We start from the raw sequence: 112946 nt of genomic DNA, 5'->3' as shown, positions 1-112946 counted from the left end.
GCGAGGTCGCCCGCCTTGCGACCATGATGTCGGGCCTTGTCGACCGGCCGCGCCCGCGTCTCGCGCTGGTCGAGGCGCCGCTGTCGCGCCACCTTTTCGCCTTTGTCTGGCTGCCGCGCGACCTGATGAGCACGCAGGCGCGCCTGCGCATCATGAACCTTCTGGAGACCGAGACCTGCGGCGAATCGCTGGACTGGGCGGTGCAGATCGAGGGCGGCAACCTTGCGCTCATTCGCGTCGTGCTCGACATCCGGGCCGACTGCGCGAAGGTTCCCGATGAAGCGGCGCTCGACAAGCGGTTGCAGATCATGCTGCGCGGCTGGGACGATGCCGTCGAACACGCCCTGACCGAATTGGGCGAGGGAAGCCGTGCGGCCGTGCTGGCGGCCCATTTCGCCCATGCCTTTCCTGTGGTTTACCGTGCCGACTACGGCGCGCACGAGGCAGCGCGCGACATCCTGCGCATCCGCTCACTGGCCGCCTTGCCGGAAGACGACGCGTCGCTGCGCCGCGATGCGCGGCTATACCGGCTGGACAGCGATCCGCCGCAGCAGCTGCGCCTGAAGGTTTACCAGCACGGCGGCGTGCTGCCGCTGTCCGACGCGGTGCCGGCATTGGAGAACTTCGGTTTCCGGGTGATGTCCGAAGTGCCGACCCCGCTCGACAGCGGGGCCATCGGGACGATCCACGATTTCATCCTGACGCTGGGCGAAGACAGCGACATCGCCGCCGTGGCGGGCCGGGCGGAGGCGATCGAACAGGCGATCGCCGCCGTGCTGAACAACCGGGCGGAAAATGACCGGTTCAACAGCCTGGTGGTCGAGGTCGGGCTGGGACGGGCGGAGACGGAGCTGCTGCGCGCTTTTTACCGCTATCTGCGGCAGGGTGGTCTGCGCTTCGTGATCACCACCGTCGTCGCCGCCTTCGTCGGCGCGCCCGACGTCACGCGGGGGCTGGTCGACCTGTTCCACGCGATGCACGATCCGGCAACGAAGAACGGCCCCGCACGGGCCGAGGCAGCGCGCAAGGCGATCCGCGACGGCCTGGTCAAGGTCAACGCGATCAACGACGACCGGCTGCTGCGCCAGTATCTCGCCGCGATGGAGGCCTCGCTTCGCACCAACTACTTCGCCCCTGCCGCCGCAGAGGCGCTGGCGATCAAGTTCGACAGCGCCGGCGTTCCCGGCCTGCCCAAGCCGCTGCCCTGGCGCGAGATCTTCGTCTATTCGCGGCGGGTCGAGGGCATCCACCTGCGCGCAGGCCCGGTCGCGCGCGGCGGGCTTCGCTGGTCCGACCGGCGCGACGACTATCGCACCGAGATCCTCGGCCTGATGAAGGCGCAGCGAGTCAAGAACGCGGTCATCGTGCCGACGGGCGCCAAGGGCGGCTTCTATCCCAAGCAGTTGCCCGACCCCGCGCGCGACCGCGACGGCTGGGCCGCCGAGGGACGCGCCAGCTACGAGGTGTTCATCCGCGCGCTGCTGTCGATCACCGACAACATCGTCGAGGGCAAGGTCGCACATCCTGAGGACGTCAGGGCGCTGGACGGCGACGATCCCTATTTCGTCGTCGCCGCCGACAAGGGCACGGCGACCTTTTCCGACGTCGCCAACGCCATCGCGCAGGCGCACGGCTTCTGGCTGGGCGATGCCTTCGCCAGCGGGGGATCGAACGGATACGACCACAAGGCGATGGGCATCACTGCCCGCGGCGCGTGGATTTCGGTGCAGCGCCACTTCCTCGAAATGGGCGTGGATGTGCAGAAGGACCCGGTCACCGTCGTCGGTTGCGGCGACATGTCGGGCGACGTGTTCGGCAACGGCATGCTGCTCTCGCAGTCGATCCGCCTGATCGCGGCCTTCGACCACCGCCACATCTTCATCGATCCCGATCCCGACGCGGCGGCAAGCTGGGCCGAGCGCAAGCGGATGTTCGCGCTGCCCCGGTCGAGCTGGGCCGATTATGACGCCAAGCTGATCAGCAAGGGCGGCGGCGTCTTCCCGCGTACCGAAAAGTCGATCCCGCTGTCGAAACAGGCGCGCGCCGCGCTGGGCATCGAGGCCGAGGCGATCGGTCCCGACGAACTGATTACCGCGATCCTGTCCGCCCCGGCCGATCTGCTGTGGTTCGGCGGCATCGGCACTTACGTGAAGGCCAGCAGCCAGAACAATGTCGATGTCGGCGATCCGGCGAACGACGCGCTGCGCATCGATGCGCGCGACTTGCGGGTGAAGGTGATCGGCGAAGGCGCCAACCTCGGCGTCACGCAAGCGGGCCGTATCGAATTCGCGCTGGGCGGCGGGCGCATCAACACCGACTTCATCGACAATTCGGCGGGCGTCGACTGTTCCGACAACGAGGTCAACATCAAGATCGCGCTGGAGAACGCGCGCAAGGCCGGGCGCCTTTCGGAAGAGCGGCGCAATGCGCTGCTCGCCGAGATGACCGACGAGGTGGCGCAGATCGTGCTCGAGGACAACCGGCTCCAGACCCTTGCTCTCTCAGTCGCCGAGCGCGGCGGTGCGCAGGCGACGGGGTCGCAAATCCGCTTGATCGAACAGCTTGAGGACAGCGGCGACCTGGACCGGCGGACCGAGGGCCTGGCGACCAGCGACGTCTTCGTCCGCCGTGCCGCCGACGGCCACGGCCTGACCCGGCCCGAACTCGCGGTCCTGCTGTCGAGCTCCAAGCTGGTGCTGCAATCGGCGATCGAGCATTCGGCGCTGCCTGACGACCCGATGATGGTCGGCACGCTGGTCGGCTCGTTCCCCGAACGGATGCAGGACAAGTTCCGCGGCGCGATCGAGGCACACCGCCTGCGCCGCGAGATTGTCGCCACCGAAGTCGCCAACCGCATCGTCAACCGGCTGGGCATGGTGAACCCCTTCGAAGTGGCCGAGGAGGAAGGCGCTTTGCTGAGCGATGTCGCCGCCGCCTTTGTAACAGTGGACCGTCTCTTCGGCCTGGGCGCGATGTGGCAGCGGATCGAGGCCGCGGCGATGAGCGAGGAAGCGCGGCTGCTCCTGCTCGACCGCATGGCGGGCGCCGTTCGCAGCCACATGGCCGACGTGCTGCGGCTAGGCCCGGGGCCGGTCGAGCCGGGCGCACTGGTTGACGAGCTCGGCCCGTTCGTCGAACCGCTGTGCAAGGACACGCACACCTTGCTGGAGGCCGCGGCCGAAGCGCATTCGGATCGCCTGCATGCCGAGCTGACCCTTGCCGGGGCCCCGGCGGCAGAGGCCGATCCCGTGGTCCACCTGTTCCAGCTGGACGGTGCGGTGGGGCTGGCCCGGCTGGCGGCGGACAGCGGCATCCCGGTTCGCGACATCGCGGCCATCTTCACCGACCTCGGCGCACGGCTGGGCATGGACTGGGCGCAGCAGACGGCGGCGGTGATGAGCCCGTCCGATCCGTGGGAGCGCCTGCTCGTCGCCGGCCTGTCGCGCGATCTGCAGCAGATGCGGCTCGAATTCCTGCGCTGCCTGCTGCGCAGCGACAAGGCCAAGTCCGACCCGCAGTCCGCGATCGAGGCCTGGGCCGACAAGCGCCGCCCGGCCATCGCGCAGTTCCGCGCCATGGTCGCGCGAGCCGAGACGATCGTGCCGGTATCGCCCGCGATGCTGGCGCACATCGCCGGGCAGGGGCGGACGCTGTTCGGCGCCTGACCCCCGGCGCTTAACTCCGGTGAGGTCGAGGACGAGGGCGGGGCCGTCATGGGCCCCGCCTGACACTTTCGTCCGTTTCGCGGACTGCGCGCCCGCTTAGAATGCTCTGCGTACCTGCATAAGGGATTGTGGAGAGCATGAGAAACGACCGGGCCGCCGCCGTCAGTGCGCAGATCGCCTACGAACTGGAGCGGGACACCCATCCGGAGGGGTTTCCGACCCTGCCGCTGATTCCCAAGGCCCGTTACACCAGCCAGGAATTCTTCGATCTGGAGATGGACCATCTCTGGTCGAAGACATGGCTGGTCGCCTGCCGTGCCGACGAGATCGCCGAGAAGGGCCAGTATCGCCTGTTCCGTCGGCTCGGCAAGGAAGTGGTCATCACCCGCGGGGTCGACGGCGAGGTGCGCGCGTTCCACAACGCCTGCCAGCATCGCGGCGCACCGGTGGTGGGCAGCGAATGCGGCAAGGCGAACCTGCTCGTCTGCCGTTACCATTCGTGGTGTTATGACCTGACCGGTCGTCTGATCCGGGTGCCGGAGGAGCACGATTTCGGTGAGTTCGACAAGGCGGAGCACGGGCTGAAGAAAGTGGCCTGCGACGTCTGGGACGGCTGGGTCTTCGTGAACTTCGCCGAAGACCCGGTGCCGCTGGTGGAGGAACTGGGCCGGGTGGCCGAGGATCTCGCCCCGATGACGATGGGCGAGCTGCGCCTGAAGGGACGGTTGCATTACCGCATCAAGTGCAACTGGAAGGCCGCGCTCGACGCCTTCCTTGAAGCTTATCACGTCAATGCGATCCATCCGAAAACGGTGGCGACGCTGCTCGACGGCAAGGGCACGGCGATCGGCCTGTTGAAGGGCGGGCACAGCCGCATGGCGCTGCCCAAGAAGCGGTCGGCGGCGGGCGGCACTTGGGGCACGGACGACTACGAGAAATACGACATCGAAGGCGTGCCCGAAGTCTTCCGCGCCAACAACTGCGCCTATGGCGTGTTCCCGAACTTCGTCACGCCGGTCGATTCGGCGGGCTTCCCCTTCGTCGTGTTCTGGCCGGTCTCGAAGGGCGAATGCGAGTGCGAGCTGATCTTCGTCGGCGCCGGGCCGGAGGAGGACACCGCCGAGACCAGCGAATACTGGCGGACGTTCGTGGCCAACTACGACGTCATCCAGAACGAGGATTTCCAGTTCCTCGAGCATATCCAGGCCTCCCTCGAATCGGGTGCCTTCGACGGTCTGACGCTGTGCCACCAGGAACGGCGCATCTACTGGATGCACGAGGAATTCGATCGCCGTATCGGGATCGACCACATTCCCGCCGCACTGCGCGTCGCGCCGGTTCTGGAACCGTTTTCCGAAAGCTGAGGGTGCTTCGGGCCTTGGCAGCGGCTTCAGCGGCGGCGAGCGATTTCCGATAGGTGGGCAACAACGACCAGAGGACGACAATCGCCAAGACGCTCGCCCCGGCGCAGACGATGCCGAGCGAATAGCCGACCAACGCCTTGTCTGCGAATAGGTCGTCAGTCAGAAGCGCGATCAGGGTCGGGGGGATGCCCACCCCTACGAACGAATAGGTGTAAGCCGTCAGAAGGACCGCAGTCACATACCAGGCGTAAGGCGCCAATTCGGTGCGTCGGCGGACAGTGCGGGCGCAGGGCCGCACCCGTTTTCGGTATCCCTGGAACGTCCCGATCAGGCCGCAACCAACTGTTCGAGCGGGCCGGTGGAGAAAAGTCCGGGCGCCGCCTTCGCCCGGCGCAGCATCAGGGCCCAGGTGTGGTCCAGATAATTGGCCTTGCCGAGCAGCGCCTGCAGGCGGGCGCACGCCTCTTCCGGTATTTCGGGCGCATCGGTCGCGGCGAGGCGCACGTCGAGCCGGGCCGCATATTCGTAAGTCACATGGAGCGCCGCCGCCTCGGGCAGGGTGCGACCGATCGTGATCGCGCCGTGCCAAGGGATCATGACTGCGATGTTTTCGCCCAGCACCGGTGCGATCGCCTCGATCGTGTCATCGGGGCTGACCGCGATGCGCTTGTGAAAATAGGTGGAGAGGTTGTGATACATTCGAAGCGGGCGGCAGAAGGCTGCCTGGGTCGTGCCCCACGGGCCGTGGGTGTGGACCACGGCATTGATCTCGGGCCGCTGCATGTAGATGCCCTGATGGAAATCGATGCCCGGGCTGATCGGGCGATGTCCTTCGACAACCCGCCCATCGAAATCGACGAGAAGAAGATCGTCCTCGCCCATCTCGTCCAGCGCAAGATCGAGGACGTTGGTCCAGTAGAGATCGCGTCCGGGCACGCGCATGCTGACGTGGCCGCCGATGGTGTTGCCGCAGCCCGAAGCGCCGAGGCCGTGGCACGCGTCCAAGATAAGGCTGCGGATCTGGGCGTCGGTCATGGCTGTTTCCCTTTTCATCCGTCGGTCCCTGCAGGCTCGACCTGGCGCGCGAAGAATGCGCTCAAGGCCGCAGCGCTTGCTTCGGGTTGGTGGTCGAGAAAGAAATGCCCGCCGGGCACGGTAGCGGTCGATACGTCGCTCGCGACTTTGCGCCACTCCGCCTCGATGTCGAACAAGGTCTGCATGATGCCATCGCGAGCCCAGAGCGCCAGCACCGGGCATTCCAGCTTCCGGTTCCGGTCTTCCTCGTCATGCCTGAGGTCGATGCCGATCCCGGCGCGATAGTCGTTACACGAAGCGTGGATCATGGCCGGATCGTTCCAGCACCGGCGATATTGCGCGAGCATTGCGGGATCGAACGCGCTGAGCGCGGTCCCGCCGTTCGACCCCAGACAATGTTCGAAGTAGTAATCGGGATCGGCGCCGATCATCCGCTCTGGATAAGGGGCGGGCTGGGGCAGGAAATACCATTGCCAGTAAGTGCGCGCGAGATCGCGTGTCACTTCTGCATACATGCGCCAGGTCGGGACGAGATCGAGGACGGCGAGCGCGGTGACGCGCTCCGGCCAGTCGCGCGCCAAACGATGGCCGACACGCCCGCCCCGGTCGTGACCCGCGACCATGAATCGGCGGTGGCCAAGACGTTCCATCAACAGGACGACGTCGCGGGCCATGGACCGAAACGAATAAGCCTCGCAATCCTGCCCTGGGGGCGGTTTCGCGCTGTCCCCGTAACCGCGCAAGTCAGGGCAGACAACGGTGAAGCGGCTGGCGAGAAGGGGCGCGACACGGGCCCACATGAACCGATTTTGCGGATAGCCATGCAGCAGAAGGACAGCGGGGCCATGCCCGCCGACCGCATAGGCGATGCCCAGCCCTTCGATCCTTTCGACCGACTGCTCGAAAGCTGAAAACATGCCCGGACACCTCTGCCAATGCACTTATTGGATTTAGATGAGCCTCCATCGGTATACCGAAGGTGTCAAGTGAGGCCGCGTTTCCGTTCGCGCCCAACCCGGTGCCGGGACTGACGCTTCGCGGATCGGCAAACTACAACCGCACACGCTACACCGGGTTCATCGCTTCGTGCTATACCGGCGAGACGAAGGAACATTGGTGCAAGCTAACCCACTATCTGGGAACGACCGCGCTGAATCTGGCTGGCAAGACGTTGACTGATCCGCCGCGCCGGGTCGCGGCGCTGGGCATGCTGTACCGGACCGACGTCGGCAAGGACTGGATTCGAGTTCGGCGTAGATGGTCGCTACAGCGGATCCTGCCGCGCCAACTCGTTGCTCGCCCCGGTCTCCGACCAGGACAGCTATGTTCAATCTCGACGCGACCGTCCGTCTGACGCGCAAGGACGATTTGTGGCAGGTTGCCGCCATGCCGCGCCCATTGGCCTTGCACGTGACGGACCGTTACCGAGCGAAGAAGTGCTAGCGCGCCAAGCGTATAGGCGGCCCGCACTTCGCGTTCATCGCCAGAAGTGTCCGTAAATCCGCGCGCGGCCGCAGGGCCGAAGTGGTCGGGGAGAGAGGATTCGAACCTCCGGCCCCTGCCTCCCGAAGACAGTGCTCTACCAGGCTGAGCTACTCCCCGACCGATCGGTCTGCCGCTTCGGCGAACCGCAGCGGCGAGGCAGGAGCGGGCCTATAAGCGGGGTTGCCGTGGCTGGCAAGCGGGCAATCGGCAATTTTGCCGAATGTTTCGCGACCGGAATTCGCAGGCCGCTTTTCCGTACACTTTGTGCGCCGCCCTCTTGGGTTTGCCGCGCCGGGTGCTACTGTTTCGCGCATGGCCAGCCAGCTTGAAGATCGCACCGACGCCGACGACCGTTCGCCGCATTACGAGGATCAGTATCTCTCGCTGATGCGACGCATCTGGACCGAAGGCTCGGAACGGAGCGACCGGACAGGAGTCGGCACGCGGTCGCTGTTCGGGCAGACGATGCGCTTCGATCTGTCCGACGGACAGATGCCGCTGATCACGACCAAGCGCGTCTACTGGAAAACGGCGACGCGCGAACTGTTGTGGTTCCTGACCGGGAACACCAATATCCGGCCGCTGGTGCAGCAGCGCGTCGGCATCTGGACCGACTGGCCGCTCGACAAGTATCGCCGCGCCACGGGTGAGGACATCTCGGCGGAGGATTTCTCGCAGCGGATCGCCGAGGACGCGGCCTTTGCCGAGGAGTGGGGCGATCTCGGGCCGGTCTATGGCAAGCAGTGGGTCGACTGGCCCACTTACGTCCCGGCGGGCGACGGCCTCTATCGCAAGGGCGAAGGCATCAACCAGGTCGCGCAGCTCGTCGCCAGCCTGCGCGACAATCCGGGCAGCCGCCGCCATATCCTCGAGGGTTGGAACGTGGCGGAGCTGGACGCGATGGCCCTCCCGCCCTGTCACAAGACCTATCAGTTCCATGTCGCGGACGGAAAGCTCAACGGCTTGCTGTTCCAGCGCAGTTGCGACGTGGCGCTGGGGTTGCCGTTCAACTTGTGGTCGGCGGCGCTGCTGCAGGTGATGCTGGCGCAGCAGGCCGGGCTGGAGCCGGGCGACTTCGTCTGGATGGGCGGCGACGTCCACCTCTATCTCAATCACGAGGCGCTGGTGCGCGAGCAGTTGTCGCGCATCCCGTCCGGCTCGCCGCGGCTTGAGCTGCTGCGCCGCCCGGACACGATCTTTGACTACACGATCGAGGATTTCGCGGTGCACGATTACACCCCGCAGGCACACATTTCCGCGCCCGTCGCGGTGTGATCGCGCAAGGCCGGCGAAGGGGTGAAACGGGCGGCTGCAAAAAAGTTCAAAAAGGGTTCGGATGGGCGTTGACAGGCCGCGACCGCTCCCATAGATGCGCGGCTCCCCAAGGGGTGCACGCCATCGCAAGCGTCAAGTTAGCGGGTGTAGCTCAGTTGGTTAGAGCGCCGGCCTGTCACGCCGGAGGTCGCGGGTTCGAGCCCCGTCACTCGCGCCACTTGGGAAGCAAAAGGCCCGTGAAAGCGGGCCTTTTTCGTGTCCGGTCAATCGTTTCGCGCCGTCGCTTCTATAGCGACCAGAGCCTACTCGGGCGGCGAGAATCGACCCGTTTCCATCCAGATCAGGAACCGCTTCAGCGGCAGCAGCCACGCCACACCGACCACGAGGTAGACCGGCACCTGCAGCAGGACCGGCCAGCGCGAGATCGGCTCGATTAGGGTCACCACGACGACGATGTAGATCGCCATCGCCAGCATCAGCGCGAGGATGCCGACAGGCTTGCGCCAGGTCGGCTGCCAGTCGCCGCGTCGATCGTCCTGCCGCTTCATCCTATGCGTCCTCGAACGGGCCGTAAAGCCGGGTGGGAGTGACGACCGCGGCCAGCAGCCGGTCGTGCGGTTCCAGTGGCAGCATGTCGACCTTCTGCACGTCCCAGGCAAGCCCGATCGGCAGTGACTGGGGATGGTCCGCCAGCCAGCGGTCGTAATGCCCGCCGCCCTGGCCGAGCCGCGCGCCGCTCTCCGTAAAGCCGAGCAGGGGCACGAAGAGAACGTCGGGGACCACGGCCGGCGCGTCGGCATCGGGCTGCAGCGAGCCGTACGGGGCCACGACGAGGTCGCTGTCGTCGTAGGGGTCGGCCCAAGCCGCGAAATCCATCGCCTCACCGCGCGCCGCGAAGCGGGGGAGGGCGATCGGGTGGCCCGCCTCGAAGAAGAAGCGGGCATAGCCGCCGGTCGGCGCCTCGGTCGGGACGGGATGATAGAAGCCGACGCTGGCGCCCTTGGGTACGAGTTCGAGGACCGGCGAAGGCGGCCTGCGAAACAGGAGCGCCCGCGTGCTGTCGTCCAGCCCCGCCACATGCGCCCGTCGCCTGTCCCGCAGCCGACGCCGCAATCCCGCCTTGTCCAAAATCCGAATCCCCCTGCCGTTAAGGTCGAAGGTTTCGAGAGCAGATTTGCGCTCAGGCCGTGCCGGGAAGGGTGCCGTCGGAGAACCGGCGCGCGGCGACCTCCTGGTCGTGAGCACCGGAAGCGCACGAGAGCGCCGTTCGCAGGCCGGCCTGGGTGCAAAAGTGCCCCGAAACGGTGACGGGAACCGCCGCTGGTCGTTTACCGTATGAAATCCTCTGACGCCTAAGCATCAGGTGGAGGCCGTTTCAGCCGACCCACGAGCCAGCCAAGGGACAGCCCCCTAGGATTGGTTATAGCCTCAGGGATGTTCTGTCGGCTCGTGCCGGGCAGAACCCGTCGCCCCTGATCTAGGCGTCGCGGCTCTCACCCTCAAGGTGCCGGACGATATTTTCGATGCGCTGGGTGATTGAATCGATGCGCCGGGCGACGGCGCGGTCCGCCTCTTTCGCGGCGGCCTTGCTTTCCTCGCGCTCCGCGGCCTGCTGGACGAGAGGGTCCTTCTCCCCCTCGCGCAGGGCGTGGACCTCGTCGGCGAGCAGCAGCGCGCCGTAGAGCAGCATGCGCGGTTCGCTCTGCCCCACGGCATTGGCGTCGCGCACGCGGCTGTCGATCATCCGGCCCAGCAGGTCGATGTGATGTTCCTCGCCCGGCTGGACCGAAACGGCGAAACGGCGGCCGCCGATCTCCAGATCGATGTTGGCCATCAGCCGTGCTCCCCGAATTCCTCGAGCAGGCCGTCGAGGTCGGCCAGCGCATGGCCCACCTTGGCGCGCATCGCCTCGTGCGCCTGGCGCAGGATGCGCAGCTCGCTCTCGGCCGCGTTGGGTCGCACCACTGCCTTTTCCAGCCGCGCGAGAACCGCGTCGAGCCGGTCGAGCGCGCTTTCCGTTTCCTGTCGTTCCGATCCCGCCATGACCTTGACCATAGTCTCCTGATTGCCTTTGCAGTCGCCGCGCCTCGCGGCATCCGCCAGTCGCCGCAGATAGCGGCCCTGCAAGGCTTGCGAAGGGCGCCTATAGCGCTCTCCTGCCGAAAAGCGATATGCGGACGCTGCGGTGCGACGGGATGGCGCGACTTGCCCGATCAGCGGCCAATGTCGCCAGTCGCATTCGATTGCGGTGCGTCCGTAACCTCTCGCAGCGGGTGGCCAGCTTGACGCAGGCGCAGCATCCCCCCATGCGCTGCGTCAACGAATCACCTGCACCCGCACGCTCATCGGGGAAACGCGACGATCATGACCACCGAGACCACCAGCCTGGCCCAGATGGCCAACGCCATCCGCGCTCTTTCCATGGACGCCATCCAGGCCGCCAACTCGGGACATCCCGGTATGCCGATGGGCATGGCCGATGTCGCGACGGTCCTGTTCAGCGAATACGTGAAGTTCGATCCCGACGCGCCCAAGTGGGACGACCGCGATCGCTTCGTGCTCTCTGCCGGCCACGGTTCGATGCTGGTCTACGCGCTGCTGAACCTGACCGGCTACGCGCACCCCACGCTGGACGAGATCCGCAACTTCCGCCAGCTCGGCAGCCCTTGCGCCGGGCACCCGGAAAACTTCCTGATCGACGGCATCGAATGCACCACCGGCCCGCTGGGCCAGGGCCTGGCCATGGCGGTCGGCATGGCGGTGGCGGAGCGTCACCTGAATGCCAGGCACGGCGACGATCTCGTCGATCACCGCACCTGGGTGATCGCAGGCGACGGGTGCCTGATGGAAGGCATCAACCACGAGGCGATCGGCCTTGCCGGCAATCTCGGGCTCGGCCGCCTGATCGTGCTGTGGGACGACAACAACATCACCATCGACGGTTCGGTCGAACTCTCCTCGAACGAGGATATCGAGGCCCGCTACGCTTCGGCCAGGTGGCACACGGTGCGTTGCGACGGACATGATCCCGCCGATATCCGCCGCGCCATCGACGAGGCTCTGGCCGATCCGCGCCCGTCGCTGATTGCGTGCAAGACGATCATCGGCAAGGGCGCCCCCAACAAGCAGGGCACCAGCGCCACCCACGGCTCGCCGCTGGGCGATGCCGAGATCACCGCCGCGCGCGAGGTTCTGGGCTGGACGGCCGAGCCGTTCGTCATTCCGGCCGAGATCGACGCCGCGTGGAAGGCGACCGGCGAACGCGGCCGCAAGGCGCACGCCGACTGGCAGGCCCGCCTCGACAGCGATGCCGACCGCCGTGCCGCCTATCATCAGGCGTCGACGAAAGGCGACAGCGCGGCAAGCGCCGCGCTCGAAGGCTACATCGCCGACCTTGCCGGCGATCCCAAGAAGGTCGCGACCCGCAAGGCGAGCGAGATGGCGCTGGAGGTGCTGACCGCCGCGCTGCCGACGATGATCGGCGGCAGTGCCGACCTGACCGGTTCGAACAACACCAAGACCAAGTCGACCGATCCGCTGACGGCGGAGAACTACGGCGGTCGCTACATCTATTACGGCATCCGCGAATTCGGCATGGCCGCATGCATGAACGGCATGGCGCTGCACGGCGACGTCATTCCCTATGGCGGCACGTTCCTGATCTTCTCTGACTATGCCCGCAACGCGATCCGCATGTCGGCGCTGCAGCAGGCCGAAGTCGTCTACGTCCTCACCCACGATTCGATCGGGCTGGGCGAGGACGGCCCGACCCACCAGCCGGTGGAGCAGGTGATGAGCCTGCGCCTGATCCCGAACCTCAACGTCTATCGCCCCGCTGATGTCATCGAGACGGCGGAATGCTGGGCGCTGGCGCTGTCGACGCCGAAGACGCCTTCGGTCCTCGCGCTCACCCGCCAGAACCTGCCGCAGCTTCGCGGGGAGGGCGATGCTGACTGGAGCGCCTCGTCGAACCGCAGCGCCCGGGGCGCCTACCGCCTTGTCGCGGCAGGGGCGGAGCGCAAGGTCGTGATCGTCGCCACCGGGTCCGAAGTCGAACTGGCCGTGAATGTCGCCAAGGCGCTGGAATCGGACGGCATCGGCGCCGACGTCGTGTCGATGCCCTGCACCGAGCTGTTCGACGCGCAGGACGCCGCCTACCGCGCCGACATCCTGCCCGCCGGCGTGCTGACCGTCTCGATCGAGGCCGGATCGACGCTCGGCTGGCAGCGTTATACCGGGCGCGACGGCCTCAACATCGGCCTCGACCGGTTCGGCGCGTCGGCCCCGGCCGAAGTCCTTTTCGAACGCTTCGGCTTCACCGTCGACGCGATTGTCCCGCAGATCAAAGCGAAGCTGCAAGCCTAAGAGGAGTTTGAACATGGCGACGAAGGTTGCGATCAACGGTTTCGGGCGCATCGGCCGACTGGTGGCGCGTGCGATCCTGGAACGCACCGACCACGATCTCGAGCTGGTGGCGATCAACGACCTGGCGAGCGTGAAGGCCAACGCCCTGCTGTTCCAGTTCGATTCGACCCATGGCCGTTTCCCCGGCACGGTCGAGGCTGGCGACAACAGCATCACCGTCAACGGCAAGACGATCGCCGTCACCAGCGAGCGTGAGCCCGGCAAGCTGCCGCATGCCGCGATGGGCATCGACATGGTGCTCGAGTGCACCGGCTTCTTCCAGTCCGACGAAGCGGCTCGTCCGCACATCGCGGCTGGCGCCAAGAAGGTCCTGATCTCGGCCCCCGCGACCGGCGTGTCGAAGACCATCGTTTTCGGTGTCAACCAGGACACCCTGACCGCCGAGGACGATGTCGTCTCGAACGCCTCGTGCACGACCAATTGCCTCGCCCCCGTCGCCAAGGTGCTGCAGGAAGCGCTCGGCATCGAGCGTGGCTTCATGACCACGATCCATTCCTACACGAACGACCAGCGAATGCTGGACCAGATGCATTCCGACATGCGCCGTGCGCGCGGCGGGGCGCAGAACATGATCCCGACCACCACCGGCGCTGCCCGTGCGGTCGGCCTGGTCCTGCCCGAGCTGAAAGGCAAGCTTGACGGTTCCTCGGTGCGCGTGCCGACGCCGAACGTGTCGTTGATCGACCTCGTCTTCACGCCTTCGCGCGACACCACCGCCGAAGAGATCAACGCCGCGCTCAAGGCCGCTGCGCAGGGCAAGATGAAGGGCGTGCTCGACTACACCGACCAGCCGCTCGTCTCGTCGGACTTCAACCACTATCCCGCCAGCTCGACGGTCGACAGCCTCGAGACCGCGGTCCTCGAAGGCAAGCTGGCCCGCGTCGTCAGCTGGTACGACAACGAGTGGGGCTTCTCCAACCGGATGATCGACACCGCCGGCGTGATGGCGAAGTTCCTCTGAGCGAGGGCTGACAGGTTCATGGGCACCACGGGACGATTGGGCGGCATCGCGCGGCACGATCGTCCGCGTGGGCCGATGCAGCTTGTCGACGAAGTCGCGGTCACCCTTCGCGAAGGGGTCGTCGGCGACTATCGCGGCGCGATGCGGCCCGACGGTCCGCGCAAGCGGCAGGTCTCGTTGATAGAGGCCGAAAGCTGGGCCAGCGCCCTGCACGACCTTGGCCTGTCCCCCGATGCCATCGGCTGGCAGGAACGCCGCGCCAACCTGCTGGTCGAAGGGCTGGCGCTGCCCCGCAACAATGGCGCCAGGGTGCGCATCGGCGAAGCGGTCGTGATCGAGATCGTGCAGGAATGCGACCCGTGCAGCCGCATGGAAGAAATCCACCCCGGTCTGAAAGCCGCGCTCCTTCCCGATTGGCGGGGCGGGGTGCTCGGCCGCGTGCTGGCAGAGGGCACGATCAGGACCGGCGACACGATAAGGATCGAACAATGAGCCAGTTCCGCACTCTCGACGACATCGGTGACGTGAAGGGCAAGGTCGCGCTCGTCCGCGTCGATCTCAACCTGCCGATGAACGGCGGCAGCGTCACCGACAAGACCCGCATCCACGCGTCGGCGCCGACCATCCTCGAACTCGCCGACGCCGGGGCGAAAGTGATGCTGCTGGCGCATTTCGGGCGGCCCAAGGGCGCGCGCAGTTCGGTGATGAGTCTGTCGATGGTCGTCGACGCGGTGCAGGACGTGCTGGGCCGCGAGATCATGTTCGTGCCCGAAGTGGCCGGCGAGATCGTGGCGCAGGCCATCGGCATCATGCGCCCCGGCGACATTTCGATCCTGGAAAACACCCGCTTCTGGCCGGGCGAGGAAAAGAACGACCCCGAATTCGCAAAGGCGATCGCCGCCAACGGCGACCTCTACGTCAACGATGCCTTTTCCGCCGCGCACCGCGCCCACGCCAGCACCGAGGGGCTGACCCACCTTCTGCCATCCTACGCCGGGCGGTCCATGCAGAAGGAGCTGGAGGCGCTCGACAAGGCGCTGGGCAGCCCGGACAAGCCGGTCGCCGCCGTTGTCGGCGGGGCCAAGGTCTCCTCGAAGCTCGACGTGCTGAAGCACCTCGTCGGGCAGGTCGACCACCTGATCATCGGCGGCGGCATGGCCAACACCTTTCTCGCCGCGCGCGGCGTCGATGTCGGCAAGTCGCTGTGCGAACATGACCTGACGTCGACGGCCGAGGCGATCATGGATGCCGCCGACGCATCGGGCTGCACCGTGCACTTGCCCTACGATGTCGTGGTCGCGAAGGAATTCGCCGCCAACCCGGCCAGCTTGCGCACCTGCAACGTCCACGAAGTGGCTGGTGACGAGATGATCCTCGACGTCGGGCCTATGGCCGTCGAATCGCTCGGCGACGTGCTCAAGACCTGCCGCACTCTGGTCTGGAACGGCCCGATGGGCGCATTCGAGACCGAGCCCTTCGACGCCGCCACCGTCGCGCTCGCCCGGACCGCTGCGGCGCTGACGAAGGAAGGTTCGCTCGTCTCGGTGGCAGGCGGCGGCGATACCGTGGCCGCGCTAAATCACGCCGGTGTCGCGCAGGATTTCACTTATATTTCAGCCGCCGGCGGTGCCTTCCTCGAATGGATGGAAGGCAAGGAACTGCCCGGCGTGGCCGCCCTGTCGCTCTAAGCGGCGGCCATCATCAAGAGAGGGAAGCAACATGGACATGAAGAAGCAGATCGCCGACGGGCAGGGCTTTATCGCCGCGCTCGACCAGTCGGGCGGCTCGACCCCCAAGGCGCTGCGCGGTTACGGCGTCGAGGATCACGAATGGTCCGGCGACGAGGAGATGTTCGCCAAGATCCACGAGATGCGCAGCCGCATCATCACCTCGCCCTGTTTCGGCAACGGCAAGGTGATCGGCGCGATCCTGTTCGAAAAGACGATGGACGGCCTGGTCGACGGCAAGCCGACCCCGCAGGCGCTGATCGACCGCGGCATCGTGCCCTTCATCAAGATCGACAAGGGGCTCGAGGATGAGGCCAACGGCGTCCAGCTGATGAAGCCGATGCCCGATCTCGACGCGCTGCTGACCCGCGCGAAGGGCCTTGGCGTGTTCGGCACCAAGGAGCGTTCGGTGATCAACGAAGCGAATGCCGAGGGCATCGCCGCGATCGTCGCGCAGCAGTTCGAAGTCGGGCGCCAGGTCCTCTCGCACGGCCTCGTTCCGATGCTCGAGCCGGAATACAACATCAAGGCCGAGGGCCGCGCCGAGGGCGAGAAGATCCTCAAGGCCGAAATCCTCAGCAACCTCGAGAGCATGGACGAGCAGGTCATGCTCAAGCTGTCGATCCCGGTCGAAGCCAACCTTTATGCTGACCTAATCGCCCACCCCAAGGTGCTGGCCGTGGTCGCGCTGTCGGGCGGCTATTCGACCGACGAGGCCTGTGCCGAACTGGCGAAGAACAAGGGCATGATCGCCAGCTTCAGCCGCGGCCTGCTGCAGGACCTGCGCGCGGGGCAGAGCGACGCGGAGTTCGACGGCGTCCTCGGTAAGGCGATCGACCAGATCCACGCTGCCAGCGTGGCCTGATCGCGCTGCGATCTGACCAAATCGTGGGCCGCCCTCCAATCCGGTGGGCGGCCTTTTTGGTCAGAGACGGTAATCGATGCGATAGCTGAAACGGTAGTCTCCCTCGGGAATGCCCGACTGCGGTCGTTGCGCCGGCAACACCTCGATCAGCAGGAAATCGTGGTCGCGCACGCGTTGCTGCTCGCCCGACACCAGATTCACGGTTTCGCGCCAGCCGGGGCCGTCAATCCGGGTCGTCACCACGACGCGCCCGCTCCACACGCATTGTACGCCCGTCGGGCAGCGGCTGTCCTCGTAGAGTTTGGTCGGGGTGACGACGATGTCGGAGCCGACTGCGACCGGCTGACCCAGTGCGACAAGACTGCCCATCGGCTGGGCGGGTCCGTTGTCGACGATGGGCTGGTCCGACACCGTGGCGCAGGCGGTCAGCGTCGTGGCCATCAAGATGGCGGAAATCGTGGCAAATCGCATTCGTCTCTCCTTTTGCCAGGCAACGCACAGGGTGCGCCCCAGGGTTCCCGCACGCTCCGCTTGCACCGGGCAGCACCACAGCATAGGGCGGCTGACATGTCTGCCAAGTTTCCTGACTGCCAGCTTTACCTGATTTCCCCGCGCGACGTTGCCGGGGACTTTCCCGACCGGCTCGCCCGCGCGCTCGACGCCGGGAAGGGTCTGGCGAGCGCGTTCCAGTTCCGGGTGAAGGACGTGGACCAGCACGAGGCAGCGCGGCTTGCCGAACCCTTGCAGCGTATCTGCGCCGACCGGGATGTCGCCTTCATCGTCAACGATTCGATCGCGCTGGCCAAGCGGCTCGGCGCCGACGGCGTCCACCTGGGCCAGGGCGACGGCGCGGTGAAGGATGCTCGCGAGGCCCTGGGCCGCGAGGCGCAGATCGGCGTCACCTGCCACGCCAGCCGGCACCTGGCGATGCAGGCGGGCGAGGACGGGGCCGATTACGTCGCGTTCGGGGCTTTTTTCTCAAGCGAAACCAAGGCGACCGAGCACCGTGCAGGCCTCGAACTGCTCGACTGGTGGTTCCGCGTGTTCGAACTGCCCAGCGTCGCCATCGGCGGCATCACCCCTGCCAATTGCGCCCCGCTGGTCAGTGCCGGGGCGGACTTCCTCGCCGTGTCCAGCGCCGTCTGGGGCGGTGACGAGGTGGCCGCGATAAAGGCCTTCGCCAAGGCCATCGCGGAAGCACCGCCGCCCGATCCGGACAGCGAACCGATGCCGCTTGCCTAGGACGAGACCGACTCCGACGACTGAGCGGCACATCCTTCGCAGCGTGGGCGGACCCAAGCTCGCACTCGTGCGTTTCCCGTGACGACATCAGACGTCTTCGGGAAACGATACATGATCCGCAAATCCGCACTTCTCCTCGGCCTTCCGGTCATGCTGGCGCTGTCCGCCTGTTCGGACGAACCCGCCGCCGACTCCGCGCCCGAGGCAAGCGCGACCGCCGCACCCGAAGCCGACAACAACATGGCGGACGCGATGCGCAGCAACGATCGCGGCGATGCCGATGCCATCGACATGCCCGACAGCGAAGCCCGCCCGATGATGCAGGCGCAGGTGGTTCTAGATCGGCTCGGCTTTTCGCCGGGGGTGATCGACGGCAAGTCCGGAATCTCCACGAAGAACGCGCTGAATGCATTCCAGGAAGCGAACTCGCTTCCGGTAACCGGCGAGATCGACGACGCGACAGAGCAGGCGCTCGGGCGCTGGAACGACATCGCCGCGACCCGCGTGGTGACGGTTCCGGAGGATTTCGCCATCGGCCGGTTCGAGAAGATCCCCGAGGATCCGGCGGACCAGGCGAAGATGACGCAGATGGGATACGAGTCGCTCGACGAGAAACTGGCCGAGCGCTTCCACACCACGGTCGAAACGCTGAAGATGCTGAACCCCAACGGCATGCCGGCCACTTCCGCCCCGGCCGCCGGAGCAACCCCGGCCTCCACAAGCACACCGACGCCAACCGCCACATCCACGGCAGGCCCCCCCGCATCGGGCGCCAGCACCGTCGCCGAGGCCGGTCCGCCCAGCGTGTTCAAGGCCGGACAGCAGATCCGCGTTCCCAACATCGGTGCCGATTTCATCGACGCCAAGGCCGAGACCGACGACGACTGGCGCGACACCCTGCGCATGCTGGGTGTCGGCACCGACCAGCCAGAGGCAGCGCGCATCGTCGTCGACAAGTCGGACAGCACGCTCAAGGCTTACGACGCACAAGACAAGCTGATCGCCGCGTTCACCATCACCAGCGGATCGAAACACGATCCCCTGCCGCTCGGCGAATGGAAGATCCTCGGTATCGCGCACAATCCGCCGTTCGCTTACGATCCCTCGCTGTTCTGGGACGTACCCGATCACGAGGAGAAGCAGCAGCTTCCCCCGGGGCCGAACGGTCCGGTCGGGGTCGCCTGGATCGATCTTTCCAAGGAGCACTACGGCATCCACGGAACGCCCCATCCCGAAACAATCGGTCGCGCCGAAAGCCATGGCTGCGTACGCCTGACCAACTGGGACGTCGCTCGCCTCGCCGAGATGGTGTCTCAGAAAACGAAGGTCCTGTTTCAGGCATGAGCCAGCCGACGGTCAGCGCCAGCGGGGTTGCGGGTCAGAAGCGCAAGAGCCGCTTCTGGCCCAACCTGCGCCTGATCGTCGTCACCGCGCTGGTGACCTCGCTCGGCTGGATCGTGCTGCTGGGTTACACTGACAGCGAGCTTGCGACGGAGACTTCTCCAAAAGCCGTTGGCGATGCTACCGGCGGCAACGCGCCGATCGTGTCTGCTGCTGATCTCCGCTCGCAAGGCACCGGGCAGTCGGAGATGGAGGTCGCGTCGAACCTGTCGGGCGGCGCGCTGCGCATCCCCGTCGCCGGCGTGAAGGCCGCCGATCTCGTCGACACCTACACGGCGCCGCGCGGCGACCGCCTGCACAACGCGCTCGATATCATCGTGCCGCAAGGCACCCCGGTCCTTGCCGCAGCCGAAGGGCGCGTCGAGAAGCTCTTCGTTTCGGACGATGGCGGCAATACCATCTACGTGCGCAGCCCCGACGGTTCGCGCATGTATTACTACGCCCACCTGCTTGGCTACCGCCCCGGTCTGAAGGAAGGCAATTTCGTCCGTGCCGGTCAGCCGATCGGCACCGTCGGGGCGACCGGCAACGCCAATCCCGCCGTGCCGCACCTGCATTTCCAGATTCTGCGCATGGGGCCAGGCGACCCGTGGTGGGAGGGCACGCCGATCAACCCCTATCCGATCCTGCGGCCGGTTCGCTGACAGCGGCCGGATCGCGGGCCAGTCAGGCCGGGTCGGCATTGCAAAATCCCTGCGCTCCCCTATCTGCGGAACCCAGCGCAAGAGGGACCGAATCCATGACCATCCACACCACTCGCATGCTCATCGTCGGCTCCGGTCCGGCTGGCCTTTCGGCGGCCATCTACGGTGCGCGCGCGGGGATGCAGCCGATCGTGGTGCAGGGCCTTCAGCCCGGCGGGCAGCTCACCATCACCACCGACGTCGAGAACTATCCCGGCTTTCGCGACGTGATCCAGGGTCCCTGGCTGATGCAGGAGATGGAGGCGCAGGCCGTGCACGTCGGCACGCGGATGATGTGGGACACGATCGTCGACATCGACATCGCGGGCGGCTCGCCGTTCACCGCAAAGGGCGACAGCGGCGACGAATACGTCGGCGACGTGCTGGTCATCGCCACCGGGGCGCAGGCAAAGTGGCTGGGCGTCGAGGGCGAGCAGGCCTGGTCGGGCAAGGGCGTCTCCGCCTGCGCGACATGCGACGGGTTCTTCTATCGCGGGAAGAAGGTCGTCGTCATCGGCGGCGGCAACACCGCGGTCGAAGAGGCGCTCTATCTCACCAACCACTCCGACGACGTCACCCTGATTCACCGCCGCGACGAACTTCGCAGCGAAAAGATCCTGCAGGACCGGCTCTTCGCCAATCCGAAGATCAGCACCTTGTGGAACAAGACGGTCGAAAGCTTCGAGGGCGAGGACGGCAAGGGCCTTACGCACCTGATGCTGCGCGACACGGTGACGGGCGAGATCAGCCGCTTCGAAACCGAGGGCGCCTTCGTCGCCATCGGCCATGCGCCCGCGACCGAACTGTTCAAGGGCAAGCTGGAGCTCGACGAAAGCGGATACATCGTGGTCGAACCGGGAACGCCCAAGACCGCGGTCCCGGGCGTCTTCGCCTGCGGCGACGTGATGGACCACACCTATCGGCAGGCGGTCACAGCGGCGGGCACCGGCTGCATGGCGGCGTTGGACGCGGAACGCTTCCTCGCCACTCTTGAGTTCGAGCGCGAGGCGGCGGAATAGGCCTCAGCCCTGTTTCGCCTCGATATAGGTGAGAAGCGCGCCGAAGGTTTCCAGCATCTCGCCGTCGACATCCTCGTCCTCGATGATGATGCCGCAGCGATCCTCGATTTCGGTGAGCAGTCCGGCAACGGCCTGCGAATCGAGTTCGGGCAGAGCGCCGAACAGTTCCGTATCTGCGTCGAAAGCGGCCACGCGTTCGGGCGCGATCGCCAGAACGTCGGCCAGGATTTCGCGCAACAGACGGTCCGTCGAGCGCTCGGAAGGTGTAACCTCGCACATAAGGCGCGCGCTTTAGCTACTGCGCGGGTGCGAGGCAAGCGTGGCGCGAAGTCGGCCGCGTGCTATGCGGCATGGCGATGACACCCGCGAATCCCGTTACGGAAAACCGCCTCTCAATCACGCAGCCGATCGACCGGCTGACCCGGTGTGGCGCACCCGATGCGACCGCGCTGGTGCTGAAGGACCGGACGCTCGATTACGCCGCCCTCGAGGCCGAGGTCGCCCGGCTCGCGGGTTGGCTGGCGGGGGAGGGTTTCAATGCCGGCGACCGGGTCGCAACATGGGCCGGCAAGGGCTGGCTGACTTGCCTGATGCCGCTGGCCGCGCCGCGCGCAGAGCTGGTCCACGTTCCGGTCAATCCCCTGCTCAAGCGAGCGCAGGTCGCGCATATCCTGGCCGACAGCGGCGCGGTCCTGCTGGTGGGTAACGAAGGCAGGCTGGGCGGTCTGGAACCGGGCGACGTGCCGGGCAGGTGCCGGGTCGTCGACGATCACGCGGTCGAAGCAAACGTGGCGACTTCCGCTGCGCTACCGCCGGTTGATGCCAACACCGATGCGCTTGCCGCAATTCTCTACACCAGCGGTTCGACCGGGCGGCCCAAGGGGGTGATGCTGAGCCATGCGAACCTGTGGCTCGGTGCCGAATCGGTTGCGTCGTACCTCGAACTGGCCGCCGACGATCGCACGCTCGCGGTGCTCCCGCTGGCCTTCGACTACGGCCAGAACCAGCTGTTTTCGACGTGGTTCGCGGGCGGCGCGGTGGTCCCGATCGACTACCTGCTGCCGCGCGAGGTGGTGAGGGCCGTGGCGAAGCACGCGATCACCACGCTCGCCGCCGTGCCGCCTCTCTGGACGCAGTTGCTGGAGCAGGACTGGCCGGAAGAGGCGATCGCCCCGCTGCGGCACCTGACCAATAGCGGCGGCGCCCTGGGCGAGCCGCTGGTCCGCGCGCTCCGCGCACGTTTCCCGAAGGCACGGCTCTTCGCCATGTACGGCCTGACCGAGGCGTTCCGCTCGACCTTCCTGCCGCCGCACATGATCGACGCGCATCCGACCGCGATCGGCGGGGCGATTCCCCATGCCGAGGTCGTGGTGGTGAAGGATGACGGCACGCTGGCAGGGCCGGGCGAGGAAGGCGAACTCGTCCATGCCGGGCCGCTCGTCGCACAAGGCTACTGGCGCGATGCGGAGCGGACCGCCGAACGATTCCGGCCCGCGCCATCCGGCTCGCGCCATGGCGGCACCGCCGTCTGGTCCGGCGACCGGGTGCGCTATGACGAGCTTGGCCTGCTCCACTTCGTCGGGCGGCGCGATGCGATGATCAAGTCGCTGGGCCAGCGGATCAGTCCGCAGGAGATCGAGGACGCGGCCCTCGCCACCGGGCTGGTCGCCGAATGCGTCGCGCTCGGGGTGCCGGACGCGGCGATGGGGCAGGCGGTGCACCTCGTCGCGCGCGCCGCGCCCGGGCTCGATGCCAATCTCGTTTCGACCGATCTGGTACAGGCGCTGCGCCGCGAACTGCCAAGCTACATGCAGCCGCAGGCCATTCATTGGCGCGATGCCTTGCCCAGAGGCGCGACCGGAAAAATCGACCGGGCGGGCCTCGCCCTCGAACTGGCGGAGCAGCGAACATGAAGCCGATGGGTCCGATCCCGCCGGGTTACGAAGCGCGAGACGGCGAACTGGTCATCGCGGGCCAGCGTGCCTCGCACTGGATCGCGCAGGCGGGCCGAACGCCGCTGTTCGTCTACGACGGGGCGATGATCGATCGCCGCATCGCCTATTTGCGTAGCGCGATGCCCGCGCGGCTCGCGATTCACTATGCGATCAAGGCCAATTCCTTCGCGCCGCTGCTCGCGCGCATGACGGGTCTTGTCGACGGCTTCGACGTCGCCTCGGGCGGAGAGCTGGCGATGGCGATGTCGGCCGGGATGGACGCGGCGCGGATCAGCTTTGCCGGTCCGGGCAAGGACGACGCGGAGATCGCGGCAGCGATCGCGGCCGGGGCAACGCTCAATCTCGAATCGGCCCGAGAGCTCGATCGGGCTCTGGCGGCGGGCGAACGGCTCGGCATCGCGCCCCGCCTTGCCATCCGGGTGAACCCCGATTTCGACCTCAAGGGATCGGGCATGAAGATGGGCGGGGGCGCGAAGCCCTTCGGCATCGATGCGGCCCGCGTCCCCGCGCTGGTGCGCCGCGTGGTCGAGGCCGGGGCCGAATGGCGCGGTTTCCATATCTTCGCGGGCAGCCAGGCGCTTGACGCGGACGCCGTCATCGAGACCCAAGCCCAGACCCTCGCGCTGGCGGTTCGCCTGTCGGAAGACGCGGGCGTCGCCTTGCCGCACTGCAACCTGGGCGGCGGGTTCGGCATACCCTATTTCCCCGGCGACACCCCGCTCGACATCGCGGCGGTCGGCGCTGCCCTCGGCGAAGCGCTGGCGGCGCTGCCCGGGGCCTATGCCGACACGCACTTCGCCATCGAGTTGGGCCGCTACCTGGTGGGAGAGGCGGGGGTCTATCTCTCCCGCGTGCTCGACGTGAAGGACAGCCACGGCGAATGCTACGTCGTGATCGACGGCGGGCTGCATCATCAACTGGCGGCGTCAGGCAATTTCGGCACGGTGGTCAAGCGCAACTATCCGGTGGCGGTGGCCAACCGGTTCGATGCCTCGGCCGCAGATTACGAACAGACGGTGGTGGGCCGTCTTTGCACCCCGATCGACCGACTGGCCGACAAGGTCGCCCTTCCGCCCATTGCCGACGGGGACGTGATCGCCATTTTCTGCGCCGGAGCCTATGGCGCCAGCGCCAGTCCGGCGGCGTTCCTCGGCCATGCGCCGGCGGTCGAGATCCTCGCCTGAGGGTCATTTGCCTCCGATGCGGAGCTATTGCCGGGCCGCGCTCTTGTTTATCCCGCATGGTTAATGCCGGAATTCTTGCGATATGGAGGAAACTCCTCTTCTGCCCAGAGCCATGATGACGCACTATCCCGCTGGGAGGAAAGGAGGATTGGTCGCAATGTTCGATAGGAATTCCGATCTTTCGCCGAGTGGAGCCGAGCAGCCGTTCGCCAGCCTCCGTGCCGGTCCGGCAAAGACGCTCCATTGCGGTCTGCAGGCGCTGCGAAGGGGCGATGCGGCGTTGGTGCTAACCGCGCAACGGCGCAGCGAACGGGCCGCGATGCTGGGCGAACTCGTCCGCCTCGTCGGCCCGGGTCTGCACCGTACGGTTCGGATCGAAGGCGGCGAGACCGGCCTCAATCTCGCGGCCCGATTGGCGCGGGAGAGTATCTGCGCCATCGCAGGCCTCCCGCAGAAGCGGACCGCGCCCCACGTTCCGGAACGCGCGCGGACCCTGCTGGTGATCGACGATGCCGACATGCTGCCCGCCTCGGCCCTTTCGCTGCTTGCCGAGATGCGTGACATGCTGACCGGCGCGCGGGTTCAGGTGCTGCTGGCCGGATCGGGCAATCTGGTCGTGACCATGTGCACGCCGCGCTGCGACGAATTGTGGCGCCGCGTCCGGCTGGTGCTGTCACTGGAAGAGGCGGCCCCGCTGGCCGGCGCGCAGATCGCGCGTCTGGAACAGGATATCGCCCGCACCCAGGCCCGGCTGGAGGCGCAGCGGCGGATCCTGTCGATCTTTGCCGACAGCGATCCGCGCGCCGCGCCCGATTGATCAGCGGGTTTCGACGAGAACCAGTTCGACCGCGTCCTTGGCCGTGACCGTCAGCCGGTCTTCACCGGTGATGGCCACGCCGTCACCCGAATGCGCGACCTGGCCACCCACTTCGACCGCACCGTTCACCGGGACGAGATAGTAGTGCCGCGCCGGTTCGAGCGGCAGGTCCACCGTGTCCCCCTTGCCGAGGGTCGCGGCCAGCAGCCGCGCATCGGCGTTGAGGGCGATGACCCCTTCGGCCAGGTCGCCGCCGCGCCCATCGGCCAGCGTGACCCAGCGGCCCGCGCGATCGCCCGAGGGGAACGCCTTCTGGTCCCAGCGCGGCTTGTCGCCGGTGCGATCGGGCAGGATCCAGATCTGGAACAACTCGGTCGCCTCGTCCTCGAGGTTGTATTCGGCATGGGTGATGCCGGTCCCCGCGCTCATCACCTGCACGTCGCCCGCGCCGGTGCGGCCTTCATTGCCGAGGCTGTCGCGGTGGCTGATCGCGCCCTTGCGGACATAGGTGATGATTTCCATGTCCCGGTGCGGGTGCGGCGGAAAGCCGGAGCGGGCCTCGATCCAGTCGTCGTTCCAGACGCGCAGCGCGCCCCAGCCCATCCGCCCGGGATCGTGGTAGTCCGAAAAGCTGAAGTGGTAGCTGGTGTCGAGCCAGCCGTGGTTGGCCTTGCCCAAGGCGTCGAAGGGCCTGATTTCGATCATGTCGTCTTTCACATCGGCGGGGTTGCCCGATCATGCGGGGCCGCCGGCATGGGTGCCATGTGGCGAGGGGACTGCACCCTTCAAGAAGGCACAGCGGTGTGCCCGCAGCAGCTCCGCCGGCGCGGCGTCAGTCCTCGCCGTGGCCGCGGGCGAGATATTCGGCCGACTGCATCTCCATCAGCCGGCTGACGGTGCGCTCGAACTCGAACCGCCCGTCGCCCGCCGCATAGAGATCGGCCGGTTCGGCATCGGCGGTGGCGATCAGTTTCACCCGATGTTCGTAGAGCGCGTCGATCAGGGTCACGAAGCGGGCCGCCTCGTTGCGCTGGTCGGGCCCCATGCGCGGAATGCCGACGACGATGACCGAATGATAATGGCGCGCGATGGCGAGATAGTCTGCGGCCCCCTTCGCCTCTGCGCAAAGCCGCTTGAACGAGAACACCGCGACGCCCTTCAGGCTTTTCGGCACCCAGATCGTGCGCGCCTGGCCGACGGGAAGGTCGCAGCCGGTGACGTTCTTGGCATCTTCGGGCGGATAGTCGGTGAGGCGGTAGAACAGCTCGCGCACCCGTGCCGTCGCCTCCGGCCCGGTCGGCGTGTACCAGACCGGCATGCCGCCCATGCGCTCAAGCCGGTAATCGGTCGGCCCATTGAGGGTGACGACGTCGAGCCGTTCGCGGATCAGCGCGATGAAGGGGAGGAAATGCTCCCTGTTCAACCCGTCCTTGTAAAGCTCCCTCGGTTCGCGGTTGGATGTCGTGACGATCGTCACGCCGCGCTCGATCAGGGTGGTGAAGAGGCGGCTCATGATCATGGCGTCGGCGGAGTTGTTGACGACCATTTCGTCGAAGGCGAGGACACGGGCCTCCGCCGCGATGCGCTCGGCCACCGGGATGACCGGATCGCCGCTCTCCTTCTTGCGCTCTTCGTGGAGGCGTGCGTGGACGTCGAGCATGAATTCGTGGAAGTGGGCGCGGCGCTTGGCGGCGATGCCCAGCGTTTCGTGGAACAGGTCCATCAGCATCGACTTGCCGCGCCCGACGCCGCCCCACATGTAGACGCCGCGCGGGGCCGGACGCGGCGCCGAGCCGAACAGGCGCGTAAGTAGGCCGCCGGCTTTCGGCGCCGCTTCCAGCGCATTCTGCAAGGCGTCGAGCCGCTGCGCCGCGGCGCGCTGTTCCGCGTCGGGCTTGAGCTCGCCCGCGACAACGAGCGCCTCGTAACGGGCGAACATGCCGGCCATCGCGTCAGGAAAGCTTGCGCAGCAGTCCGGTGAACGAGGCGACCTTGTCGTCGCCCTGTTCCAGCAGGCCGCGCATGAAAAGCAGCCTGCCGGTTTCGCGGGTTATCTCGATCTGCGCGTCGAGATCGGCCTGCATCCGGCCCGGCGACAGGAACTGGACCTGGACATCGACGGTCACGCCGCGCGCCTGCGAACGCCCGCTCAGGACCGAGGCGGCGCTGAACATGGCGGTATCGATGAACGACAGGAGCAGCCCGCCGTGCAGCACATCGTTGACATTGGTATGATGCGGCCGGGGCGTGAGGCGGACACGCGCGAAGCGTTCATCCTCCGCGCGAACCAGCATCGGGCCCAGCACGTACTGGTTGAAACTCTCCGGCGGGCCGACGCTCCACCTCTGCCAGCCGGGATGATCCGGGGCGGCGGTCAGCCCGTCGTAGAATCCGTCGCCCATTGGGCCGATCGATCCGCGATCAGACCAACCGCTCGGCTTCCATCTTCTTGATCTCCGCGATCGCCTTGGCGGGCGAGAGACCCTTGGGGCAGACGTTCGCGCAGTTCATGATGGTGTGGCAGCGGTAGAGGCGGAACGGATCCTCCAGCTCGTCGAGCCGTTCGCCGGTCATCTCGTCGCGGCTGTCGGCGAGCCAGCGATAGGCCTGGAGCAGGATCGCGGGGCCGAGGAACTTGTCGGAATTCCACCAGTAGCTGGGGCACGAGGTCGAGCAGCAGGCGCACAGGATGCACTCGTAGAGGCCGTCGAGCTTGTTGCGGTCCTCGGGCGATTGCAGCCGCTCCTTGCCCGACGGGGCCGGAGTCACGGTCTGCAGCCAGGGGCGGATCGAGGCATACTGCGCGTAAAAGTGGGTGAAGTCGGGGACGAGGTCCTTGATGACTTCCATGTGCGGCAGCGGGGTGATGCGGATCTCGCCCGAACCGCAGTCCTCGATCGCGGTGGTGCAGGCAAGGCCATTGCGGCCGTTGATGTTCATCGCGCACGAACCGCAGATGCCTTCGCGGCAGGAACGACGAAACGTCAGCGACGGATCCATCTCGTTCTTCATCTTGATGAGCGCGTCGAGCACCATCGGGCCGCAGGCTTCGAGATCGATCTCGAACATGTCGTAGCGCGGGTTCTCGCCGCTGTCCGGGTCATAGCGATAGACCTTGAAGTTCTTTTTCGCGCCGCCGGTCGCCGCCTTGTGGGTGCGGGACTTGCCGCTGATCTTCGAGTTCTTCGGCAGAGCGAACTGGGCCATGAGACGTGAACCTACCCCGAGTTGGAAACGTGCCGCCCCGTCAACACGCCCCGGCTGCCCAAGTCAAGGGCGCTGCGGCGCAGCATGATCAATTTGACAGGTGATGCGCCCTCCATTGCCTGGCGCCGAGCGGGACGCTAGTTGCGCCGCGCATGGAACAGGACCCATCCGCACCTCGCGCTATCGCGATCTACGACCTCGACCGCACCGTGTTGCGCCATGCGACCTTCACCCCGTTCCTGATCTTCGCCGCGCGCCGCTGCAAGCCGGCACGACTGCTGCTGGTGCCGGTCTGGGTTCTGGCGATGGCAGCCTACAAGGCCGGGCTTTTCTCACGAGAGACGCTTAAGGGCTTCGGGCTGCGGCTGATGTTGGGGCGGGTCGATCCGCGTACGCTGGACGATCTGGCGAGCGGATTTGCCGACCGGGTCGTGCCGCACTGGATCGGTCCGGGCGCGGCACAAGCGCTGGAGCGTGACAGGGGCGAGGGACGCATGCTGGTCCTCGCCACCGCGGCGATGGAATTCTACGCGGCGGAAATCGCGCGGCGGATCGGCTTCGATCACGTCATCGCGACCCGCCACGCGCGGGCCGACGGCGGCCATTGCCGGATCGAGGGCGGCAACTGCTATGGCGACGGCAAGGTTCCGCGAGTCGAGGCGCTGCTGGCGCGGTTGGGGCTCGCGCGGAGCGAATGCCATGTCCGTTTCTACAGCGACAGCATCAGCGATGCGCCGCTGCTCGACTGGAGCGACGAGGGCGTGCTGGTCGACGCCGGGACGCGGGGCAGGCAGGTCGCCGAGGCCAGGGGCTGGCAGGTCGCCCGCTTCGCCTAGGGCAGCTTTTCCTCTTCCGGGAGCACGATGCTGACCTCGTGCCGGTCGATCTTGTTGAGCGTGATCCAGGCCAGCACGCCCATCACCACGTAGCCGACCGCCGCGCCGGTGGCGACGCCCCAGGCCGCGCCCTGACCTTCGAACGGACCCACCAGGAGCAGCAGGGCGATGGCCGCCGAGGTCATGGCGCAAAGGTGCGCCATCAGCGACAGGCGCGCCCGCCCGGTGGAATGCAGCACCGGTTCGAAGGCGACGCCGGCCAATTCAAAGCAGGCGGCCACGGTCAGCGGCACCAGCACGACATAGCCGCTGCGGAACGCTTCGCCGCCGAGCAAGGCCAGCAGTTGCCCGCCCAGCAGCGCGACGAGGATGACGACGATGGCTCCCGCCCCGCCCGCAATGCGGCTGGTCTTGCCGACAAGCTGCCGGAATTCCTTCGCTCCCGACGAAACCCGCGCGCGGGCGATCTCGGCATAGGCGGCGCGGCTCAACAGGGTGGAGAGCTTGGCCAGCCCCTGGGCCAGCTGGTGCGCGAGCCGGTATACGCCTGCCGCGCTGGTGCTGACGAAATAGCCGACCGCCAGCAGTGGACCGTGCCGGAACACGGCCTCTATCGAGGCGCTGGCGTAAGTGATCATGAAGAACCGGACGAGGCCGGGGTTCTCGGCCCGCGCGCGGAACGCGTCGCGCAAATGCGAGAGGCGAATGGCTCGCGGACAGAGCCAGCGCGCCACGATCCAGTAGAGGATCGCCTCGATGATATCGATGGCGGCCCAGGCGATCAGGAACTTGACGAGGCTCGGCCCGGTCAGCCAGATCGCCACCGCGGCGGCGAGCCGCCCGAGCGGAACCACCGCTTCGACATAGACGGCGATGTCGAACCGGTCGAGCGCGCGGACGATTCCGGTAGGGGCCGAGACCAGCGCCCACAGCGCCGCGACATTGAACCAGAAGGCCGTGTCGACAAGCGCCGGGTTGATGCCGAGCCCCCCGCCGAACTGGTAGAAGATTAGCCAGGCAATGCCGCAGCCGATCACCGCGCCGATGACGTCGAGAATGCCCGCCATCATGCCGAGCCTGCCGAAGCCGTCCCAGTCCTCGTCGTGGACGTGCTTCACCCCGAAGCGGACCACGACTTGCCAGGTCTGGAATCCGGCGATGGCGATGAGCGCCTGCGATGTGCCGAAGATCAGCGAGAAGTGGCCGAAGTCCTTCAGCCCCAGCGTGCGGGTCAGGATCGCGAGATAGACCAGCGAGCAGACCGCGCCGAAACCCTTGCCCCCGATCAGCCACGCCACGTTCGCCAGCATGCGGGAGAACAGCGAGCGCGTAGCCGGGGGATGGGCGGGGAGAGAAGGACCCTTTGCAGGCATGGTCGCTGCATTTGGACGCTAATGCCGCAAACGGCAAGCCGGTGCGCAGTGCGTTTGCCGACTTGTCGTCAACCGTGCTGCGGCCGGTGGATGCGGGCGATGCGAACGTTGCCACTGCGCCGCGCTGCTTCTACACGCGCAGGATGATCGAACACGCCATACTTCTGAGCGCCGGGCAGGGATCGCGCCTGCTGCCGCTGACCGCCGAACGCCCCAAGTGCCTGATCGACTTTTCAGGCCGCTCGCTGATCGGCTGGCAGGTCGAGATGCTGGCCCGCGCCGGGGTCCGGCGGGTCGATGTCGTCACCGGCTTCATGGCCGACATGGTCGAGGACCACCTTGCCGGCATCGACGATCCGCGCATCGAGGTGCGCTGCCATTTCAACCCGTTCTTCAAGGTCGCCGACAATCTCGGCTCGTGCTGGATCGTGCGCGAGGAGATGCGGGGCGATTTCCTGATCCTCAACGGCGACACGCTGGTGTCCGAGGACATCGTTCGCCGTGTCCAAGAGGGTTCCGACTGGCCCATCGCGGTGACGGTCGACGTCAAGCCGGGGTACGACAGCGACGACATGAAGGTGTCGCGCGGCGAGAACGGCCGCCTCGCGCGCATCGGCAAGACGCTCACCGCCGAAGTCAGCAACGCCGAATCGATCGGCTTCCTGGCGTTCAGGGGAGAGGGTGCGGACCTGTTCCGCGAGACCGTGCGACAGACCATGCGCACCCCCGACGGGGTCAATCACTGGTACCTGAAGGTCATCGACATGATCGCCGACAGCGGCAAGGTCGGCACCGTTTCCATCGAGGGGATGGACTGGGCCGAGGTCGACTTCCTCAACGATATCGAGATCGCGACCGCCTTGACCGATCGCTGGCAGCAAGGCTGACGATCAGCTCCTCGACCTGATCGGCCATCGCGTCGAGCTGGCCGGGAGCAGGATGGCTGTTGGCGTAGGCGCGGGCGATCCCGGCATCCTGCGCGCCGCGAAACTCGGCAAAGCGGGCCACGGCCATGTCGACGCCGGGCAGCACCTCTTCGCGACAGTCGACTACCGGGCCGAACCGCCACATTGCGAAGTCCGGGTCGTCTTCCCAGTCGGTGACACCGCGGTTGAGGAACAGGCAGGGCCGCCTGCGCGCGGCCAGCGCTTCGTAGATCTGGCTGCTGACGTCGCAGACATAGATGTCGCTGCAACGGGTATAGGTCATGTCGATCGACCGGGTCGATCCCAAGTCGACAATCACGCCCGGCTGCGACTGTCCCTCCCAGAACCGCCGGTCGGCTTCAGTCATCTGTTCGGCAAGGCGGACGTGCGGCGCGACGATCAGGTTGTAGCGGCCGTCGGCGACGACTTCGCCGATCAGCCTTTGCGCAACTTGCTCGAAAGTTCCGAAACGCGCGCTGAAATGCGGATTGTAGAGGATGATCGGCCGATTGTCGGCAAACAGCGGCGGCAGGGCGGGGGTTTGCGCCAGGGCGGCAAGCTTCACGCTGCCGAGCACTTCGACCGCGCCTTGTGGCAGGAGACCGAGATCGACGATGCGGTCGCGGTCTTTCTCTCCCGAGACGAGAACCTTGTCGAACCACTTCATGCGCGGCTCGAACCCCTTGGCCCGGTCGCCAGCGCCGTGGGGGATGTGGATGAAGGGCGGGCAGTGACCGGGCAGCCGCTTGAGCAGTGTGCTGGTTCGTTCCGCGCTGAGGATTGCGTCTGCACTTCGCAGCCGACGGGACCACCAGATCAGGCGCATCGCCTTCGACTGGTCGACCGCCGCCACGGCCCAGGGCAGGGTCATCAAGGTGACGGGCGGAAGCGGCAGGTCGAGGTTCGCGGCAAGCGCCTTCAGCGCGGCTTCCTGATCGGGCCGTGCGAAGATCTCGGGTGCGATCCGCCCTCGCTGGGCCAGTTTCAGCACCAGCGGAATGAAGTGCAGCGCCTGATGCGCTCCACCGATCGCGACGACCGACAGCCGGACCTGGGTCACGGGAACCTCGTGGCTAGGCGAAGCGAGAGGACAGCGCCGTGCGCATCGCCGCGATGCCGGCAGGGTCCAGCTTGACCGCCTCGCCCAGCGCTGGAACCGCAGGCCAGCCTGCATCCTCGAACGCAAGTGCGTTCCAGGCCCGCGCTCCGTCGTATCGCGGAATGACGTGGTAGTGGACGTGCGGGTCGACCATCATCAGCATGAGGTAGTTGATCTTCGCATAATCGGTGAACTCGCGCAGCGCTCGCTCGATCGCGATGACCACCTGCTTCAGCTCCGCAAAGGCGGCGTCTGGCAGGTCGTGATATTCGGTCGCGTCGGACTTCGCAGCCAGGACCAAACTGCCCAGCGTCGGTTGCGACGGGCGGACGAGGACGACCCAGTGCTCGTATTCGCGAACCAGGGTTTCGGGGTAGCCGAACTTGATCACGGTTTCGTTCACGCGGATTCTCCGGCCAGCCAGCTGGTGAGGGGAGCGCCCTTGCGCTTCCGGGCAAACTCGGCCTGCACAAGCTGCACCATGTGAACGACGAGCGAGATCACCGTCCACCACGCGACCGCGATGATCCCAATATCGGGCCGGCCGAAAAGGGTGGCGACGAACAGGATGACCATGTTCGGATTGCGCCGCGCGGTGATCAGGCGGAACCGGCTGTCGAAACGGCGCCATACATGGATGTGCATCTGGTTGTTCCGCGCAATGAAGGCGCCCTCGATCAGGCGCTGCACGACGTAGCCCCCCTGGATCGCGGCCTGGACCAGCCAGAACGTCCGATCGTCGAGGCCAAGACCCCAGTAGGTAAGACCGGTCGCCCAGAACCACCACCAGAACGGCGGATGGACGAGATCGATGCCGTGATCGAAGATGTCGCCCCACGCGCTGGAGGTGATGGTGCAGCGCGCGAGCTTTCCATCGACGGTGTCGAACACCATGAACACCAGACCCATCGCCATGCCGAGCCAGTACTGGCCATAAGCAAAGGCGACGGTCGCAGCGACGCACAGGATCGCGCCCACCGCGGTGACCATGTTGGGTGTGATGCCGAAGCGCGCGGCAATGCGCGTCAGCACGAGCGCCCATTCGGGCCAGAGATACTTTGTCAGGACGTCGGTCACGCCCTTGTAGGCGCCGAAATAGCTGGCTCGCTCGATCGTGCGGACGGTGTCGGGGCGCAGCGCCATGATGAAGGGCGTCTCGCGCTTGCGCAGCATCTTGTCCTCGATGGTCGGGCCGGTCTCGAACGCGACGATGTCGTGGCCCGCGAGGACGGCGGGCGGGCGGCGCTGCTCCATCGCCTCGCGCAGCGCCTTCGCGCTGCCCGCGTCGATTGCATGGCCCAGCGCGGGGACGCCGCCGATGGTGAGGACGAGGCCGGGCGTCGCAAGGACGTGGCGGAACCAAGCGGGATCGAAGGCAAAATCGGCGTTGGCCAGCACTTGCGACCCGGCACCGTTTCCATCCGACACCGCGACTGCCCCGGCAGCGCGTGCCAGCCGGGACGTGCGTTCGGCCATGGTGAGGCCCCAGAGCCTGGTCGGATTCTCGCCGACCGAAATCACGGCCGGCGGTGTCGAGAAGCTGTTCATCGTTGCCGCGCTTAGAAGCTGGCGCGCCGCGGTGCAACAGCGAGCGGGCAATCGGCCATTCTACTCGCGCCTGCGGCCCGCTAAGAGGCGATCATGAAACCGACCGACCCCGCACCGCCGACCGCTCTTGTCCTTGCCGGAGTCCGTCCCGGCGGCGATCCCTTCGCGCAGGAGCAGGGTGTCCTGCACAAGGGGCTGATCGATGTCGGCGGCGTACCGATCCTCGCGCGGGTCTGCCGCGCTCTGCTCGCCGCGGGGTGCGAGCGTGTCGTGGTCTCGACGAACCTTCCCGAAGTCGCCGCCCTTGCAAAGGGAGAGGGGGCAGAGGTTCTCCCGGCGCAGGACGGGCCGAGCGCGACGGTCGGCGCGGTGTTGCGCGAATGCGGCGCGCCCCTGCTGGTCACGACCGCCGACCATGCGCTGCTCCGCCCCGAATGGGTGCGCGATTTCCTGGCCGATACGCCCGGCGATGCCGATGTCGCCATCCTTATGGCTCGCAGGCAGGAGGTCGACCGCGATGTCCCGGCCACCAGCCGGAGCTGGATCAGGCTGGCCGACGGACAGTGGTCCGGCTGCAACCTGTTCCTGCTTCGCACCGAGGCGGCAGGGCGAGGCATCGCCTTGTGGAGTTCGGTCGAGGCCAATCGCAAGAAACCGCTCAAAATGGCCTCGCAACTGGGCTGGGGCACGCTCGCGCGGTTCGTGCTGGGGCGGCTGGGGATCGACAGCATGGTCGCGCGCATCGCGTCACAGGCGGGGATTTCGGCCCGCGTGGTAAGGGCGCGCGACGGGCGCGCGGCGGTCGATGTCGACAAGGCGGCCGACCTCGATCTCGTGCGCCGCCTGCTCGCGGCGGAGCAGGGCGCGTGATGCGCTGCGCGGTCTTCGGGGCTGGCGGCGGCATCGGCGCGGCGATGGTGCGGGCATTGCTGGCGCGCGAGGACGTCGCCCGGGTTTATGCCGGTTCGCGGAGCGGCGCCGGTCCGGGCGATACGCGCTGCATCCCGTTCCGTTTCGACTTGCTTGACGAGGATTCGATCCGCACCGCCGCCGAGGGGATTGCCGGAGATGGCCCTCTCGATCTGGTCGTCGTCGCGACCGGCATCCTTCAGGACCTGCCGACGGTGAGGCCCGAAAGGTCCTGGTCGGCCACCGATCCGGAGGCTTTTGCCAAGGTCTTCGCGCTCAACGCGACCGGACCGGCGATGATCGGCAAGCATGTCCTGCCGCATCTGGCGAAGGGGGGGCGTTTCGCGGCGCTATCGGCGCGCGTCGGTTCGATCGGCGACAACCGGCTTGGCGGCTGGCACGCCTATCGCGCATCGAAGGCGGCGCTCAACATGATCGTGCGGAACTTCGCCATCGAACTGCGTCGCCGCGATGCCGGTGCGGTGGCGGTGGTGCTGCATCCCGGCACGGTCGACACCGGCCTCTCGCGGCCGTTCCAGAACAACGTGGCCAAAAAGACGCTGTTCGATGCCGACCGGGCAGCGAGCCAGTTGCTGTCGGTGCTGGTCGGGCTTCGGCCTGCCGACACCGGCGGGTTTTTCGCCTGGGACGGAAGCCCTATCGACTGGTAGCGAAAGGGCCGCCCCCGGCGGGAGCGGCCCTCGCTTGTTCGCTTTTCGGCGGACGGTTCAGTTGCCGAAGGTTCGCTGCCACCAGCCGCGCCGCGGTTCGCCGCCGGTTTCCTCGCCATTGGCATCATTGGCGGCCTCTTCCGCGGGCGCGGCGGGCGCAGGCGCTTCCGCTTCAGCGTCTGCAACCGCCGGAGCCGCTTCTTCGGTCACCACTTCGGCGGCGGGCTCGGCCTTCTTGCGCGTGCGGCGCTTCTTGGGCTTGGCCTCTTCGGCGGGCGCTTCCTCGGTGGGCGCCTCACTGGCGGCAGGGGCCACGTCGGCCTGCGGATCGAGGGGCGCGGCCTCGGCATCGACTGCCGGCTCCGCCTTCTTGCGTGTGCGGCGCTTCTTGGGCTTCACTTCGGCTTCCGCCTCTGCCGCAGGCTCGGCTGCCGCTTCCGGTTCGGCCTGGGGCGCCGCGGCCTCGATCATTTCGGCTTCGGCTTCCTGCTCCGCGCCTTCGCCTTCGGTCTCGTCACCCTTGCGACGACGACGACGGCGGCGCTTCTTGGTCGCGCCATCCTCGCCTTCGCCGGCTTCGGTGACGGGCGCCTCGTTGCCGGTGTCGTCCGTCACCGGGCCGAGCACCATCTCGCCGGTCTCGTCACCGGTCGCGGCGACCTCGACGGAGCCTTCGCCCTGCGGTTCGCCCGAGGCGATCTCGGTGAATTCGCCCGACTGCTCGGTATTGTTCTCGGTGGTGGAGCCGTCGCGGTTGCGATTGCGGCGTCCGCCACGGCGACGGCGGCGGCGCTTGCGACGGCCTTCGCCGCCTTCATCGTCGTCGTTGCTGCGTTCGGGGCGGTCGGCACGTTCGGGCTGGTCGCTGCGTTCGCCGCGCTCGCCCCTATCACCACGGTCACCACGGTCGCCGCGATCACCGCGCTCGCCACGGCCCCTCCGGCCGCCGCGATCACGCCGTTCGCGCCTGTCGTCGCGGACGGGTTCCTCCTCCTCGTCCTCGTCTTCCTCGATCACCTCTTCGTCGTCGTAGTCGTGGATGACCTCGAACTTCGGCGCGTCCTTGGGCTTCGGGCCCGACGAGCCGACGCGCATCTTCGCGCCCTCGTCCTCGCCTTCGGGGATGACCTCGACGTTGACGCCGTAGCGGTCCTCGATCTCTGCAAGATCGGCGCGCTTGGCGTTGAGCAGGTAGATCGCCGCCTCTGTCGAGGCATAGAGCGAGATCAGCGTGCCGCGGCCCTTGGCGGCTTCGTCCTCGATCAGGCGCAAGGCTGAAAGGCCCGCGCTCGACGCGGTGCGGACGAGACCGGTGCCGTCGCAGTGCGGGCACTGGCGCGTCGTGGCCTCCAGCACGCCGGTGCGCAGGCGCTGGCGGCTCATCTCCATCAGGCCGAAGCCCGAGATGCGGCCGACCTGGATGCGGGCGCGGTCGTTCTTCAGCGCGTCCTTCATCGCCTTCTCGACCTTACGGATCGAGGAATTGTGCTCCATGTCGATGAAGTCGATGACGACGAGACCGGCCATGTCGCGCAGCCGCAGCTGGCGGGCGATCTCGCGTGCGGCTTCAAGGTTGGTCGACAGCGCGGTCGCCTCGATACCGTGCTCCTTGGTGGAACGGCCCGAGTTGATGTCGATCGAGACCAGCGCCTCGGTCGGGTTGATGACGAGATAGCCGCCCGACTTCAGCTGCACGACCGGATCGTACATCGCGGTCAGCTGGTCCTCCGCGCCATAGCGCTGGAACAGCGGAACGGGGTCGGCATACTGCTTCACCCTGCGCGCGTGGCTGGGCATCAGCAGCTTCATGAATTCCTTGGCCGAGCGGTAGCCCTGCTCGCCCTCGACGACCACTTCCTCGATCTCGCGGTTGTAGATGTCGCGGATCGCGCGCTTGATGAGGTCGCTGTCCGAATGGATCAGCGCCGGCGCGCTCGACTTCATCGTGTTTTCGCGAATCTCGTCCCACAGGCGGGCGAGGTAGTCGAAGTCGCGCTTGATCTCGGTCTTGGTGCGCTGGAGCCCCGCGGTGCGGACGATGCAGCCCATCGACTTGGGCAGCGAAAGCTCCGAAACGATCTGCTTCAGCCGCTTGCGATCCGCCGCGCTGCTGATCTTGCGGCTGATGCCGCCGCCGTGGCTGGAGTTGGGCATGAGCACGCAGTAGCGGCCCGCGAGGCTGAGGTAGGTGGTGAGCGCCGCGCCCTTGTTGCCGCGCTCTTCCTTCACGACCTGGACCAGAAGGACCTGGCGGCGCTGGATCACGTCCTGGATCTTGTAGCGGCGGCGCAGGGCGAGACGCTTGGCGCGCGCCTCGTCGGCGGCGCGGGCGCGGTTGCCGCCCTGGCGCCGGCCCTTGCGACGGCGGTTGGGACGTTCGTCACCGTCCTCGTCATCGTCGGAGCCGGTGACGTTGCCGTCCTCGATCGTGGCGACGTCGTCCTTTTCCGAGGTGTCCATCTCCTCGACGTCGCCGTCGCCGTCGTCGGCCATTTCCTCGGCCAGCGAATCCGCTTCCTCGTGCTGGTCGCCGTCGTCGAGGTCATGCTCGTCGCCCGAGTGCTCGTCGGCCTCTTCCTCGGCGCGCAGGCGCGCCTCTTCCTCGGCATGCTCGGCCTCTTCGGCGAGCAGGGCCTCGCGATCCTCCTTGGGGATCTGGTAGTAGTCGGGGTGGATTTCGTTGAAGGCGAGGAAACCGTGACGGTTGCCGCCGAAATCGACGAAGGCGGCCTGCAGCGACGGTTCGACCCTCGTCACCTTGGCCAGGTAGATATTGCCCTTGATCTGCTTGTGTTCGGCCGACTCGAAGTCGAACTCTTCAATCCTGTTTCCCTTGAGCACGGCCACCCGGGTTTCTTCCTGGTGGCGCGCATCGATCAGCATACGCGTGGACATCAATCAATCTCCATGCGCGCGAAAGCCCCGGCGGAGCGGCAGGCCGCTCCACGGGCGTCGCGCGTCTTTTTACGAAAACGCGGCCGTCCGGCCGGGCGTGATGCCCGCCGTGCGCCGCGAAAGGTTGCAAAGGTGAAGCGGGTCGCCGCGTCGCGAAGGATAGCGGCATCCGCCGGTTCGAAATTCTGGCAGGGATGGCGCGCACGGCATCGACAGCGACCGGCCCTGTGGGCAGGCGATCCGCTGCGTTCGATGCTGTTTCGGCCATACGTACTTCTTTACCCAAATGCGCCATGCGGTCGCTGAGCGGGGAAGGTCGATCGTTGTCGGTCCTGCCCGTCGGCTTGCTGCGCCTGGCGTTGCCGGGCCATGTCGATCGGTTCCGGCGCGGTTTCCTGCCTCCTGCCGAAGGCGCCGCTTCCGCTCTACCGCGCAAGAGGGCGCGGGACTTTGGAAGGGCTTGAAAACCGAGCGGGCCTGATCGCCCCGGTTGCCGCATCGGTAGCACCGCCGCCATGATACGGCAACCAAAAGCATGGACTGCCGCAAACCGGTGCCATGCGGGCGATGAGCTTTCCGGGCATCACGGGGGTCGTCCGCTTGCCTCGCGGTGGTGACCGCGCGATAGCCTCGGCCCATGTGGCGAGGCGGATTTTCCGGCAAGGCGGACGACGACGCGGTCGCGGGCGAACGCGCGGCAGCCGCTTGGCGCGCCCCGCAGATCATGCTGCCACTGGCCGTTTTCGCCATTCTGGTCGCGGGCATAGCCGGGGCGGGGGCCGCGCTGCTGTTTCCGGGCGGGGGCGCACCGGTCGTGTCGCGCGCCTTGCCGCCGGTGCGCGGCTCGGTCCTGCCGCGGATTGCCGGTTCGGCGGACAAGGGCGCGCCGCTGGTCGTGATCGATCCCGGCCACGGCGGCTTCGATCCGGGGGCGAGCAGCGAGGCGGGCACGAAGGAGAAGGACGTGGTCCTCGCCCTCGCGCTCGACGTACGCCAGCGGCTCCTGGCGCTGGGCGGCGTGCGCGTTGCCCTGACGCGGGAGGACGACAGCTTCCTGCCGCTCGAGCAGCGACCGCAGCTGGCGGAGGCGCTGGGTGCCGATGCCTTCGTTTCGATCCATGCCGACAGCGCCACGGTGCCCGATGCGCGCGGCGCGAATGCCTATGTTCTTGCCGCCCGCGCTTCGGACCGGGAGGCACAGGCCCTGGCGGCCATCGAGAACGAGAGCGCGAGCGGCATCGATCTTGGCGAGGGGGCCGACGACGTCGCCGCGGTGCTCGCCGATCTCCTGAAGCGCGAAACGGCGATGGGCTCGATCGAGCTGGCGATGGCGATGGAACGCGAATCGGCCGGGCGCATGCCGGTGCACCAGCCCTTCCGCCGTGCGGCCAATTTCGTCGTGCTGCGTTCGGCCGAAACCCCTTCGGTCCTGTTCGAGGCGGGATACCTGACCAATCCCGAAGATGCCGCCCGGCTCGCCGACCCGAAGACGCGGGCGCCGGTTGCCGACGCCCTCGCGCGGGCGATCCTGACGCATCTTCTCGTCGGTCCGGCGCGCCGCTGATGCGCGCCGCTTGCCCACGTTCCGTCGCGAAGCGGCTTTCCTCGTGCGAAATCTCCGTGCTAGGTCCAGCGCGATGACCGTGGGATCGCAATTGAACGTCTACCTCGACCGGGCAAGGGGCGACCTCGTCGCCGCGCGCGGTCACTTCCTCGCCCGCTGGCACGAAAGCCGCCCGTTCCGCTGGATCGTCAGCCTGTTCGGCGCCGGAGTCGTGCTGGCGGTGGCCGCCTATTACGCGATAGGGGCGGGGCTGCCGTCTGCCGACAAGCTGCTGACCTACCAGCCGCCGCTGCCCACGATGGTCCGCGGCATCGACGGCGAAATCGTCAACAGCTATGCCCGTGAGAGGCGGGTGCAGCTGCGCTACGTCGATTTTCCCAAGCAGATGCAGGATGCGTTTCTCGCGGCCGAGGACAAGACGTTCTGGACGCACGGCGGTGTCGACATCGGCGGGCTGTTCGGCGCGGTCGTCGACTATGCGTCCAAGATCGGCAGCGGCCAGCGGGCCAAGGGCGGCTCCACCATCACCCAGCAAGTCGCCAAGAACATCCTCGTCGGCGACGAATACTCGATCACCCGCAAGCTGAAGGAAATGATCCTGGCCCGCCGGATCGAGGGCGTTCTGACGAAGCAGCAGATCCTCGAGCTTTACCTCAACGAGATCCCGCTCGGTCGGCAGAGTTTCGGCGTGCAGGCGGCGGCGCGCGCCTACTTCGACAAGGACGTCAAGGATCTCGAGCTGCACGAATCAGCCTTTCTCGCGATCCTGCCCAAGGCGCCCGAACGGTATGGCCGGGCCAGGTACAAGGACATGGCCATCGCGCGGCGCAACTACGTGCTGGACCAGATGGTGAGGAACGGCTGGGCGACCGAGGCGGAAGCCGCGGCGGCCAAGGCCAAGCCCCTCGGCCTCGTTCCGCGGCGTGTCACCAACTACGATCCCGCCGGGGGCTACTTCATCGAGGAAGTGCGCCGCCAACTGATCGCCAGGTTCGGCGAGAAGGCGGAGGACGGGCCGAACTCGGTCTATGCCGGCGGGTTGTGGGTCCGCACCTCGATGGACACGGAATTCCAGCGCGCGGCGCGCGACGCGCTGCGCGCGGGCCTCTTGCGCTACAGCGCCGGCAAGGGCTGGGGCGGGCCGATCGCGACGATCGACATGGACGACAACTGGCAGACCCAGCTCATTGTCTCGAACCTCGCGGTCGATTACGAGGACTGGAGGGTCGGCGTTGTCACGCAGCGCAACGGGAGCCGTGCGAAGATCGGCTTCACCGACGGGAGCGAGCACCCGCTGTCGAACTTGCCCGACGCGCTGAAGGCCGGCGACGTCATCGCCGCGGCGCCCAAGGGCAGCGACGAATGGGTGGTCCGGACGATCCCGACGGTTTCGGGCGGGCTCGTCGTCGAAAATCCGCAGACGGGCCGCGTCCTGGCGATGCAGGGTGGTTTCGATTCGCGACTGGGGTCCTTCAATCGCGCGACCCAGGCGCTGCGCCAGCCGGGTTCGACGATCAAGCCCTTCGTCTATGCCACCGGCCTCGACCAGGGCATGACCCCGGCGACGCTGGTGACCGACGGGCCGTTCTGCGTCTGGCAGGGCGCGGGCCTCGGCGAGAAATGCTTCCGCAACTTCGGCAACGAGGGCGGGGCAGGGCAGCAGACGATGCGCTGGGGTCTCGAGCAGTCGCGCAACCTGATGACCGTGCACATCGCCAACGACGCGGGCATGGAAAACGTCACCAACACCTTCAAGCGGGTCGGCATCGGCGAATACGGCAACTACCTGTCCTTCGCGCTCGGCGCGGGTGACACAACCGTGGCGCGCATGGTGAATGCCTATTCCGCGCTCGCCAACCTTGGCCGGCAGTACGAGCAGTCGGTGATAGACTATGTGCAGGACCGCAACGGCAAGGTGATCTGGCGCGCGGACAAGCGGCGGTGCGAGGCGTGCAACGCCGACAAGTGGGACGGCAAGGGCATGCCCCGCCTCAAGCCGGCCGGGCGGCAGGTGCTCGATGCGGGCACGGCCTACCAGGTCGTCCACATGCTCGAAGGGGTGGTGACCCGCGGTACCGCGGTGCGGCTGCGCAGCCTCGACCTCCCGATCTTCGGCAAGACCGGCACCACCTCGGGCCCGACCAACGCCTGGTTCGTCGGCGGGTCGTCCGAATATATCGCCGGCGTCTATCTGGGCTACGACCAGCCGCGAAACCTCGGCGGCTATGTCCAGGGCGGCAACACCGCCGGGCCGATCATCAAGCAGTTGATCGAGGACACCAAGGCCCGCTGGCCGACCGAACCGGTGCGTGCGCCCGCGGGCATCCGCATGGTCCGCATCGATCGGCGCAGCGGCAAGCGCGTGTTCGAAGGCTGGCCCACCAACGAGGACAAGCCGGCCACGATCTGGGAAGCGTTCAAGCCCGACACCGAGCCGCGCCGCTCGCTCGACCGCCAGACCCTCGAGGAAAAGCGCGTCGCTGCGATCGCCGCGATCAAGGCCGCCGCGGAAGAGCGCAAGACCCGCGCCGCAGGGCCCCGCCGCATCGACGACAACTTCCTCGAGGAACAGGGCGGCATCTACTGATCGTCGCGTGACCTCAGGCGCGTTGTGGACTTTCGCGCCGGGCCGGTTCATGGACAAGCATATGAAAACGCGCTCCCTCCCGCTGGCCGCCATGGCCGTCGCCCTCTCGCTCTGTGCGGCGATCGCTCCCGCTTCGGCCGCCCTGAAGAAGGGCGCGCAGGCTCCCGTCTTCAGCACGATGGGCGCGCTGGCCGGAAAGGAGTTCCGGTTCGACCTGGCAGAGGCGCTGAAGAAGGGCCCGGTCGTCCTCTACTTTTATCCCAAGGCCTTTACGTCGGGCTGCACGCAGGAGGCTCATGCCTTCGCTTCGGCCATCAACGACTTCAAGGCCGCGGGGGCGAGTGTCGTCGGCATGTCGAACGACGATATTGAGACCCTGAAGCGCTTCTCGACCGAGGCATGCCGCGATGCCTTTCCCGTCGCGCGGGCCAATCCCGGACTGGTGCGCGCCTATGACGTGGCGCTCAACCGACCCGGGATGCCGGCGGGGCTGACCGACCGGACGTCCTACGTCATCGGCAGGAACGGCAAGATCGTCATGGTCCACTCCGATCTCGACTGGCGCGAGCATGTCGCCAAGACCCTGGCGGCCGTGCGCGCGCTCAAGGGGAAGTAGCGGTCGGGAGTCTCGACGCCCCCACGATGGGGCGCGCGTGCAGGCCGAGGCCTGCCGCACGACCATGCTGCGCGATCATGCCGCGCGATTATCGCGAGCGAGGCACTTTCCACGAAGGAACGGCTGGGCTAAGCGAGCGCCGATTTACGGAGAACCGACATGCGTGCCGAAGGGCAGGCCTATATCGACCGCATAGAGGCGGCACTGGCGCTAATTCGCCGATCGCTGGACTGGGACACGGCGCTGCGCCGGCTCGACGAGCTGAATGCGCGGGTCGAGGACCCGACCTTGTGGGACAACCCCAAGGACGCGAAAGAGGTGATGAGCGAGCGCGGCCGGCTGGATGACGCGATCGGCGCGGTGAAGGCCATCCGCGCGGAAATGGCCGACGCGATCGAATTCGTCGAGCTGGGCGAGGCCGAGGGCGACGAGGCAACGGTCAAGGACGGCATCGACACGCTCGCCGCGCTGGCCGAGCGGGCCGACCGCGACAAGGTCGGCGCCCTGCTTTCGGGCGAGGCGGACGGGTCGGACACTTACATCGAAGTCCACGCCGGGGCCGGCGGCACCGAAAGCCAGGACTGGGCCGAGATGCTGCAGCGCATGTATTCGCGCTGGGCCGAACGGCGCGGCTACAAGGTCGAGCTGGTCGAGTACCAGGCGGGCGAGCAGGCCGGGATCAAGAGCGCGACGCTGCTGGTCAAGGGCGAGAACGCGTATGGCTATGCCAAGACCGAAAGCGGGGTCCATCGTCTCGTCCGGATCAGTCCCTACGACAGTTCGGCGCGGAGGCACACCTCGTTCAGCTCGGTCTGGGTCTACCCGGTGATCGACGACGACATCGAGATCGAGATCAATCCCGCCGACCTCAAGATCGACACCTACCGTGCGAGCGGCGCGGGCGGGCAGCACGTCAACACCACCGATTCCGCCGTGCGCATCACCCACCAGCCGACCGGCATCGTCGTCGCCAGCCAGAACGACCGTTCGCAGCACAAGAACCGCGCGACCGCGATGAACATGCTGAAGGCGCGGCTTTACGAAAAAGAACTGGCCGAGCGCGAGGCGGTGACCGCCGGCGAATACGCGGCCAAGACCGAGATCGGCTGGGGCCACCAGATCCGCTCCTACGTGCTGCAACCGTATCAGCAGGTGAAGGACCTGCGCACCGGTCACGTTTCGACCAACCCCGGCGAAGTGCTCGACGGCGGGCTCGATCCCTTCATCTCCGCCGCGCTCGCCCAGCGGGTGACCGGCGAGAAGGTCGAAGTCGAGGACGTCGATTGACAGGCGCGCGCGCCCTTGTGACGGCGGTGGCACTGGCGTGCCTGTCGCCTGCGATGACAGGGTGCGACATCTCGCGGACCGATGCCGATGCCGACCGTCCGGAAACGGCGCGCGCCTTTCCCCGCGCCGACCGTCCGATCTCGGCGACGACGAGCAACCAGTTCTCCAACGAACGTGCCCGTGACGACCGGAACGAGGCGACGATGGTCATGGACCTTGCCAAGATCACCGCGGGCATGACCGTGGCCGACATCGGCGCGGGCGAGGGCTACTACACGACGCGGCTTGCCGAACGGGTCGGACGGCGCGGCCGGGTCCTGGCGCAGGACATCGATCCCGCCGCGCTCGAACGGCTGGGCGCGCGGGTCCAGCGCGAGCGGCTCGACAACGTGTCTATCAAGCAGGGGAGCGAGGACGATCCGAAGCTTCCCGACAGCAGTTTCGACCGGGTCTTCCTCGTCCACATGTACCACGAGGTCACCGAGCCTTACGCCTTCCTGTGGCGGCTGCGGCCGTCGCTGAAGCCGGACGGCCAAGTCATCGTCGTCGACGTGGATCGCCCGACCGGCGAGCACGGCATTCCGCCGGCGTTGCTGTTCTGCGAATTCGAGGCGGTCGGCTTCAAGCTGGCCACTTTCATCCGCCGGCCCGAGTTGGCCGGTTACTATGCGCGCTTCGAGCCGAAAGGTCCGCGTCCGGACCCGCAGGACATCGTGCCTTGCAAGCAGGCGCTTGCCGCCGAAGCCGCCGATCCAACCAAATCTGCCGGGGGCGACCTGCAGGAACACGGGACCAGGACAACATGAATTTCAAGGGACTTCAGCCGATCAGCTATGGCGGCCGCGAGGTCTGGCCGCTGATCGAGGGCGGCAAGGGCGTTTCGGCCACCAACCACGCCAGTTCCGGCGCGTGGGCCGCGGCGGGCGGCATCGGCACGGTAAGCGCGGTCAACGCCGACAGCTACGATCCCGAAGGCAAGATCGTGCCGCAGGTCTACGAACAGATGACCCGCAAGGAACGCCACGAACAGCTGATCCGCTACGCCATCGACGGCGGTGTCGAGCAGGTTCGCCGCGCGCACGAGATTTCGGGCGGCAACGGCGCGATCAACATCAACGTGCTGTGGGAAATGGGCGGCGCGCAAGCGGTGCTCGAAGGGATCCTCGAACAGACCAGCGGCCTCGTCACCGGCGTCACCTGCGGCGCGGGCATGCCCTATAAGCTGGCCGAGATCGCGCAGCGCTACAACGTGCAGTACCTGCCGATCATCTCGTCCGCCCGCGCGTTCCGTGCGTTGTGGAAGCGGTCCTATTCCAAGGTTCCCGAACTGATGGCAGCGGTGGTCTACGAGGATCCCTGGCTGGCGGGCGGGCACAACGGCCTGTCGAACGCAGAGGATCCGCGCGTGCCGCAGGATCCCTATCCCCGCGTCGCCGAGCTTCGCGCCACGATGCGCAAGGAAGGCGTGAGCGAGGAGACCGCGATCGTCATGGCCGGCGGCGTCTGGTGCCTGCGCGAGTGGGAGAACTGGATCGACAATCCGGAGCTCGGCAAGATCGCCTTCCAGTTCGGCACCCGTCCGCTGCTGACCGAGGAAAGTCCGATACCGCAGGAGTGGAAGGACATGCTCCGCACGCTGGAACCGGGCGACGTGCTGCTGCACAAGTTCTCGCCGACGGGCTTCTACTCGTCGGCCGTGCGCAACCCGTTCCTGCGCAACCTCGAAGCGCGCTCGGACCGCCAGATCCCCTATTCGCGCGTCGCGGCCGGCGATCATACCGCGCAGCTCGACGTCGGGGTGAAGGGGAAGAATTTCTGGGTGACCCCGCACGACCGGGACCGCGCGCGCGGATTTGCCGCGGATGGCTTCATCTCTGCGCTCAAGACGCCCGACGACACGCTCGTCTTCGTCACGCCGGAGGAGCGCGAGGAGATCCGGAAGGACCAGGCTGACTGCATGGGCTGCCTGTCGCATTGCGGCTTTTCGTCGTGGAAGGACCATGACGACTACACCACGGGCCGGCTCGCCGACCCGCGCAGCTTCTGCATCCAGAAGACGCTGCAGGACATCGCCCACGGCGGTCCGGTCGATCAAAATCTCGCCTTCGCCGGCCACGCGGCTTATCGCTTCAAGCAGGATCCGTTCTATTCGAACGGCTTCACGCCCACGGTGAAGGAACTGGTCGAGCGCATCCTCACCGGCGACTGATGGCGGACGCGGATTTCCGAGAGGTGAGCGGCGCCTGCCATTGCGGCGGCGTCGGCTTCGCGGCCAGGGTCGACATGAGGAGCGCGCGGCGCTGCAACTGCTCGATCTGCCGGATGCGCGGGGCCGTCGCGGTCAGCGCCCGGCTGGACGATTTCGCGGTGACGCGTGGGGAGGAGCTGCTGACGCTCTACACCTTCAACACCGGCGCGGCGAAACACTACTTCTGTTCGAAGTGCGGCATCTACACCCACCACCAGCGTCGGTCGGATCCGACGCAGTTCGGTGTCAACGTCGCCTGCATCGAGGGGGCAAGCCCGTTCGACTTTGCCGAAATCCTCGTTCTTGATGGCGTGAACCATCCGAAGGACGGCGGCGGCGGAGTGGCGGGGGTGCTGCGCTACACCCCCGCGAAGTAGGCCTGCTTTTCCGCCAGCCTCAGTCGAATTCCCACGCGCGTTCGCCGTGGCTGGTGATGTCGAGGCCGATGGTCTCCGCCTCGTGGTCCACGCGCATCGGCCAGACCAGCGCGACAAGCTTGGCCAGGATGACGGTCGCAACCGCGCTCCACGCGGCGACGACGCCGACGCCGACGACCTGGGCGAGGAGCTGCCGGCCCATGTCCATCGCCGGGGCATAACCCGCGCCGCCAAGGGCATCGGCCATGAAAACCGCCAGCATCAGCGAACCGGTCATCCCGCCCACGCCGTGCACGGCGAAGACGTCGAGCGAATCGTCGATCTGCCATTTCTGCTTCACGAACTGGATCGCGGCGTAGCAGATCGAGGTGCCGACGAGGCCGAAGACGATCGCCGCGCCCGGGCCGATGAAGCCCGCGGCCGGGGTGACGGTGGCAAGCCCCGCGATGGCGCCGGTGGCAAATCCGACCGAGGTAGGCTTGCCCACCAGCCGGTTTTCCAGCGCGATCCAGAGGAGCGCCGCGGCGCTTGCGGCGATGTGGGTGTTGATGATCGCCAGCGCCGCGCTGCCGTTTGCGGCCAGCGCCGATCCGCCGTTGAAGCCGAACCAGCCGACCCACAGGAGGGCCGCGCCCGCCATCGTCAGCGCCGGACTGTGCGGAAGGAGGGGCGTCTTGGGGAAGCCGGAACGCTTGCCGATCAGGATCGCGACGACCAGTGCCGATATGCCCGCCGTGGTATGGACGACGATGCCGCCGGCAAAGTCGAGCGTGCCGAACCCGCTGGCCATCCAGCCGCCGCCCCAGATCCAGTGGGCGACGGGGGCATAGACGACGAGGCCCCAGAGCGCGCAGAACGCGACGACCCAGCCGAACCGGGCCCGATCGACCCATGCCCCGGCCATCAGCGCGGGGGTGATGAGCGCGAAACACATCTGGAACAGGGCGAAGACCGGCTCGGGCAAGGTCAGCCCCTCGCGCAAGTCGCCGTTGCCCGTCAGCATCATCGCGTTGCCGTCGCCGATCCAGCCGATGCCGACGTTGCCGAAGGCCATGGTGTAGCCGACGACGATCCACAGGATCGACGCCGCCGCGGCGATCGCGCCGACTTGCACCAGCACGGCCAGGAAGCTCTTGGCGCGGACCAGGCCGCCGTAGAACAGCGTCAGTCCCGGCATCGCCATCATCAGGACGAGGGCGGAGGAGACGAGGATCCAGGCGACGTCGCCGCTGTCCGCCGTTGCCACCGCAGACGCCTGGGCCTGCGCGGGTGTCGTGGCGGCAAGCGCAAGCATCGTCGCTGCCGCGACCGGCAGTTTCCTCGACATCGGCATTCTCTCCCCCTCTCGCCAGCGCCGTTCCGGCTGCGTGAGGGACCTCAGATCGAATCGCGCCTTGCCGCAAGACGAAGGGCGAGACAAGGCGTCACGCCCCTGGCCCCGGCCCGGGCACAGGACAGCCTTTGCGTTGCAATTCAATCAGGCCCTGTCGCGTGCAGCGACAACAAGGCCCTGTCGCGGGCGGCGGCGATCAGACCCAGCCTTCGAGCACCTGGTCCAGCGGACGGTGTCCATCGGCCCAGGTCCGGATATTGGCGATGACCCGCTCGCCCGAAGCCTCGCGGCCCTCCTCGGTCGCGCTGCCGAGGTGGGGCTGGGTGATGACGTTGGGGTGGTCGATCAGGCGGCGGTCGACGTGCGGTTCGTCGGGATAGACATCCAGTCCCGCACCCCGCAGGTGGCCGCTCTCCAGCGCCGCGATCATCGCTTCGTAATCGATCAGCTCGCCGCGCGCGGTGTTGACGATCACCGAGCCCGGCTTCATCCGCGCGATTGCTGCGGCGTCGATCAGGTTCTGCGTGCCGGGCGTCGCCGGGCAGTGCAGCGTGACGATGTCGCTGCCGGCCAGCAGCGCGTCGAGCGTCGGCGCATATTCGGCGCCCAACATGTTTTCCACCGCGTCGGGCAGGCGGTGGCGGTTGTGGTACAACACCTTCATGCCGAAAGCGCGGGCGCGGTGGGCGACGGCCTGGCCGATGCGGCCCATGCCGACGATTCCTAGCACCTTGCCGCCCAGCTTGCGACCCAGCATTGCCGACGGGGCCCACCCGCTCCACTGATCGCGGCGGATCATGTGGGTGCCTTCACGCATTCGGCGCATTACGCCGATGATCAGCGCAAGGGTCATGTCGGCGGTATCTTCGGTGAACACCCCTGGGGTGTTGGTGACGATAATTCCCTTTGCCCGCGCCGCCTTGAGATCGATGTGGTCCGTGCCCGCGCCGAAGTTGGCGATCAGCTTCAGGTCCGGCCCGGCGCCGGCGATCAGTTCGGCGTCGATCTCGTCGGTGACGGTCGGCACGAGCACGTTGTTGGCCTGCAGCAGCGCGGCCATTTCCTCGCGCGTCAGCGGCCTGTCCTCCAGATTGAGGGTCACATCGAAAAGCTCGCCCATGCGCTGCTCGATCGAAGGCAGAAGGTGGCGCGTCACGCCGACGCGGACGGTGCCGACGACGCGGCGGGTATCGATACGGCTCGAGGCGGGTTCGCTGCGGTGGGGCATGTCCGCTGCGCTACGTCCACAACGCGGGGATGGTCAAGCGCGGAAGCTTGCGGCGGCAGCGGCGCGGGCGCTATGCCGGGGCCATGTCGCGCATCCGCCCCCTGTTCCGAACCCTTCTCGCATGTGCCGCGCTCGCGCTTCCCATGCTCCCGGCACCGGCCATCGCTGAAGAGGACGTGCCGTACTGGGTCTCGCTTCGCGCCGACGAGGCGAACATGCGGGTCGGTCCCAGCGAATCCTACCCGATCGAATGGGTCTACCAGCGCAAGGGCCTGCCGATGCGGGTCGTCCGCAAGCTGTCGGGCTGGCGCCTGGTCGAGGATCCCGACGGCACGCGCGGCTGGATCGTCTCGCGCTTCCTGAGCCTCGAACGCACCGCTATGGTCATCGGCAAGGATCCGGCGCCGATGCGCGCCCAGGCCGTTGCCGACGGCAAGGTGTTGTGGCGGGCGGAGCCGGGGGTGAGCGGATCGCTGGGCGACTGTCGCAACGGCTACTGCCGTTTCGCGGTCGGCGAACGGTCGGGCTGGATCGCGCAGAGGCGGCTCTGGGGAGTCGGCAAACCCTGAGATCGCCCCGCGCCGCGGGCATGGAATCAGGCGGTTGCGGGACCGGTACCCTTGTGCGGGCTGGTGCGCTAATCCACACGCCCTCTTGCGCCCCGGCTGCCAGATGCCTAGGGCGCATTTCGCAATCGCAAACCGACTAGCCAAAGCGAGTCTGTCTTGGTCGACCTATCGCAATATCTGCCGATCCTGATCTTCCTCGGGATCGCGCTCGGGCTTTCCGCCCTGTTCGTATTCCTGCCCATGGGTGTCGCGCGCCTGACCGGCACGCACAATCCCGACGCGGAAAAGAACTCGGAGTACGAGTGTGGCTTTCCCGCGTTCGAGGATCCGCGCAGCCAGTTCGACGTGCGCTTCTACCTGGTCGCGATCCTTTTCATCATCTTCGACCTCGAAGCCGCGTTCCTGTTTCCTTGGGCGGTCAGCCTCGACCTGACCGGCTGGCCGGGCTGGATCACGATGATGGTGTTCCTGGGCGAACTGGTCATTGGCTTTGCCTACGCCTGGAAGAAGGGAGCCCTGGAATGGGAGTGAACGAGACGCTTGTCCCGGCCCAGATGCCGACCGCACAGCCGGGCGAAGTCCGCCAGCCGGACGGAAGCTATTTCCACGCGCTGCAGACCGAGGTGAACGACAAGGGCTTTCTCGTCACCAGCACCGAGGAACTGTTCCAGTGGGCCCGCACCGGCTCGCTGTGGTGGATGACCTTCGGCCTTGCCTGCTGCGCGGTCGAGATGATCCACGTCAACATGCCGCGCTACGACATGGAGCGTTTCGGCGTCGCGCCGCGCGCCAGCCCGCGCCAGTCGGACGTGATGATCGTCGCCGGCACGCTGTGCAACAAGATGGCCCCGGCGCTGCGCAAGGTCTACGACCAGATGTCGGATCCCAAGTACGTCATCTCGATGGGATCGTGCGCCAACGGCGGCGGCTACTACCACTATTCCTACAGCGTCGTGCGCGGCTGCGACCGCATCGTCCCGGTCGACATCTACGTACCCGGCTGCCCGCCGACCGCGGAAGCGCTGCTTTATGGCGTGATGCAGTTGCAGCGCAAGATCCGCCGCATCGGCACGGTCGCACGGTAAGGGGAGCGGAGATGGCAGTCCTTCATTCCGCCCCGAAGCTCGCTTCGAACGAGGGTGTCGCCACGGCGCTGGCCGCGGCGCTCGGCGACATGATCGCCGGCGTCCACGAGGAGCACGGCGAAATCCTGCTGAGCGTGGTGCGCGACCGGCTGGCCGATGCCATGATCGTGCTGCGCGACGGGCACGAATACCAGCAGCTGATGGAGATTGCGGGCGTCGACTACCCGTCGCGGGCCGAGCGGTTCGAGGTCTGCTACTGCCTGCTTTCGGTGACGAGGAACCACCGCATCATCGTCAAGGTCTCGACCGACGAGGTGCACCCGGTGCCGACGATCACGCACATCTGGCCCAACGCCGGCTGGCTGGAGCGCGAGGTGTTCGACATGTACGGCGTCCTGTTCGCCGGAAACGAGGACCTGCGCCGCATCCTCACCGACTACGGATTCGAAGGGCATCCCTTCCGCAAGGACTTCCCGCTGACCGGCCACGTCGAACTGCGCTATTCCGAGGAAGACAAGCGCGTCGTCTACCAGCCGGTGCGGCTCGCGCAGGATTTCCGCAGCTTCGACTTCATGAGCCCGTGGGAAGGCGCGGACTACGTGCTGCCGGGTGACGAGAAGGCAGCCGAAACCCCGCCTGCGCCGACCGTCGACAAACCCAAGACGACCGATACCCCGGCGCAGACCGGTGCCGGTGCCGCGACCAATGCGGCCGCCGACGACAAGGTCGCCGATCCCGCTCCCGCCAAGGAGGAGGGCGGCAAGGACGCCGAAGCGCCCGCGCCGACCGAGGATCGGCCCGCCCGCAAGCCGCGCCAGGCCAAGGCGAAGGACACCGAAGGGGCGACCGACCCGGTGAAGAAGCCGCGGGCGAAGAAGGCGAAGAAGGAGGACGGCCAGTGATCCTGCGCACCGCCATCCTGGCGACCTCGCTCGTCGCGCTCGCGGCCTGCGACAAGCCGGCCGACGCGCCCGTCGAGGCCGCCGCGACGAAGGCCGAGAACGTCGCCGTCGCGCCGACCGAGGCGAAGCTGGACATCACCTTGCCCGGCGCGAACAGCGAATATGCCTATGCCGAACTGCTGGAACTGCAGGCCGATGACGGCACGCTGATTGCCGACAGCACCAAGGGCGCGGGCCTGTGCACCTTTGCCGACGAAGGCGGGCGGGTGCTCCTGACCGTCGGCGCTCCGCCGCAGGACGACAAGGCCGGCGCAGGCGTCGTGCGCCCCAATGGCAAGCCGGCCATGGCGCTGTTCGCGCAGGCCGACGGCACCGACTACATCGTCAACGGCCCGACGCTGGAGCGCAAGGCGATCGACGGCGGCCTGGCGCTGACCGTGGCTGTCACGCTGGCGGACGACAAGAAGAGCGCCACCATGGCGGTCAAGCTGCCCGAGGGCGAGCGCGACCCCTATATCGGCACCTGGAGCTGCAAGGGATGACGATGCAACTCGAACAGTCGCCGACGACCGGCGACGAAGTCATCACCAACTACACGATCAACTTCGGGCCCCAGCACCCGGCGGCGCACGGCGTGCTGCGCATGGTGATGGAGCTTGACGGCGAGATCATCGAGCGGGTCGACCCGCACGTCGGCCTGCTCCATCGCGGCACCGAAAAGCTGATCGAGTACAAGACCTACCTCCAGGCGCTACCCTACTTCGACCGGCTCGACTACTGCTCGCCGCTGGCGATGGAATACAGCTACGTCCTGGCCATCGAGAAGCTGCTGAACGTCGAGGTTCCGATCCGCGCCCAGTACCTGCGCGTGCTGTTCGCCGAACTGACCCGCATCTGCAACCACATGCTCAACATCGGCAGCCACGTCATGGACGTGGGCGCGATGACCCCGAACCTGTGGCTGTTCGAGATCCGCGAGGACTGCCTCAATTTCTTCGAGCGCGCGTCGGGCGCGCGCATGCACAGCGCGTGGTATCGCCCCGGCGGCGTGCACCAGGACGTGCCGCTCAAGCTGCTCACCGATATCGGCGACTGGCTCGACACCCGCCTGCCGCGGCTGTTCGACGACGCGATGAGCCTCGTCGTCGACAACCGCATCTTCAAGCAGCGCAATGTCGACATCGCGATCGTCAGCAAGGAAGACGCGCTGGCCTGGGGCTTTTCCGGCCCGATGATCCGCGCCGCCGGCATCCCGTGGGACCTGCGCAAGAGCCAGCCCTACGACGTTTACGACCGGATGGACTTCGAAATTCCGGTCGGCACCAACTCGGACTGCTACGATCGGATGATGGTCCGCGTTGAGGAAGTGCGCCAGTCGGCCCGCATCATGAAGCAGTGCCTGGCCGAGATGCCCGATGGGCCGATCGCCAGCCTCGACCGCAAGGTCAGCCCGCCCAAGCGGGCCGAGATGAAGAGCTCGATGGAAGCGCTGATCCATCACTTCAAGCTCTATACCGAGGGATTCCACGTTCCCGCGGGCGAAGTCTACGTCGCGACGGAAAGCCCGAAGGGCGAGTTCGGCGTCTACCTCGTCTCCGACGGGTCCAACAAACCCTATCGCTGCAAGATCCGGCCGACCGCGTTCAGCCATCTCCAGGCGATGGACATGATGTGCAAGGGACACATGCTGCCCGACGCGACCGCCATCCTCGGCGCGATCGACGTCGTGTTCGGAGAGTGTGACCGGTGATCTGCGCCGACCGTCTTTTCCGGCCTGCCGCTCCCTGTCAGGGCGGCACGTTTCAGGCCCGGGCAATGGTCGGTGTGAAACAGGCGCGGGGCGGCATCGATCCATGGGGATCGGTCGATGCCATCTTCGGAGGGTCCAGAACCATGAAACTCGATACCAACCAGCAGATGAGCGTGCTTGCATCGGCCACCGGCCTGATCCTGATCGCGTTCTATTTCCTCGCGCTCTATCTGGGTGCCGACACGGCCGACTGGCTGCCCAACGTGATCGCCTGCATCGGCGGCTTCGAACTCTACATGTTCGGCCAGAGCCAGTGGGAAGCGTTCAAGAGAAAGCGCACCAATGACCGCGGGGGCCCGCGTGGCTGACACGATGAGCCGCAGCCTGACCGACATTGCCCGCGCGATGATCGACGCCTACAATGCGCAGGACGTCGACGCCTACGTCTCGTTCATGACGGATGACGCGTGCGAGGCGAACTACCGCGGCGATGTCGTTCGCGAGGGCAGGGAGGGGACACGCTCGGGCCTCGCCGCCGCGTTCGCGCGCTGGCCGCAGAACCGGGCGGAGATCGTCTCGGCCCAGGAAATCGGCAATTACGTCCTGATGCGCGAGCATGTCACGCGCGGCCCCGCGACCGACGGTTCGCCGCCGGTCGAGCCGTTCGATGTGGTCGCCATCTACACTTTCGAGGGCGAAAGGTGCGCCCGCGTGGAGTTCGTCCGCTAATGGCCGACCGTTACATCGAACCCGAAACCCCCGAACTGCGCGCCCGCTGGGGCGGCTTCGCGTTCACTCCCGCGTGGGAGGCGAAGGCGAAGGAGGCGATCTCGCATTATCCCGAAGGTCGCCAGAAGTCCGCCGTCATGGCCCTGCTCGACATCGCGCAGCGCCAGGTGGGCGAGGAAACCCAGACGCAGGGCTGGCTGCCGATCCCGGTGATGGAGTACGTTGCGCGCTATCTCGACATGCCGGTGATCCGGGTGGTCGAGGTCGCGACGTTCTACACGATGTACAACCTCGTGCCGGTGGGCCGTTTCCACGTGCAGGTGTGCGGCACCACGCCGTGCTGGCTGCGCGGCTCGGACGAGGTCATGGCGACCTGCAAGAAGCGCGGCATGAGCAAGGGCCACACCACCGACGACGGCATGTGGACGCTGACCGAGGTGGAGTGCATGGGCAACTGCTCGAGCGCACCGATGGTCCAGATCAACGACGACAACTACGAGGACCTCACCGGCGAACGCCTCGACGCGATCCTCGACGCGCTGGCTGAGGGCCAGACGCCGAAGGCCGGGACGCAGGAACCGGGCCGCCACACCGTCGAACCCGTTGGCGGGCCGACCACGCTGACCGCGATGGTCGACGCCAACCACGACTATCGGGGCGAGTGGTAAGGTGGACAGCAGCATCATCGTCATCGTCATTGCGCTTCTCGCGGTCTTCATCGCGTGGAAGGTGCTGAAGGGCATCGTCAAGACGGTGGCGCTGGTCGCGATCCTGATCGCCGCGGCCATTTTCGTTTTCGGACTCGGAGCTTAACGATGCTGGCTGACAAGGACCGCATCTTCACCAATCTCTACGGCTATCAGGACTGGGGCCTGAAGGCGGCGCAGGCGCGCGGCGACTGGGACGATACCAAGGCGCTGCTCGCTCGCGGGCAGGACGCGATCATCGACGAGATCAAGGCCAGCGGCCTGCGCGGTCGCGGGGGTGCGGGCTTCCCCACCGGCATGAAATGGTCCTTCATGCCCAAGGAATCGAAGGACGGTCGCCCCAGCTTCCTCGTCATCAACGCCGACGAATCCGAGCCCGGCTCGTGCAAGGACCGCGAGATCATCCGCCACGATCCGCACAAGCTGATCGAAGGCGCGCTGGTTGCCGGTTACGCGATGCGAGCGCGGGCAGCCTACATCTACATCCGCGGCGAATACATCCGCGAGGCATGGCGGCTCGAGGATGCGGTCAAGCAGGCCTATGACGCGGGCCTGATCGGCAAGAACGCCTGCGGTTCGGGTTACGACTTCGACGTCTTCGTCCATCGCGGCGCGGGCGCTTACATCTGCGGCGAAGAGACCGCGATGATCGAGAGCCTCGAAGGCAAGAAGGGCCAGCCCCGCCTGAAGCCGCCGTTCCCGGCCGGCGCCGGCCTCTACGGCTGTCCGACCACGGTCAACAACGTGGAATCGATCGCGGTGGCGCCGACGATCCTGCGCCGCGGTGCCGAATGGTTCGCCAGCTTCGGGCGCGAGAACAACAAGGGCACCAAGCTCTTCCAGATCAGCGGCCACGTCGAGAAGCCCTGTGTCGTCGAAGAGGCGATGAGCATCCCGTTCAGCGAACTCATCGAGAAGCACTGCGGCGGTATCCGCGGCGGCAAGGACAACCTGCTGGCGGTCATCCCCGGCGGTTCGTCCGTCCCGCTTGTCCCGGCGGCCGAGATCTGGGACGCGCCGATGGATTTCGACGGGCTGAAGGCGGTCGGGTCCGGGCTCGGCACCGCGGCGGTCATCGTCATGGACAAGTCGACCGATATCGTGAAGGCGATCAGCCGGATCAGCTACTTCTACAAGCACGAGAGCTGCGGCCAGTGCACGCCGTGCCGCGAAGGCACGGGCTGGATGTGGCGGATGATGGAACGGCTGCGCGTCGGTGATGCGGCGGTCGAGGAAATCGACATGCTGCAACAGGTGACCAAACAGGTCGAGGGCCACACCATCTGCGCGCTGGGCGACGCGGCGGCCTGGCCGATCCAGGGCCTGATCAAGCATTTCCGCCCGGAGCTGGAACGCCGCATTCGTGAAGCGGGCAATATGGCAGAGGCAGCTGAGTAATGCCGACAGTTAAGGTAGACGGTCAGGACATCGAGGTCCCCGCAGGCGCGACCGTGCTGCAGGCCTGCGAGCTTGCCGGCAAGGAAATCCCGCGTTTCTGCTATCACGAGCGGCTGTCGATCGCCGGCAACTGCCGGATGTGCCTTGTCGAGGTGAAGCCCGGGCCGCCCAAGCCGCAGGCATCCTGCGCGCTGCCCGCCACCGACGGCCAGGAGATCCGCACCGACAGCGAGATGGTCAAGAAGGCGCGCGAAGGGGTGATGGAGTTCCTCCTCATCAACCACCCGCTCGACTGCCCGATCTGCGACCAGGGCGGCGAATGCGATCTGCAGGACCAGTCGGTCGCCTACGGCCGCGGCGGCTCGCGCTATGACGAGAGCAAGCGCGCGGTCACCGAAAAGTACATGGGCCCGCTCATCAAGACGACGATGACGCGCTGCATCCATTGCACCCGCTGCGTGCGCTTCTCCGAGGAGATCGCCGGCGTGGACGAGATCGGCGCGCTTTATCGCGGCGAGAACATGCAGATTACCACCTACCTGGAGCAGGCGGCAAAGCACGAGCTTTCGGCCAACGTGATCGACCTGTGCCCGGTCGGCGCGCTGACCAGCCGGCCCTACGCCTACGAGGCGCGGCCCTGGGAATTGAAAAAGACGCTGGGCATCGACGTGATGGACGCGCTGGGCGCCAACATCCGCATCGACGCGCGCGGTCGCGAAGTGCTGCGCGTGCTGCCGCGGATCAACGACGACGTGAACGAGGAGTGGCTCTCCGACAAGTCGCGCTTCGCCGTCGACGGCCTGACCCGCCGCCGCCTCGACAAGGTCTTCGTTCGCAGGGAAGGCAAGCTCCAGCCCGCGAGCTGGAACGAGGCTTTCGGGATGATCAAGGCGGCCGCGCCCGGCAAGGACATCGCCGCTGTCTACGGCGACCTGCTCGATTGCGAGACGATGTTCGCGGCCAAGGCGCTGCTCCGCGCGATGGGCTCGACCCTGATCGAAGGCCGCCAGAGCGGGATGGTCTACGCGACCGACAATCTCGCCGCAGTGAACTTCAACACCACGTTGGCCGAGATCGAGAAGGCCGATGCGATCCTGATCGTCGGCAGCCAGGTCCGCCACGAAGCGCCGTTGCTGAACGTCCGCCTGCGCAAGGCGGCGAAGCGAGGGGCGAAGGTCTTCGTTGTCGGGCCGGAGTGGGAAACGACCTATGCGGCGACTTTCCTGGGCAACGACCTTTCGGTGCTGAACGCGCTGTCGTCCGATGTGACCGACGCGATGGGCAATGCCGCGCGGCCCGCGATCATCCTTGGCGGTGCGGCGCTCGGTCGCGGAGCGCTGGACAAGGCGCTGGCGCTGGCGAGCGAATGGAACGTCGTGCGCACGATGGAAGACGGAAGCGTCTGGAACGGCTTCAACGCGCTGCACTTCTCCGCCTCGCGCATGGGCGGGCTGATGCTCGGCCTCGCGCAGAAGGGGGGCATGGCCGACCTCGCCGCCGCTAGGCCGAAGGTTCTGCTGGCGCTGGGTGCGGACGAGGTGGACTTCACCAGGTTTCCGGATTCGCTCAAGGTCTTCATCGGACACCACGGCGACAAGGGCGCGCATGCGGCCGACATCGTGCTGCCCGCCGCGGCCTACACCGAAAAGGCCGGCACTTATGTCAACATCGAGGGCCGCGTGCAGCGCAGCGAGAAGGCCATCTTCGCGCCGGGCGACGCGCGTGAGGACTGGACGATCCTGCGCGCGCTGGCCGATGCGCTGGGCGTATCGGTCGGCTTCGACAGTTTCGAACAGCTTCGCGCCGCGATGTTCGCCGACACCCCGGCGCTGGCCCGCGAAGGCCTCGTCGATTTCGGCACCGCGCTTCCCTCCGGCGGAGGCGAGGCTTCGGGCGTGATCGACAACTATCCGGTCGCCGACTTCTATCTCAACAACGCGATCTGCCGGGCGAGCCCGACGATGCAGCGCTGCTCGGCCGAACTCCTCCATGGCGAGCCCCTTGCGGAGGCCGCGGAATGACCGATTTCTTCATCAGCCTCGGGATGACGTACGGCTGGGCGTGGTTCGTCGCCACGATCTGCGGCATCCTGCTGATCGCGCTGCCGCTGATGCTCGGCGTGGCGATGATCATCTACGCCGATCGCAAGATCTGGGCCGCGATGGCGCTGCGCCGCGGTCCCAACGTGGTCGGCCCGTTCGGCCTGCTGCAATCCTTCGCGGACGGGCTCAAGGTCTTCCTGCAGGAAACGATCATCCCTTCGGCGGCGAACAAGGGCCTGTTCCTGATCGCGCCGATCATCACCTTTACAGTGGCGCTGCTGGCCTGGGCGGTCATTCCGTTCAATTCGGGCGCAGTGCTGGCCGACATTAACGTGGGCCTGCTCTACATCTTCGCCATCAGTTCGCTGGGCGTCTATGGCGTCGTCATCGCGGGCTGGGCATCGAACTCGAAATACCCGTTCTTCTCGGCCATGCGCGCCGCGGCTCAGATGATCAGCTACGAAGTCTCGATCGGCTTCATCATCATCTGCGTCGTGCTGTGGGCGGGCACGTTCAACATGAACGGCATCGTCGTCGCGCAGCAGGGCCACGTGCTGGGCTTCTTCAATGGCTTCGGCTTCAATCCGCTGCTGTTCCCGATGTGGGTGCTGTTCCTGATTTCGGGCATGGCCGAGACAGCACGCGCGCCCTTCGATCTGACCGAGGCGGAAAGCGAGCTCGTCGCCGGTTACCAGACCGAATATTCGTCGATGAGCTTCGCGCTCTACTGGCTTGGCGAATATGCCAACGTGCTGCTGATGTGCACGCTCAACGCGGTGCTCTTCTTCGGCGGATGGCTGCCCCCGGTCGACTGGGCGCCGCTCTACTGGGTCAACGGCTTCGTCTGGCTGTTCATCAAGATCCTGTTCTTCTTCTTTATCTTCAGCTGGGTGAAGGCGACCGTGCCGCGGTTCCGATATGACCAGCTTATGCGTCTTGGCTGGAAGATCTTCCTGCCGTTCTCGCTGCTGTGGGTCTTCATCGTCAGCGGTTATCTCATGGCTACCGGACACTTCGCATGAGCGTCGCCCATCTCGTAAAGTCGTTCACCCTCTGGGAGTTCGTGAAGGCGCACTGGCTGACCTTGAAGTATTTCTTCAAGCCCAAGGCGACGATCAACTACCCTTTCGAGAAGAACCCGCTGTCGCCCCGTTTCCGCGGCGAACACGCCCTGCGCCGCTATCCGAACGGCGAGGAACGCTGCATCGCGTGCAAGCTGTGCGAGGCGGTGTGTCCGGCTCAGGCGATCACAATCGAGGCGGAACCGCGCGAGAACGGCAGCCGCCGCACCACGCGCTACGACATCGACATGACCAAGTGCATCTTCTGCGGCTTCTGCCAGGAAGCCTGCCCGGTCGATGCCATCGTCGAGGGGCCGAACTTCGAGTACGCGACCGAAACGCGCGAGGAACTGCTCTACGACAAGGCGAAGCTGCTGGCCAACGGGGACAAGTGGGAGCGTGCGATCGCCGCGAACCTTGAAGCCGATGCGCCCTACCGCTAGGGGCCGCGCGGGAAGACGACCATGATCCACGTAATAGCCTTCTACCTTTTCGCGGCCATCCTGATCGCCAGCGCCGTGCTGGTGATCATGAGCCGCAATCCGGTCCACTCGGTGCTCTGGCTGATCCTCGCGTTCTTCAACGCGGCGGGGCTGATGGTGCTGGTCGGTGCGGAATTCATCGCGATGCTGCTGGTGATCGTCTACGTCGGCGCGGTCGCGGTGCTGTTCCTGTTCGTCGTCATGATGCTCGACATCGATTTCGCCGAACTGCGCGCCGGGTTCATGAAGAACTTCCCGCTCGGCATCCTGCTTGCCGTCGTTCTCCTCGCCGAACTGGTCCTGGGCCTGGGCGCCTATCGCGTCGGCTCGCTGACGCTGGGACAGGCGGACGGTTCGGCGATGACCCTTGCCGGACGCTCCAATATCGAGAGCATCGGCGGGCTGCTCTACGGTCGCTATCTCTTCCTGTTCGAGGCGGCGGGCCTGGTCCTGCTGGTGGCCATGATCGGCGCGATCGTGCTGACGCACCGCCAGCGCAGCGACACGCGCGGGCAGAACATCTCGAAGCAGGTCAAGCGCCGCCCCGAAGAGGCGACGATCAACGTCAAGCCCGAAGTGGGCAAGGGGGTCTCGCTGTGATCGGCATCGAACACTACGTCGTCGTCAGCTCGATCCTGTTCGTGCTGGGCGTCCTGGGCATCTTTCTCAACCGCAAGAACGTCATCGTCATCCTGATGGCGATCGAGCTGATCCTGCTGGCGGTGAACATCAACCTCGTCGCGTTCAGCGCCTTCCTCGGCGACCTGACCGGCCAGATCTTCGCGATGTTCGTGCTGACCGTCGCGGCGGGCGAGGCGGCCATCGGTCTTGCCATTCTCGTCATCTACTTCCGTGGCCGCGGCACCATCGCGGTCGACGACATCCACCGGATGCGGGGATAATCGCGTGATCGAGCTTATCGTCTTCGGGCCGCTGCTGGCGGCGATCATCGCGGGTTTCGCGAACAAGAGCTTCGGCACCGTCTTTCCCAAGGCGGTGACCACCGGGGCGCTGTTCCTCTCTTGCGCACTGTCTTGGCCGATCTTCCTCGGCTTCATGACCGGCACGGCCGAAGCCGGCGTCACCCCGGTGCTGCAGTGGGTGCGTTCGGGCGACATGACCTTCGACTGGGCGCTGCGGGTCGATACGCTGACGGCGGTGATGCTGGTGGTGATCACCAGCGTCTCCGCGCTCGTCCACCTCTATTCGTGGGGCTACATGGACGAGGATCCGGACCAGCCGCGCTTCTTCGCCTACCTGTCGCTGTTCACGTTCGCGATGCTGATGCTGGTGACGGCCGACAACCTCGTTCAGATGTTCTTTGGCTGGGAAGGCGTGGGCCTAGCCTCGTATCTGTTGATCGGTTTCTGGTTCAGGAAACCCAGCGCCAATGCCGCCGCGATAAAGGCCTTCGTCGTCAACCGTGTCGGCGATCTCGGTTTCATGCTGGGCATCTTCGGCGTGTTCGTCGTGTTCGGCACGACCTCCATTCCCGAGATCCTCGACCGTGCCCCGGAAATGGCCGGCAGCTCGATCGGCTTCCTCGGCATGCGTCTCGACACGATGACGATCCTGTGCCTGCTGCTGTTCGTTGGCGCGATGGGCAAGTCGGCGCAGCTCGGCCTGCACACGTGGCTTCCCGACGCGATGGAAGGCCCGACCCCGGTGTCGGCGCTGATCCACGCGGCGACGATGGTGACCGCGGGCGTGTTCATGGTCTGCCGCCTCTCGCCGTTGTTCGAAACCAGCCAGATCGCGCTCGGCTTCGTCACCTTCATCGGTGCGGCGACCTGCCTTTTCGCCGCCACCGTCGGCACGACGCAGACCGACATCAAGCGGGTCATCGCCTATTCGACCTGCTCGCAGCTCGGCTACATGTTCTTTGCTGCCGGTGTCGGCGCCTATGGCGCGGCGATGTTCCACCTGTTCACCCACGCCTTCTTCAAGGCGCTGCTGTTCCTGGGGGCTGGTTCGGTGATCCACGCGATGCACCACGAACAGGACATGCGCTATTACGGCGGCCTCAGGAAACATATCCCGATCACCTTCTGGGCGATGACGGCGGGCACGCTGGCGATCACCGGCGTCGGCCTGTGGTTCGCGCACGTCGGCTTCGCGGGCTTCTACTCGAAGGACGCCATTCTCGAGAGCGCGTTCGCCAGCGGGACCGAGATGGGCCGCTTCGCCTTCTTCATCGGCATCGCCGCTGCGCTGCTGACCAGCTTCTATTCGTGGCGGCTCGTCTTCCTGACGTTCTTCGGCAAGCCGCGCTGGGAACAGTCGGAGCATATCCAGCACGCGGTTCACGGGGATCATCACGATCATCCGTCGGACGAGGACGCCGGGCACGACCCGCACGCCCCCGCGCACGGTGCGATCGCGCATGGCGAGGGAACGGCGGGCTATCACCCGCACGAAAGCCCGTGGGTCATGCTGCTGCCGCTGGTCATCCTGTCGCTGGGCGCGATTTTCGCCGGCGCGATCTGGAGCCACTCGTTTCTTGAAAGTGCGGCGTTCTGGAACGGCTCGATCTTCTACAACGAGCACCTGATGCACGCGATGCACGAGGTGCCGACCTGGGTGAAGATCGCGCCGGGGGCGGTCATGCTGATCGGCCTCGCCATCGCGTGGAACAACTACATCCGCGATCCCGACGCGGCGGGCCGCTTCGTCGGCATGTTCGGCGGCGTCTACACCTTCCTCAAGAACAAGTGGTACTTCGACGAGCTCTATCATGTTCTCTTCGTGAAGCCGGCCTTCTGGCTGGGCCGCAAGTTCTGGAAGTGGGGTGACGAAGGCACGATCGATCGCTTCGGCCCCAACGGGGCGGCGTGGGTCGTCGCGCAGGGGTCGCGTTACGCGCAGGTCGTGCAGACGGGTTATCTCTACAGCTACGCGCTGGTCATGCTGCTCGGGCTCGTCGCCGCGATCAGTTGGGTCATGGTTCGCTAAGGGAACGGGGCAGGGTTTATTGTAATGGACGGCTTTCCGATCCTTTCGCTGATGTTGCTCGTGCCGCTGGTCGGCGCGGCCATCTGCATGTTCGCCAGTGCGCCGACGGCGCGGATGGTGGCGCTGGTCGCCACGCTGATCGATTTCGCGCTGGGCGTCGTGCTGTGGCTCAATTTCGACATCGGCGGCGCGCAGTGGCAGTTCGTCGAGCGCGCGCCGATCTTCGCCGGGTTCTCCTGGGCACTGGGGATCGACGGCATTGCGCTGCTGCTAATCCTGCTCTCGGTGTTCCTGATGCCGATTTGCATCGGGGCCAGCTGGAACTCGATCGAGAAGCGCGTCGGCGAATACATGGCCGCGTTCCTGATGATGGAAACGCTGATGATCGGCGTTTTCGCGGCGCAGGACCTGTTCCTGTTCTACATCATGTTCGAAGCCGGCCTGATCCCGATGTACCTGATCATCGGCATCTGGGGCGGCGACAACCGCATCTACGCGTCCTACAAGTTCTTCCTCTACACCCTCATCGGCTCGGTCCTGATGCTGATCGCGATGTTCTGGATGGTCCGCGAGGCGGGCACGACCGACATTCCGACGCTGATGGCCTACGACTTCCCGGCGGATGCGCAGACCTGGCTGTGGCTCGCCTTCTTCGCCAGCTTCGCGGTGAAGATGCCGATGTGGCCGGTCCACACCTGGCTGCCCGACGCGCACGTGCAGGCGCCGACCGCGGGCTCGGTCATCCTGGCCGGCGTGTTGCTCAAGATGGGCGGCTACGGCTTCATCCGCTTCAGCCTGCCGATGTTTCCCGATGCCTCGGCGCAATTCGCGTGGCTCGTCTTCGCCCTGTCGATGGTGGCGGTGGTCTATACCTCGCTCGTCGCATTGGTGCAGCACGACATGAAGAAGCTGATCGCCTATTCCTCGGTCGCGCACATGGCGATCGTCTGCGTCGCGCTTTTCAGCTTCAACGTGCAAGGTCTCGAAGGCTCGATGATCGTGATGCTGAGCCACGGGCTCGTCTCGGGCGCGCTGTTCCTTGCCGTCGGCGTCATCTACGACCGGCTGCACACGCGCGAGATCAGCCGCTACGGCGGGCTGGCGATCAACATGCCGAAATACGCGCTGTTCTTCCTGCTGTTCACGATGGCCTCGATCGGCCTGCCGGGCACCAGCGGCTTCGTCGGCGAGTTCCTTGCGCTGGCGGGGGTCTACCAGATTTCGAGCTGGGTCGCGCTGATCTGCACCACCGGCATCATCCTGGGCGCTGCCTACATGCTTTACCTCTACCGCCGCGTCGCTTTTGGCGAACAGGTCAACGCCGATGCCGCCGCCATGCCCGATCTCGACAAGCGCGAATGGGCGATGATGCTGCCGCTCGCCGCCGCGGTGCTTTGGATGGGCGTCTATCCGGAAAGCTTCTTGGCACCGATGCGCAACGACATCGCGTGGCTCGACCAGCGCCTCGCCTCCGCCGCGCCGGAAGGTGACGCCCGCCTGTCCGCGCCCAATCCCAAGGCAGCCGCCGGGGGTGCCCACGCCGAAACCGCCGCGGCCGAGGGGGAGGCCCACTGATGACCGACTTCTCGCAATCGCTCGCGATCATCGCGGCAGAGGAAATCCTCACCGTCGTCGGCCTCGTCCTGCTGCTTGCCGCTGCATGGATGGGCGACAAGGGCTCGCGCCTCATCTCGATCGTCGCGGTGGCCGCGCTGGTCGCTTGCGCCTTCGTCGCCGCACCGGTCCTGTGTCAGGGGTTGATGGGACCGGAAACGGTCGCCTTCATGGGCCAGTACAAGGGTGACGCCTTTTCGGCCTTTGCCAAGCTGCTGATCTATGCCGCGGGCGGCGCCGCGCTGATCGTCGCGCCGGGCTTCTTCGGCCGCGCGGGTGTCGGCGGCACCTCGGTGATGCGGGCCGAGTATCCGGTTCTCATCTTGTTTGCCGTTCTCGGCATGAACATGATGGTCTCGGCGACGGACTTCCTGACGCTCTACATCGGTCTCGAACTGAACAGCCTTGCCGCCTACGTCCTCGCCGCTTTCCTGCGGACGGACGAGCGTTCCGCCGAAGCGGGCCTCAAGTACTTCGTGCTGGGCGCGCTCGCTTCGGGCATCATCCTGTTCGGCATGAGCCTGACCTACGGCTTTGCCGGCACCACGAGTTTCGCCGGCGTGCGCGTGGCGCTGGCGGGCGATCTTTCGACCGGTGCGCTGTTCGGCCTGATCTTCGTTCTGGCGGGCCTCGCCTTCAAGATCAGCGCGGTGCCGTTCCACATGTGGACGCCCGACGTCTACGAAGGCGCGCCGACGCCAGTGACGATGTTCTTCGCCACCGCCCCCAAGGTCGCCGCGCTGGCGCTGACCATGCGTGTCGCCTTCGTGCCATTCGGCGCGCAGGTCGGTGCCTGGCAGCAGATCGTGATCTTCGTCTCTCTCGCTTCGATCATCGTCGGCGCGCTGGGCGCGATCGGACAGGCCAACATCAAGCGGCTGCTCGCCTATTCCTCGATCAACAACATCGGCTTCCTGCTGATCGGCCTCGCCGCCGCGACGCAGGAGGGCGCTGCTGCGATGCTCGTCTATCTCGCGATCTACGTGGCGATGAGCGTGGCGGGCTTCGTCGTGGTGCTGATGCTGCGCGACGCGGCGGGCAACCCGGTCGAGCGGATCGCCGACATGGCGGGCCTGTCGCGCACGCGTCCGGCCCTGGCCTGGGCACTGGCAGCGGTGATGTTCAGCCTTGCCGGCATCCCGCCGCTGTTCGGCTTCTGGGGCAAGTTCGTGGTGTTCCAGGCGGCGGTCAACGCCGACCTGATCGCGCTGGCCGCGCTCGGCATTGCGGCGAGCGTCATCGGTGCGTTCTACTACCTGAAGGTGGTCAAGATCGCGTTTTTCGATGAGCCTGCCAACGTCGTCTCGGCCGCAGGCGAGGGCGGGGCCGATGCGCTCGGGCACAAGGTGCTGTTGCTGATCTCTTGCATCGCGATCTCGCCGCTGGGCTACCTGCTGACCCCGTGGATCGGTGATCTTGCGGGCAAGGCGGCCGCGGCGCTGTTCTTTGCCGGCTGACTTGATCGAGTTCGTCGCCGAGACGGGGTCGACCAACGCGGATCTCGCCGCCCGGCTCGCGGGCGGAGAGGCCATGACCGAATGCTTCTGGCTGCGCGCGGGCCGCCAGATACAGGGCCGGGGTCGCGCCGGCCGCGAATGGGTCAGCGAAGACGGCAACCTGCATTGCTCGACCCTCGTCCATCTGCGGCCCGGCGATCCGCCGCCGGCGACGCTGTCGCTGGTGGCCGGACTGGCGGTGCATGACGCCGTAGGCGAAGCGCTCGGCCTCTCGTGCAGCACACGCGATCGCGAAATGCACCTGAAGTGGCCCAACGACCTGATGATCGATGGTGCCAAGATCGCCGGCATCCTTTGCGAGATGATCGACCGGACTATCGTCGTCGGAATAGGTCTCAACGTCGCCGCTGCGCCGGATCTTCCGGACAGGCCCACGACATCGCTGCGCGCGCAAGGTTGCGAAATGGATGCCGCGGCGATGCTGGACACGCTTGCCCGCTCCTTCGCCGCGCGGTTGGCGGCATGGCGTGCCGAACCGCTGGCTGACACGCTGGCCCGATGGGAGCGGTGTGCGACACCTAGGGGCACGCCGATCACCGTCCATGCCGACACGGATGTCGCGGGCACGTTCGATGGACTGGAAAGCGACGGGTCGCTGCGGTTGCGGTTGGAGGACGGCTCGCGCCGTGCCATCTATGCGGGCGACGTGATCCTGCGGGAGATTGACTGATGCTGCTCGCCTGCGATGTCGGTAACACCAACATCGTCTTTGCGCTGATGGAGGGGATTGAGGTGCGCAGCCGCTGGCGAATCGCTACGGACCCGCGCCGCACGGCTGACGAATACGCCGTCTGGCTGTTGCAACTCTTTGCGCTCGAAGGCCTCGCCTTCGATTCTGTGGACCAGGTCATCGTTTCCACCGTGGTGCCCCGCGCGCGCCACAACCTCACCGTGCTGGGCGAGAAGTACTTTGGCCAGGCGCCGATCTTCGCGGGCGAGGGTCCGGCGGGCTGGGGCATGGAAATCGATGTCGAAGAACCGGCGAGCCTCGGTGCAGACCGCGCGGTCAACGCCGTCGCCGCCCACGCCGAACATCCGGGCGACCTCATCGTCATCGATTTCGGCACAGCCACGACCTTCGACGTCGTCGATTTCAACGGCGCCTACAAGGGCGGGATCATCGCACCCGGCATCAACCTGTCGCTCGACGCGCTGGTCCAGGCGGCGGCCAAGCTGCCCCGCATCGCGATCGAAGCGCCGAGCGAGACCCGCTCGGTCATCGGCCGCAATACCGAGACGCAGATGCACATCGGGGTCTATTGGGGCTATGTGGCGATGATCGAAGGGCTGGTCGCTCGGCTCAAGGCGGAGATCGGCCGACCGGCGAAAGTGCTGGCCACCGGCGGTCTCGCGCTGCTGTTCGACGAGCAGACCGACATTTTCGACGCGGTCGATGTCGATCTCACGCTCAAAGGGCTGGCAATCCTCGCCGAAAAGGCGTCTAAGCCCGGGCGATGACTCCCGGTAAAGAACTGCTTTTCCTCGCGCTCGGCGGCTCGGGCGAGATTGGCATGAACGTCAATCTCTACGGCTGCGACGGCAAATGGCTGATGGTCGATCTCGGCATGAGCTTCGCCGACCCCGGTTATCCCGGTGTCGACCTTGTCTTCGCCGACCTCGAATTCATCGAGGACAAGGCCGAAGACCTTGTCGGCATCGTGCTGACCCATGCGCACGAGGATCATATCGGCGCGGTGCCCTATTTTGCCGCCGACCTCGACGTGCCTCTCTACGCGACGCCGTTTACCGCCGAACTGGTCCTGCGCAAGCTGCAGGAAGCAGGGCTGGAAAACGCGGTTGAGCTCAACATCATCGACCACCTCGACGACTTCACGCCGGGCGGCGAAGGCTCGCCGTTCAAGGTGCGCTACGTCCCGCTTGCCCACTCGATCGCGGAGGGTAACGCGGTCATCGTCGACACCCCTCATGGCCGGGTCTTCCATACCGGAGACTGGAAGCTGGATGAGGAGCCGCAGATCGGCGCACCCAGCACCCCCGACGAACTGCGCGAGATCGGCGATGGCGGCGTCCTCGCGCTGGTCTGCGATTCGACCAATGTGTTCAACCCCAAGCCGTCCGGTTCGGAAGGGGGCGTGCTGACCGCGCTCCAGGCCGAAGTCGCCCGCCATAAGGGCAAGCGCGTGGTGGTAACGACGTTCGCCTCGAACGTCGCGCGGCTGCAGACGCTGGGGCAGGTGGCCTGGGATACCGGCCGCCAGCTTTGCGTGGCGGGGCGCTCGCTCGACCGCATCATCGACGTGGCGCAGGCCAACGGCTATCTCGCGGATTTCCCGCCGACGATCGATTTCGACACGGCGATGGCCCTGCCACGCGGCGAAGTGCTGATCATCGCCACCGGCGGACAGGGCGAACCGCGCGCCGCGCTGGCGCGCATCGCGGCGGAAAACCATCCGATCGAACTGACTAGGGGCGATGTGGTGCTGTTCTCCAGCCGCCAGATTCCCGGCAACGAATTGGCGATCGGGCGAATCATGAACCAGCTCGCCTTGCGCGAGATCACCACGATCACCGATCGCGGCGAATTGATCCACGTGTCCGGCCACCCCGGCCGGCCTGAGCTGGAAGCGCTTTATGGCTGGATCCGGCCCGAGATTCTCGTGCCCGTCCATGGCGAGGCGCGCCACATGCGCGAGCAGGTTCGCGTCGGCAAGGCGGCGGGCATCCCGAGCCAGGTGTTCCAGATGAACGGCGACATCGTCCGCCTCGCTCCTGGCAAGCCCGGCAAGATCGGTGAGGCGCGGACCGGCAGGCTCGTGCTCGACGGCGACATCATCGTGCCCGCCGATGGCGAGGCGATCGCCGAGCGTCGCCGGCTTGCCCAGAACGGGCACGTGAACGTCATCCTGCCGCCGAAGCGGTCGAAGGCCGCGCCGCTGATCACCAGCATCGGCCTCCCGCTGGACGAGGACGAGGCCGATTTCCTGGCCGAAGCGCGCGCCGATGTCCAAGCTGCCGTGGCAAAGGCAAAGTCGGGCAAGGGCCGCGACAGCGTGGTCGAGGCCGCACGCCTCGCCGCCCGCCGCGCCGCCCGGCGCTGGTCGGGCAAGAACCCGCAAGTTACCGTTCTAGAATTCGACGAAGAGTAGGGGACCGAGCCGATGGAGATCACCTCGATCGTGGCGATTTACAGCCTGTTCTGGGTCATGTCCGCGTTTCTGGTCATGCCCTTCGGCATTCGCACGCATCACGAAACCGGCGAGGAGATGGTCGCCGGACAGGCCGACAGCGCGCCGAGCAATTTCCAGCCCAGACGCATCGTCCTTCGCGCCACGATCCTGTCAGCGGTTCTCTTTGCGCTGTATTACGCGAATTACGTCAACGGCTGGATCACCGCGAGCGATCTCAACGTCATCGAACCGCCCAGGGAAATCGCCGAAGAACAGGCCTGGCTGCGCGATGGCGCGCCGGAACGCCCGAACGCCGAATGACCGGCAGGGCGGCGGCTGAAAGCCGCCCGCCGCATCACGCCGATCAGCGGCGCAGGCGCTCGATCGACTGGGCGAGTGCGACGTAGAGCTTGCCCATGTCCGACGACAGCATCGTCACCGCCAGCGAATTGCCCTCTCGCGTGGCGAGGAGGTTGCGCAGCATCGCTTCGAAGTCGTGGATGTAGCGATTGACGTGTTCGCGGAACTCCGGCTCGCGCTCGTAGTGATCGACGACTTGGCGCGTCTCGCCCGAATCGAGCAGGCGCACCGCGCGGCGGGTGAAGATGCCGCGTTCGCCGCGCAGGTAGGCCTGCCACGCGCTGTCGCTGACTTCGGCGGACAGCACCTTGTCGATGTCGATCGCCGTCGAATTGAGCGATTCGGTGATCTGCGACACCCGCTTGGCGAAATGCTCGTCGATGTCCTCCTCGGCGCGGCGCTTGGCCGAATGGATGCGCGCCTCGAGGTGGCTGGTGATCTCGTCCACCCGGCCCAGCTGCGCGTGCAGTTCCGCCGCCGCTGCCTTGGCCGCGGCCGTCGCCCGCCCGACCGTGGCGTCCAGGCCCTCGAGCGCGTCGTGGGTGCTTTCCTGCAGCGCCTTGGTGACGACGATCCCGCTTTCGCGCGCCAGCTTGTCCGCGATGGCACGGACCGCGTCGGATGAGGTGCCCTCGATATTGGCGACCGCCTCGCGGCTCGCTTCCGACAGGCGAGCGATGGCACCACCAAGGGTCGCTTCCGCGGCCGAGGCCATCGCCTCGCTGTCGGCGCGGGCCTGCGCCAGCGTTTCGCGCAAGTCCGCCAGTTGCCGGGCGTGGGCCGATCCGCGATCTTGCAGCGTTTCGTGCAGGGCGTCGAGTTCGGCGAGCGCGGTCTTCGTGGTTTCGCGCGTGGCGTCCATGGCATGGCCCAGGGCCTCGCCACGGTCGCCTGCCTCGCCGAGCAGGCTGCGCAGGCCTTCGATGCGGGCGCTGACTCCGCCGAGCCGGTCCTCGGCCTCGGCCATCGCGCCCGGCAGGGCTTCGCGCGTGTGGCGGGCGCTCGCCTCGATCAGTTCGAGCAAGCGCACCGAACTGTCGGTCAGCGACAGGATCGCCTTGTCCGTGCCGTCGAGCGCCTCGCGGCTCGCCAGCAGCTTGGCCGAGAGGTTGCCCAGGCCGTTGACGATCGAGTCCTCTGCGGCGCGGCTTTGGGTCGAGACCGCCTCCATCCGCTCGCCGTACTCGCCAAGCCGCACAGCGATCGCCTCGGCATGGCGGCCGAGTGCGGCGCTGGCTTCAAGGTGGCGCTGCCGGCGCTGTTCGAATTCGGAATCGTAGGCGGCGAGCAGGCCATGCAGCTGCCCCGTCATCGCCCGTCCGGCTTCCTCGTGCTTCTCGCGCCGTTCGGTCAGTTGCCGGTCCAGCGCGGCCAGTTCGTCGGTATAGGCGGCGGCCAGATCGCGCGCGCCCTGGCGGCTGTTCAGGCGGCGCCGCTCGATCTCGCTGTCGAGCGCGGCGAGGCCAGTGCGCAGGCTTTCCGACATGACCGAGGCGGATTGCAGGCCGCGCTCGGCCCGGGTCTCGATCTGGCTGTCGAGCGCGCGCAGCGCCTCGGCAACGCCGTCGGCCATCGCCTTGCCTGCCGCTTCGCCGCGACCGACGCGTTCCTGGATCTGCTGATCTAGCGTCGCAAGAGCGGCGGAAATGCGTTCGGCAAGGGCGAGGCTGCGTTCTTCGCCGCGTAGGGTGCGCGCCTCGACGTCGGCGTCGAAGCGAGCCAGCACCTCGCCAATCGCGGCGCTGACCGCGCGGGCGGTTTCTTCGCTGCGGCGGGCACGGTCGCCCATGCCTTCGTCCAGCGTCGCGAAACTCGTCGCGAGTTCCTCGACAAGGGCACGGCTGGCCTGGGCACCACGCACGCGGCGCGCCTCGATCTCGCTGTCCAGCCCGGCGATGAGCATGGTGAGCCGTTCGGCAAGGCCGCGGTTGGCATCCTCGCTCTTGGCGAGCCTAGCCTCGATCTCGGCGTCCAGCGCCTCGCTCTGGCGGCGCAGGTCGTTGTGGAGCCGGCTGATTTCCGCCGAAAGGGCGGCGATGCGGGCACCGGCGGCGTCGAGTGCCTCGCTCGATCCGCTGTCGAGCGTCTGGAACAGCGACGCGGCATCGCTGCGAAGGGTTGCGACCCGTCCGCGCCATGCGGCGAGCGCCGCGTCCTCGCCCTCGCGCATGCGATCGGTCAGATCCGCGGCGCAGCTGTCGATTTCGGCGAGCTGGTCGCGCAGCGAGCGCAGCGCGAAAGTCTCGGTCTCCGACAACCGTGCGCGGCTGGTTTCCAGCAACGCCTCCAGCTCGTCGGCGCGCGAGCGGACCGCGGCCAGCGCGGCGATTTCCTGCTCGTCCATCCGTTCGCGCAGACTGGCGCTTTCGGCCTCCAGCGCGGCGAAGCGGTCCTGCGCGATCTGGCCGAGCTGGTCGGCGGCGCGGGTGAAGCGGTCGAGTACGTCGTTGACGCGCGCCTGCATGGCATCGACTTTCAGCGTGCTCGCCTCACCGGCTTGGCCGATACGGGCAAAACCTGCCGAGAGACGTTCAAGCTGCGCGTCGGCGCCCTGGCCCGCCTGGCCGATGTTGTTGGTGAGGTCGCGGGTGGCGTTGGTGACGACGGGAAGCTGGTTGCGCAGCTTCTCCATGTTTTCGAGCGCGGCGGTGCTGACGGTCTGCAACTGGTCGACCCGCTCGGAATTGTCGGCGACCAGCGATTCGAGCTTGCGCGCGCTGTCGCCCAGCCGTTCGCTGGCGATGCGGCCCAGCGCTTCCAAGTCACGGCCCTGAGCGATGATGAACTCCCGGGCGATGGACAGCTCCGAATTGACCCGGCTCAACCGTTCCTCGAGCGAGCGCGATTCGGCGCGCAGCGTTGCCGCCGCATCGCCGAAGCGCGTCGCCTCGACCCGGCTGTTGCGCATCGCCAGCATCCACAACGCGACGACGAGGACCGCAGGCATCGACCATTGGGCGAGGAGGGCAGTGCCCTCCGCCGGGGTCGATCCGCCGAGGATCTCGCCCTCGCGGGCCCAGACGAAGAAGGCCGTCCACGCCGCCAGCGCCAGCGCGCCAAGAGTCGGCACCAGCCAGCCGAGATCGCGCCCGCGCGGTTCATCGACCTCGTACCATTCCTCGACCGCTTCGCCATGCTCTGCCGCGGTGTCGATGGTCACGCCCTCCGCCTCGGCTGCGCCGTCTGCTTCCTGACCCCCAAAGGGTACGATATTCCGCCGTCTTGTCATGCCCGGATGACTAACACCGAATGAATCTCCTCGCACGTTCCAATTGGGCGAAACCGCGTCTTTTCCCCTGGGCCGTCCCCGACAATCCCGCGGTTTTGCCGGGGTGCCGCCGGCCACCTTGCGCTCCGCCGCGCGGCGATCCATGAACCGGGGGATTGCGAACGGGGTCTGCCGGGGGAGCGGGCCCGATTTCGGGGGCCTGACGAGAGTTGCGGATTGCCGTCCTGTCGATGCTGGAACCGCTTGCCGCGGACGGGTTGATGACCCGTGCCGCCGTTCGCGTGAACGGCGAAGCGGTGGTGGAGCAGCAGCTTGCGCTTGCCGTGGCGGCGGGGGCGAAGCGCCTGCTCCTGCTGGCGGACCGGCGAACCGTCGGGCTGGACGAGGTGGTCGAAACGGCGCGCGATGCCGGGCTCGAGACGCGGATCATCGCCGACGCGCCGGGGCTTTGCGCAGAAGTGACGGCTGCAGACGAATTGCTGGTTTTCGGCGATGCGCTCCTGACCGACCCTGTCTTGGCGTTGCCGATGCTGGCCGCGCCGGGTATCGCGACACTGCCGGTCGAAGCAGGGCTTGCCGCGGGGTTCGAGCGTATCGATGCCGAAACGGCATGGGGCGGGGTGCTCGTCATTCCCGGTGCCCTTGCCGAACGCCTGCGGCAGTTGCCGCGCGATTGCGACGTCGCGTCCTCGCTGCTGCGCATTGCGCTGATGGCGGGCGTCGTCACCCGCGGGGTCGACGCCGGGGCGTTGGCGGACTTGCGCTGGACGATCGTGCGCAGCCACGCCGACGGGCAGGCGATCGAAATGCAGCGCCTGCGTCGCAGCCTGGCGGAGGCAAAAGCGCGGGCGCCGGGTCGTGCTCTGGCGGGATTTGCCGTGTCCCGCCTCGCCAACCGGCTTTTCGAGGCGGACCGATCCCCCGCTCTGGTCTGGCTGGGCGCGCTGCTGCCTGCGGCCGCGGCCATCGCGCTGGCCGCGTTTTCGCTCTACATCGCGGCCTTCTTCGCGATCGCGCTGACTTGGCTGACGGTGCGCGGCGCCATGATCCTCGACGCCGCCGATCGGCAGGGACGGATCGCCTCCGCCTTGCCGGATCGCAGGCCCGATGCAGCGCTTCTGGGCATCGACCTGCTGTTGCTGGCGGTCCTCGCGCTGGCCCTCGGCGCCGGTGCGCAAGGGCAGATCCTGCCCTGGTTCCAGTCCGTGACGTTCGTCTGCATGGCGAGAATCGGCGGGGCGGCTTTCCCTTGGACAAACCTGCGGCCCTTCTTCGAAGACCGGTTCTCGCAGGCGATCATCCTGCAAATTGCCCTATTCCTGGACGTTTTGGGCCCGACGGTCATGGTTATGGCCATGCTGGTGATGATCGTCTGGACGGCGCACCAGACATTGGGCAGGCTTCGCAGCGGGCACTAACGCGCCTTTAACCATGGGGCCGTTACAGCGTTGACGTATGGGTGAACTCGAAAAAGCCACGGGCCTACAGTCTGTCATGCGCGTCGAGCTGAAGCGCGGCGACCGGGTGCTGAGCGCACGCGGCGTCGTTCTGCGCCAGTTGATTGCGACCGACGACCGCTCGATGTTCTCCGACGCGATCGTTTCACGCGTGCGCGCCATGGCCGAGGATCTTGCCCGGCAGGTCGGCTATCGCCTTGCCGTCGCGGCGGGGGAGCGGGACGCGCGCGCCTGGGCCAACTCGATCGCCGACCCGCTCGCCGGTGCCCTGATCGACGAGCCGACGATAGTCGATCACCTTCATTCGGTGGCCCTGGAATGGCAGCTGACCGAATCGATGCAGCGTCGCGCCGGGGTCGATCCCTCGCTTTCGCCGCTGCTGCAGGCGCTGATCGGCGCCGATGATCCGACGAGTTCCTCGCTGGCGATGGACTTGCTGACATCGCAGGCGGCGTTTGCCCGGCATCAGCAACGCATGAGCCTGCCGGTCATCGAACTGCCGGCCGAAGTGCTGTTCTCGGTGCTCGAAACCCTGCGCCACGCGGTTGCCGGCGATCTCGCCTTCGAGGCACACGCGCGCAATGCCGAACATGCCATCCGCGAGGCCTACGACGAATCGCAGTGCCGCATATCGCTGGCCAACCGGCTGGTCGCCGCCTTGGGGGCCGGGGCCTTTGCCGCGCTGTCGATCACCCACGCCGGCGTTGCCGTCTTCCTTTCGGCCCTCGCGGCGGCGACTGGCGACAACCGCGACACCGTGGCTGTCGCCACCAGCGAGAGCCAGTTGGCGCGGCTCGCCCTGTCGCTGCGGGCGGCAGGCCTGTCGAACGCGGAGATCGAGCGCGAATTCTACGCGATCCATCCCGACATCACCCTTCCCGACGGTTTCGGGCGGCTGCAGGGCGGCGACGCCCGCGCGCTGCTCACCGGCCAGGGCGTGGCCGACGATGGCCGGGGCTGACGCGATCGTCGACGATGCGGCGCTGGAGCCGCTGGTCGCGCGCAGCGATATGGCCGACCGGCTGATTTCCGCCGATGTGCCGCTGGCCCGTCTGCAACGCGCCTGCGGCGGCGAGATTCCCGGTCTGATCGCCGCGCCAGACCTGCTCGAACTCGTCCGCAAGGCGCGCGGTTTCGGCATGCGCCTCGGCCGACCGCTGGCGATGCGCCATGCGCAAGGGCGGCTGGAGGGCTGGGCCGAGGTCGTGCCCGATGCCGAGGGCTGCACCATCCGGCTTTCCGATTGGCACGCGATTGAGAGCGAGGCCGCGCCCACCTCGCTTCCGGACGAGGAGACACGGCTCGCGGTCGAGAACCTGCTGGCCGAGGCGATGATCTGGCTGGACGAGGGCCAGCGCGTACTTGCCTGCGAAACCCAGGCGCCCGATCTCGCGGTCCTGAGCCAGCGGGTGATCGGGCATCGCGGCGCGCACTGGACCACGCTGTTCGACTTCGGCAATAGCGACGATGTCCCGGCGGTCTGGCAGGCGCGGCGCGGCGCAAAGCTGGCCATAGAAGGCTCGACCCGGCCCTGGCACCTGTTGCTGACCTCGGGCAGCGGCGGCTTCCGGCTGCTGCTGCGCCCGCTCGCCGATTTCGGCGAGGACGAGGATGGCGAGGCGGATCTCCTGCCGCCCAACCTGTTGCGCGACGAACTGGGGCCGGCGATGCACGGCCCGGTCCGCCGCATCATCCGCCAGGCCGAGGCGATCCGCGACCGGATGGCCGGGCCGCTGCCTCGCGAATACCGCGAATATGCGCAGGATATCGTACGCGCGGGCAAGCACTTGCGCGAACTGGCCGACGAACTGGGCGATGCCGAAGCGATCGAGCACGGCATCATGGAGATCGCAGTCGAACCGGTGCGGATCTCGGAAATCGTCGATAGCGCCTGCCGCATCCTGCAGGGACGGGCCGATGCGCGCCGGATTACCCTGATGGCGGAGCAGACCGCGCTGGTCGCGATGGTCGACCGGCGCCGGACCCTGCAGATCCTGCTCAACATCGTCGGCAACGCGATCGATTACGGCCCGGCCGATTCGACCGTCAGCGTCACGACCGGCCAGATCGGAGACATGGCCGAACTGCGGGTCGAGGACGAAGGCCACGCGCTCTCGCCGGAAGACCGCATCCGCATCTTCGACAAGTTCGAACGACTGGGCCGCAGCGGCGATTCGGGATCGGGCCTCGGCCTCTACATCGCGCTGATGCTGGCGCGGGCGATGGGCGGCACGGTGGAGGCGCAGGCAGCGGAAGGCGGCGGCAATTCGTTCCGCATCACGTTGCCGCTGGCCTGAAGGCAATCAGCGCATTTTGCGCTGAGCGATCCACAGCAACAGTACGCCCGCGGCCGCCGCGATCACGCCGTAGGCGGCCCATTGCTTCTGATCCAGCATGAAGCTTTCGGCTGGCCACATGACGAGGCCCAGGCCCTGCAGCGTCCACAGTCCTCCCGAAAGGAAAAGGGCGACGCCGAGGACCTGAATCAGAAACCTCGGCATCGCCCATTCCTTTCAATTCATGCGCCGGTCAGCGTTCGCTGAGCGGCACATAGTCGCGCGCGGTGGGCCCGGTGTAAAGCTGGCGCGGACGACCGATGCGCTGGCCGGGATCGGAGATCATCTCGTTCCACTGCGCGACCCAGCCGACGGTGCGGGCAAGGGCGAAGAGGGCGGTGAACATCGTGGTCGGGAAGCCGATCGCCGAAAGGATCACGCCCGAATAGAAGTCGACATTGGGGAAGAGCTTCTTTTCGATGAAGTAATCGTCGTTGAGCGCCATCTCCTCGAGCCGCAGGGCGACTTCGAAGACCGGGTCGGTGACCTTGAGCGCGTCGAACACCTCGCGGACGGTCTTCTGCATGACGGTCGCGCGCGGATCGTAGTTCTTGTAGACGCGATGGCCGAAACCCATCAGGCGGAACGGGTCGTTCTTGTCCTTCGCCCGCTCGATATAGTGCGGGATCTTGTCGGGCGTGCCGATCTCGTGGAGCATATTGAGCGCGGCCTCGTTGGCGCCGCCATGCGCCGGCCCCCACAGACAGGCGATGCCCGCCGCGATGCAGGCGAACGGGTTCGCGCCCGATGAACCGGCGAGCCGGACGGTCGAGGTCGAGGCGTTCTGCTCGTGATCGGCGTGGAGGATGAAGATCCGGTCCATCGCCTTCTCGACCGCCGGGATCACCTCGTACTCTTCCGCCGGCACCCCGAAGGTCATGCGCAGGAAGTTGCCGGTGTAGCTCAGCGAGTTGTCCGGATAGAGGAAGGGCTGACCCACCGAATACTTGTAGGCCATCGCCGCGATCGTCGGCATCTTGGCGATCAGGCGGTGGCTGCTGATCTTGCGATGCATCGGATCGGCAATGTCGGTGCTGTCGTGATAGAATGCGGAAAGCGCGCCGACCACGCCGCACATGATCGCCATCGGGTGGGCGTCACGGCGGAAACCCTGATAGAAGCCGCGCAGCTGGTCGTGCAGCATGGTATGGCGGGTGATCGTATAGTTGAAGTTTTCGTATTCCTCACGGCTCGGCAGTTCGCCGTTGAGGAGGAGATAGGCGACCTCCATGAAGCTCGACTGCTCGGCCAGCTGGCCGATGGGGTAGCCGCGGTGGAGCAGGATGCCTTCTTCGCCGTCGATGTAGGTCAGGCCCGAATCGCAGCTGGCGGTGGACGTGAAGCCGGGGTCGTAGGTGAACATCCCGGTCTTGGCGTAGAGCTTGCCGATGTCGATCACGTCGGGACCGATCGTCCCGCTCTTCATCGGGAAGTCGTAGTCACTGCCGCCGGCAGCCAGATGGGCCATGTTATCCGCCACTTGGGTTCCCTCCATTCACAGATTGGCAGGCGCGCCAGCCGCTGCCACGCCGCTCGCCTGCGCGGCAATGCGCGCCAGGCTCTCGTCGCGGCCCAGCAGGACCAGCACGTCGAAGATTCCAGGGGATGTCGCCTGGCCGGTCAGCGCCGCGCGCAGCGGCTGCGCCAGCTTGCCCAGACCCAGTTCGCGCGCCTCGGCCATCGCCTTCATCCGCTCTTCCAGCGGTTCGGCGAGCCATTGGGGCGCGTCGTTCAGCTCGGCATGGATGTCAGCCAGCAGCGCGCGGGCCTCGTCGGTCAGCAGCGCGGCGGCCTTTTCGTCCAACGGCAAGGGGCGTCCACGGAACAGGAACAGCGCGCCGGCGGCCAGTTCGTCCAGGTTCTTGGCCCGCGCTTTCAGCGAAGGCATCGCCGCGATCAGCAGGTCGCGGTGGCGCACGGGGTCGAACTGCGGCACCAGGGCGGCAATGCGCGGGGCGGCAAGGTCGGCGAGGCGCGCGTCGTCGGCGTCGCGCATGTAGAGGCCGTTCATGTTGGCCAACTTCTTGAAGTCGAAGCGCGACGGGCTCTTGCCCACGGCGGGAAGGTCGAACAGGGCGACTGCTTCGTCGCGGGTGAAGATCTCCTGGTCGCCGTGGCCCCAGCCCAGGCGCAGCAGGTAGTTGGCCACCGCTTCCGGCAAGAGACCGAGTTCGTCGCGATAGGCATCGACACCCATCGCGCCGTGCCGCTTGGAAAGCTTGGCCCCGTCCGCGCCGTGGATCAGCGGGATGTGGGCGTAAACCGGCTCCTCCCAGCCGCCTTCGATGTCCTGCATCGCGCGGTAGATCGGCAGCTGGCGGAAGGCATTGTTGAGGTGGTCGTCACCGCGGATCACGTGAGTCACGCCCATATCGTGATCGTCGACGACGACGGCCAGCATGTAAGTCGGCGTGCCGTCCGACCGCAGCAGGATGTAGTCGTCGATCTCGACGTTCCTGACGGTGACGGCACCCTGCACGGCATCCTCGATCGTCGTCTCGCCGTCGGTCGGGGTCTTGAGGCGGACGACGTAGGGGGCGCCTTCAGGCGCCTCGGCCGGATCCCGGTCGCGCCAGCGGCCATCGTAGCGCAGCGGCTTCTTGTTCGCGCGCTGTTCGGCGCGCATGGCCTCCAGCTCTTCTGCCGTGGCGAAGCACTTGTAGGCATGCCCGCCGACGAGCAGCTTGTGGGCCACCTCAGCATGACGATCGGCCCGCCGCGACTGGAAAACCGGCTCTCCGTCGAAATCGATGCCGAGCCAGTCCAGGCCGTCGATGATCGCGTCGATCGCCGCGTCGGTCGAACGGGCCTTGTCGGTATCCTCGATGCGCAAAAGCGCCTTGCCCCCGTGGTGGCGCGCAAAGAGCCAGTTGAACAGCGCGGTGCGGGCGCCGCCGATGTGAAGGAAGCCGGTGGGAGAAGGGGCGAACCGGGTGACAACCTGTCGACCGGCGCCGTCCGCACCATTGCCAACCGTTGCCGAACCGCTTGCCATTGTCCCACGTTTCCTTTCAATAACAGGGTCGAAGGGTCGCAGGCGGGGACAGCAGGACATGACGGACAATGTCGCTGTTCCGGCCCGGGAGGCAGGACCAGCAGGCCCTGCATCACCTTCGCGGTTGCGGCAATGGGGAAGCTTGCGCCATTTGTCCAGCCCGACTTGCTGGCAGGACGCGCTCGCGGCACGACCTTTCGAGCGCATGGCCTGGCTTGCCGTCGCGTTGCTGTGCGGCATTGGCGCGTGGTTCGCCCTGCCTTCGCCTGCAGAATGGTTTATTTTCATTGGCTTGTGTGGGGCTTTTGCCAGCGTTTCGATGATCTGGTGGGATCGTGAAGACCTCGCGCTTTTGCGAGGTGCCGTCGCCGGGGTCGCGCTGATGGCGGTGGCAGGTCTCCTGCTCATCTGGGCACGGTCCGAAGCAGTGGGCACGCCGGCCATAGGCAGGCCCATCGTCGGCGAATACGCGTTCCGCGTTCTGGCGCGGGAGGAAACCGGAAGACTGGACAGGCCGCTTCGCGTGCTGATCGCAGCCCGCATTGCCGGACCGCAATCGATCCGCGCAAGGATCAGCGTCGACAAGGCATACGCGCGTCCCGATCTCGTCGTCGGCGCGTCCGGGACGGCCAAGATGCGGCTGATCGCGCCGTCCCGCCCGGTGGTGCCCGGCGCCTACGACCCTGCTCGCGCCGCCTGGTTCGATGGCGTCGCGGCGGTCGGGTCCTTCCTCGGTGCGCCGGACATGCGCGGGCATCCGGGCAGGGCTGAACAACCGGGCTTTCGCGAGCGGCTGGGGGGCTGGGTTTCCCGGCGCACCGTCGCGATGGGTGGCAGCGAAGCGGCGGCCGCGATTGCCGAGACGCTGGTCACCGGCAACCGCACCGGCCTGTCGGACGAGGATACGCAGGCGATGCGCGACGCGGGGCTGGCGCATCTCCTCTCGATCAGCGGACTCCATGTCGGCGCGGTCATCGCCGTCGTGTGGTTCGTCGCGATGCGCGGGCTGGGGCTGTTCCCATGGCTGGCCTTGCGTCTGCCGCTGCCGTTGGTCGCCTCGTTGCTCTCCGCCGGGGCGGGGATCGGCTATACGCTGTTGACCGGAGCGGAACTGCCGACGATCCGGGCCTGCATCGCCGCGATCCTCGTTCTCCTGGCCCTGGCGCTAGGGCGGCGGGCCTTATCGCTTCGGCTCATCGCGGTGGCCGCGATCACGGTACTGCTCTTCTGGCCGGAAGCGGCGATCTCGCCCAGTTTCCAGATGAGCTTCGCCGCTGTCGTCGCGATCGTCGCACTGCACAACGCAGGGCCGGTCGAGCGCTGGCGCGAGCGGGGGCGAACCAGCGGTCCGATCATGAAATGGGGGACATGGCTCGGCCTTCTTTTCCTGACCGCGATTGTGGTCGAACTGACCCTGATGCCGCTGGTCCTGTTCCATTTCCAACGGACAGGCGTCTACGGATCGCTCGTCAACCTCGTCGCCATTCCGCTGACGACCGTGGTCATCATGCCCGCGATCGGTCTGGCCATGCTGCTCGATGCAGCAGGCTTGGGCGCAGCCGCCTGGTGGGCGGGCGGGATGGCGATCGATGTGATGCTCGGTCTGGCCCGCTTCGCTGCGTCGCGGCCGGGAGCGGTGATCGTCACCTCGCTCATCCCGCTGTGGCCCATCGTCCTGTGCTGCGTCGGTGGCTTCTGGCTGGCGCTGTGGTCGGGCCGCGCTCGCCTGCTCGGGACTGTCCCCTACGGACTTGGGCTGACCGGGATCGCGATGGCCCCGCCACCGGACGTGCTGATCGCGGGGGACGGGCGGCAGGTCGTGGTGACAGAGGGGGGCGATGCCTATCGAGCCAAGGCCGAGACCCGGTTTGACGACAAGGCGCTGTTCGAGATGGCAGGCACGCCTGAGGCAAGGATACGACACCTTGCCGACCGCCCGGAAACGTCGTGCGCCGAGGGGCCGTGCACATTTGCGCTGATGTCGCCAGAAGGGCCGGTGAGGCTCATCTATGTGCGCGGAGCCGCTGCCTCCCGCACCGTCGGACTGTCGCGCCTGTGCGGGCAAGTGGCGATCGCGATTTCGCCCGACATGCTGCCCGATGACTGCCGACCGACGTGGCTGCGCCTCGACGAACGCGAACTTGCCCGACAGGGAGGCGCGATTATCGATATCGATGAGCGCGTAGTGCGCCGTGCCCGTCCCGACGGGGACCGGCACGGCTGGTAGCGAGTTTCAGTGGTAGCGGCGCAGCAGGCCCGCGAGCCTGCCCTGCACTTCCACTTCGTCAGGGCCATAGACTTGCGGCGAGTAGGCGGCATTGGCCGGATCGAGCCTGAGCATCCCGTTTTCCCGGTGCAGGTACTTGAGGGTTGCTTCCTCCCCGCGCACGAGGGCAACGATGATCTCGCCGTCGCGGGCCGTGTTCGTCTTGCGGATCAAGGCGAAATCGCCGTCGAAAATACCGGCCTCGACCATCGAGTCGCCCGAAACTTCCAGCGCGTAGTGCTCCCCCGCGCCGAGCAAGGCGGCGGGAACGGGGAGGATCTGCCCGTCTTCCAGTGCTTCGATCGGCGCGCCCGCGGCGATGCGGCCGTGCAGCGGGATCTCGATCACGTCGTTGGCCGCCTCGCGAAGCGGTGCGGGCTTCGCCTTCGCCAGTTCCACCACTTTTGCCGAAGCAGGGCGCCCCGCGGTCACATCGTCGGGCTGTCGCAGGATTTCGAGCGCGCGGGCGCGATTGGGAAGGCGACGGATGAAGCCGCGTTCCTCCAGCGCGGAGATAAGGCGATGCACGCCCGACTTCGACTTGAGGTCGAGCGCGTCCTTCATCTCTTCGAAAGAAGGCGAAATGCCTGACTCTTCGAGCCGGCGCTGAATGAACTGAAGCAGTTCGTGCTGCTTGCGGGTGAGCATGACCGATGTTCCCTATTCGCCGTTCCTTTGCGAACGAACAAGGAACAATTATGAAACAAAATCGGTCTCGTCAAGCACGGCAAAGATCAGATCCGGATGATTTCCACGTGTTCGGAACATTGGGCCGCGGTACTGTGCGGCGCGCGGCAGATCAGCGCGTCGGTTGCGGCCAAGGGCGAAAGCGCGCCACTGTCCTGCAGGTCGAGGGGGACGACGCCGTTCGCGGCCAGCCGCGCGCGGACGAATTCGGCGCGCTTTCCGGTGGGGGCGAGAGGAGCGGCCAGAATGGCGGGCTCGCGCCTGGGAAAAGGGTCTGCGGCGCCGAGGAGGACTCGCACGATGGGAAGCGCGAAGAGCGTCGCGGTCACGAAGGCCGAGGCGGGGTTGCCGGGCAGCCCGAGAATGACCTGCTTGCCGCGGGTCGCGATCATCAGCGGCTTTCCGGGCTTGATGGCCACGCGCCAGAAATCGATGCTGGCCCCGATCCGCTCCAGTGCCGGACGGACGAGATCGTGGTCCCCGACCGAAGCGCCGCCGGTGGTGATGACGAGGTCGGCATATTCGTGATCGGTCAGCGCAGCGGCGATCGCTTCCACGTCGTCCGCCACCGGCCCGGCGCCAAGCACCTCGCAAGGCATCCGGTCGAGCATCGCTGCCAGCATTGGCCCGTTGCTTGCCGAAATCTGACCTGCGCCCAACGGGTCGCCAGGCCTGACCAGTTCGTCGCCGCTGTCGATGATCGCGATCCGCGGGCGAACGTGCACACGCAAGATCGCGTGACCGGCGCTGATGGCGAGGGCGACACTGCCGGCGCGCAGTTCGGACCCTTTTGCAAGAATCCGGTCTTCGGCTGCGAAATCCAGACCGCTAGGTCTGATATGTCGCCCACGCGGATCGGGAAGATTGCCTGAAAAACAAATATTTGTTCCCTCTACCTCGCATTGCTCCTGAACTACGACCATGTCGCAGTCGGGCGGCACGATCGCTCCGGTCGAGATCCGCACGGCTTCGCCTGCGCCGACCTGTCCGCCAAACGGATGGCCCGCCGCGCTCTCTCCGACGATCCGCCATGGGCCCGAGCCATCGGACTGGCGAACCGCCCATCCGTCCATGGCCGAAAGGGGGAAGGCAGGCTGCGTCCGCGTCGCGATGAGATCGTCCGCCAGATAGCGGCCGAGCGCTTGCTCGAACGACACCTGTTCCACAGGTCCGGGGCCGACTAGCGCGATCAGCCTGCGCTGGGCTTCTTCCAGCGTGAGCAGCGTGCTCAAATCTCGATGCCTTCGCAGCCTTCGGCCCGCCAGCGCCCGGAATTGCCCCCGTCCTTGGCAAGGAGCCGGATCGTGCCGATGGTCATCGCCTTGTCGATCGCCTTAGCCATGTCGTAGATTGTGAGGAGTGTGATCGAAGCGGCTGTAATCGCTTCCATTTCCACTCCGGTCCTGGCCGATGTCGCGGCCATGGCCCGGACCCGGATGCCGTCTGCCTCGAACGTGAAGTCGACCGACACGGCGTCGATCGGGAGAGGGTGGCAGAGCGGGATGAGATCGCCCGTACGCTTGGCGGCAAGAATGCCGGCAATCCGCGCAGTGGCGATGACGTCGCCCTTTTGCACGGCGCCTGCCCTGATGGCATCCAGCGCCTCGGCCGACATGGCGATATGCCCTTCGGCCAGAGCCTTGCGGCGCGTCACGTCCTTGCCGCCGACATCGACCATGCGGGCGGCACCCTCTGCGTCGAGGTGGGTCAGGCGAGTCACGCCGCGCCTGTCAGCAGCTCGCGCGTCGCCATCTCGATATCGGGCCTGCGCATCAGGCTTTCGCCGACGAGGAAGGTGCGCACCCCGCTCCGCGACAAGCGTTCGCAGTCGGCGTGGCTGTTGATGCCGCTTTCGCCGACGAGCAGGGTTCCCTCCGGCGCAAGCGGCGCCAGCCGTTCGGTGTTCCCGAGATCGGTGACGAAGGTGCGCAAATCCCGGTTGTTGACCCCGATCAGGCGCGATCGCAGGCGGGCGGCGCGTTCCATTTCCGCCTCGTCGTGCACCTCCACCAGGACGTCCATGCCCCGCTCCGTTGCAGCAGCCTCGATCTCGGCCATCTGCGCGTCTTCGAGAGCGGCGACGATGATCAGGATGGCGTCGGCTCCGATGGCGCGCGCTTCGGCGACCTGCCAGGGATCGATCATGAAATCCTTGCGCAGCGCGGGCAGGGTAGAGGCCTGGCGCGCGGCGACGAGGTAGTCTTCGTGGCCCTGGAAATAAGGCGCGTCGGTCAGCACCGATAGGCAGGTCGCGCCCCCTGCGGCGTAGTCGCGCGCGTGGCTGGACGGATCGAAATCGGCCCGGATCAAGCCCTTGGAAGGCGACGCCTTCTTGATCTCCGCGATGAGCGCGAAGCCATCGGCCGCGGCAGCGCGCAGCCGTGCCTCGAACCCGCGAGGCGGTTCCTGCGAGAGCGCCGCTGCGTCAAGGTCAGACAGCGAGCGCGCTGCCTTGCGCAGGGCCACTTCGCCGCGCTTGGTGTCGCAGATCTCGATCAGCTTGTTCATAGCGGTGCCCTTACCGTCGCGATCCAGCAATCGAGGAGGGTATTGGCCAGCCCCTTGTCGATGGCCTCCGCCGCTTCCTCGGCGCCGCTGCGCAAGTCGTCCGCTTCGCCCGCGAGCCAAAGCGCCGCGGCGGCGTTGAGCACCACGGCGTCACGATAGGCGCCGGTCGCGCCGCGCAGCAGTTCGCGCAGCGCCGCGGCATTTTCGTCGGGATCGCCGCCGCGGATCGCCTCCAGCGGGTGCGAAGGCAGTCCGGCGTCCTGCGGCGAGAGCGTTTCGGGCAAATCGAACCCGATTCCGACGACCCGGCTCGGCCCGGCGATGGAGAGTTCATCGAGCCCTTCCATGCCCGAAACGACCAGCGCGCGTTCCGCGCCGAGAAAGCGGAGCGCATCGGCATAGAGCGGCACCAGCGCCGGGCTGGCAACACCGACGAGCTGGCGGCGAACCTGTGCCGGGTTGGCGAGCGGCCCCATCAGGTTGAAGATCGTGCGGCGGCCCAGTTCGCGGCGGATCGGCGCGATGCGGGCGAGCGCCGGGTGATGGCTCTGCGCAAAGAGAAACGCGATGCCGAGATCGGGCAGGGTCCGTTCGGCGAGGATTCCGGCCCGGGCAAGATCGAGGCCCAGTGCCTCCAGCGTGTCCGCGCCGCCCGCCTTGCTCGATGCCGCGCGGTTGCCGTGCTTGGCCACCGGGACGCCGCAGGCCGCCACGACCAGCGCCACGGCGGTCGAAACGTTGAGGCTGTGCTGCCCATCGCCGCCAGTGCCGCAGACGTCGATGGCGTTGGCGGGCGCGGCCACCGTCAGCATCCGGGCGCGCATGGCGCGAACCGCACCGGCGATCTCTTCCGCCGTTTCGCCCCGGTCCGCGATCTCGACCAGCAGGTCGGCGATTTCCTCGTCCGGCATGAAGCCGTCGAGCATGCGCCCGAACAGCGCCTCGGTCTCGGCCAGCGAATAGCTCATGCCGGCACGCGCGCGTCGATGCCGCAGATGCGCAGGAAGTTGGCGATCATCGCGTGGCCGTGCTGGGTGGCGATGGATTCGGGATGGAATTGCACGCCGTGGATCGGCAGTTCGACATGGCGGAAGCCCATCGCGTGGGTGCCGTCGTCGTCGGGGCGCGGGGTGGTAGCGTTGACGTGCAGGACATCGGGCACGTCCTCCACCACGAGGCTGTGGTAGCGCGTCGCCATGAACGGCGAGGGCAGCCCGGCGAAGACGCCCGTGCCATCGTGATCGACCGGGCTGGTCTTGCCGTGCATCAGGCCGCCGCGAACGACCTTGCCGCCAAAGGCCTGTCCGATGGACTGGTGGCCGAGGCACACGCCGAGCAGCGGCTTGCCCGCATCGGCGCAGGCGGAGACGAGATCGAGGCTGATGCCCGCTTCGTTCGGCGTGCAGGGTCCGGGCGAGATCAGGTATCCCGCCGCGTCGCCGCGCACCGCCTCTGCCGCCGAAATCGCGTCGTTGCGCACGACATCGACCGTGGCCCCCATCTCCATCAGGTAATGGACCAGGTTCCAGGTGAAGCTGTCGTAGTTGTCGATGACCAGGATTTTGCCGCTCATGGCTTTGCCTTTGCCGGTTTGGTGACGACGATCAAGGGGCCAAGCGGGGGTCCGCCGTCCCGCCGCCCGATTTCCGGCGCCCAGAGCTGCGAAACCGCGCCGTCGAGGTAGAGAGCGTCGGGCGTTTTCGCGACGTCGCGGAAGAAGCGGCCGAATTTGCCGAAGCTGACGAGATCGTCGCTGATGACGAAATGGACATGGCCCGCGCGATCGACGCCCACGCCATTGCGGAAGTGGCGCGAGTCGCCGTCTTGCGCAAAATCCGGGTGCAGCTTGCCGCCGGTTAACAGTATCGGGCCCGATTGTGTCGCAAAGCCGGGATCTGCCTTGCCGGCCGCATAGGCTTCGGTCGTCTCGACGTGCCAGTCGGCGCCTGCCCCGTGGAAGACGCCGTTGGGCTGCAGGTGGAAGTTGCCGGGGCCGTCGTTGCGGTTGAGCGCCTTGACCTCGCGACCGTCGATGACCAGCAGGCCGATGGGTTCGCCGGCCTCGTCGAACATGCCCGCATTCATCGCGAGGATCACGCCGTCCTCCGGCTCCATCGCGGCCAGCTTCTCGAAATTGCGCAGCGGCTTGCCGTCCTCGCCGTCGAGCACGAGCGCAACGTCCGCCTCTTCCGGATCGACGGTGCAGTGCGTGAAGCGGCTCGCCTCGAACACTTCCTGAACGCAGGCCGTCGGGCTTGCGGCCGCGATCTCTTCACCGTTTGCGCCGCACGCAGCCAGCGCCAGCAGCGCCGGCGCGGCGAGGCGCTTCACTGGCCGAAGCCCGGTTCCTGCGCCACGCGCAACGCTTCTCGTGCGGCGGCGACCAGCGCGCCGGCCTTGGCTTCGCACTCGCGCTGTTCGTATTCGGGATCGCTGTCGGCGACGATGCCCGCGCCGGCCTGCATGTGCATGACCCCGTCCTTCACCACCGCGGTGCGTAGGACGATGCAGCTGTCGACCGAGCCGTCGGGCGAGAAATAGCCGACACCGCCCGCGTAGGCGCCGCGCGTCTCCGCCTCCAGCTCGGCGATGATCTGGCAGGCGCGGACCTTGGGCGCACCGCTGACGGTGCCCGCCGGAAAGCCCGCGAAAAGCGCGTCGATGGCGTCGCTGCCCTTGTCGAGCCGGCCCACGACGTTCGACACGATGTGCATGACGTGGCTGTAGTGCTCGACCATGTAGCTGTCGGTGACGCGCACGCTTCCTGCCTCTGCCACCCGGCCGACGTCGTTGCGGCCGAGATCGAGGAGCATGAGATGCTCGGCCCGTTCCTTGGGATCGGCCAGCAGGCTGTCGCGGTTGGCGCGGTCCTCCTCGGCATCCTTGCCGCGGGGGCGGGTGCCGGCGATGGGGCGGATGGTGACGTCGCCGTCCCGCACGCGCACGAGGATTTCGGGGCTCGACCCGATCAGCGCGAAACCGGGCAGGTCGAGGAAATAGAGGAAGGGCGAGGGGTTCACCCGCCGCAGCGCGCGATAGAGCGAGAGCGGCGGCAGCGGGAAGGGGGTCGAAAAGCGCTGCGCCAGCACGACCTGGAAGATGTCGCCCGCCGTGATGTAGTCCTTCGCCTTCAGCACCATCTCGCGATAGCGCCCGGGGGCGAGGTTGGGATTGAGCCTGGGCTCCGGCACCTCGGCGGCGATGGCCGACACCGGCATGCGCGCGGCGGCGAGGCGGGCGAGGCAATCCTCGATCCGCTCGCGCGCCCGCGCAACGCTGTCATCGGGCGAAGCCGCTCCCGGCCACACCGGGGCGACGCAGAAGAGCGCGTCCTTCAACCGGTCGAACACCAGCACCAGTGCGGGCCGCACGAAGAGCATGTCGGGAACGTCGAGCGGGTTCTGCGGCGGGCGGCCGATGCTCGGCTCGACGAGCGCGATGGTCTCGTAACCGAAGTAACCGACGAGGCAGGACAGTGCTGCGGGAAGCTGCGGCGGCACGTCGAAGCGGCACTCCTCGACCAGCGCGCGCAGGGCGGCCAGCGGATCGGCTTCGACCGGCGCGAAGCCTTCGCGGTCCGCGCGCCAGTCGCGGTTGATCTCTGCTTCCGCGCCGCGCGCGCGGAAGACCAGGTCGGGATCGAGGCCGAGCAGGCTGTAGCGCCCCCGGATTTCGCCGCCTTCGACCGATTCCAGCAGGAAATCGCCGCGGCCCGGCTCGATCAGCTTGACCGCCGCCGCCACCGGGGTGTCGCAATCGGCGACGACCTGACGCCAGACGACCGAGGCGCGCCCGGCTTCCAGCTCGGCCCGCGCCTTCGCATCGTGGGCGCGATCGGCCGACAGATCGGGTCGCGCAGCGGTGGTCGTGCCGGTCATCGCGGTGCCCCCCGTTCGGCCTCAGCGGTTGCCGGTCATCTGGTCGGTCACCGCCTTGATCGCGGTGTCGTTGCGCTTGACTCCGACGTGGGCGGCGATGGCCTTGGTCAGTTGCTCGCCCATCTCGCCGCCGATCGCCTGGCCGAGCTGGCGCCGGACGGCGAGGACGAGCGGATCGCCCTTGGCGATGGGCCTCGTCTCGATCGCATCGAGATCGACGATGATGAAGCCCAGGTTGCGCGGGCCTTCCATCTTCTTCGTCGTGCCCTTCGCCATCTGGAACATCAGCCCCAGCGCGGGCGGCACCGCGCCGCCACTGGCGGTCAGCGCTTGGCGGGTGGTGTTGACTTGGTCGACCGGGGGCATCTGCTTGCCCGCCAGCTTGATGGCCTCGGCCGGCGCCTGGCCCTTCTGGATCGCGGCAAGCACGCGGTCGGCGGCCTTGCTGGCGAGCTTGCCGCCTTCCTGCAGGCGATAGTCCCGCTCCAGAACCGGCTTCAGCGCGGCAAAGGGCGGCGGGGCCGAAGGCGTGACCTTGCCCGGCGCGAAGATGGCGTAGGACTTGCCATCGGACGAGGCCGCGATCTGCGGGTCGCCATCGGGGTCCATCGCGAAGACCGCCGGAACGAGCCGGGCAATCAGCGGCGAGGGCGCCGGGGCGTTGCCGAAGGGCCTGCCGTCGGCGAGCAGTTCGCCGCTCGTCTGCACTTGCGCGCCGAACGACTTGGCGATCTCGGCAAGGCTGGCCCCGCCGTTCAACTGTTCCTCGGCGGCGGCGGCGCGTTCGGCCAGCGCCTGGGTGCGCTTCTGGTCGTTGAGGAGGGTGGCGATCTCGCCGCGAACCGCGCTCAGCGGGCGTTCGGCGGTGCGGGTGATCGAATCGACGCGCATCAGGTACCAGCCGAGCGGACCGCGCACCGGCCCTGCGATGGCTCCCTGCGACGCGGCATAGACCGCTTGCGCCACCGCGGGCGAGGTCTTGGTGGCGAGATCGGCGCTGTCGGTCGCGGCGAGCTGCACGGTCGACAGGCCCTTGCCCGACGCCACCGCGGCCATCCGCGACGGATTGCCCAATTCGGCGAGCACGGCCTTGGCTCCCGCCTCGGTCGGCAGGACCAGCTGGGTCAGCGTGCGCGCCTCCTTGCCGGCGTACTGCGCCTTGTTCTTGTTGTAATAGGCGGCGATCTCGGCGTCGGTGGCGGCAACGTCGGCCACGCCCGAAAGGTCGATCAGTGCATATTGCACCGTGCGCCGTTCGGGCAGCGAATAGCGCGCCCGATTGGCGGAAAGGTACGATTGCAGGGCCGCGTCGGTCACCTTCACGTCACCGGCAAAGGCGGCGGACGGGATCAGCGCGATCGACCCGCGCCGCGTTTCGTTGAGCAGGCGGGCATATTGCGCGGCGACCTTTTCGGGCAGCGTCGTGCCGATCTGCGCGGGAACGAGCGTGACGCGCGCGGAAAGCCCCTGCTTCAGGTCTTCGCGCAGCAGCTTGTCCGAAATGCCGCGCTGGCGCAGCGCCGCCTCGTACATCTCCTGGCTGAACTTGCCGTCGGGCCCCTGGAACACGGGAATGTCCTTGAGTTCGCTGCCGATCAGCGATTCGCCGATGCGCAGACCTTCCTCGGTCGCGAAGGCGAAGACGGCGAGGCGCTCGATCATGGAATCGAGCACGCCGGTGTCGCCGCCGCCGGCGATGAACTGCTTCAGGGTGAGTTGCGGGTTCTCCTGCCGCTCCCGGTCGAACGCGCCGTTCAGCGTTTCGCGGTACGTGTTTGTGGAAATCTGCTCGTCACCGACCGTCGCGACGCGCTCGCCGCCGCCGATCCCGCCGAAACTGCCTCCGGTAATGTCGGCGCTGGCAAAGGCGAGCGCCATCAGGCCGACGAAGGCGAGGGCGACAAACACGCCGAGACGCGATTGGAAAAGCTTGCGAAAACCCTGGATCATGGTTCGACCGACCTGTGCGTGATGTGCGTGGCCGCGCCACCGCGCGACCCGTTTGCGCAGCGCTCTAAACGGCTAAGGGCGCGGCTGCAACCGATCGCGCCTTCCTGCTTTGACACTATCGCCCGCATGGGCTAGCCGCCGCCCGCCTGCCCGGCAACGGGACGGGCGCGACACGGGGCAACGAACGGACGGACATGGGCTCATGAGCCAGCGGTACTACATCGTCGGAAATTGGAAGATGAACGGTCTTCGTTCCGCCATGACCGAGGCGCGCGCGATCGATCGCGCGGCCCAGCGCCTGCCCAAGGTCGAAGTCGCTATCGCGCCGCCGGCCACCCTGATCGCCACGATGCGCGAAGGCGTGACCCATATCGGCGTCGGCGCACAGAACTGCCACATGGCGGAGAAGGGCGCGCACACCGGCGACCTGTCGGCGCAGATGCTGCGCGAAGCGGGGGCCGATTTCGTCATTGTCGGCCATTCCGAACGCCGCGCCGACCACCATGAGACCGACGCCGACGTGAAGGCCAAGGCCGAAGCGGCGCAGTCGATCGACATGGGCGTGATCCTGTGCTGCGGCGAAAGCGAGGCGGAGCGCGATTCGGGCGAGGCGGAGGAGATCGTGGCCCGCCAGCTCGCCGCGTCGCTGCCCGATGGCTGCCAGCGGTTGTCGGTCGCATACGAACCGATCTGGGCGATCGGCACCGGTCGCGTGCCGCAGGTGTCCGACGTCGCCGCGATGCACCGGCGCCTGCGCACGGTGCTGACCGACAAGTACGGCGATGCCGGCGCGGACGTGCGCATCCTTTACGGCGGGTCGGTCAAGGGCGACAATGCGGCCGAACTTCTCGCCGTGCCCGACGTGGGCGGCGCGCTGGTCGGCGGGGCGAGCCTGACCGCGGACGGCTTCGTGCCGATCATCGCCGCCGCGGCGGAACAGGACTGATCCTTCATCCGGGTTCGGGAACCGGGCGCAGGGCGTGACCGTCTCGTCCTGACTGCGCCTTGCACGCCCGAGGCCAAGGGGGTAAGGGCGGCGGCAATCGAACGCTTCTTGTTGGAAGAATAGCTGGTCATGTCGTTATTTCTGTTCCTGACGGTGGTGCAGGCGCTGGTTGCAGCCGCCCTCGTTGGTGTCGTGCTGATGCAGCGGTCCGAAGGCGGTGGCCTCGGCGTTGGCGGCAGCCCTTCGGGCCTGATGTCGGCCCGCGGCGCGGCCGACTTTCTGACCAGGGCGACGACGATCCTGGCGACGATCTTCGTCATCCTCTCGATCGCGCTGGCCGCGGTTTCGGTGAACACCACTTCGGGCAACAAGGTCGACACCTCGCTCGACCGCAGCCTTCCGGCTGCCGGCAACGATCCCCTTGCCCCGGCGCAGGGCCCGGCCCAGACCGATCCGCTCGGCCTGCCGCAGGCTCCGGCCGATGCGGCACCGACCGCACCCGCGGCTCCCGCCGGCGACGATCCCCTGGCCGGAGCGGCCGGGCAGTAAGGCGCGCGTCCCGACGGCGCGCGCAAATCGCGGCGCGCCGTCGCGGACGAAATTCGAGTTTCTGTGATAACAGGTGCCCGCCTCGCTTGCGGCAGGGCACCCTTATTGATTAAGGCACGACTCCCATGGCGCGGTACATTTTCATCACCGGCGGCGTGGTCTCCTCGCTCGGCAAGGGTCTCATGGCGGCAAGCCTCGCGGCATTGCTGCAGGCGCGCGGGTTCAAGGTCCGCATCCGCAAGTTCGATCCTTATCTGAACGTCGATCCGGGCACGATGAGCCCCTACCAGCACGGCGAGGTCTTCGTGACCGACGACGGCGCGGAAACCGATCTCGACCTCGGCCATTACGAGCGGTTCACCGGCGTTTCGGCGCACCAGGGCGACAACATCACGAGCGGCAGGATCTACCAGTCGATCATCGCCAAGGAGCGGCGCGGCGACTACCTCGGCGCGACGGTGCAGGTCATTCCGCACGTCACCGACGCCATCAAGCAGTTCGCGCTCGCCGATACCGAAGGACTGGATTTCGTCCTGTGCGAATTCGGCGGCACCGTCGGCGATATCGAGGGGCTTCCCTTCATCGAGGCGATCCGCCAGCTGCGCAACGAACTGCCGCGCGAGGATACCTGCGCCATCCACGTGACGCTGGTCCCCTACATCAAGGCGGCGGGCGAGCTGAAGACCAAGCCGACGCAGCACTCGGTGCGCGAGCTGACCTCGCTGGGCGTGCAGCCCGACGTGCTGCTCTGCCGCTGCGAACAGCCGCTGCCCGAAGGCGAGCGGCGCAAGATCGCGCAGTTCTGCAACGTGCGGCCCGAAGCCGTCATTCCCGCGCTGGACGCGAGCAGCATCTACGCCGTGCCGCTGCAGTATCATGCCGAGGGGCTGGACAGCGAAGTGCTGCGCCACTTCCGGCTGGACGCACCGCGACCCGACCTGTCGACATGGCACGATATCGTCGATCGCTACGAGAATCCCGAAAGCGAAGTGACGATCGCCGTCGTCGGCAAGTATGTCGGCCTGCCCGATGCCTACAAGTCGCTGAACGAGGCGCTGGTCCATGGCGGCATGGCCAACCGGGTCAAGGTGAAGATCAACTGGATCGACGCCGAACTTTTCGAGCAGGACGACAGCGACATCATCGCCCAGCTCGAACCGATGCACGGCATCCTCGTACCGGGCGGATTCGGTACGCGCGGCACCGAAGGCAAGATCGAGAGCGTGCGCTTCGCCCGCGAACGCGGCGTGCCGTTCCTCGGCATCTGCCTCGGCATGCAGATGGCCTGCATCGAAGGCGCGCGGAACACCGCCGGCATTGCCAGGGCCTCGTCCACCGAATTCGGCCCGACCGAAGAGCCGGTCGTCGGCATCATCACCGAGTGGATGACGAAGGAGGGGCTGGAACAGCGCGCCGCCGACGGCGATCTGGGCGGCACGATGCGGCTCGGCGCCTATGACGCTGCGCTTTCGGGCAATAGCCGCGCGGCCTCGCTTTACGGTTCGACCACGATTTCGGAGCGGCATCGCCACCGTTACGAGGTGAACGGTGCCTATAAGGACAGGCTGGAGCAGGGCGGCCTCATCTTTTCAGGCATGTCGCCCGATGGCCTGCTGCCCGAAATCGTCGAACGCCCCGATCATCCTTGGTTTATCGGCGTGCAGTTCCATCCCGAGCTGAAGAGCCGCCCGTTCGATCCGCACCCGCTGTTCGCCGGCTTCATCGGCGCCGCGCTGGAACAATCGCGCCTCGTCTGAGGATGCGTCCGCGCTGATCCGCGCGCGATTCCCGATCCGACGCGCTTAATCCGCATCTTGCGGGCGAATTTTCTTGCGCCCTGCGCGTCCTTTTTGCGATAGCCCGTTATGTGATTTGTTAATGCAGGGGGGCAGGACAAGATCGCAGGCGCTGTCGGGCATGCCGCTCGCAAAGCACTGATGGGCGGAACCCGGGTTAGGTTTCGAGCCGTTGCGAAAAGTTCGACCTCTTCGGCATCACGGTCCGCTTCGACCAGTAAAGGGCAGTTCTGGAGCAATCCTCGAACTGAATGATGCGAGGTCTGGGCCTACAAAGACTATCGTCGTTACTGGACGAAAGTGGTATGAGAGCTTGCTTCCCGGGGTGACTGTCTTTCTGCGACCCGGATGGTCATTCTAGGGGGCATGGCGGCGGATACGTCGCGGGGGCGAACTTCGGTTCGCCCCCGAATCACAAAACCAAAGGCCTCTGGCCAGACTGGCGCGCCCGATTTGTCGAGCGCGCCATTTCTTTGGCCGGATACCGCCCAGTAAGGTCAGGCCGCCTTGTCGGCGTCGCCTTCGACATCGACCACGGTCAGCGGCTTTGCGCCATTGATGGCGATCTTCTTCGGCTTCATCGCCTCGGGCACTTCGCGCTGAAGGTCGATCGAAAGCAGGCCGTCGGCGAGCTTCGCGTCCTTGACCAGGACGAAATCGGCCAGTTCGAAGCGACGTTCGAAGCCGCGCTGGGCGATGCCGACATGCAGGAATTCGCCGGTCTCCTGCTCCTCGCCCTTGCGACCGGTCACGATCAGCAGGTTCTGCTGCGCCGTGATGTCGATGTCCTCGGACTTGAAGCCGGCAACGGCCAGCGTGATGCGATACTGGTCATCGCCGCGACGCTCGATGTTGAAGGGCGGGTAGTTGTCGCCCTGGTTCGCCCGCGCGTTGTTCTCCAGAAGGTCGAACAGGCGGTCGAAGCCGACGGTGGTGCGGCGGTAGGGGGTAAAGTCCATGCGATTCATGTTGCAAATCCTCTTCTTCGAGCAATTCACGGCAGGATCGTCCTCCGGGCCCTGTCGGCACCCGGTCATCCTGCCCACGATATGGCGGCACACCCTTGCGGCATGTGTCGCCAGACATCATCTGGGAACACGACCAGGCCGGGTCAAGACCCCCGGTCCCCGCTATTGAAGGAGTGTCTGCGCGTGGCTGAAACCAATCCGGCGTCGCCCAAAGTCGAGATCTATACCCAGTTCGGCTGCCCCTATTGTCACCGGGCGGTGGCGCTGCTGCAATCCAAGGGCGTCGCGTTCACCGAGTACGACACGACGATGGACCGGGCCAAGCGTTCGGAGATGGTCGAGCGCAAGCCCGGCGCGCGGACCGTGCCGCAGATCTTCATCGACAATGTCGCCGTGGGCGGCAGCGACGAACTTTCCGCGCTGGACCGGGCGGGCAAGCTGGACCCGATGCTGGGCCTGTGAGCATTCGCCCATGACCACGCCCGAACCGGTCCGGATCGCACTCTACCAGGCGACCACCGGGATCGATCCGGCCCGCAACGCCGACGATCTCGTGGCCGCGGTGCGAGAGGCGCAGGCGGGCGGCGCCGGGATGCTGTTCACGCCGGAGATGTCGGGCCTGCTCGACCGCGACCGCGCGCGAGGCGCCCGTCACGTCGTGGCCGAAGGCGACAACCCCGTCCTGGCGCGAGTGCGGGATGCTGCGCGCGAGGCGGGTTTGTGGGTCGCTCTCGGCTCGCTGGCCATCCTGCGCGACGACGGGCGTTACGCCAACCGGTCGTTCCTGATCGATGCCGATGGCAAGGTCGTCGCGTCCTACGACAAGATGCACATGTTCGATGTCGATCTCGCAACAGGCGAAAGCTGGCGCGAATCGAATGCCTATGCTCCGGGAGACAGGATCGTGACCGCGGACAGCCCCGTCGGGCGGCTGGGCCTTGCGATCTGCTACGACCTGCGATTTCCGGCGCTGTTCGGCGCGCTGGGCGACAGGCGTTGCGATGCGATCGCGCTTCCGGCCTCGTTCACCGTGCCGACCGGAAAAGCCCATTGGCATGTCATGCTCCGCGCGCGCGCGATCGAGGCGAGCGCCTTCGTCATCGCGGCCGCGCAGGTCGGACAGCACGAGGACGGTCGCAGCACCTACGGCCATTCGCTGGTGGTCGATCCGTGGGGCGAGGTGCTGCTCGACATGGGCGGCGAGCGGCCGGGCGTCGGCTTTGCCGATATCGATCCGGCGCGAATCGGAGAGGTGAGGGGGCAGTTGCCCAGTCTTGCCAATCGCCGCAAAATTCCTACTTCGCCGGCCTGATGATCGTCTTCGACCTTTCCTGCCGCAGCGCCGGGCACCGTTTCGAGGGGTGGTTCCGCTCCTCGGAGGATTTTGCGCGCCAGCAGAACGACGGGCTGCTCTGCTGCCCCGAATGCGGATCGAGCGAGATCGAGAAGGCGGTCATGGCGCCGGCCGTGGGGCGCAAGGGGAACCAGATGCCCGTTGTGCGACCGGAGGCTGCAGCTGGTGAGCCGATCTCGCCCGCCGGCCATGCGCCCGATGGGCCGAGCGGGCAAGTCTCGACGATGACCCCGGACATGCGCCACGCGCTCGACACCCTCATCCGCCTGCAGAAGGCGGCGCTGGAGAGATCGACGTGGGTGGGCGCGGACTTTGCCGAACAGGCGCGGGCCATGCATTACGGCGAACGCGCCGCAGAGGCCATCCACGGCCAGGCCACGCACGAGGAGGTCGAGGACCTCATCGACGAAGGCGTCGAGATCGCCCCCCTGCCGTTTCCTGTGGCTCCGCCCGACATCGTCAATTGACGCGACCTTTATTGCCCGATTGTCTTTCGGCGAGCCTCACCCTAAACGCTTCCCCGAGTGCGCCCGTAGCTCAGCAGGATAGAGCATCAGATTCCTAATCTGGGGGCCACAGGTTCGAATCCTGTCGGGCGCACCACTCCTCCTGACACGGTCCAAGCCGCCATTTCCGCATTCGCCTGATAGGATGGAGGTGCGAACTGTTGCCCGTTTCGGGGCCTGAACCGACCATCAGGCTATTTTCGCGACAAAAGAGACTGTCAGTCAGCCGAACTACCGGGTCGCCGGCATCCGCAACCGAGCGTCATGGGCCCGCAAGATCGCCTGGCGGGGCGAAGGCAACGGCGGCATCGCCTGGCGACCAAGGCTTCACCCGCAGCATCACCGCGGTGAAAAGATCAGAGCCGAGATGACCTTGCAGCCAGACACGGAGATGCGGGAGCGCTTGTGCATCGAACCATTCGCGGTCGACAGCGGCGAATTGCCGCACGAACGGCATGATCGCGGCGTCGGCGAACCCGCGTGACGGCCCGCAAAGCTGCCCTCCGATCGCAAGGCGATCGTCCAGCGCGCGGAGAAATTGCAGGCCTTTTTCGCAGTGTTCGCGTGCGTCGACGCCGTGACGGTCGGGATATTTGTAACGGTCGAGATCGTGCTTGAACGCGCCGTCATTCGTCGCGACCAGCGCGGCATCGTCCCGCTCCAGCCAGTCCTCGGGGTCATGCCTTGCCAGTGCCCAGCGCATGATATCGAGGCTTTCGTCGATGACGGTGCCGTCCGACTTTACGAGCACCGGCACGGTTCCTTTCGGCGAAGCATCGAGCATGGCTTGCGGCTTTGCCGACAGCTCCACCTCGCGCAGTTCGCAACGTGTCCCGCTGATCGCCAGCGCCATCCGTGCCCTGATGGCATAAGGGCAGCGGCGAAAACTGTAGAGAACAGGGTCAGTCGGCGCAGCCATCGTCCGGTCCGACCATCACGGCACCGACGTGCGAGCGCCCCTGTGCCGCGGCGAGCTGCTCCTGACGGTGGCGTTCGCGATAGGATGCGCGCTGTTCCTCGGTTCGTTCCGCGTGGCAGCCGGGACATCCTGCCCCCTCCTCATAGAACGGCGACTTGCGATCCTCTGCGCTGATCGGGCGGCGGCAGGCATGGCACAAGGTCAGGCTCCCCTGCACGAGACCGTGACCGATCGAAACCCGCTGGTCGAAGACGAAGCACTCACCCTGCCACAGGCTGCGCGTCTCGGGCACGCTTTCGAGGTATCGCAGGATACCACCCTTGAGGTGGTAGACATCTTCGACGCCCTCTTGCTTGAGGAACGCGGTCGATTTTTCGCAACGGATGCCGCCGGTGCAAAACATTGCGACCTTGGGTTGCTTGCCCGTGCCCAGCAACCGTTCGCGTTCCCGGCGAAACCAGTCCGGAAAATCGCGGAAGCTGGCTGTCCCGGGGTCGATCGCCCCCTTGAACGTGCCGACTGCCACCTCGTAATCGTTTCGCGTGTCGATCACGATGGTGTCGGGATCGCCGATCAAGGCATTCCAGTCCTCGGGCTCGACATACGTGCCGACGCTTGCCCTTGGATCGAGTCCCGGCTGGTCCATCGTCACGATCTCGCGCTTGATGCGCACTTTCATGCGGTGGAACGGCATGGCAGACGCGCTCGACATCTTGACATCGAGGCCGGCGCAATCGGGGAGGGCGCGGATGTGTTCCAGCACCTTGGCGATCCCTTCGCCGGGCCCGGCGATCGTGCCGTTGATGCCTTCGGCAGCAAGGATCAACGTGCCGCGCACGCCTGCATCGTCACAAAGGCGCTTCAGCGGCAGGCGCAGGTCTTCTGGATCGTCGAGGCGGGTGAACCGGTAGAGGGCTGCCACGCAAACAGGCCCGGCGTTGTCGGTAGCAGGAATCGGCATGTTCGCCTCATAACGACAAGCCAAGGGCGCGTCAGCAAGCGTGCCGTCCACTTTGCGGCCTGTGCCGTGGAATGAGGGTGGCCCGAATCCGGATTGGACAGTGCGAGGATGGGTCGTCGCGCGATCGTGGTGACGCAGGCGCGGCCTGTTGCTAGCAATCCCCCCTGTTGCCACGGTGCATTGCTGGCCGGCATTGCAACGCGGGGGAGGAGACAGGGTCAGGTGTCCAGGATCGGCAAGCGGGTCAAGGTCTTCGTCGACGGAGGATGCCGTCCCAATCCCGGAACGATGGAGGCGGCCGTAGTCATGCGCGGCGTCGCCCTTTTCTTCGAAGACCTGGGAGCCGGAACCAGCCACGACGCCGAATGGCTCGCCCTGATCCGGGGACTGGAGCTGGCTCAGGCCGCCGGGCTACGCGATTTCGAACTGATCGGCGATGCGCTTCACGTCATCCGCGGTGCGCAAAGGGTGTTGGACACGGGCCATGCAACGTCGCCCTACGAAGAAGCGCTGAAGCTGCTCGTGGCGAAGGGACGACCGGCGAGAATCCGCTGGGTCAAGCGCGAGCAGAATTTGGCGGGGATTCGCCTTGCCGCACGACACGAAAGGTAATGCTGACTTTGTCGCTCCGGCACGCCAAGGATGGCGCTTCGTGGACCGGTTGCGCAATGTCCGACGATAGGACTTGGCCCGCAAGCCCCTCATCGCCAGCGGATCGACCGAAGCAAGATTGCCGATCGCGATGAACCGCCCCAGCGCTCGTGTGATGAGCAGCTCGACCGGTTCGTCGAGTTAGGTTCAAGGAACAGCGCGTCTTTGCTGGCACGGGGTTGACCCAGCGCGGCGACCGTGCCGGACGGGCCTGTCTCTTTCGTGCAATTGGCAAAGGCCGGATCTATCGGGGCGCCGTGTCCGGTCCCGAAACATCGGCTGACGATGGACGGTAAGATGGTCAATGCCGCGTGTTCTGCCTGCCAGTCGCGCGCGCTGCTCGAGAAATCGCGCAGCACCCGTGCCGCTTGGGAACGCGGACCGGACATGATAACTTCCAAGGACTGGGAACCTATCAGACCGGGTCGCGCCAACACCTTCTGGGGAAAACCCGTGCGCGCAATCCTGGCAGTCCCTCTGCTATTCGCATCGACAGCCGGACTGTCGTCAACCAGTCCGATTTCGACCGACGCAGCTCTCACCGACGAGCAACTCGCGGCGCTCGATCCGACGCGAGGGGGGCGTCTTGCCTGCCGGGGCGTCGACGGTCGCACCCTGACGCTGGATGCGAGGCTGCAACTGGCGGAAGACCTGTCAGCGCGAGGCAGCTCCGGGTCCGGCCAGACGCGGCTCTATGCGGGTCTGGCTCCCACGGACATTCCCGCGCCGGAGCTTGCAGGGCTGGCCGCCCGCTATTTTGCGCAGGGCCTGGCGCTCGCCTACGGCTTCAACCACAAGGCCGCGATCCGATCGTTCCGGATGGCGCAGGACGCCGATCCCGGCTGCGGGCTTTGCTACTGGGGCGAAGCCATGGCCAATGGCCCCAACATCAATTCCGGCATGAGCTCGCAGGAGAACCGCGCCGCGCTCGCCGCACTCGAGAAGGCGAGAGGACTGGCGGACCGCGCATCCCCCGTTGTGCAGGCGCTCATCCGCGCGCAGCTACAACGATACAGCACGGACGGCGGCGACAGGGCATCGCTCGACGCGGCCTATGCGGCCGCGATGCGCGAGATCGCCGCCGCCTACCCGCAGAGCGACGACATCGCCGTGCTGGCCGCCGAAGCAGCGATGAACACGTCCCCGTGGGACTATTGGGAAACGCCGGTCACGCCGCGCCCGCACATCGCCTGGGCCATCGGCCAGATCGAGACGGTGGCCGGACGCAACCCGTCACACCCGCAGGCAGCGCATCTTTATATTCATCTGATGGAATCGGCGCAGCCGGGGAAAGCGGAAGCGGCAGCCGACCGTCTTGCCAACGGGGCAGCACCGGGAGCGCTCGGCCATCTCGTCCACATGCCGTCGCACATCTACTACCGAATCGGTCGCTATGCCGATTCGATGCGATCGAATGTCGCAGCGGTGCGGGCCGACGAAACCTATCTGGCCGAGATCGGCGACGACGGTCTCTACCGCTATGGCTACTACCCGCACAACGTCCATTTCCTGCTGGCTTCGGCGCAGATGGTCGGGGACATGCGACGGACGGTGACCGAGGCTCATCGGCTTGGCCGGATACTGGACGAGGACACGGCCCGGACCTTGCCGTGGGTCCAGGCCATACACGCCGCGCCCGCTTTCGCGCTGGCGCAGACCGCCACGCCGGAGACGATCCTCGCGCTCACGAAAGACGCCGCCTCTCTCCCGTATGTGGAGGCGATGCGCAATTATGCGCGCGCAACGGCACATGCGCGGGCGGGGGACAGGCCGGCTTTCGAAGACAGCATCGCGACAATCGATCGCCTCGCGCGGGCGCCCGAAGTCTTGGCCATGGTGGATGCGGGCTTTCCGGCACCCGATCTGGTCCGGCTGGCCTCGCTGGTCGCCACGGCGCGTTGGGAGCAGTGGCAGGGTGACCCGGCGAGGGCGGTTGCGTTGTACGAGCAGGCCGAAAGCATCGAGGAGACGATCCCTTACACCGAGCCGCCCTACTGGTACTATCCGATCGCCCAGTCCCGCGGCGCGACCCTCTACGCGCTGGGGCAGTACGACGCTGCGAAAGACGCCTTTCGCAAGGCGCTGTTCATGGCGCCGAATGACGGCTGGGCCTTGTATGGCCTGGCACGGACCGAGCAGAAACTGGGACACAAGCCCGAGGCCGCGGCGGCGAGTGCCGCTCTGGACAAGGTGTGGCTTGGCGACCGGGAATGGCTTCGCATGGATCGGCTATAGGACTGGCACCTTCGGCAGGGAGGCGTCCCCCGCTGAATGTCTGGCCCTTTGGGTCAGGTCACCCCATCCGCGTCGCGTAGGTGTTGCAGAACAGTTCGACGGCGCCCTCGATGCGTTTACGGTCGCGTTCCCTGTCGTTCGCGCAGCCGAAACGGCGTTCGAGGTCGCCCATGCCCTTGCACATGCTGGCAAACTGTTCGGCGGCGAGCTGGTGGTCTTCGACGATCAGTTCGCCGGCAGCGACCATCGCTTCGATGAAACGGGTGAAAGTCTGCATCATCCGGTGCGGACCGGCTGCTAGGAACGTTGCCCCGATATCGGGATCCTGTTCCGTTTCCGCGGCGATGCGCCGCTCGAACTGGACCACCTCGGGCCGCGACAGGAAGGCGACCATCGCTTCGCCGATATTGAAGAGTCGCTCGCGTAGCGAACCGTGAGCGAGGCCCTCGATCGAGAAATGGTTGCGCATGCTCGCGCATTGCGCCTCGACCGCCGCGGTGAAAAGCGAGCGCTTGTCGCCGAAGTGATTGTAGATCGTAACCTTGGATACGCCTGCATCGGCGGCGATCTGCTCGATCGAACTGGCAGCATAGCCGTGCGCGTAGAAGGCGTGGGTCGCCGCATCGATGATCGCCTCGCGCTTGGCCGTATCCGCCGGCCTTCCAGCTCTCTTGTGAAACTCGGTTGACAACGTGAACGGTCCCGTTCAATTAAACGCTATCGTTCAGTAATGGACCACGCGCCAGGGGAAGGCAAGGGCACCGATGATCTGGATCGCGATCCGCATGCTGACGGGCGACCGGCAGAAGTACTACGGCCTAATCTTCGGTATCGCGTTTTCGACTCTCCTCATCACGCAGCAGCTGACGATCTTCGTCAACCTGGTCGAACGCGGCGCCAGCGGCACGTACAACGTCCCCAACGCCGACGTATGGGTGATGGACGGCGTCAGCCGAACGACCGACGTGAACTATCCCATGCCCTCGACCGCGCTCGACAGGGTGCGAAGCGTGCCGGGCGTGGAGTGGGCGGTACCCCACTTGCGAGCCAGCGCGTCGGTGCGCTCGGGCGACGGCGATCTCGAGGGCGTGTCGATCATCGGGGTCGACGACGCGACCTTGATCGGCCTGCCGCGCAACATGGTCGAGGGCAGCGCCGACGTATTGTCGCAGCCCGACAGCGTGATCATCGACGATGTCGGGGTTACCCGCCTGTTCGAGGACGGACGATCCCCGATTGGCGAGCGGCTCGAGCTGAACGACCAGCGCGCGGTCATTCGCGGGATCGCAGACGCGGTCCCCGGCTTCACCAGCCAGGTGACGCTCTATACCAAATACAGCCAGGCTCTGCGCTATGTGCCCGGAACCCGCAACCGGCTCTCGTTCGTTCTGGTCGGCGCCGCCGATAACGTTTCGGCCGACGAGCTCGCCCGGCGAATTCACGAACAGACGGGCCTGCGCGCCCGCACCCGTGACCAATTCGCGCGCGACGGGATCGAGTTCATCGTCAGGAACACGGGCATCCCGCTCAATTTCGGCATCACCGTCGGGCTCGGCTTCATAGTCGGTGTCGCGATCGTGGGGCTGACCTTCAGCTTGTTCATACGCGACAACATCAAGCAGTTCGGCGCGCTGAAGGCGATCGGCGTCACCAACGCGAAGATCCGCGCGATGGTGTCCGCGCAGGCGGGGCTGGTGGGATTTACCGGCTACGGACTGGGCGTGATCGGAACCATGCTTTTCATCTGGGGCTTTTCCGCAAACCCGTTCTTCAAGGGCTTCTACATCCCGTGGCAGATCCCGCTGGTCAGCCTCGCCGCGGTGATGCTCATCCTGGCGCTCACCGGTTGGCTGGCACTGCGCAACGTGCTCAAGACCGAGCCTGCTTCGGTGTTCCGTTGATGACCGGCCCGCTCGACACGACCGCCATCGAAGGCTGCGGACCCGAAGCGGCCATCTGCGCGCGCGGGGTGACCCGCGACTTCAAGGCCGGGCAGCAGACGATCACCGTGCTTCACGGCATCGACCTGGACGTCCGGCCGGGCGAGCTTACCTACCTTGTCGGCGAAAGCGGATCGGGCAAGACCACGTTGATCTCGATCATGTGCGGCATCCTCTGGCTGACACGGGGCGAGGTGCGCGTTTTCGGCACCGACATCTACGCGCTGGGCGACACCAAGCTTGTCGAGTTCCGGCTCAACAACATCGGCTTCATCTTCCAGCAGTATAACCTGATCCCGTCGATCGACGCGGCCAGCAACGCGGCAGTCCCGCTGATCGCGCAGGGCATGGATCGCGCCGAAGCGCGCGCGCGCGCAGTGGCGATCCTCGAAAAACTCAGGATCGCCGATCAGGCAGACAAATTGCCCAGCCAGCTATCCGGCGGCCAACAGCAGCGCGTGGCGATCGCGCGGGCGCTGGTCCACGAGCCGCGACTGGTCGTTTGCGACGAACCCACCGCCGCGCTCGACGCAGCGTCAGGGCGCCGGGTCATGGACCTGCTTCGCGAGGTGGCCGTGGCGGAAGATCGCGCCTGTATCATCGTGACCCACGACAACCGGATATTCGATCTCGCCGACCGCATCCTCGTGCTGGAGGACGGCCGCATCACCCACGACGGCAAGGACATGCCGGAAGGACACTGACATGGCCCTCGACCTTCGACAATTGAGCTTTTCCCGGCAGATCCTGCCCGCGATCGCGGCCATCGGCCTGATCGTCGCGGTCCTGTTCATCGCCGCCGGAATGCCCGATCGCGGGCTGGCCGAGCCGCAGCGGGAGCCTCCCCGCGCGCCCGCCGCGCTTGCCGACGAGCCGAGGGTCGCCGGTTCGGGCGTGGTCGAGCCGGCAAGCGAACTGGTCCAGATCGGCTCGGCGCTGTCGGGGCTGGTTACCGGACTTTTCGTCCAGCCCGGCGATCGCGTCTCTCCCGGGCAACCCCTGTTCACCGTCGACGACCGTGCGGTTCGCGCGCAGTTGCAGGAAGCGGAGGCCGCGATCGCGCAGGCCCGTGCCGCCATCGCTGAGGCAGGCAGCGCCCGCGCCACCGCCACGCGCCAGCTCGCCCTCTACCGCAGTATCGACGACCCTGCGGCGGTCAGCCGCGCCGAGGTCATTCGCGCCGAAGGCGACGCGTCCGCGGCCAGCGAGCGACTGGGGCTGGCGCAAGCCCAGTTGCAGGCGGCACAGGCGCGCGCCGACACTCTCCGAACGGAGATCGGGCGGTTGACCGTTCGCGCGCCGATCGCCGGTGAAATCCTGGCGGTGAACATCCGCAGGGGCGAATTCGTGTCCACGCAGGGCGGTGGGAATACGCAGCCCTACATCGAGATGGGCGAAACCAGTCCGCTGCACGTCCGCATCGACATCGACGAGGAGCAGGCCCCGCGAGTCGCGCTGGGCGCGTCGGCAACCGTTTCGCCGCGTGGCGCGGCAGAGCGGCAGGTCACGGCCCGGTTCGTGCGCGCCGAGCCGCTCATCGTGCCCAAGCGGTCGCTCACGAACAGTGCGGCCGAGCGGGTCGACGTGCGCGTGCTTCAGGTCATCTACGAACTGCCGGACACCGACGGCCTGTTCCGCGTGGGCCAGCAGGTCGATGCCTACATCCCGGCGAGGTCGGGCGGGGCGGCTAGGTCGGCGAGTGCCGCCAAGTGAAGCTCCGCGCGGTCCTCGTCACCTCGGGCGCCCTCGCACTCGCGTCCTGCGCCGCCGGCCCGGCACAGGAGATAGCGACACCGGTCCCGGAGCTTCCCGGGACCTTCCTTTTCGAGCCGAGCGGCACGACCGAGGCGGGACTGGCGAAACTTCTCCCCACCGACGATCTGGCCTACGCGACGTTGGCTGCTCAGGCCCTGGCCGCTTCCCCGAGACTGGAGGAGGCCGCCGCACGGATTGAACAGGCCCGTGCCAGGGCGGATCGCGCCGCTGCCGAGCGGTCGCCGAATGTCGGTGCCAATGGCTCGGCAACCGGCACGCGGACGAACCCGTCCCAATTCTCGTCCGCGATTCCGCCGGGTGTCGCGATCGACAGCGAGCGAATGGCCTATGCCGCCAATGTCACCGCGCGCTGGGACCCGGACATTTTTGGCAGGCTGCGCGCGCAGGAGCGATCCGCGCTCGCCCGCATCGATGCCGCCGACGCCTCGGCCCGCGCCGTTCGCCTCGCGCTGCTCGCGGAAATCGCGGCGAGCGTGATCGACTGGCGCACGCTTCAGGCGCGCGAGACGGAACTGCGAGCCGATCTCGCCTCGGCCGAAAGGCTGGCCGGTCTTTCCGGCAGTCGCGAACGGGCCGGCATCGCCCCCGGCTTCGATCGGGTGCGGGCGGAGAGCGCCGCCGCCTCGTCCCGCAGTCGGCTAGAGGCCCTGGCGAGCGAGAAGGCCCGCATCCTTGGCCGGCTGGTCACCCTGTCGGCACAGGACGCCGCACAGGTGGAGCGGGCCCTCGCGCAGGATCCGCCGTCTGCGGCTCTTCCTGCGGCGCCCGCGACGCTCCCCTCGGAACTGCTGGCCAATCGTCCGGACATCTTTCTTGCCGCGGCGGAGCTCGCCGCAGAAGATGCCAACCTGGCCGCGACCGCGCGGCGCCGCTTCCCGGTATTCGATCTTTCGGCGACCGTCGGCCTGCTTGCCTACGGGCTGGGCGGGCTGTTCGATACGGATTCGCTGGTGGGATCGCTCGCCGCCACGGTCGCGGCGCCGCTTGTCGACTTCGGGCGCATCCAGGCGGAAATCGACGACGCGGCCGGCGCCAAGAAGGCCGCCTTCGCGCGCTATCGCGGCGCTGTCTACACGGCATTGGGCGACGCTGAATCCGGCTATGCCCTCGTCGCAGCCGCCGATCGCGAAGCGGTTGCCGCATCGCAGGAGGCGCAGAGCCTCTTCCGCGCGGCGCGCCTGGCGGACACCCGGTATCGCGCCGGTCTGGCCGACTTCCTGACCGTCCTCGAAGCCCGCCGCGCCGCCGATGCGAGCGGAGAGCGCGCCGCAGCCGCGCTCGGACGGGCCCGGCGCGCTCGGGTGTTGCTCTGGCAGGCGCTCGGCGGATCCTGACGAGGACCAAACCGACTGCGCCCGGACAGGAGGCCCCTTCGGCCTTGCCTTGGCAACAGTCCTCAGCGATGGTTGCGATGATGGCGCGTCCGGCTTTCGTCAGGACCTGTCAACGACAGATCCGGCCGATCGCCTCGCCCATTCGCAGCGTATCGCCCGCCTTCAATCCGTCGAGCCACGCGATCCTTCCGGGCTCGAACAGCAAGACCACGGTCGAACCGAGGTAGAATCGGCCCATTTCCTGACCGGCGACGAGATCCCGGCCTGCGCCAGTGAAATCCTCGTGCACTGGCACCGAACCGTGGATGCCGAAGCGCCTGGGCCAGACCGTCTCGATGCCTGCCACGATCATGGCGCCAACCATGACGCTCGCAAAATGACCGGGCGGGCCGTCGAACAGGCAGGCGAGCCGTTCGTTGCGGGCGAACAGGCGGTCGACCCCTTCGGCCGTTTGCCGGTTGACCGAGAACAGCTTGCCGGGAAGGTAGGTGGTCGATTGCAGCGTGCCCGTCGCCGGCATGTGGACCCTGTGATAGTCGCGCGGTGAAAGGTAAACGGTCATGAATTGGCCGCCTTCGAACCGGCGGGCATCGTCCGGCGCGGCGCCTAGGATCTCGGCGACCGTGTAGTCGCGGCCCTTCGCCTGGAAAATCCGCCCGCCGCCGATCTCGCCCAACTGGCTGATCGTGCCGTCTGCGGGGCTGAGCACGAACTGGGTCGCATCTGCCAGCGGGCGTACGCCGGGCTTCAGTTCGCGGGTGAAGAAGTCGTTGAAGCTGGAAAACTGTCCGATCTCGCGTGCCGCCTCGCTCATGTCCACGTCGTAGGCCGAAACGAACTGGTGGATGAGTCTGTCGCGCAACCACGGCTGTTCGCTCGCCGCCACGCGGCCCGCCAAGCGCGAGAGGGTCTGGTGAGGAAGGATGTGCTGAAGCGCGACAAAGGCAGAGGGCATCAAGGGGCTTTCTTCGGGACGGCCCCCGCATCGACACGCGGGGCTGGAGATGGAGCGCCTTAGCCGGGATGTCCGAGCATCTCCACCTCGCACCAACGTGCGGCTGCGCATCGTGGATCCCTTTCGGGCCACGGCTGCCGACCGCCGACTGCTCCTCATTTCGGACAGGGCCGTCCCTCAGTCTCGGAATGCGGTCTGGCTGAGGCGCGTCAAAGGGGTGAAGATGTACGACAGGATCGACCGCTTTTCGCCCAGCAGGTTGACGTTCGCGATCATGCCCGGCCCCATCGGCATCGACGAGCCATTGCGGTCGCGCAACTGATCGGTGGTCTGCACTTCGACCAGGTAGAACGTTTCGCCCGATTCCTCGTTCAGCACGGCATCCGGAGAGATCGAGGTCACGAAGCCCTTCAGTGTGCCGTACACGGCGCGGTTGTAGGCAGTGATCTCGAGCTGCGCTTCTTGGCCCAGCCGCACGTTGCCGATGTCGGAGGGGCGCACTTGCGCCTCGACGTAGAGGGTATCGTCCGATGGCACGATCTCGGCAATGGGCGATCCCGCCGCGACCGAGCCGCCGACCGTGGTCACCAGCACGCGGTTGACCTTGCCGCTCAAGGGTGCGCGGATGACCGTGCGGTCGACGCGGTCGGACAGGGCGGGCAACTGGGCCCGCTTGGCCGACAGCTCCGCCTGGGTGGTGGACAGCTCCGTCCCGGCCCGGCTCAGCCAGTCGCTGCGGGCCTGTGCCGCCGAAGCCATCGCTTCGGCCACGCCCGCCTGCGCGCGAGCCAGCGACGCCTGCGCGGAATCGACCTCCTTCTGCGCCACCAGCGCAGCATTCTCCGCCTTGATGAAGTCCATCATCGGGACGATCTTGGTTTCCAGCAGGGGGCGCAGCATGTCCACTTCCTGCCGAGCGGTGCTGAGGTTCGATCGCCGCGCCTCGAGCAGCGACTGTGCCTCCACCACCGCGCGTTCGGACTGCGTGACGCGGGCCTGGCTGGCCGCCATCGCGCTCTGCAGTTCGGCGACGCGCGCGGAATGGAGCGATTGCTCGATCGCGATCTGGTCCTGCGAGGCGGGACCGTAGTTGGGCGAGGTTCCGCGCACTTCGGCATTGAGCCGTGCGATCTTGGCCTCCAGCGCGCCCACTTCCGCGTGCGAACTGCCATAGGCGGCGCCGGTCATGGTGGGGGAAAGACGCACGAGAACGTCGCCCCGCTTCACGTTCTGGCCGACCCGCACGAGGATTTCCTCGACCACCCCGCCTTCGAGGTTCGAAACGACCTGCAGTTTCGAACTCGGCACGATGGTGCCCAACCCGCGAACCGTACGGTTGATCTGGGTCAGCGACGCCCAGACCAGGAACAGGAGCAGAAAGGCGACGATGATCCAGAGTACGAGATTTGCCGACTTGCGAGCTGCGAATTCGTGGTTCTCGATTGTCCGCTCGCCCCCTGTGAGCCTCTCAAGCAGCGCGTTCATCTTTCTTAGCTCCCGAAACTGTCCGCAGTTTTGAAATCCGGGCATTCACCGCTTCCGGCGTGCCGTCCGCAAGTATCCTGCCGCTCGACATCATGATGATCCGGTCGACGAGCCGCAGCAGCGATGGACGGTGGGTGATGAGGATCAGGGTGCGCCCCATGAATTCGTTGCGCAGGTTCTCGATCAGTCGGCGCTCCGTCTCCACGTCGACCGACGATGTCGGTTCGTCGAGGATGATGATCGGCGGCCGGCCGATCAGCGCGCGGGCGAGGGCTATCGACTGCTTCTGCCCGCCCGAAAGGCCGTCACCACGATCGGCCAGCGTCAGATCGTAGCCTTGGGGCATGCGAGCAATGAATTCATGCGCGAGGCTGACCTGCGAGGCGCGCATCATCTCGTCCTCGTCGATATCCTCGCGGCACAGCATGATGTTGTCGCGGATCGACCCGGTGAGCAGGGTGTTGTCCTGGAACAATGCGCCGACCTTGGGGCGCAGTGCGGCGGGGGAAAGCTGGCGGATGTCGATGCCGTCCATCAGGATCAGGCCGCTGGTGGGCCAGTAAAGGCCGATGATTAGCCGCGCGATGGTCGACTTGCCCGATCCGATCTGGCCGACGATGCCGATATGTTCGCCCGGGCGCACCTTGAACGAGACATCGCGCAACGCCATTTCCGCCGCGCCCGGATAGCGGAAGTCGACGTTGCGAAATTCGATCGCCCCTTCGACCGAGGAGAGATGAAGGCCGGATCCTTCCGGACCTTCCACGGGCTGTTCCATCAGCCGGTTGATCTGGGTGTAGGCGGTGCGCGCCGCGTTCGCCCGTGTCAGCAACTGGGCTATCGTGCCGAGCGGGGCGACGACCCGGCCGGCCAGGATCGAACACGCGATCAGTCCGCCCATCGTCAGCGTCTGATTGGAGATCGCGAAGACGCCGAAGATCACCACCCCGGTATAAGCCGTCGTCTGCGCAGTCCCGGCGATGTTGATGGGGATGGTCGAAAGCAGCCTCTGGCGGAGCGATGCCCCGGCATGATCGGTGACCGCCGCGTCCCACCTGCGGCTGAGGATCGAACCGGCATTGGCGGATTTCACTGTTTCGAGGCTGCCAATGGTTTCGACCAGCACCGATTGCTTGCCGAGCTGTCCGCTCAGGGATTCGGCCGAAAGACGGCGCATCATCGGCTGCGTGACGAGCGCGGCGATCACCACCAGCGGTATCATCATCATCGGCACCATCACCAGCCAGCCGCCGATGATGGCGATTACGGCCAGCGTGAGCGCGATGAAGGGTAGGTCGACCAAGGCCGTGATCGTGGCGGAGGCGAAAAAATCGCGGAGCGTGTCGATTTCGCGGACCAGTCCCGAAAGGCCGCCGGTCGAATGGCGACCATGATCGAAACGCATCTGAAGGATGCGGTCGAAGATCGACTTGCCGATGTCGCGATCTACCCTGGCCCCTGCGACGTCGACGAAATAGGCCCGCAGGATTTTCAGGACGAAGTCGAAGACCAGGATGATCACCAGGCCGATCGACAGGCCGATCAGGGAGTCCGTCGCGTTATTGGGAACGACCCTGTCGTAGACCGTCATCGTGAAGAGGGCCGTGATCAAAGCAAAGAAATTGATCATGGCGGCAGCAAGGGCAACCTTGAGGTATATGCCGCGATTGGCCTTAAGCGGTTCGGAAAGCCAGGTTGCCATGCGACCCCTGGGCATCTCGATATCGGTCAAAGAAGCCATTTTCCCCCCGAGCTTTCGCCTTTAATCGGAAACCAGCATTGTCTTCGGTCGCACAACTTTACCTGTATTTTCCTGTTGCTGCATGGGGGAGGAAAAGATGTCCGTTTTTGTGACATCTTCCCTCTCCCGTTTTGCAGCCCCCTGTCGAGCATGCCTTCAGACGATTGATGCTCAGGCGATCAGGGTCATCGGCATCATGTCGGCGGTATTGTCGTTGACCTGGGCGATCGCGATCAGGGCGAAACCATCGTCCCGGTCGCAGCAGTAAACATCGCCGTCGATCGTTCCGGAGTTGTTGAACTCGTCGAGCGCGGAGTGAAGGTCGTCGGCCCCGTCCTTCCAAGTGGTCGAGTTCGTCTTGACTGCCGCCCCGGTCTTCAGTTCGGTGAGCGAAATCTGGCTGTCGCTGCCGATGTTGAGGCTCTGGAACCAGTCGATTGCTTCGCCCAGAGCTTCGCCGGGGGAAAAGCCCTCATCGCCATAGCGGTCGTCGAAGCAATCGCCTTCGTCGCCGCCGTTCGCGAGGTAGTTGAGCCAGCTGGCAACCATGTCGCGACCGAGGATATAGACCCCGTCCGCCTGCTTGCCGGAAACCGAACGATTGGAGGCATTGATCAGCTCGCGAGCCGCGTCGAGCGAGATGAACAGGGTATCTTCCCCGTTGTTCTCGATCCCATCGCCGTCCCAGTCGCCGATCAGCAGGCCAGCCTGATCATTGCCGTCGATGACACCGTCGCCGTTGGAATCGACCGCATATAGCAACTCGCCATCGGCAAAGCCCGGCTGTCCGGCCTTCGTTTCGTCACCGGTGACGCCGTTCCAGAAGACATAGCCGTTGTTCGACCAGAAGCCCGGAGTGCCGACGCCGACGCAATCTTCGCTGGGCAGGACGTAATACCCCGCCTCGTTATCGTCGGAAACGCCCTGATCGGTCGTCACCTCGGCCACGTTGACGTGGTTCCCCAGCACCGATTCATACTGGTAATAAACCTTGATGACCGCGTCGGGCGCCAAGTCGAAGTCGATGACCTGATCGGTGCCGGCAATGTCGTTCCAGGTGCCACCGTCGACGTCCCAGGTCCCGTCGCCGTCGAAGTCGGCATAGACGACGGCTTCGCCCCCGGCATTGACGGTGTTGTAGTCGAGGTCCGATCCGTCGAGGATGTCTTCCAGCGTCACCCCGGTCAGCGTGATGTTGCCGGTGTTGGTCAGGATGACCTCGAACATCACCAGCGTTGACGTGCTGGCCTGCGGTTTGGTCAGATCGTCCGCCGCTACGTAGGTGTTGCTGGTGTAGTCGGTCTTGACGTTCTTGATGACCTCGACGTCCGGCGTGCACTCGACGGGGGTTTCGACCTCGTTGCCCTTGGTCTCCTCGTAGTAGTGCTCGCTCTCCGGATCGCCGAACGAGAAGGTGGCCG

105 protein-coding genes and 3 tRNA genes (1 of these 108 running past the window's edge) are annotated in these 112946 nt (G+C 66.6%); 67 read left to right on the top strand and 41 right to left on the bottom strand.

All coding sequences use genetic code 11. The features are described from left to right. Positions 1–3665: the 3' portion of an NAD-glutamate dehydrogenase domain-containing protein gene (locus J2X37_RS12910; protein ID WP_310021926.1), read on the top strand. Its footprint begins 1045 nt before the window's first position; only the last 3665 of its 4710 coding nucleotides appear in the window; the start codon falls outside the window, past its left edge; its stop codon occupies positions 3663–3665. A 137-nt stretch (positions 3666–3802) separates the two neighbouring features. Continuing rightward, positions 3803–5029 (top strand): aromatic ring-hydroxylating dioxygenase subunit alpha, encoded by a 1227-nt coding sequence (locus J2X37_RS12905; protein WP_310021924.1) that lies wholly within the window; start codon positions 3803–3805, stop codon positions 5027–5029. A gap of 327 nt (positions 5030–5356) precedes the next feature. On the opposite strand, the gene J2X37_RS12900 is transcribed toward J2X37_RS12905, so the two are convergent. The 3 genes from J2X37_RS12900 to J2X37_RS12890 all read right to left on the bottom strand — a co-directional run bounded on the left by J2X37_RS12900 (position 5357) and on the right by J2X37_RS12890 (position 7666). Then, a complete protein-coding gene (locus J2X37_RS12900; protein WP_310021921.1) occupies positions 5357–6064 on the bottom strand; it encodes a class II aldolase/adducin family protein in 708 nt (235 codons plus the stop codon). A 14-nt stretch (positions 6065–6078) separates the two neighbouring features. Beyond that, positions 6079–6981, bottom strand: a complete 903-nt coding sequence (locus J2X37_RS12895) for an alpha/beta hydrolase (protein WP_310021919.1) — start codon at positions 6979–6981, stop codon at positions 6079–6081. A 608-nt stretch (positions 6982–7589) separates the two neighbouring features. After that, positions 7590–7666 (bottom strand) — tRNA-Pro (locus J2X37_RS12890). Between the two features lie 195 nt (positions 7667–7861). On the opposite strand from J2X37_RS12890, the gene thyA reads away from it, so the two are divergent. Together thyA and J2X37_RS12880 are read left to right on the top strand one after the other, a co-directional pair. Further along, the gene (gene thyA / locus J2X37_RS12885) at positions 7862–8824 is read left to right on the top strand and encodes a thymidylate synthase (RefSeq protein WP_310021917.1); all 963 of its coding nucleotides are present in this window, start codon (positions 7862–7864) and stop codon (positions 8822–8824) included. A 140-nt stretch (positions 8825–8964) separates the two neighbouring features. Continuing rightward, positions 8965–9041, top strand: a tRNA-Asp gene (locus tag J2X37_RS12880). Positions 9042–9126: 85 nt separating this feature from the next. Here the strand turns inward: J2X37_RS12880 and J2X37_RS12875 are convergent. The 4 genes from J2X37_RS12875 to J2X37_RS12860 all read right to left on the bottom strand — a co-directional run bounded on the left by J2X37_RS12875 (position 9127) and on the right by J2X37_RS12860 (position 10867). Beyond that, entirely contained in the window at positions 9127–9372 is a 246-nt protein-coding gene (locus J2X37_RS12875; protein WP_310021916.1) for a DUF2842 domain-containing protein, read from the bottom strand. 1 nt (position 9373) lies between these two features. Then, a complete protein-coding gene (locus J2X37_RS12870) occupies positions 9374–9952 on the bottom strand; it encodes a 5-formyltetrahydrofolate cyclo-ligase (RefSeq protein WP_310021914.1) in 579 nt (192 codons plus the stop codon). Positions 9953–10301: 349 nt separating this feature from the next. After that, a complete protein-coding gene (locus J2X37_RS12865) occupies positions 10302–10658 on the bottom strand; it encodes a cell division protein ZapA (protein ID WP_310021912.1) in 357 nt (118 codons plus the stop codon). Continuing rightward, positions 10658–10867, bottom strand: coding sequence for a hypothetical protein (locus J2X37_RS12860; RefSeq protein WP_310021909.1), 210 nt, complete (start codon positions 10865–10867; stop codon positions 10658–10660). The genes J2X37_RS12865 and J2X37_RS12860 overlap by 1 nt, the downstream gene beginning before the upstream one ends. Positions 10868–11188: 321 nt before the next feature. Here J2X37_RS12860 and tkt point away from each other — a divergent pair, with 321 nt between their 5' ends. From tkt to J2X37_RS12835, 5 genes are read left to right on the top strand one after another with little or no spacing between them, the layout of a single operon-like run. After that, entirely contained in the window at positions 11189–13189 is a 2001-nt protein-coding gene (tkt, locus tag J2X37_RS12855) for a transketolase (RefSeq protein ID WP_310021907.1), read from the top strand. 13 nt (positions 13190–13202) lie between these two features. Then, positions 13203–14210, top strand: a complete 1008-nt coding sequence (gene gap / locus J2X37_RS12850; protein WP_310021905.1) for a type I glyceraldehyde-3-phosphate dehydrogenase — start codon at positions 13203–13205, stop codon at positions 14208–14210. A gap of 18 nt (positions 14211–14228) precedes the next feature. Next, a complete protein-coding gene (locus J2X37_RS12845) occupies positions 14229–14702 on the top strand; it encodes an MOSC domain-containing protein (protein WP_310021902.1) in 474 nt (157 codons plus the stop codon). Then, a complete protein-coding gene (locus tag J2X37_RS12840) occupies positions 14699–15898 on the top strand; it encodes a phosphoglycerate kinase (RefSeq protein WP_310021900.1) in 1200 nt (399 codons plus the stop codon). Before J2X37_RS12845 ends, J2X37_RS12840 begins: the two co-directional genes overlap by 4 nt. Positions 15899–15929: 31 nt before the next feature. Further along, on the top strand, positions 15930–16802 hold the full coding sequence (locus tag J2X37_RS12835) for a fructose bisphosphate aldolase (protein WP_310021897.1): 873 nt from the start codon (positions 15930–15932) through the stop codon (positions 16800–16802). Positions 16803–16862: 60 nt separating this feature from the next. Here the strand turns inward: J2X37_RS12835 and J2X37_RS12830 are convergent, their stop codons facing one another. Further along, the gene (locus J2X37_RS12830; protein ID WP_310021895.1) at positions 16863–17273 is read right to left on the bottom strand and encodes a hypothetical protein; all 411 of its coding nucleotides are present in this window, start codon (positions 17271–17273) and stop codon (positions 16863–16865) included. Positions 17274–17369: 96 nt separating this feature from the next. Between J2X37_RS12830 and thiE the strand changes: the two genes are divergently transcribed. The 4 genes from thiE (at position 17370) to trxB (ending at position 21147) form a co-directional block, all read left to right on the top strand. After that, positions 17370–18044: a thiamine phosphate synthase gene (gene thiE / locus J2X37_RS12825; protein ID WP_310021893.1), complete on the top strand. Its 675-nt coding sequence runs from the start codon at positions 17370–17372 to the stop codon at positions 18042–18044. Positions 18045–18155: 111 nt separating this feature from the next. Next, positions 18156–19388, top strand: coding sequence for a L,D-transpeptidase family protein (locus J2X37_RS12820; RefSeq protein ID WP_310021891.1), 1233 nt, complete (start codon positions 18156–18158; stop codon positions 19386–19388). Continuing rightward, positions 19385–20089, top strand: coding sequence for a M23 family metallopeptidase (locus tag J2X37_RS12815; protein WP_310021889.1), 705 nt, complete (start codon positions 19385–19387; stop codon positions 20087–20089). The genes J2X37_RS12820 and J2X37_RS12815 overlap by 4 nt, the downstream gene beginning before the upstream one ends. A 95-nt stretch (positions 20090–20184) precedes the next feature. Then, the gene (gene trxB, locus J2X37_RS12810) at positions 20185–21147 is read left to right on the top strand and encodes a thioredoxin-disulfide reductase (protein ID WP_310021887.1); all 963 of its coding nucleotides are present in this window, start codon (positions 20185–20187) and stop codon (positions 21145–21147) included. Between the two features lie 3 nt (positions 21148–21150). Here the strand turns inward: trxB and J2X37_RS12805 are convergent, their stop codons facing one another. Then, on the bottom strand, positions 21151–21426 hold the full coding sequence (locus J2X37_RS12805) for an acyl carrier protein (protein WP_310021885.1): 276 nt from the start codon (positions 21424–21426) through the stop codon (positions 21151–21153). Between the two features lie 71 nt (positions 21427–21497). Between J2X37_RS12805 and J2X37_RS12800 the strand changes: the two genes are divergently transcribed. The 3 genes from J2X37_RS12800 to J2X37_RS12790 all read left to right on the top strand — a co-directional run bounded on the left by J2X37_RS12800 (position 21498) and on the right by J2X37_RS12790 (position 25103). Continuing rightward, positions 21498–23060 (top strand): acyl-CoA ligase (AMP-forming), exosortase A system-associated, encoded by a 1563-nt coding sequence (locus J2X37_RS12800; protein ID WP_310021883.1) that lies wholly within the window; start codon positions 21498–21500, stop codon positions 23058–23060. Continuing rightward, entirely contained in the window at positions 23057–24286 is a 1230-nt protein-coding gene (locus J2X37_RS12795) for a pyridoxal-dependent decarboxylase, exosortase A system-associated (RefSeq protein ID WP_310021881.1), read from the top strand. Before J2X37_RS12800 ends, J2X37_RS12795 begins: the two co-directional genes overlap by 4 nt. Positions 24287–24443: 157 nt before the next feature. Next, complete coding sequence (locus J2X37_RS12790; RefSeq protein ID WP_310021879.1) at positions 24444–25103, top strand: hypothetical protein; 660 nt, start codon at positions 24444–24446, stop codon at positions 25101–25103. Here J2X37_RS12790 and J2X37_RS12785 read toward each other — a convergent pair whose 3' ends face one another. The 4 genes from J2X37_RS12785 to J2X37_RS12770 form a co-directional block, all read right to left on the bottom strand. After that, on the bottom strand, positions 25104–25808 hold the full coding sequence (locus tag J2X37_RS12785; protein ID WP_310021877.1) for a pirin family protein: 705 nt from the start codon (positions 25806–25808) through the stop codon (positions 25104–25106). Between the two features lie 127 nt (positions 25809–25935). Continuing rightward, complete coding sequence (gene zapE, locus J2X37_RS12780) at positions 25936–27051, bottom strand: cell division protein ZapE (RefSeq protein WP_310021875.1); 1116 nt, start codon at positions 27049–27051, stop codon at positions 25936–25938. A gap of 4 nt (positions 27052–27055) precedes the next feature. Then, complete coding sequence (locus J2X37_RS12775) at positions 27056–27505, bottom strand: PaaI family thioesterase (RefSeq protein WP_310021874.1); 450 nt, start codon at positions 27503–27505, stop codon at positions 27056–27058. Between the two features lie 19 nt (positions 27506–27524). Further along, positions 27525–28310 (bottom strand): succinate dehydrogenase iron-sulfur subunit, encoded by a 786-nt coding sequence (locus J2X37_RS12770; RefSeq protein WP_310021871.1) that lies wholly within the window; start codon positions 28308–28310, stop codon positions 27525–27527. A gap of 152 nt (positions 28311–28462) precedes the next feature. Between J2X37_RS12770 and J2X37_RS12765 the strand changes: the two genes are divergently transcribed. Next, positions 28463–29146: an HAD-IB family phosphatase gene (locus J2X37_RS12765; protein ID WP_310021869.1), complete on the top strand. Its 684-nt coding sequence runs from the start codon at positions 28463–28465 to the stop codon at positions 29144–29146. On the opposite strand, the gene J2X37_RS12760 is transcribed toward J2X37_RS12765, so the two are convergent. Further along, positions 29143–30519: a lipopolysaccharide biosynthesis protein gene (locus J2X37_RS12760; protein WP_310021867.1), complete on the bottom strand. Its 1377-nt coding sequence runs from the start codon at positions 30517–30519 to the stop codon at positions 29143–29145. The two genes, J2X37_RS12765 and J2X37_RS12760, sit on opposite strands and share 4 nt — an antisense overlap. Positions 30520–30662: 143 nt before the next feature. Here J2X37_RS12760 and J2X37_RS12755 point away from each other — a divergent pair, with 143 nt between their 5' ends. Continuing rightward, positions 30663–31406, top strand: a complete 744-nt coding sequence (locus J2X37_RS12755; protein WP_310021865.1) for a phosphocholine cytidylyltransferase family protein — start codon at positions 30663–30665, stop codon at positions 31404–31406. On the opposite strand, the gene J2X37_RS12750 is transcribed toward J2X37_RS12755, so the two are convergent. From J2X37_RS12750 to J2X37_RS12740, 3 genes are read right to left on the bottom strand one after another with little or no spacing between them, the layout of a single operon-like run. Next, positions 31354–32505 (bottom strand): glycosyl transferase, encoded by a 1152-nt coding sequence (locus tag J2X37_RS12750; protein ID WP_310021863.1) that lies wholly within the window; start codon positions 32503–32505, stop codon positions 31354–31356. The genes J2X37_RS12755 and J2X37_RS12750 overlap by 53 nt on opposite strands. Positions 32506–32518: 13 nt before the next feature. After that, positions 32519–32947 carry an HIT family protein gene (locus J2X37_RS12745; protein ID WP_310021861.1) on the bottom strand — a complete coding sequence of 143 codons (429 nt, stop codon included), beginning with the start codon at positions 32945–32947 and terminating at the stop codon, positions 32519–32521. Continuing rightward, the gene (locus tag J2X37_RS12740; RefSeq protein WP_310021859.1) at positions 32944–34092 is read right to left on the bottom strand and encodes a CDP-alcohol phosphatidyltransferase family protein; all 1149 of its coding nucleotides are present in this window, start codon (positions 34090–34092) and stop codon (positions 32944–32946) included. The genes J2X37_RS12745 and J2X37_RS12740 overlap by 4 nt, the downstream gene beginning before the upstream one ends. Positions 34093–34185: 93 nt before the next feature. Here J2X37_RS12740 and J2X37_RS12735 point away from each other — a divergent pair, with 93 nt between their 5' ends. Both J2X37_RS12735 and J2X37_RS12730 read left to right on the top strand, forming a co-directional pair. After that, entirely contained in the window at positions 34186–34962 is a 777-nt protein-coding gene (locus tag J2X37_RS12735) for a nucleotidyltransferase family protein (protein WP_310021857.1), read from the top strand. Next, entirely contained in the window at positions 34962–35672 is a 711-nt protein-coding gene (locus tag J2X37_RS12730) for an SDR family NAD(P)-dependent oxidoreductase (RefSeq protein ID WP_310022281.1), read from the top strand. Before J2X37_RS12735 ends, J2X37_RS12730 begins: the two co-directional genes overlap by 1 nt. 57 nt (positions 35673–35729) lie before the next feature. On the opposite strand, the gene J2X37_RS12725 is transcribed toward J2X37_RS12730, so the two are convergent. After that, positions 35730–38567 (bottom strand): ribonuclease E/G, encoded by a 2838-nt coding sequence (locus tag J2X37_RS12725; RefSeq protein ID WP_310021855.1) that lies wholly within the window; start codon positions 38565–38567, stop codon positions 35730–35732. Positions 38568–39204: 637 nt separating this feature from the next. Here J2X37_RS12725 and J2X37_RS12720 point away from each other — a divergent pair. The 7 genes from J2X37_RS12720 to J2X37_RS12690 all read left to right on the top strand — a co-directional run bounded on the left by J2X37_RS12720 (position 39205) and on the right by J2X37_RS12690 (position 47246). Beyond that, positions 39205–40131: an N-acetylmuramoyl-L-alanine amidase gene (locus J2X37_RS12720; protein WP_310021853.1), complete on the top strand. Its 927-nt coding sequence runs from the start codon at positions 39205–39207 to the stop codon at positions 40129–40131. Positions 40132–40204: 73 nt separating this feature from the next. Further along, positions 40205–42718, top strand: a complete 2514-nt coding sequence (locus tag J2X37_RS12715) for a transglycosylase domain-containing protein (RefSeq protein WP_310021851.1) — start codon at positions 40205–40207, stop codon at positions 42716–42718. Between the two features lie 61 nt (positions 42719–42779). Beyond that, positions 42780–43334, top strand: a complete 555-nt coding sequence (locus J2X37_RS12710; RefSeq protein WP_310021849.1) for a peroxiredoxin — start codon at positions 42780–42782, stop codon at positions 43332–43334. Between the two features lie 159 nt (positions 43335–43493). Next, complete coding sequence (gene prfB, locus J2X37_RS12705) at positions 43494–44621, top strand: peptide chain release factor 2 (protein ID WP_310021847.1); 1128 nt, start codon at positions 43494–43496, stop codon at positions 44619–44621. A 53-nt stretch (positions 44622–44674) separates the two neighbouring features. Beyond that, positions 44675–45427: a class I SAM-dependent methyltransferase gene (locus J2X37_RS12700; RefSeq protein ID WP_310021844.1), complete on the top strand. Its 753-nt coding sequence runs from the start codon at positions 44675–44677 to the stop codon at positions 45425–45427. Next, positions 45424–46830, top strand: a complete 1407-nt coding sequence (locus J2X37_RS12695) for a nitronate monooxygenase (RefSeq protein ID WP_310021842.1) — start codon at positions 45424–45426, stop codon at positions 46828–46830. Before J2X37_RS12700 ends, J2X37_RS12695 begins: the two co-directional genes overlap by 4 nt. Next, positions 46830–47246 (top strand): GFA family protein, encoded by a 417-nt coding sequence (locus tag J2X37_RS12690; protein ID WP_310021840.1) that lies wholly within the window; start codon positions 46830–46832, stop codon positions 47244–47246. Before J2X37_RS12695 ends, J2X37_RS12690 begins: the two co-directional genes overlap by 1 nt. A 19-nt stretch (positions 47247–47265) precedes the next feature. Here the strand turns inward: J2X37_RS12690 and J2X37_RS12685 are convergent, their stop codons facing one another. Both J2X37_RS12685 and J2X37_RS12680 read right to left on the bottom strand, forming a co-directional pair. Then, the gene (locus J2X37_RS12685) at positions 47266–48573 is read right to left on the bottom strand and encodes an ammonium transporter (protein WP_310021838.1); all 1308 of its coding nucleotides are present in this window, start codon (positions 48571–48573) and stop codon (positions 47266–47268) included. Between the two features lie 202 nt (positions 48574–48775). Next, entirely contained in the window at positions 48776–49807 is a 1032-nt protein-coding gene (locus J2X37_RS12680; RefSeq protein WP_310021836.1) for a D-glycerate dehydrogenase, read from the bottom strand. Positions 49808–49890: 83 nt separating this feature from the next. Here J2X37_RS12680 and J2X37_RS12675 point away from each other — a divergent pair, with 83 nt between their 5' ends. The 23 genes from J2X37_RS12675 to J2X37_RS12565 all read left to right on the top strand — a co-directional run bounded on the left by J2X37_RS12675 (position 49891) and on the right by J2X37_RS12565 (position 70064). Continuing rightward, the gene (locus J2X37_RS12675; RefSeq protein ID WP_310021833.1) at positions 49891–50376 is read left to right on the top strand and encodes an SH3 domain-containing protein; all 486 of its coding nucleotides are present in this window, start codon (positions 49891–49893) and stop codon (positions 50374–50376) included. A gap of 156 nt (positions 50377–50532) precedes the next feature. Then, entirely contained in the window at positions 50533–50907 is a 375-nt protein-coding gene (locus J2X37_RS12670) for an NADH-quinone oxidoreductase subunit A (RefSeq protein ID WP_310021831.1), read from the top strand. After that, positions 50898–51461: an NADH-quinone oxidoreductase subunit B family protein gene (locus J2X37_RS12665; protein WP_310021829.1), complete on the top strand. Its 564-nt coding sequence runs from the start codon at positions 50898–50900 to the stop codon at positions 51459–51461. Before J2X37_RS12670 ends, J2X37_RS12665 begins: the two co-directional genes overlap by 10 nt. 11 nt (positions 51462–51472) lie before the next feature. After that, positions 51473–52363: an NADH-quinone oxidoreductase subunit C gene (locus tag J2X37_RS12660; RefSeq protein WP_310021826.1), complete on the top strand. Its 891-nt coding sequence runs from the start codon at positions 51473–51475 to the stop codon at positions 52361–52363. Then, positions 52360–52905, top strand: coding sequence for a hypothetical protein (locus tag J2X37_RS12655; protein WP_310021824.1), 546 nt, complete (start codon positions 52360–52362; stop codon positions 52903–52905). The genes J2X37_RS12660 and J2X37_RS12655 overlap by 4 nt, the downstream gene beginning before the upstream one ends. Continuing rightward, a complete protein-coding gene (locus J2X37_RS12650; RefSeq protein WP_310021821.1) occupies positions 52902–54113 on the top strand; it encodes an NADH-quinone oxidoreductase subunit D in 1212 nt (403 codons plus the stop codon). Before J2X37_RS12655 ends, J2X37_RS12650 begins: the two co-directional genes overlap by 4 nt. 143 nt (positions 54114–54256) lie before the next feature. Further along, positions 54257–54481 (top strand): hypothetical protein, encoded by a 225-nt coding sequence (locus J2X37_RS12645; protein WP_310021819.1) that lies wholly within the window; start codon positions 54257–54259, stop codon positions 54479–54481. Then, on the top strand, positions 54456–54842 hold the full coding sequence (locus tag J2X37_RS12640; RefSeq protein WP_310021817.1) for a nuclear transport factor 2 family protein: 387 nt from the start codon (positions 54456–54458) through the stop codon (positions 54840–54842). Before J2X37_RS12645 ends, J2X37_RS12640 begins: the two co-directional genes overlap by 26 nt. Next, positions 54842–55510 (top strand): NAD(P)H-dependent oxidoreductase subunit E, encoded by a 669-nt coding sequence (locus J2X37_RS12635; RefSeq protein ID WP_310021815.1) that lies wholly within the window; start codon positions 54842–54844, stop codon positions 55508–55510. The genes J2X37_RS12640 and J2X37_RS12635 overlap by 1 nt, the downstream gene beginning before the upstream one ends. Position 55511: 1 nt before the next feature. Then, positions 55512–55655 carry a hypothetical protein gene (locus J2X37_RS12630; RefSeq protein WP_310021813.1) on the top strand — a complete coding sequence of 48 codons (144 nt, stop codon included), beginning with the start codon at positions 55512–55514 and terminating at the stop codon, positions 55653–55655. 2 nt (positions 55656–55657) lie between these two features. Continuing rightward, entirely contained in the window at positions 55658–56947 is a 1290-nt protein-coding gene (gene nuoF / locus J2X37_RS12625) for an NADH-quinone oxidoreductase subunit NuoF (RefSeq protein WP_310021811.1), read from the top strand. After that, positions 56947–58968: an NADH-quinone oxidoreductase subunit NuoG gene (nuoG, locus tag J2X37_RS12620; protein ID WP_310021809.1), complete on the top strand. Its 2022-nt coding sequence runs from the start codon at positions 56947–56949 to the stop codon at positions 58966–58968. Before nuoF ends, nuoG begins: the two co-directional genes overlap by 1 nt. Then, positions 58965–60011 carry an NADH-quinone oxidoreductase subunit NuoH gene (nuoH, locus tag J2X37_RS12615; RefSeq protein WP_310021807.1) on the top strand — a complete coding sequence of 349 codons (1047 nt, stop codon included), beginning with the start codon at positions 58965–58967 and terminating at the stop codon, positions 60009–60011. Before nuoG ends, nuoH begins: the two co-directional genes overlap by 4 nt. Continuing rightward, a complete protein-coding gene (gene nuoI, locus J2X37_RS12610) occupies positions 60008–60493 on the top strand; it encodes an NADH-quinone oxidoreductase subunit NuoI (protein WP_310021805.1) in 486 nt (161 codons plus the stop codon). Before nuoH ends, nuoI begins: the two co-directional genes overlap by 4 nt. Before the next feature lie 21 nt (positions 60494–60514). Further along, positions 60515–61132: an NADH-quinone oxidoreductase subunit J gene (locus J2X37_RS12605; RefSeq protein WP_310021803.1), complete on the top strand. Its 618-nt coding sequence runs from the start codon at positions 60515–60517 to the stop codon at positions 61130–61132. Continuing rightward, the gene (gene nuoK, locus J2X37_RS12600; protein WP_066556264.1) at positions 61129–61434 is read left to right on the top strand and encodes an NADH-quinone oxidoreductase subunit NuoK; all 306 of its coding nucleotides are present in this window, start codon (positions 61129–61131) and stop codon (positions 61432–61434) included. Before J2X37_RS12605 ends, nuoK begins: the two co-directional genes overlap by 4 nt. Before the next feature lie 4 nt (positions 61435–61438). Further along, the gene (gene nuoL / locus J2X37_RS12595; protein ID WP_310021800.1) at positions 61439–63484 is read left to right on the top strand and encodes an NADH-quinone oxidoreductase subunit L; all 2046 of its coding nucleotides are present in this window, start codon (positions 61439–61441) and stop codon (positions 63482–63484) included. A 24-nt stretch (positions 63485–63508) separates the two neighbouring features. Next, positions 63509–65059, top strand: coding sequence for an NADH-quinone oxidoreductase subunit M (locus tag J2X37_RS12590; RefSeq protein ID WP_310021797.1), 1551 nt, complete (start codon positions 63509–63511; stop codon positions 65057–65059). Further along, the gene (gene nuoN, locus J2X37_RS12585) at positions 65059–66555 is read left to right on the top strand and encodes an NADH-quinone oxidoreductase subunit NuoN (protein WP_310021794.1); all 1497 of its coding nucleotides are present in this window, start codon (positions 65059–65061) and stop codon (positions 66553–66555) included. Before J2X37_RS12590 ends, nuoN begins: the two co-directional genes overlap by 1 nt. Position 66556: 1 nt before the next feature. Continuing rightward, the gene (locus J2X37_RS12580) at positions 66557–67285 is read left to right on the top strand and encodes a biotin--[acetyl-CoA-carboxylase] ligase (protein WP_310021792.1); all 729 of its coding nucleotides are present in this window, start codon (positions 66557–66559) and stop codon (positions 67283–67285) included. Then, positions 67285–68073 (top strand): type III pantothenate kinase, encoded by a 789-nt coding sequence (locus J2X37_RS12575; RefSeq protein WP_310021790.1) that lies wholly within the window; start codon positions 67285–67287, stop codon positions 68071–68073. Before J2X37_RS12580 ends, J2X37_RS12575 begins: the two co-directional genes overlap by 1 nt. Next, positions 68070–69722, top strand: a complete 1653-nt coding sequence (locus J2X37_RS12570) for a ribonuclease J (RefSeq protein ID WP_310021788.1) — start codon at positions 68070–68072, stop codon at positions 69720–69722. Before J2X37_RS12575 ends, J2X37_RS12570 begins: the two co-directional genes overlap by 4 nt. A 12-nt stretch (positions 69723–69734) precedes the next feature. Further along, positions 69735–70064: a DUF1467 family protein gene (locus tag J2X37_RS12565; protein ID WP_310021786.1), complete on the top strand. Its 330-nt coding sequence runs from the start codon at positions 69735–69737 to the stop codon at positions 70062–70064. 43 nt (positions 70065–70107) lie between these two features. Here J2X37_RS12565 and J2X37_RS12560 read toward each other — a convergent pair whose 3' ends face one another. Beyond that, positions 70108–73263 (bottom strand): hypothetical protein, encoded by a 3156-nt coding sequence (locus tag J2X37_RS12560; RefSeq protein ID WP_310021784.1) that lies wholly within the window; start codon positions 73261–73263, stop codon positions 70108–70110. A gap of 299 nt (positions 73264–73562) precedes the next feature. On the opposite strand from J2X37_RS12560, the gene J2X37_RS12555 reads away from it, so the two are divergent. The 3 genes from J2X37_RS12555 (at position 73563) to J2X37_RS12545 (ending at position 77086) form a co-directional block, all read left to right on the top strand. Then, complete coding sequence (locus J2X37_RS12555; protein ID WP_310021781.1) at positions 73563–74750, top strand: hypothetical protein; 1188 nt, start codon at positions 73563–73565, stop codon at positions 74748–74750. A 76-nt stretch (positions 74751–74826) separates the two neighbouring features. Continuing rightward, entirely contained in the window at positions 74827–75750 is a 924-nt protein-coding gene (locus J2X37_RS12550) for a hypothetical protein (RefSeq protein ID WP_310021779.1), read from the top strand. Then, on the top strand, positions 75737–77086 hold the full coding sequence (locus tag J2X37_RS12545; protein ID WP_310021777.1) for a HAMP domain-containing sensor histidine kinase: 1350 nt from the start codon (positions 75737–75739) through the stop codon (positions 77084–77086). Before J2X37_RS12550 ends, J2X37_RS12545 begins: the two co-directional genes overlap by 14 nt. Before the next feature lie 6 nt (positions 77087–77092). On the opposite strand, the gene J2X37_RS12540 is transcribed toward J2X37_RS12545, so the two are convergent. The 3 genes from J2X37_RS12540 to gltX are packed head-to-tail and all read right to left on the bottom strand — an operon-like array spanning position 77093 to position 80120. Then, a complete protein-coding gene (locus J2X37_RS12540) occupies positions 77093–77290 on the bottom strand; it encodes a hypothetical protein (RefSeq protein WP_310021775.1) in 198 nt (65 codons plus the stop codon). Between the two features lie 28 nt (positions 77291–77318). Then, positions 77319–78593 (bottom strand): citrate synthase, encoded by a 1275-nt coding sequence (locus tag J2X37_RS12535; protein WP_310021773.1) that lies wholly within the window; start codon positions 78591–78593, stop codon positions 77319–77321. A gap of 27 nt (positions 78594–78620) precedes the next feature. Then, complete coding sequence (gene gltX / locus J2X37_RS12530; RefSeq protein ID WP_310021771.1) at positions 78621–80120, bottom strand: glutamate--tRNA ligase; 1500 nt, start codon at positions 80118–80120, stop codon at positions 78621–78623. Between the two features lie 319 nt (positions 80121–80439). Here gltX and J2X37_RS12525 point away from each other — a divergent pair, with 319 nt between their 5' ends. Continuing rightward, the gene (locus tag J2X37_RS12525) at positions 80440–82347 is read left to right on the top strand and encodes a ComEC/Rec2 family competence protein (RefSeq protein WP_310021768.1); all 1908 of its coding nucleotides are present in this window, start codon (positions 80440–80442) and stop codon (positions 82345–82347) included. A gap of 6 nt (positions 82348–82353) precedes the next feature. Here the strand turns inward: J2X37_RS12525 and lexA are convergent, their stop codons facing one another. The 9 genes from lexA to J2X37_RS12480 all read right to left on the bottom strand — a co-directional run bounded on the left by lexA (position 82354) and on the right by J2X37_RS12480 (position 91409). Further along, a complete protein-coding gene (gene lexA / locus J2X37_RS12520) occupies positions 82354–83034 on the bottom strand; it encodes a transcriptional repressor LexA (RefSeq protein ID WP_310021766.1) in 681 nt (226 codons plus the stop codon). A gap of 86 nt (positions 83035–83120) precedes the next feature. After that, on the bottom strand, positions 83121–84305 hold the full coding sequence (locus J2X37_RS12515) for a molybdopterin molybdotransferase MoeA (protein WP_310021764.1): 1185 nt from the start codon (positions 84303–84305) through the stop codon (positions 83121–83123). Continuing rightward, positions 84302–84793 (bottom strand): cyclic pyranopterin monophosphate synthase MoaC, encoded by a 492-nt coding sequence (gene moaC / locus J2X37_RS12510; RefSeq protein ID WP_310021761.1) that lies wholly within the window; start codon positions 84791–84793, stop codon positions 84302–84304. The genes J2X37_RS12515 and moaC overlap by 4 nt, the downstream gene beginning before the upstream one ends. Then, positions 84790–85581, bottom strand: a complete 792-nt coding sequence (gene trpC, locus J2X37_RS12505) for an indole-3-glycerol phosphate synthase TrpC (protein ID WP_310021758.1) — start codon at positions 85579–85581, stop codon at positions 84790–84792. Before trpC ends, moaC begins: the two co-directional genes overlap by 4 nt. Continuing rightward, on the bottom strand, positions 85578–86549 hold the full coding sequence (gene trpD / locus J2X37_RS12500) for an anthranilate phosphoribosyltransferase (RefSeq protein WP_310021755.1): 972 nt from the start codon (positions 86547–86549) through the stop codon (positions 85578–85580). Before trpD ends, trpC begins: the two co-directional genes overlap by 4 nt. Further along, a complete protein-coding gene (locus tag J2X37_RS12495) occupies positions 86546–87154 on the bottom strand; it encodes an aminodeoxychorismate/anthranilate synthase component II (protein WP_310021753.1) in 609 nt (202 codons plus the stop codon). The genes trpD and J2X37_RS12495 overlap by 4 nt, the downstream gene beginning before the upstream one ends. Beyond that, positions 87151–87912: a phosphodiester glycosidase family protein gene (locus tag J2X37_RS12490; RefSeq protein ID WP_310021751.1), complete on the bottom strand. Its 762-nt coding sequence runs from the start codon at positions 87910–87912 to the stop codon at positions 87151–87153. Before J2X37_RS12490 ends, J2X37_RS12495 begins: the two co-directional genes overlap by 4 nt. After that, complete coding sequence (trpE, locus tag J2X37_RS12485) at positions 87909–89459, bottom strand: anthranilate synthase component I (RefSeq protein ID WP_310021748.1); 1551 nt, start codon at positions 89457–89459, stop codon at positions 87909–87911. The genes J2X37_RS12490 and trpE overlap by 4 nt, the downstream gene beginning before the upstream one ends. Positions 89460–89480: 21 nt before the next feature. Then, complete coding sequence (locus J2X37_RS12480; RefSeq protein ID WP_310021746.1) at positions 89481–91409, bottom strand: peptidyl-prolyl cis-trans isomerase; 1929 nt, start codon at positions 91407–91409, stop codon at positions 89481–89483. A 202-nt stretch (positions 91410–91611) separates the two neighbouring features. On the opposite strand from J2X37_RS12480, the gene tpiA reads away from it, so the two are divergent. The 3 genes from tpiA to J2X37_RS12465 all read left to right on the top strand — a co-directional run bounded on the left by tpiA (position 91612) and on the right by J2X37_RS12465 (position 94661). After that, positions 91612–92355 (top strand): triose-phosphate isomerase, encoded by a 744-nt coding sequence (tpiA, locus tag J2X37_RS12475; RefSeq protein ID WP_310021744.1) that lies wholly within the window; start codon positions 91612–91614, stop codon positions 92353–92355. A gap of 129 nt (positions 92356–92484) precedes the next feature. Then, positions 92485–92904, top strand: a complete 420-nt coding sequence (gene secG / locus J2X37_RS12470; RefSeq protein ID WP_310021742.1) for a preprotein translocase subunit SecG — start codon at positions 92485–92487, stop codon at positions 92902–92904. Positions 92905–93029: 125 nt separating this feature from the next. Further along, positions 93030–94661 carry a CTP synthase gene (locus J2X37_RS12465; RefSeq protein WP_310021740.1) on the top strand — a complete coding sequence of 544 codons (1632 nt, stop codon included), beginning with the start codon at positions 93030–93032 and terminating at the stop codon, positions 94659–94661. A gap of 536 nt (positions 94662–95197) precedes the next feature. On the opposite strand, the gene J2X37_RS12460 is transcribed toward J2X37_RS12465, so the two are convergent. Beyond that, entirely contained in the window at positions 95198–95668 is a 471-nt protein-coding gene (locus tag J2X37_RS12460) for an Hsp20 family protein (protein WP_310021737.1), read from the bottom strand. Positions 95669–95851: 183 nt separating this feature from the next. Between J2X37_RS12460 and grxC the strand changes: the two genes are divergently transcribed. The 4 genes from grxC to J2X37_RS12440 all read left to right on the top strand — a co-directional run bounded on the left by grxC (position 95852) and on the right by J2X37_RS12440 (position 97625). Further along, the gene (gene grxC, locus J2X37_RS12455; RefSeq protein ID WP_310021734.1) at positions 95852–96130 is read left to right on the top strand and encodes a glutaredoxin 3; all 279 of its coding nucleotides are present in this window, start codon (positions 95852–95854) and stop codon (positions 96128–96130) included. Between the two features lie 10 nt (positions 96131–96140). Further along, on the top strand, positions 96141–96980 hold the full coding sequence (locus J2X37_RS12450; protein WP_310021732.1) for a carbon-nitrogen hydrolase family protein: 840 nt from the start codon (positions 96141–96143) through the stop codon (positions 96978–96980). Then, the gene (locus tag J2X37_RS12445; RefSeq protein ID WP_310021730.1) at positions 96980–97489 is read left to right on the top strand and encodes a DUF1178 family protein; all 510 of its coding nucleotides are present in this window, start codon (positions 96980–96982) and stop codon (positions 97487–97489) included. Before J2X37_RS12450 ends, J2X37_RS12445 begins: the two co-directional genes overlap by 1 nt. A gap of 59 nt (positions 97490–97548) precedes the next feature. Then, a tRNA-Arg gene (locus J2X37_RS12440) sits at positions 97549–97625 on the top strand. Positions 97626–97790: 165 nt separating this feature from the next. On the opposite strand, the gene J2X37_RS12435 is transcribed toward J2X37_RS12440, so the two are convergent. Both J2X37_RS12435 and J2X37_RS12430 read right to left on the bottom strand, forming a co-directional pair. Then, positions 97791–98447, bottom strand: a complete 657-nt coding sequence (locus J2X37_RS12435; protein ID WP_310021728.1) for a glutathione S-transferase — start codon at positions 98445–98447, stop codon at positions 97791–97793. Continuing rightward, a complete protein-coding gene (locus tag J2X37_RS12430) occupies positions 98431–99408 on the bottom strand; it encodes a rhodanese-related sulfurtransferase (protein ID WP_310022279.1) in 978 nt (325 codons plus the stop codon). Before J2X37_RS12430 ends, J2X37_RS12435 begins: the two co-directional genes overlap by 17 nt. A gap of 288 nt (positions 99409–99696) precedes the next feature. Between J2X37_RS12430 and J2X37_RS12425 the strand changes: the two genes are divergently transcribed. After that, entirely contained in the window at positions 99697–100020 is a 324-nt protein-coding gene (locus tag J2X37_RS12425) for a reverse transcriptase-like protein (protein ID WP_404979626.1), read from the top strand. 492 nt (positions 100021–100512) lie between these two features. Then, positions 100513–102294 (top strand): hypothetical protein, encoded by a 1782-nt coding sequence (locus J2X37_RS12420; RefSeq protein ID WP_310021724.1) that lies wholly within the window; start codon positions 100513–100515, stop codon positions 102292–102294. 58 nt (positions 102295–102352) lie between these two features. Here the strand turns inward: J2X37_RS12420 and J2X37_RS12415 are convergent, their stop codons facing one another. Beyond that, entirely contained in the window at positions 102353–102985 is a 633-nt protein-coding gene (locus J2X37_RS12415; RefSeq protein WP_310021722.1) for a TetR/AcrR family transcriptional regulator, read from the bottom strand. A 73-nt stretch (positions 102986–103058) separates the two neighbouring features. Here J2X37_RS12415 and J2X37_RS12410 point away from each other — a divergent pair, with 73 nt between their 5' ends. From J2X37_RS12410 to J2X37_RS12395, 4 genes are read left to right on the top strand one after another with little or no spacing between them, the layout of a single operon-like run. After that, a complete protein-coding gene (locus tag J2X37_RS12410) occupies positions 103059–104195 on the top strand; it encodes an ABC transporter permease (RefSeq protein WP_310021719.1) in 1137 nt (378 codons plus the stop codon). Continuing rightward, complete coding sequence (locus tag J2X37_RS12405; protein ID WP_310021716.1) at positions 104195–104938, top strand: ABC transporter ATP-binding protein; 744 nt, start codon at positions 104195–104197, stop codon at positions 104936–104938. The genes J2X37_RS12410 and J2X37_RS12405 overlap by 1 nt, the downstream gene beginning before the upstream one ends. A 1-nt stretch (position 104939) precedes the next feature. Next, the gene (locus J2X37_RS12400; RefSeq protein WP_310021714.1) at positions 104940–105947 is read left to right on the top strand and encodes a biotin/lipoyl-binding protein; all 1008 of its coding nucleotides are present in this window, start codon (positions 104940–104942) and stop codon (positions 105945–105947) included. Next, complete coding sequence (locus J2X37_RS12395; protein ID WP_310021711.1) at positions 105944–107344, top strand: efflux transporter outer membrane subunit; 1401 nt, start codon at positions 105944–105946, stop codon at positions 107342–107344. The genes J2X37_RS12400 and J2X37_RS12395 overlap by 4 nt, the downstream gene beginning before the upstream one ends. A 109-nt stretch (positions 107345–107453) precedes the next feature. On the opposite strand, the gene asd is transcribed toward J2X37_RS12395, so the two are convergent. The 4 genes from asd to J2X37_RS12375 all read right to left on the bottom strand — a co-directional run. After that, complete coding sequence (asd, locus tag J2X37_RS12390; RefSeq protein ID WP_310021708.1) at positions 107454–108299, bottom strand: archaetidylserine decarboxylase; 846 nt, start codon at positions 108297–108299, stop codon at positions 107454–107456. Between the two features lie 177 nt (positions 108300–108476). After that, positions 108477–109784 (bottom strand): HlyD family type I secretion periplasmic adaptor subunit, encoded by a 1308-nt coding sequence (locus J2X37_RS12385; protein ID WP_310021706.1) that lies wholly within the window; start codon positions 109782–109784, stop codon positions 108477–108479. Next, positions 109768–111486, bottom strand: a complete 1719-nt coding sequence (locus tag J2X37_RS12380; RefSeq protein WP_310021704.1) for a type I secretion system permease/ATPase — start codon at positions 111484–111486, stop codon at positions 109768–109770. The genes J2X37_RS12385 and J2X37_RS12380 overlap by 17 nt, the downstream gene beginning before the upstream one ends. 210 nt (positions 111487–111696) lie before the next feature. Next, on the bottom strand, positions 111697–112946 hold a 1250-nt coding region (locus tag J2X37_RS12375), incomplete at its 5' end, for a hypothetical protein (protein WP_310021702.1).

Origin of the sequence: Croceicoccus sp. BE223, assembly GCF_031457155.1 — a bacterium.
Classification (GTDB): domain Bacteria; phylum Pseudomonadota; class Alphaproteobacteria; order Sphingomonadales; family Sphingomonadaceae; genus Croceicoccus.
The sequence above is the reverse complement of the archived record's forward strand: the minus strand, read 5'-3'. Positions and strand labels throughout refer to the sequence as shown.

What these genes read in the sequence shown, in the direction of transcription:
- J2X37_RS12905 (WP_310021924.1), top strand. Translation starts at nt 3,803, where the DNA reads ATGAGAAACGACCGGGCCGCCGCCGTCAGTGCGCAGATCGCCTACGAA.
- J2X37_RS12900 (WP_310021921.1), bottom strand. Translation starts at nt 6,064, where the DNA reads ATGACCGACGCCCAGATCCGCAGCCTTATCTTGGACGCGTGCCACGGC.
- J2X37_RS12895 (WP_310021919.1), bottom strand. Translation starts at nt 6,981, where the DNA reads ATGTTTTCAGCTTTCGAGCAGTCGGTCGAAAGGATCGAAGGGCTGGGC.
- thyA (WP_310021917.1), top strand. Translation starts at nt 7,862, where the DNA reads ATGGCCAGCCAGCTTGAAGATCGCACCGACGCCGACGACCGTTCGCCG.
- J2X37_RS12875 (WP_310021916.1), bottom strand. Translation starts at nt 9,372, where the DNA reads ATGAAGCGGCAGGACGATCGACGCGGCGACTGGCAGCCGACCTGGCGC.
- J2X37_RS12865 (WP_310021912.1), bottom strand. Translation starts at nt 10,658, where the DNA reads ATGGCCAACATCGATCTGGAGATCGGCGGCCGCCGTTTCGCCGTTTCG.
- J2X37_RS12860 (WP_310021909.1), bottom strand. Translation starts at nt 10,867, where the DNA reads ATGGCGGGATCGGAACGACAGGAAACGGAAAGCGCGCTCGACCGGCTC.
- tkt (WP_310021907.1), top strand. Translation starts at nt 11,189, where the DNA reads ATGACCACCGAGACCACCAGCCTGGCCCAGATGGCCAACGCCATCCGC.
- gap (WP_310021905.1), top strand. Translation starts at nt 13,203, where the DNA reads ATGGCGACGAAGGTTGCGATCAACGGTTTCGGGCGCATCGGCCGACTG.
- J2X37_RS12845 (WP_310021902.1), top strand. Translation starts at nt 14,229, where the DNA reads ATGGGCACCACGGGACGATTGGGCGGCATCGCGCGGCACGATCGTCCG.
- J2X37_RS12840 (WP_310021900.1), top strand. Translation starts at nt 14,699, where the DNA reads ATGAGCCAGTTCCGCACTCTCGACGACATCGGTGACGTGAAGGGCAAG.
- J2X37_RS12835 (WP_310021897.1), top strand. Translation starts at nt 15,930, where the DNA reads ATGGACATGAAGAAGCAGATCGCCGACGGGCAGGGCTTTATCGCCGCG.
- J2X37_RS12830 (WP_310021895.1), bottom strand. Translation starts at nt 17,273, where the DNA reads ATGCGATTTGCCACGATTTCCGCCATCTTGATGGCCACGACGCTGACC.
- thiE (WP_310021893.1), top strand. Translation starts at nt 17,370, where the DNA reads ATGTCTGCCAAGTTTCCTGACTGCCAGCTTTACCTGATTTCCCCGCGC.
- J2X37_RS12820 (WP_310021891.1), top strand. Translation starts at nt 18,156, where the DNA reads ATGATCCGCAAATCCGCACTTCTCCTCGGCCTTCCGGTCATGCTGGCG.
- J2X37_RS12815 (WP_310021889.1), top strand. Translation starts at nt 19,385, where the DNA reads ATGAGCCAGCCGACGGTCAGCGCCAGCGGGGTTGCGGGTCAGAAGCGC.
- trxB (WP_310021887.1), top strand. Translation starts at nt 20,185, where the DNA reads ATGACCATCCACACCACTCGCATGCTCATCGTCGGCTCCGGTCCGGCT.
- J2X37_RS12805 (WP_310021885.1), bottom strand. Translation starts at nt 21,426, where the DNA reads ATGTGCGAGGTTACACCTTCCGAGCGCTCGACGGACCGTCTGTTGCGC.
- J2X37_RS12800 (WP_310021883.1), top strand. Translation starts at nt 21,498, where the DNA reads ATGGCGATGACACCCGCGAATCCCGTTACGGAAAACCGCCTCTCAATC.
- J2X37_RS12795 (WP_310021881.1), top strand. Translation starts at nt 23,057, where the DNA reads ATGAAGCCGATGGGTCCGATCCCGCCGGGTTACGAAGCGCGAGACGGC.
- J2X37_RS12790 (WP_310021879.1), top strand. Translation starts at nt 24,444, where the DNA reads ATGTTCGATAGGAATTCCGATCTTTCGCCGAGTGGAGCCGAGCAGCCG.
- J2X37_RS12785 (WP_310021877.1), bottom strand. Translation starts at nt 25,808, where the DNA reads ATGATCGAAATCAGGCCCTTCGACGCCTTGGGCAAGGCCAACCACGGC.
- zapE (WP_310021875.1), bottom strand. Translation starts at nt 27,051, where the DNA reads ATGGCCGGCATGTTCGCCCGTTACGAGGCGCTCGTTGTCGCGGGCGAG.
- J2X37_RS12775 (WP_310021874.1), bottom strand. Translation starts at nt 27,505, where the DNA reads ATGGGCGACGGATTCTACGACGGGCTGACCGCCGCCCCGGATCATCCC.
- J2X37_RS12770 (WP_310021871.1), bottom strand. Translation starts at nt 28,310, where the DNA reads ATGGCCCAGTTCGCTCTGCCGAAGAACTCGAAGATCAGCGGCAAGTCC.
- J2X37_RS12765 (WP_310021869.1), top strand. Translation starts at nt 28,463, where the DNA reads ATGGAACAGGACCCATCCGCACCTCGCGCTATCGCGATCTACGACCTC.
- J2X37_RS12760 (WP_310021867.1), bottom strand. Translation starts at nt 30,519, where the DNA reads ATGCCTGCAAAGGGTCCTTCTCTCCCCGCCCATCCCCCGGCTACGCGC.
- J2X37_RS12755 (WP_310021865.1), top strand. Translation starts at nt 30,663, where the DNA reads ATGATCGAACACGCCATACTTCTGAGCGCCGGGCAGGGATCGCGCCTG.
- J2X37_RS12740 (WP_310021859.1), bottom strand. Translation starts at nt 34,092, where the DNA reads ATGAACAGCTTCTCGACACCGCCGGCCGTGATTTCGGTCGGCGAGAAT.
- J2X37_RS12735 (WP_310021857.1), top strand. Translation starts at nt 34,186, where the DNA reads ATGAAACCGACCGACCCCGCACCGCCGACCGCTCTTGTCCTTGCCGGA.
- J2X37_RS12730 (WP_310022281.1), top strand. Translation starts at nt 34,962, where the DNA reads ATGCGCTGCGCGGTCTTCGGGGCTGGCGGCGGCATCGGCGCGGCGATG.
- J2X37_RS12725 (WP_310021855.1), bottom strand. Translation starts at nt 38,567, where the DNA reads ATGTCCACGCGTATGCTGATCGATGCGCGCCACCAGGAAGAAACCCGG.
- J2X37_RS12720 (WP_310021853.1), top strand. Translation starts at nt 39,205, where the DNA reads ATGTGGCGAGGCGGATTTTCCGGCAAGGCGGACGACGACGCGGTCGCG.
- J2X37_RS12715 (WP_310021851.1), top strand. Translation starts at nt 40,205, where the DNA reads ATGACCGTGGGATCGCAATTGAACGTCTACCTCGACCGGGCAAGGGGC.
- J2X37_RS12710 (WP_310021849.1), top strand. Translation starts at nt 42,780, where the DNA reads ATGAAAACGCGCTCCCTCCCGCTGGCCGCCATGGCCGTCGCCCTCTCG.
- prfB (WP_310021847.1), top strand. Translation starts at nt 43,494, where the DNA reads ATGCGTGCCGAAGGGCAGGCCTATATCGACCGCATAGAGGCGGCACTG.
- J2X37_RS12700 (WP_310021844.1), top strand. Translation starts at nt 44,675, where the DNA reads ATGACAGGGTGCGACATCTCGCGGACCGATGCCGATGCCGACCGTCCG.
- J2X37_RS12695 (WP_310021842.1), top strand. Translation starts at nt 45,424, where the DNA reads ATGAATTTCAAGGGACTTCAGCCGATCAGCTATGGCGGCCGCGAGGTC.
- J2X37_RS12690 (WP_310021840.1), top strand. Translation starts at nt 46,830, where the DNA reads ATGGCGGACGCGGATTTCCGAGAGGTGAGCGGCGCCTGCCATTGCGGC.
- J2X37_RS12685 (WP_310021838.1), bottom strand. Translation starts at nt 48,573, where the DNA reads ATGTCGAGGAAACTGCCGGTCGCGGCAGCGACGATGCTTGCGCTTGCC.
- J2X37_RS12680 (WP_310021836.1), bottom strand. Translation starts at nt 49,807, where the DNA reads ATGCCCCACCGCAGCGAACCCGCCTCGAGCCGTATCGATACCCGCCGC.
- J2X37_RS12675 (WP_310021833.1), top strand. Translation starts at nt 49,891, where the DNA reads ATGTCGCGCATCCGCCCCCTGTTCCGAACCCTTCTCGCATGTGCCGCG.
- J2X37_RS12665 (WP_310021829.1), top strand. Translation starts at nt 50,898, where the DNA reads ATGGGAGTGAACGAGACGCTTGTCCCGGCCCAGATGCCGACCGCACAG.
- J2X37_RS12660 (WP_310021826.1), top strand. Translation starts at nt 51,473, where the DNA reads ATGGCAGTCCTTCATTCCGCCCCGAAGCTCGCTTCGAACGAGGGTGTC.
- J2X37_RS12650 (WP_310021821.1), top strand. Translation starts at nt 52,902, where the DNA reads ATGACGATGCAACTCGAACAGTCGCCGACGACCGGCGACGAAGTCATC.
- J2X37_RS12645 (WP_310021819.1), top strand. Translation starts at nt 54,257, where the DNA reads ATGAAACTCGATACCAACCAGCAGATGAGCGTGCTTGCATCGGCCACC.
- J2X37_RS12640 (WP_310021817.1), top strand. Translation starts at nt 54,456, where the DNA reads ATGACCGCGGGGGCCCGCGTGGCTGACACGATGAGCCGCAGCCTGACC.
- J2X37_RS12635 (WP_310021815.1), top strand. Translation starts at nt 54,842, where the DNA reads ATGGCCGACCGTTACATCGAACCCGAAACCCCCGAACTGCGCGCCCGC.
- nuoF (WP_310021811.1), top strand. Translation starts at nt 55,658, where the DNA reads ATGCTGGCTGACAAGGACCGCATCTTCACCAATCTCTACGGCTATCAG.
- nuoG (WP_310021809.1), top strand. Translation starts at nt 56,947, where the DNA reads ATGCCGACAGTTAAGGTAGACGGTCAGGACATCGAGGTCCCCGCAGGC.
- nuoH (WP_310021807.1), top strand. Translation starts at nt 58,965, where the DNA reads ATGACCGATTTCTTCATCAGCCTCGGGATGACGTACGGCTGGGCGTGG.
- nuoI (WP_310021805.1), top strand. Translation starts at nt 60,008, where the DNA reads ATGAGCGTCGCCCATCTCGTAAAGTCGTTCACCCTCTGGGAGTTCGTG.
- J2X37_RS12605 (WP_310021803.1), top strand. Translation starts at nt 60,515, where the DNA reads ATGATCCACGTAATAGCCTTCTACCTTTTCGCGGCCATCCTGATCGCC.
- J2X37_RS12590 (WP_310021797.1), top strand. Translation starts at nt 63,509, where the DNA reads ATGGACGGCTTTCCGATCCTTTCGCTGATGTTGCTCGTGCCGCTGGTC.
- nuoN (WP_310021794.1), top strand. Translation starts at nt 65,059, where the DNA reads ATGACCGACTTCTCGCAATCGCTCGCGATCATCGCGGCAGAGGAAATC.
- J2X37_RS12575 (WP_310021790.1), top strand. Translation starts at nt 67,285, where the DNA reads ATGCTGCTCGCCTGCGATGTCGGTAACACCAACATCGTCTTTGCGCTG.
- J2X37_RS12570 (WP_310021788.1), top strand. Translation starts at nt 68,070, where the DNA reads ATGACTCCCGGTAAAGAACTGCTTTTCCTCGCGCTCGGCGGCTCGGGC.
- J2X37_RS12565 (WP_310021786.1), top strand. Translation starts at nt 69,735, where the DNA reads ATGGAGATCACCTCGATCGTGGCGATTTACAGCCTGTTCTGGGTCATG.
- J2X37_RS12555 (WP_310021781.1), top strand. Translation starts at nt 73,563, where the DNA reads ATGCTGGAACCGCTTGCCGCGGACGGGTTGATGACCCGTGCCGCCGTT.
- J2X37_RS12550 (WP_310021779.1), top strand. Translation starts at nt 74,827, where the DNA reads ATGCGCGTCGAGCTGAAGCGCGGCGACCGGGTGCTGAGCGCACGCGGC.
- J2X37_RS12545 (WP_310021777.1), top strand. Translation starts at nt 75,737, where the DNA reads ATGGCCGGGGCTGACGCGATCGTCGACGATGCGGCGCTGGAGCCGCTG.
- J2X37_RS12540 (WP_310021775.1), bottom strand. Translation starts at nt 77,290, where the DNA reads ATGCCGAGGTTTCTGATTCAGGTCCTCGGCGTCGCCCTTTTCCTTTCG.
- J2X37_RS12535 (WP_310021773.1), bottom strand. Translation starts at nt 78,593, where the DNA reads ATGGCCCATCTGGCTGCCGGCGGCAGTGACTACGACTTCCCGATGAAG.
- gltX (WP_310021771.1), bottom strand. Translation starts at nt 80,120, where the DNA reads ATGGCAAGCGGTTCGGCAACGGTTGGCAATGGTGCGGACGGCGCCGGT.
- J2X37_RS12525 (WP_310021768.1), top strand. Translation starts at nt 80,440, where the DNA reads ATGATCTGGTGGGATCGTGAAGACCTCGCGCTTTTGCGAGGTGCCGTC.
- lexA (WP_310021766.1), bottom strand. Translation starts at nt 83,034, where the DNA reads ATGCTCACCCGCAAGCAGCACGAACTGCTTCAGTTCATTCAGCGCCGG.
- trpC (WP_310021758.1), bottom strand. Translation starts at nt 85,581, where the DNA reads ATGAACAAGCTGATCGAGATCTGCGACACCAAGCGCGGCGAAGTGGCC.
- trpD (WP_310021755.1), bottom strand. Translation starts at nt 86,549, where the DNA reads ATGAGCTATTCGCTGGCCGAGACCGAGGCGCTGTTCGGGCGCATGCTC.
- J2X37_RS12495 (WP_310021753.1), bottom strand. Translation starts at nt 87,154, where the DNA reads ATGAGCGGCAAAATCCTGGTCATCGACAACTACGACAGCTTCACCTGG.
- trpE (WP_310021748.1), bottom strand. Translation starts at nt 89,459, where the DNA reads ATGACCGGCACGACCACCGCTGCGCGACCCGATCTGTCGGCCGATCGC.
- J2X37_RS12480 (WP_310021746.1), bottom strand. Translation starts at nt 91,409, where the DNA reads ATGATCCAGGGTTTTCGCAAGCTTTTCCAATCGCGTCTCGGCGTGTTT.
- tpiA (WP_310021744.1), top strand. Translation starts at nt 91,612, where the DNA reads ATGAGCCAGCGGTACTACATCGTCGGAAATTGGAAGATGAACGGTCTT.
- secG (WP_310021742.1), top strand. Translation starts at nt 92,485, where the DNA reads ATGTCGTTATTTCTGTTCCTGACGGTGGTGCAGGCGCTGGTTGCAGCC.
- J2X37_RS12465 (WP_310021740.1), top strand. Translation starts at nt 93,030, where the DNA reads ATGGCGCGGTACATTTTCATCACCGGCGGCGTGGTCTCCTCGCTCGGC.
- J2X37_RS12460 (WP_310021737.1), bottom strand. Translation starts at nt 95,668, where the DNA reads ATGAATCGCATGGACTTTACCCCCTACCGCCGCACCACCGTCGGCTTC.
- J2X37_RS12450 (WP_310021732.1), top strand. Translation starts at nt 96,141, where the DNA reads ATGACCACGCCCGAACCGGTCCGGATCGCACTCTACCAGGCGACCACC.
- J2X37_RS12445 (WP_310021730.1), top strand. Translation starts at nt 96,980, where the DNA reads ATGATCGTCTTCGACCTTTCCTGCCGCAGCGCCGGGCACCGTTTCGAG.
- J2X37_RS12435 (WP_310021728.1), bottom strand. Translation starts at nt 98,447, where the DNA reads ATGGCTGCGCCGACTGACCCTGTTCTCTACAGTTTTCGCCGCTGCCCT.
- J2X37_RS12430 (WP_310022279.1), bottom strand. Translation starts at nt 99,408, where the DNA reads ATGCCGATTCCTGCTACCGACAACGCCGGGCCTGTTTGCGTGGCAGCC.
- J2X37_RS12425 (WP_404979626.1), top strand. Translation starts at nt 99,697, where the DNA reads ATGGAGGCGGCCGTAGTCATGCGCGGCGTCGCCCTTTTCTTCGAAGAC.
- J2X37_RS12410 (WP_310021719.1), top strand. Translation starts at nt 103,059, where the DNA reads ATGATCTGGATCGCGATCCGCATGCTGACGGGCGACCGGCAGAAGTAC.
- J2X37_RS12405 (WP_310021716.1), top strand. Translation starts at nt 104,195, where the DNA reads ATGACCGGCCCGCTCGACACGACCGCCATCGAAGGCTGCGGACCCGAA.
- J2X37_RS12400 (WP_310021714.1), top strand. Translation starts at nt 104,940, where the DNA reads ATGGCCCTCGACCTTCGACAATTGAGCTTTTCCCGGCAGATCCTGCCC.
- asd (WP_310021708.1), bottom strand. Translation starts at nt 108,299, where the DNA reads ATGCCCTCTGCCTTTGTCGCGCTTCAGCACATCCTTCCTCACCAGACC.
- J2X37_RS12385 (WP_310021706.1), bottom strand. Translation starts at nt 109,784, where the DNA reads ATGAACGCGCTGCTTGAGAGGCTCACAGGGGGCGAGCGGACAATCGAG.
- J2X37_RS12380 (WP_310021704.1), bottom strand. Translation starts at nt 111,486, where the DNA reads ATGGCAACCTGGCTTTCCGAACCGCTTAAGGCCAATCGCGGCATATAC.